The 110,886-nt window shown below is 62.7% G+C and carries 114 protein-coding genes, 1 other RNA gene and 1 pseudogene (1 of these 116 only partly in view); 57 read left to right on the top strand and 59 right to left on the bottom strand.

From position 1 onward, the window contains the following. The 4 genes from rsmH to rsmI form a co-directional block, all read right to left on the bottom strand. Positions 1–756 carry the 5' portion of a 16S rRNA (cytosine(1402)-N(4))-methyltransferase RsmH gene (gene rsmH, locus ACIPZG_RS13350; protein WP_400714324.1) on the bottom strand. It extends 192 nt beyond the left edge of the window, so only the first 756 of its 948 coding nucleotides appear in the window; its start codon is at positions 754–756; its stop codon lies off the left edge, out of view. Then, positions 753–1,208 (bottom strand): division/cell wall cluster transcriptional repressor MraZ, encoded by a 456-nt coding sequence (gene mraZ, locus ACIPZG_RS13345; protein ID WP_008097568.1) that lies wholly within the window; start codon positions 1,206–1,208, stop codon positions 753–755. The genes rsmH and mraZ overlap by 4 nt, the downstream gene beginning before the upstream one ends. A 306-nt stretch (positions 1,209–1,514) precedes the next feature. Further along, an RNA gene (rnpB, locus tag ACIPZG_RS13340) (RNase P RNA component class A) lies at positions 1,515–1,874 on the bottom strand. A 67-nt stretch (positions 1,875–1,941) separates the two neighbouring features. Further along, positions 1,942–2,817 (bottom strand): 16S rRNA (cytidine(1402)-2'-O)-methyltransferase, encoded by an 876-nt coding sequence (gene rsmI, locus ACIPZG_RS13335; RefSeq protein ID WP_400714321.1) that lies wholly within the window; start codon positions 2,815–2,817, stop codon positions 1,942–1,944. A 188-nt stretch (positions 2,818–3,005) separates the two neighbouring features. Here rsmI and ACIPZG_RS13330 point away from each other — a divergent pair, with 188 nt between their 5' ends. The 5 genes from ACIPZG_RS13330 to ACIPZG_RS13310 all read left to right on the top strand — a co-directional run bounded on the left by ACIPZG_RS13330 (position 3,006) and on the right by ACIPZG_RS13310 (position 6,766). Then, positions 3,006–4,823: a penicillin-binding protein activator gene (locus tag ACIPZG_RS13330; RefSeq protein ID WP_400714318.1), complete on the top strand. Its 1,818-nt coding sequence runs from the start codon at positions 3,006–3,008 to the stop codon at positions 4,821–4,823. Beyond that, positions 4,823–5,194, top strand: a complete 372-nt coding sequence (locus ACIPZG_RS13325; RefSeq protein WP_081502559.1) for a YraN family protein — start codon at positions 4,823–4,825, stop codon at positions 5,192–5,194. Before ACIPZG_RS13330 ends, ACIPZG_RS13325 begins: the two co-directional genes overlap by 1 nt. 86 nt (positions 5,195–5,280) lie before the next feature. Further along, positions 5,281–5,874: a phosphoheptose isomerase gene (locus ACIPZG_RS13320; protein WP_008097558.1), complete on the top strand. Its 594-nt coding sequence runs from the start codon at positions 5,281–5,283 to the stop codon at positions 5,872–5,874. Then, positions 5,871–6,449, top strand: a complete 579-nt coding sequence (locus ACIPZG_RS13315) for a BON domain-containing protein (RefSeq protein WP_400714315.1) — start codon at positions 5,871–5,873, stop codon at positions 6,447–6,449. The genes ACIPZG_RS13320 and ACIPZG_RS13315 overlap by 4 nt, the downstream gene beginning before the upstream one ends. Before the next feature lie 98 nt (positions 6,450–6,547). Beyond that, positions 6,548–6,766 (top strand): YgdI/YgdR family lipoprotein, encoded by a 219-nt coding sequence (locus ACIPZG_RS13310; RefSeq protein ID WP_008097552.1) that lies wholly within the window; start codon positions 6,548–6,550, stop codon positions 6,764–6,766. Between the two features lie 48 nt (positions 6,767–6,814). Here the strand turns inward: ACIPZG_RS13310 and ACIPZG_RS13305 are convergent, their stop codons facing one another. From ACIPZG_RS13305 to rplM, 7 genes are all read right to left on the bottom strand, one after another. Continuing rightward, a complete protein-coding gene (locus ACIPZG_RS13305; protein ID WP_008097550.1) occupies positions 6,815–7,246 on the bottom strand; it encodes a ClpXP protease specificity-enhancing factor in 432 nt (143 codons plus the stop codon). Between the two features lie 10 nt (positions 7,247–7,256). Next, positions 7,257–7,880, bottom strand: coding sequence for a glutathione S-transferase N-terminal domain-containing protein (locus ACIPZG_RS13300; protein ID WP_400640548.1), 624 nt, complete (start codon positions 7,878–7,880; stop codon positions 7,257–7,259). A 117-nt stretch (positions 7,881–7,997) separates the two neighbouring features. Then, positions 7,998–8,777 carry a cytochrome c1 gene (locus tag ACIPZG_RS13295; protein WP_008097547.1) on the bottom strand — a complete coding sequence of 260 codons (780 nt, stop codon included), beginning with the start codon at positions 8,775–8,777 and terminating at the stop codon, positions 7,998–8,000. Beyond that, positions 8,777–9,988 (bottom strand): cytochrome bc complex cytochrome b subunit, encoded by a 1,212-nt coding sequence (locus tag ACIPZG_RS13290; RefSeq protein WP_043273975.1) that lies wholly within the window; start codon positions 9,986–9,988, stop codon positions 8,777–8,779. The genes ACIPZG_RS13295 and ACIPZG_RS13290 overlap by 1 nt, the downstream gene beginning before the upstream one ends. Then, a complete protein-coding gene (gene petA, locus ACIPZG_RS13285; protein ID WP_400714312.1) occupies positions 9,988–10,581 on the bottom strand; it encodes a ubiquinol-cytochrome c reductase iron-sulfur subunit in 594 nt (197 codons plus the stop codon). Before petA ends, ACIPZG_RS13290 begins: the two co-directional genes overlap by 1 nt. 264 nt (positions 10,582–10,845) lie before the next feature. Further along, positions 10,846–11,238 (bottom strand): 30S ribosomal protein S9, encoded by a 393-nt coding sequence (gene rpsI, locus ACIPZG_RS13280; RefSeq protein ID WP_003260797.1) that lies wholly within the window; start codon positions 11,236–11,238, stop codon positions 10,846–10,848. A 14-nt stretch (positions 11,239–11,252) separates the two neighbouring features. Further along, positions 11,253–11,681 carry a 50S ribosomal protein L13 gene (gene rplM, locus ACIPZG_RS13275; protein ID WP_008097538.1) on the bottom strand — a complete coding sequence of 143 codons (429 nt, stop codon included), beginning with the start codon at positions 11,679–11,681 and terminating at the stop codon, positions 11,253–11,255. A 258-nt stretch (positions 11,682–11,939) separates the two neighbouring features. Here rplM and ACIPZG_RS13270 point away from each other — a divergent pair, with 258 nt between their 5' ends. Further along, entirely contained in the window at positions 11,940–12,980 is a 1,041-nt protein-coding gene (locus ACIPZG_RS13270; RefSeq protein WP_400714305.1) for an NADP(H)-dependent aldo-keto reductase, read from the top strand. Between the two features lie 209 nt (positions 12,981–13,189). Further along, positions 13,190–14,110, top strand: coding sequence for a GlxA family transcriptional regulator (locus ACIPZG_RS13265; protein ID WP_400714811.1), 921 nt, complete (start codon positions 13,190–13,192; stop codon positions 14,108–14,110). 32 nt (positions 14,111–14,142) lie between these two features. Here ACIPZG_RS13265 and zapE read toward each other — a convergent pair whose 3' ends face one another. From zapE to ACIPZG_RS13250, 3 genes are all read right to left on the bottom strand, one after another. Next, entirely contained in the window at positions 14,143–15,237 is a 1,095-nt protein-coding gene (gene zapE, locus ACIPZG_RS13260; RefSeq protein ID WP_043273393.1) for a cell division protein ZapE, read from the bottom strand. 156 nt (positions 15,238–15,393) lie between these two features. Beyond that, positions 15,394–16,743, bottom strand: a complete 1,350-nt coding sequence (locus ACIPZG_RS13255; RefSeq protein WP_400714302.1) for a tryptophan--tRNA ligase — start codon at positions 16,741–16,743, stop codon at positions 15,394–15,396. A gap of 25 nt (positions 16,744–16,768) precedes the next feature. Continuing rightward, the gene (locus ACIPZG_RS13250; RefSeq protein WP_400714299.1) at positions 16,769–17,404 is read right to left on the bottom strand and encodes an alpha/beta hydrolase; all 636 of its coding nucleotides are present in this window, start codon (positions 17,402–17,404) and stop codon (positions 16,769–16,771) included. A gap of 135 nt (positions 17,405–17,539) precedes the next feature. On the opposite strand from ACIPZG_RS13250, the gene ACIPZG_RS13245 reads away from it, so the two are divergent. Next, positions 17,540–17,977: a YhcB family protein gene (locus tag ACIPZG_RS13245; RefSeq protein WP_008093630.1), complete on the top strand. Its 438-nt coding sequence runs from the start codon at positions 17,540–17,542 to the stop codon at positions 17,975–17,977. 184 nt (positions 17,978–18,161) lie between these two features. Here the strand turns inward: ACIPZG_RS13245 and ACIPZG_RS13240 are convergent, their stop codons facing one another. Next, a complete protein-coding gene (locus ACIPZG_RS13240; RefSeq protein ID WP_400714298.1) occupies positions 18,162–19,355 on the bottom strand; it encodes a methionine gamma-lyase in 1,194 nt (397 codons plus the stop codon). Between the two features lie 127 nt (positions 19,356–19,482). Between ACIPZG_RS13240 and ACIPZG_RS13235 the strand changes: the two genes are divergently transcribed. Next, positions 19,483–19,962, top strand: a complete 480-nt coding sequence (locus ACIPZG_RS13235; protein WP_400714295.1) for an Lrp/AsnC family transcriptional regulator — start codon at positions 19,483–19,485, stop codon at positions 19,960–19,962. 169 nt (positions 19,963–20,131) lie between these two features. Here the strand turns inward: ACIPZG_RS13235 and ACIPZG_RS13230 are convergent, their stop codons facing one another. After that, a complete protein-coding gene (locus ACIPZG_RS13230; RefSeq protein WP_400714292.1) occupies positions 20,132–20,641 on the bottom strand; it encodes a hypothetical protein in 510 nt (169 codons plus the stop codon). Positions 20,642–21,471: 830 nt separating this feature from the next. On the opposite strand from ACIPZG_RS13230, the gene ACIPZG_RS13225 reads away from it, so the two are divergent. Both ACIPZG_RS13225 and ACIPZG_RS13220 read left to right on the top strand, forming a co-directional pair. Next, complete coding sequence (locus ACIPZG_RS13225) at positions 21,472–21,609, top strand: hypothetical protein (RefSeq protein WP_400714289.1); 138 nt, start codon at positions 21,472–21,474, stop codon at positions 21,607–21,609. A 179-nt stretch (positions 21,610–21,788) separates the two neighbouring features. Then, positions 21,789–22,052, top strand: a complete 264-nt coding sequence (locus ACIPZG_RS13220) for a bacteriocin immunity protein (RefSeq protein ID WP_400714286.1) — start codon at positions 21,789–21,791, stop codon at positions 22,050–22,052. Between the two features lie 682 nt (positions 22,053–22,734). Here the strand turns inward: ACIPZG_RS13220 and cysN are convergent. The 3 genes from cysN to ACIPZG_RS13205 all read right to left on the bottom strand — a co-directional run bounded on the left by cysN (position 22,735) and on the right by ACIPZG_RS13205 (position 26,535). Beyond that, positions 22,735–24,636, bottom strand: coding sequence for a sulfate adenylyltransferase subunit CysN (cysN, locus tag ACIPZG_RS13215; protein WP_400714283.1), 1,902 nt, complete (start codon positions 24,634–24,636; stop codon positions 22,735–22,737). Positions 24,637–24,651: 15 nt separating this feature from the next. Continuing rightward, entirely contained in the window at positions 24,652–25,569 is a 918-nt protein-coding gene (gene cysD / locus ACIPZG_RS13210) for a sulfate adenylyltransferase subunit CysD (RefSeq protein ID WP_003251799.1), read from the bottom strand. Between the two features lie 207 nt (positions 25,570–25,776). Next, positions 25,777–26,535, bottom strand: a complete 759-nt coding sequence (locus tag ACIPZG_RS13205) for a Nif3-like dinuclear metal center hexameric protein (RefSeq protein ID WP_400640528.1) — start codon at positions 26,533–26,535, stop codon at positions 25,777–25,779. A 157-nt stretch (positions 26,536–26,692) separates the two neighbouring features. Here ACIPZG_RS13205 and algW point away from each other — a divergent pair, with 157 nt between their 5' ends. Continuing rightward, positions 26,693–27,853: a Do family serine endopeptidase AlgW gene (gene algW / locus ACIPZG_RS13200; protein ID WP_400714280.1), complete on the top strand. Its 1,161-nt coding sequence runs from the start codon at positions 26,693–26,695 to the stop codon at positions 27,851–27,853. 122 nt (positions 27,854–27,975) lie between these two features. On the opposite strand, the gene ACIPZG_RS13195 is transcribed toward algW, so the two are convergent. From ACIPZG_RS13195 to ACIPZG_RS13180, 4 genes are all read right to left on the bottom strand, one after another. Next, positions 27,976–28,740, bottom strand: a complete 765-nt coding sequence (locus ACIPZG_RS13195) for an amino acid ABC transporter ATP-binding protein (RefSeq protein ID WP_008098600.1) — start codon at positions 28,738–28,740, stop codon at positions 27,976–27,978. A gap of 10 nt (positions 28,741–28,750) precedes the next feature. Continuing rightward, entirely contained in the window at positions 28,751–29,848 is a 1,098-nt protein-coding gene (locus tag ACIPZG_RS13190; protein WP_400714277.1) for an amino acid ABC transporter permease, read from the bottom strand. Between the two features lie 10 nt (positions 29,849–29,858). Then, entirely contained in the window at positions 29,859–31,037 is a 1,179-nt protein-coding gene (locus ACIPZG_RS13185) for an amino acid ABC transporter permease (protein WP_400714274.1), read from the bottom strand. Positions 31,038–31,104: 67 nt separating this feature from the next. Further along, the gene (locus tag ACIPZG_RS13180) at positions 31,105–32,133 is read right to left on the bottom strand and encodes an amino acid ABC transporter substrate-binding protein (protein ID WP_400640524.1); all 1,029 of its coding nucleotides are present in this window, start codon (positions 32,131–32,133) and stop codon (positions 31,105–31,107) included. Between the two features lie 334 nt (positions 32,134–32,467). On the opposite strand from ACIPZG_RS13180, the gene ACIPZG_RS13175 reads away from it, so the two are divergent. After that, a complete protein-coding gene (locus tag ACIPZG_RS13175) occupies positions 32,468–33,124 on the top strand; it encodes an alpha/beta hydrolase (protein WP_008100004.1) in 657 nt (218 codons plus the stop codon). 101 nt (positions 33,125–33,225) lie between these two features. Beyond that, entirely contained in the window at positions 33,226–34,689 is a 1,464-nt protein-coding gene (gene rhlB, locus ACIPZG_RS13170; protein ID WP_400714271.1) for an ATP-dependent RNA helicase RhlB, read from the top strand. A 148-nt stretch (positions 34,690–34,837) separates the two neighbouring features. Here rhlB and moaE read toward each other — a convergent pair whose 3' ends face one another. The 5 genes from moaE to ACIPZG_RS13145 form a co-directional block, all read right to left on the bottom strand. Then, on the bottom strand, positions 34,838–35,284 hold the full coding sequence (moaE, locus tag ACIPZG_RS13165) for a molybdopterin synthase catalytic subunit MoaE (RefSeq protein WP_400714268.1): 447 nt from the start codon (positions 35,282–35,284) through the stop codon (positions 34,838–34,840). A gap of 2 nt (positions 35,285–35,286) precedes the next feature. After that, on the bottom strand, positions 35,287–35,532 hold the full coding sequence (locus ACIPZG_RS13160; protein ID WP_008100010.1) for a MoaD/ThiS family protein: 246 nt from the start codon (positions 35,530–35,532) through the stop codon (positions 35,287–35,289). Then, the gene (gene moaC / locus ACIPZG_RS13155; protein ID WP_400714265.1) at positions 35,532–36,002 is read right to left on the bottom strand and encodes a cyclic pyranopterin monophosphate synthase MoaC; all 471 of its coding nucleotides are present in this window, start codon (positions 36,000–36,002) and stop codon (positions 35,532–35,534) included. The genes ACIPZG_RS13160 and moaC overlap by 1 nt, the downstream gene beginning before the upstream one ends. 100 nt (positions 36,003–36,102) lie before the next feature. Further along, entirely contained in the window at positions 36,103–37,497 is a 1,395-nt protein-coding gene (locus ACIPZG_RS13150; RefSeq protein ID WP_008100014.1) for a PhoH family protein, read from the bottom strand. A 281-nt stretch (positions 37,498–37,778) separates the two neighbouring features. Next, entirely contained in the window at positions 37,779–38,906 is a 1,128-nt protein-coding gene (locus tag ACIPZG_RS13145) for a polysaccharide deacetylase family protein (RefSeq protein WP_400714262.1), read from the bottom strand. Positions 38,907–39,042: 136 nt separating this feature from the next. Here ACIPZG_RS13145 and yaaA (ACIPZG_RS13140) point away from each other — a divergent pair, with 136 nt between their 5' ends. From yaaA (ACIPZG_RS13140) to ACIPZG_RS13055, 18 genes and pseudogenes are all read left to right on the top strand, one after another. Then, positions 39,043–39,822: a peroxide stress protein YaaA gene (gene yaaA, locus ACIPZG_RS13140; RefSeq protein ID WP_400714259.1), complete on the top strand. Its 780-nt coding sequence runs from the start codon at positions 39,043–39,045 to the stop codon at positions 39,820–39,822. 432 nt (positions 39,823–40,254) lie between these two features. Then, positions 40,255–41,175, top strand: a complete 921-nt coding sequence (locus ACIPZG_RS13135; protein ID WP_400714256.1) for a lipid II-degrading bacteriocin — start codon at positions 40,255–40,257, stop codon at positions 41,173–41,175. Positions 41,176–41,180: 5 nt separating this feature from the next. Next, entirely contained in the window at positions 41,181–41,477 is a 297-nt protein-coding gene (locus ACIPZG_RS13130) for a hypothetical protein (protein WP_400714253.1), read from the top strand. An 80-nt stretch (positions 41,478–41,557) separates the two neighbouring features. Next, positions 41,558–41,734, top strand: a pseudogene (gene yaaA / locus ACIPZG_RS13125) (peroxide stress protein YaaA); the annotation flags it as partial. A 969-nt stretch (positions 41,735–42,703) separates the two neighbouring features. Continuing rightward, the gene (locus ACIPZG_RS13120; protein WP_400640518.1) at positions 42,704–44,020 is read left to right on the top strand and encodes a nucleotide sugar dehydrogenase; all 1,317 of its coding nucleotides are present in this window, start codon (positions 42,704–42,706) and stop codon (positions 44,018–44,020) included. A gap of 72 nt (positions 44,021–44,092) precedes the next feature. Beyond that, entirely contained in the window at positions 44,093–45,574 is a 1,482-nt protein-coding gene (locus tag ACIPZG_RS13115) for a glycosyltransferase family 2 protein (RefSeq protein ID WP_008100021.1), read from the top strand. A gap of 37 nt (positions 45,575–45,611) precedes the next feature. Beyond that, on the top strand, positions 45,612–46,778 hold the full coding sequence (locus ACIPZG_RS13110; protein ID WP_400714250.1) for a PilZ domain-containing protein: 1,167 nt from the start codon (positions 45,612–45,614) through the stop codon (positions 46,776–46,778). Between the two features lie 156 nt (positions 46,779–46,934). Continuing rightward, a complete protein-coding gene (algK, locus tag ACIPZG_RS13105; protein WP_400714808.1) occupies positions 46,935–48,308 on the top strand; it encodes an alginate biosynthesis TPR repeat lipoprotein AlgK in 1,374 nt (457 codons plus the stop codon). Further along, positions 48,305–49,783, top strand: a complete 1,479-nt coding sequence (locus tag ACIPZG_RS13100) for an alginate export family protein (protein ID WP_400714247.1) — start codon at positions 48,305–48,307, stop codon at positions 49,781–49,783. Before algK ends, ACIPZG_RS13100 begins: the two co-directional genes overlap by 4 nt. A gap of 19 nt (positions 49,784–49,802) precedes the next feature. After that, positions 49,803–51,362, top strand: a complete 1,560-nt coding sequence (algG, locus tag ACIPZG_RS13095; protein ID WP_400714244.1) for a mannuronan 5-epimerase AlgG — start codon at positions 49,803–49,805, stop codon at positions 51,360–51,362. A gap of 13 nt (positions 51,363–51,375) precedes the next feature. Beyond that, positions 51,376–52,818 carry an alginate O-acetyltransferase gene (locus ACIPZG_RS13090; protein WP_400714241.1) on the top strand — a complete coding sequence of 481 codons (1,443 nt, stop codon included), beginning with the start codon at positions 51,376–51,378 and terminating at the stop codon, positions 52,816–52,818. Between the two features lie 7 nt (positions 52,819–52,825). Then, on the top strand, positions 52,826–53,929 hold the full coding sequence (locus tag ACIPZG_RS13085; RefSeq protein ID WP_400714238.1) for a mannuronate-specific alginate lyase: 1,104 nt from the start codon (positions 52,826–52,828) through the stop codon (positions 53,927–53,929). A gap of 195 nt (positions 53,930–54,124) precedes the next feature. Next, entirely contained in the window at positions 54,125–55,582 is a 1,458-nt protein-coding gene (locus ACIPZG_RS13080; RefSeq protein WP_400714235.1) for an MBOAT family O-acyltransferase, read from the top strand. An 11-nt stretch (positions 55,583–55,593) separates the two neighbouring features. Next, on the top strand, positions 55,594–56,751 hold the full coding sequence (locus tag ACIPZG_RS13075) for an alginate O-acetyltransferase (protein ID WP_008100038.1): 1,158 nt from the start codon (positions 55,594–55,596) through the stop codon (positions 56,749–56,751). 21 nt (positions 56,752–56,772) lie between these two features. Continuing rightward, positions 56,773–57,420 (top strand): alginate O-acetyltransferase AlgF, encoded by a 648-nt coding sequence (locus ACIPZG_RS13070; RefSeq protein ID WP_400714231.1) that lies wholly within the window; start codon positions 56,773–56,775, stop codon positions 57,418–57,420. Positions 57,421–57,457: 37 nt separating this feature from the next. Further along, positions 57,458–58,912: a mannose-1-phosphate guanylyltransferase/mannose-6-phosphate isomerase gene (locus ACIPZG_RS13065; RefSeq protein WP_400714229.1), complete on the top strand. Its 1,455-nt coding sequence runs from the start codon at positions 57,458–57,460 to the stop codon at positions 58,910–58,912. A 96-nt stretch (positions 58,913–59,008) separates the two neighbouring features. Beyond that, positions 59,009–59,473 (top strand): multidrug transporter, encoded by a 465-nt coding sequence (locus ACIPZG_RS13060; RefSeq protein ID WP_400714227.1) that lies wholly within the window; start codon positions 59,009–59,011, stop codon positions 59,471–59,473. Positions 59,474–59,607: 134 nt separating this feature from the next. Continuing rightward, positions 59,608–60,420, top strand: a complete 813-nt coding sequence (locus ACIPZG_RS13055) for an SDR family oxidoreductase (protein ID WP_400714224.1) — start codon at positions 59,608–59,610, stop codon at positions 60,418–60,420. Positions 60,421–60,541: 121 nt separating this feature from the next. Here ACIPZG_RS13055 and ACIPZG_RS13050 read toward each other — a convergent pair whose 3' ends face one another. From ACIPZG_RS13050 to ACIPZG_RS13030, 5 genes are all read right to left on the bottom strand, one after another. After that, positions 60,542–61,336 carry an SDR family NAD(P)-dependent oxidoreductase gene (locus ACIPZG_RS13050; RefSeq protein ID WP_400714221.1) on the bottom strand — a complete coding sequence of 265 codons (795 nt, stop codon included), beginning with the start codon at positions 61,334–61,336 and terminating at the stop codon, positions 60,542–60,544. Between the two features lie 141 nt (positions 61,337–61,477). Further along, positions 61,478–62,929 (bottom strand): efflux transporter outer membrane subunit, encoded by a 1,452-nt coding sequence (locus ACIPZG_RS13045; protein ID WP_400714218.1) that lies wholly within the window; start codon positions 62,927–62,929, stop codon positions 61,478–61,480. Then, on the bottom strand, positions 62,926–63,987 hold the full coding sequence (locus tag ACIPZG_RS13040) for an HlyD family secretion protein (RefSeq protein WP_400714805.1): 1,062 nt from the start codon (positions 63,985–63,987) through the stop codon (positions 62,926–62,928). The genes ACIPZG_RS13045 and ACIPZG_RS13040 overlap by 4 nt, the downstream gene beginning before the upstream one ends. 28 nt (positions 63,988–64,015) lie before the next feature. After that, positions 64,016–65,557, bottom strand: a complete 1,542-nt coding sequence (locus ACIPZG_RS13035; RefSeq protein ID WP_400714215.1) for an MFS transporter — start codon at positions 65,555–65,557, stop codon at positions 64,016–64,018. A gap of 167 nt (positions 65,558–65,724) precedes the next feature. Next, positions 65,725–66,633: a LysR family transcriptional regulator gene (locus ACIPZG_RS13030; protein ID WP_400714212.1), complete on the bottom strand. Its 909-nt coding sequence runs from the start codon at positions 66,631–66,633 to the stop codon at positions 65,725–65,727. Between the two features lie 208 nt (positions 66,634–66,841). On the opposite strand from ACIPZG_RS13030, the gene ACIPZG_RS13025 reads away from it, so the two are divergent. The 3 genes from ACIPZG_RS13025 (at position 66,842) to ACIPZG_RS13015 (ending at position 68,178) form a co-directional block, all read left to right on the top strand. Then, a complete protein-coding gene (locus ACIPZG_RS13025; RefSeq protein ID WP_400714209.1) occupies positions 66,842–67,288 on the top strand; it encodes a universal stress protein in 447 nt (148 codons plus the stop codon). Between the two features lie 93 nt (positions 67,289–67,381). Further along, positions 67,382–67,708 carry a type II toxin-antitoxin system PrlF family antitoxin gene (locus ACIPZG_RS13020; protein ID WP_400714208.1) on the top strand — a complete coding sequence of 109 codons (327 nt, stop codon included), beginning with the start codon at positions 67,382–67,384 and terminating at the stop codon, positions 67,706–67,708. Then, complete coding sequence (locus ACIPZG_RS13015; RefSeq protein WP_400714205.1) at positions 67,705–68,178, top strand: type II toxin-antitoxin system YhaV family toxin; 474 nt, start codon at positions 67,705–67,707, stop codon at positions 68,176–68,178. The genes ACIPZG_RS13020 and ACIPZG_RS13015 overlap by 4 nt, the downstream gene beginning before the upstream one ends. Before the next feature lie 61 nt (positions 68,179–68,239). Here ACIPZG_RS13015 and ACIPZG_RS13010 read toward each other — a convergent pair whose 3' ends face one another. The 4 genes from ACIPZG_RS13010 to ACIPZG_RS12995 are packed head-to-tail and all read right to left on the bottom strand — an operon-like array spanning position 68,240 to position 73,004. Continuing rightward, entirely contained in the window at positions 68,240–69,100 is an 861-nt protein-coding gene (locus tag ACIPZG_RS13010; RefSeq protein ID WP_400714203.1) for an efflux RND transporter periplasmic adaptor subunit, read from the bottom strand. A gap of 10 nt (positions 69,101–69,110) precedes the next feature. Next, on the bottom strand, positions 69,111–69,311 hold the full coding sequence (locus ACIPZG_RS13005) for a DUF1656 domain-containing protein (RefSeq protein WP_008097766.1): 201 nt from the start codon (positions 69,309–69,311) through the stop codon (positions 69,111–69,113). Then, a complete protein-coding gene (locus ACIPZG_RS13000) occupies positions 69,301–71,478 on the bottom strand; it encodes an FUSC family protein (protein ID WP_400714201.1) in 2,178 nt (725 codons plus the stop codon). The genes ACIPZG_RS13005 and ACIPZG_RS13000 overlap by 11 nt, the downstream gene beginning before the upstream one ends. Beyond that, positions 71,475–73,004, bottom strand: coding sequence for an efflux transporter outer membrane subunit (locus ACIPZG_RS12995; RefSeq protein WP_400714198.1), 1,530 nt, complete (start codon positions 73,002–73,004; stop codon positions 71,475–71,477). The genes ACIPZG_RS13000 and ACIPZG_RS12995 overlap by 4 nt, the downstream gene beginning before the upstream one ends. Positions 73,005–73,195: 191 nt before the next feature. On the opposite strand from ACIPZG_RS12995, the gene ACIPZG_RS12990 reads away from it, so the two are divergent. Together ACIPZG_RS12990 and ACIPZG_RS12985 are read left to right on the top strand one after the other, a co-directional pair. Then, positions 73,196–74,143, top strand: a complete 948-nt coding sequence (locus tag ACIPZG_RS12990) for a LysR family transcriptional regulator (RefSeq protein WP_008097771.1) — start codon at positions 73,196–73,198, stop codon at positions 74,141–74,143. A 186-nt stretch (positions 74,144–74,329) separates the two neighbouring features. Next, positions 74,330–75,304 carry a 2-hydroxyacid dehydrogenase gene (locus tag ACIPZG_RS12985; RefSeq protein ID WP_400640500.1) on the top strand — a complete coding sequence of 325 codons (975 nt, stop codon included), beginning with the start codon at positions 74,330–74,332 and terminating at the stop codon, positions 75,302–75,304. Between the two features lie 115 nt (positions 75,305–75,419). Here ACIPZG_RS12985 and ACIPZG_RS12980 read toward each other — a convergent pair whose 3' ends face one another. Beyond that, positions 75,420–76,322 carry a DMT family transporter gene (locus ACIPZG_RS12980; RefSeq protein ID WP_400714196.1) on the bottom strand — a complete coding sequence of 301 codons (903 nt, stop codon included), beginning with the start codon at positions 76,320–76,322 and terminating at the stop codon, positions 75,420–75,422. A 209-nt stretch (positions 76,323–76,531) separates the two neighbouring features. Here ACIPZG_RS12980 and ACIPZG_RS12975 point away from each other — a divergent pair, with 209 nt between their 5' ends. Continuing rightward, complete coding sequence (locus ACIPZG_RS12975; RefSeq protein WP_400714193.1) at positions 76,532–77,407, top strand: helix-turn-helix domain-containing protein; 876 nt, start codon at positions 76,532–76,534, stop codon at positions 77,405–77,407. A 76-nt stretch (positions 77,408–77,483) separates the two neighbouring features. Here ACIPZG_RS12975 and ACIPZG_RS12970 read toward each other — a convergent pair whose 3' ends face one another. The 3 genes from ACIPZG_RS12970 to ACIPZG_RS12960 are packed head-to-tail and all read right to left on the bottom strand — an operon-like array spanning position 77,484 to position 79,686. Further along, a complete protein-coding gene (locus ACIPZG_RS12970; RefSeq protein ID WP_400714190.1) occupies positions 77,484–77,810 on the bottom strand; it encodes a DUF3325 domain-containing protein in 327 nt (108 codons plus the stop codon). After that, on the bottom strand, positions 77,804–79,384 hold the full coding sequence (locus ACIPZG_RS12965) for a PepSY-associated TM helix domain-containing protein (protein ID WP_400714187.1): 1,581 nt from the start codon (positions 79,382–79,384) through the stop codon (positions 77,804–77,806). Before ACIPZG_RS12965 ends, ACIPZG_RS12970 begins: the two co-directional genes overlap by 7 nt. Then, positions 79,381–79,686 carry a DUF3649 domain-containing protein gene (locus ACIPZG_RS12960; RefSeq protein WP_400714184.1) on the bottom strand — a complete coding sequence of 102 codons (306 nt, stop codon included), beginning with the start codon at positions 79,684–79,686 and terminating at the stop codon, positions 79,381–79,383. Before ACIPZG_RS12960 ends, ACIPZG_RS12965 begins: the two co-directional genes overlap by 4 nt. Before the next feature lie 170 nt (positions 79,687–79,856). On the opposite strand from ACIPZG_RS12960, the gene ACIPZG_RS12955 reads away from it, so the two are divergent. From ACIPZG_RS12955 to ACIPZG_RS12935, 5 genes are all read left to right on the top strand, one after another. Beyond that, the gene (locus tag ACIPZG_RS12955) at positions 79,857–80,351 is read left to right on the top strand and encodes a sigma-70 family RNA polymerase sigma factor (RefSeq protein ID WP_400714181.1); all 495 of its coding nucleotides are present in this window, start codon (positions 79,857–79,859) and stop codon (positions 80,349–80,351) included. Further along, the gene (locus tag ACIPZG_RS12950) at positions 80,348–81,274 is read left to right on the top strand and encodes a FecR domain-containing protein (RefSeq protein WP_400714178.1); all 927 of its coding nucleotides are present in this window, start codon (positions 80,348–80,350) and stop codon (positions 81,272–81,274) included. The genes ACIPZG_RS12955 and ACIPZG_RS12950 overlap by 4 nt, the downstream gene beginning before the upstream one ends. A gap of 195 nt (positions 81,275–81,469) precedes the next feature. Beyond that, positions 81,470–83,797, top strand: a complete 2,328-nt coding sequence (gene fecA, locus ACIPZG_RS12945) for a TonB-dependent Fe(3+) dicitrate receptor FecA (RefSeq protein ID WP_400714176.1) — start codon at positions 81,470–81,472, stop codon at positions 83,795–83,797. A gap of 227 nt (positions 83,798–84,024) precedes the next feature. After that, positions 84,025–84,372, top strand: coding sequence for an HPF/RaiA family ribosome-associated protein (locus tag ACIPZG_RS12940; protein ID WP_016395445.1), 348 nt, complete (start codon positions 84,025–84,027; stop codon positions 84,370–84,372). Positions 84,373–84,497: 125 nt separating this feature from the next. Then, entirely contained in the window at positions 84,498–84,788 is a 291-nt protein-coding gene (locus ACIPZG_RS12935; protein WP_400714173.1) for a DUF3509 domain-containing protein, read from the top strand. 2 nt (positions 84,789–84,790) lie between these two features. Here the strand turns inward: ACIPZG_RS12935 and ACIPZG_RS12930 are convergent, their stop codons facing one another. Then, the gene (locus ACIPZG_RS12930) at positions 84,791–85,261 is read right to left on the bottom strand and encodes a phosphate-starvation-inducible protein PsiE (RefSeq protein WP_008096673.1); all 471 of its coding nucleotides are present in this window, start codon (positions 85,259–85,261) and stop codon (positions 84,791–84,793) included. A gap of 227 nt (positions 85,262–85,488) precedes the next feature. Between ACIPZG_RS12930 and ACIPZG_RS12925 the strand changes: the two genes are divergently transcribed. Next, entirely contained in the window at positions 85,489–85,752 is a 264-nt protein-coding gene (locus tag ACIPZG_RS12925) for a YebG family protein (protein WP_008096675.1), read from the top strand. A gap of 45 nt (positions 85,753–85,797) precedes the next feature. On the opposite strand, the gene ACIPZG_RS12920 is transcribed toward ACIPZG_RS12925, so the two are convergent. After that, positions 85,798–86,817, bottom strand: coding sequence for a Glu/Leu/Phe/Val dehydrogenase family protein (locus ACIPZG_RS12920; RefSeq protein WP_043273873.1), 1,020 nt, complete (start codon positions 86,815–86,817; stop codon positions 85,798–85,800). A 124-nt stretch (positions 86,818–86,941) separates the two neighbouring features. Here ACIPZG_RS12920 and ACIPZG_RS12915 point away from each other — a divergent pair, with 124 nt between their 5' ends. Then, positions 86,942–87,748: a SirB1 family protein gene (locus ACIPZG_RS12915; protein WP_400714170.1), complete on the top strand. Its 807-nt coding sequence runs from the start codon at positions 86,942–86,944 to the stop codon at positions 87,746–87,748. On the opposite strand, the gene maiA is transcribed toward ACIPZG_RS12915, so the two are convergent. The 3 genes from maiA to hmgA are packed head-to-tail and all read right to left on the bottom strand — an operon-like array spanning position 87,742 to position 90,984. Then, a complete protein-coding gene (gene maiA, locus ACIPZG_RS12910) occupies positions 87,742–88,374 on the bottom strand; it encodes a maleylacetoacetate isomerase (RefSeq protein WP_400714167.1) in 633 nt (210 codons plus the stop codon). The two genes, ACIPZG_RS12915 and maiA, sit on opposite strands and share 7 nt — an antisense overlap. 12 nt (positions 88,375–88,386) lie before the next feature. Further along, on the bottom strand, positions 88,387–89,679 hold the full coding sequence (gene fahA / locus ACIPZG_RS12905; protein WP_400714164.1) for a fumarylacetoacetase: 1,293 nt from the start codon (positions 89,677–89,679) through the stop codon (positions 88,387–88,389). A 3-nt stretch (positions 89,680–89,682) separates the two neighbouring features. After that, a complete protein-coding gene (hmgA, locus tag ACIPZG_RS12900; RefSeq protein WP_400714161.1) occupies positions 89,683–90,984 on the bottom strand; it encodes a homogentisate 1,2-dioxygenase in 1,302 nt (433 codons plus the stop codon). A gap of 113 nt (positions 90,985–91,097) precedes the next feature. On the opposite strand from hmgA, the gene ACIPZG_RS12895 reads away from it, so the two are divergent. Continuing rightward, positions 91,098–91,880 carry an IclR family transcriptional regulator gene (locus tag ACIPZG_RS12895; protein WP_400714158.1) on the top strand — a complete coding sequence of 261 codons (783 nt, stop codon included), beginning with the start codon at positions 91,098–91,100 and terminating at the stop codon, positions 91,878–91,880. A gap of 232 nt (positions 91,881–92,112) precedes the next feature. Here the strand turns inward: ACIPZG_RS12895 and ACIPZG_RS12890 are convergent, their stop codons facing one another. From ACIPZG_RS12890 to ACIPZG_RS12875, 4 genes are all read right to left on the bottom strand, one after another. Continuing rightward, the gene (locus tag ACIPZG_RS12890) at positions 92,113–93,027 is read right to left on the bottom strand and encodes an SDR family oxidoreductase (protein WP_400714155.1); all 915 of its coding nucleotides are present in this window, start codon (positions 93,025–93,027) and stop codon (positions 92,113–92,115) included. Positions 93,028–93,143: 116 nt separating this feature from the next. Beyond that, positions 93,144–94,049 (bottom strand): alpha/beta fold hydrolase, encoded by a 906-nt coding sequence (locus ACIPZG_RS12885; protein ID WP_400714152.1) that lies wholly within the window; start codon positions 94,047–94,049, stop codon positions 93,144–93,146. A 177-nt stretch (positions 94,050–94,226) separates the two neighbouring features. Further along, positions 94,227–94,913 carry an LrgB family protein gene (locus tag ACIPZG_RS12880; protein WP_400714150.1) on the bottom strand — a complete coding sequence of 229 codons (687 nt, stop codon included), beginning with the start codon at positions 94,911–94,913 and terminating at the stop codon, positions 94,227–94,229. Next, positions 94,903–95,289 (bottom strand): CidA/LrgA family protein, encoded by a 387-nt coding sequence (locus ACIPZG_RS12875; RefSeq protein WP_400714147.1) that lies wholly within the window; start codon positions 95,287–95,289, stop codon positions 94,903–94,905. Before ACIPZG_RS12875 ends, ACIPZG_RS12880 begins: the two co-directional genes overlap by 11 nt. 97 nt (positions 95,290–95,386) lie before the next feature. Here ACIPZG_RS12875 and ACIPZG_RS12870 point away from each other — a divergent pair, with 97 nt between their 5' ends. Continuing rightward, positions 95,387–96,259 (top strand): LysR family transcriptional regulator, encoded by an 873-nt coding sequence (locus ACIPZG_RS12870; protein ID WP_400714144.1) that lies wholly within the window; start codon positions 95,387–95,389, stop codon positions 96,257–96,259. Positions 96,260–96,388: 129 nt separating this feature from the next. On the opposite strand, the gene ACIPZG_RS12865 is transcribed toward ACIPZG_RS12870, so the two are convergent. Next, complete coding sequence (locus ACIPZG_RS12865) at positions 96,389–96,844, bottom strand: flavodoxin (RefSeq protein WP_400714141.1); 456 nt, start codon at positions 96,842–96,844, stop codon at positions 96,389–96,391. A gap of 104 nt (positions 96,845–96,948) precedes the next feature. On the opposite strand from ACIPZG_RS12865, the gene ACIPZG_RS12860 reads away from it, so the two are divergent. Then, a complete protein-coding gene (locus ACIPZG_RS12860; RefSeq protein ID WP_400714138.1) occupies positions 96,949–97,377 on the top strand; it encodes a PAS domain S-box protein in 429 nt (142 codons plus the stop codon). Between the two features lie 59 nt (positions 97,378–97,436). Beyond that, positions 97,437–98,054, top strand: coding sequence for a hypothetical protein (locus ACIPZG_RS12855; protein WP_400714135.1), 618 nt, complete (start codon positions 97,437–97,439; stop codon positions 98,052–98,054). Here ACIPZG_RS12855 and ACIPZG_RS12850 read toward each other — a convergent pair. Then, positions 98,039–98,971, bottom strand: a complete 933-nt coding sequence (locus tag ACIPZG_RS12850; protein WP_400714132.1) for a MerR family transcriptional regulator — start codon at positions 98,969–98,971, stop codon at positions 98,039–98,041. The two genes, ACIPZG_RS12855 and ACIPZG_RS12850, sit on opposite strands and share 16 nt — an antisense overlap. 206 nt (positions 98,972–99,177) lie before the next feature. Between ACIPZG_RS12850 and ACIPZG_RS12845 the strand changes: the two genes are divergently transcribed. The 4 genes from ACIPZG_RS12845 to ACIPZG_RS12830 all read left to right on the top strand — a co-directional run bounded on the left by ACIPZG_RS12845 (position 99,178) and on the right by ACIPZG_RS12830 (position 101,148). Next, the gene (locus ACIPZG_RS12845) at positions 99,178–99,738 is read left to right on the top strand and encodes an antibiotic biosynthesis monooxygenase (protein WP_400714129.1); all 561 of its coding nucleotides are present in this window, start codon (positions 99,178–99,180) and stop codon (positions 99,736–99,738) included. A gap of 76 nt (positions 99,739–99,814) precedes the next feature. Further along, the gene (folM, locus tag ACIPZG_RS12840; protein ID WP_400714126.1) at positions 99,815–100,507 is read left to right on the top strand and encodes a dihydromonapterin reductase; all 693 of its coding nucleotides are present in this window, start codon (positions 99,815–99,817) and stop codon (positions 100,505–100,507) included. A 10-nt stretch (positions 100,508–100,517) separates the two neighbouring features. Further along, entirely contained in the window at positions 100,518–100,814 is a 297-nt protein-coding gene (locus ACIPZG_RS12835) for a DUF1244 domain-containing protein (protein ID WP_400714123.1), read from the top strand. Next, positions 100,807–101,148 (top strand): HopJ type III effector protein, encoded by a 342-nt coding sequence (locus tag ACIPZG_RS12830; RefSeq protein WP_400714120.1) that lies wholly within the window; start codon positions 100,807–100,809, stop codon positions 101,146–101,148. The genes ACIPZG_RS12835 and ACIPZG_RS12830 overlap by 8 nt, the downstream gene beginning before the upstream one ends. Positions 101,149–101,263: 115 nt before the next feature. Here the strand turns inward: ACIPZG_RS12830 and ACIPZG_RS12825 are convergent, their stop codons facing one another. From ACIPZG_RS12825 to ACIPZG_RS12815, 3 genes are all read right to left on the bottom strand, one after another. Then, positions 101,264–102,169 (bottom strand): alpha/beta fold hydrolase, encoded by a 906-nt coding sequence (locus tag ACIPZG_RS12825; protein WP_400714117.1) that lies wholly within the window; start codon positions 102,167–102,169, stop codon positions 101,264–101,266. Between the two features lie 163 nt (positions 102,170–102,332). Further along, the gene (fabV, locus tag ACIPZG_RS12820) at positions 102,333–103,532 is read right to left on the bottom strand and encodes an enoyl-ACP reductase FabV (protein ID WP_008097903.1); all 1,200 of its coding nucleotides are present in this window, start codon (positions 103,530–103,532) and stop codon (positions 102,333–102,335) included. 135 nt (positions 103,533–103,667) lie between these two features. Further along, positions 103,668–104,522 (bottom strand): LysR substrate-binding domain-containing protein, encoded by an 855-nt coding sequence (locus tag ACIPZG_RS12815; RefSeq protein ID WP_400714114.1) that lies wholly within the window; start codon positions 104,520–104,522, stop codon positions 103,668–103,670. Positions 104,523–104,657: 135 nt separating this feature from the next. Between ACIPZG_RS12815 and ACIPZG_RS12810 the strand changes: the two genes are divergently transcribed. The 4 genes from ACIPZG_RS12810 to ACIPZG_RS12795 are packed head-to-tail and all read left to right on the top strand — an operon-like array spanning position 104,658 to position 108,793. After that, positions 104,658–105,698: an agmatine/peptidylarginine deiminase gene (locus ACIPZG_RS12810; protein ID WP_400714111.1), complete on the top strand. Its 1,041-nt coding sequence runs from the start codon at positions 104,658–104,660 to the stop codon at positions 105,696–105,698. Beyond that, positions 105,695–106,591 (top strand): N-carbamoylputrescine amidase, encoded by an 897-nt coding sequence (gene aguB / locus ACIPZG_RS12805; RefSeq protein WP_400714108.1) that lies wholly within the window; start codon positions 105,695–105,697, stop codon positions 106,589–106,591. Before ACIPZG_RS12810 ends, aguB begins: the two co-directional genes overlap by 4 nt. Positions 106,592–106,593: 2 nt before the next feature. Beyond that, positions 106,594–107,679, top strand: a complete 1,086-nt coding sequence (locus ACIPZG_RS12800) for an extracellular solute-binding protein (protein WP_400714105.1) — start codon at positions 106,594–106,596, stop codon at positions 107,677–107,679. A 7-nt stretch (positions 107,680–107,686) separates the two neighbouring features. Next, positions 107,687–108,793 (top strand): agmatine/peptidylarginine deiminase, encoded by a 1,107-nt coding sequence (locus tag ACIPZG_RS12795; RefSeq protein ID WP_400714102.1) that lies wholly within the window; start codon positions 107,687–107,689, stop codon positions 108,791–108,793. Positions 108,794–108,907: 114 nt separating this feature from the next. Here ACIPZG_RS12795 and ACIPZG_RS12790 read toward each other — a convergent pair whose 3' ends face one another. The 4 genes from ACIPZG_RS12790 to ACIPZG_RS12775 all read right to left on the bottom strand — a co-directional run bounded on the left by ACIPZG_RS12790 (position 108,908) and on the right by ACIPZG_RS12775 (position 110,437). Beyond that, positions 108,908–109,447 carry a cytochrome b/b6 domain-containing protein gene (locus tag ACIPZG_RS12790; RefSeq protein ID WP_400714099.1) on the bottom strand — a complete coding sequence of 180 codons (540 nt, stop codon included), beginning with the start codon at positions 109,445–109,447 and terminating at the stop codon, positions 108,908–108,910. Beyond that, the gene (locus tag ACIPZG_RS12785; protein WP_400714096.1) at positions 109,447–109,713 is read right to left on the bottom strand and encodes a PepSY domain-containing protein; all 267 of its coding nucleotides are present in this window, start codon (positions 109,711–109,713) and stop codon (positions 109,447–109,449) included. Before ACIPZG_RS12785 ends, ACIPZG_RS12790 begins: the two co-directional genes overlap by 1 nt. Before the next feature lie 177 nt (positions 109,714–109,890). Then, entirely contained in the window at positions 109,891–110,163 is a 273-nt protein-coding gene (locus ACIPZG_RS12780) for a DUF3077 domain-containing protein (RefSeq protein WP_400714093.1), read from the bottom strand. A gap of 4 nt (positions 110,164–110,167) precedes the next feature. Further along, positions 110,168–110,437 carry a hypothetical protein gene (locus ACIPZG_RS12775; RefSeq protein WP_400642101.1) on the bottom strand — a complete coding sequence of 90 codons (270 nt, stop codon included), beginning with the start codon at positions 110,435–110,437 and terminating at the stop codon, positions 110,168–110,170. Between the last annotated feature and the right edge of the window lie 449 nt (positions 110,438–110,886).

Here is a 110,886-nt window from a genome sequence, read left to right as displayed (position 1 = left end):
GATGCGGTCTTCGAGCGAGTGGAAGCTGATGACCGCGAGGCGGCCGCCGACTTCCAGGGCATCGAGCGCCGCCTCAAGGCCGGTTTCGAGGTCACCCAGTTCGTTGTTGACGTGGATGCGCAGGCCCTGGAAGGCGCGGGTGGCAGGGTTCTTGCCCTTTTCCCAGGCCGGGTTGGCAACCTTGAGCACTTCGGCCAGGTCGGCGGTACGGGTGAACGGCTGCTTTTCGCGACGCTCGACCACGGCACGCGCCATGCGCCCGGCAAAACGCTCTTCACCGTATTCCTTGAATACGCGGGCGATTTCTTCCACAGGCGCGGTGGCAATGAATTCGGCGGCGCTGATGCCCTGCTCAGGGTTCATGCGCATGTCCAGCGGACCGTCATTGAGGAAGCTGAAGCCGCGCTCGGGGTCATCCAGCTGTGGCGAGGAAACCCCCAGGTCGAGCAGGATACCGCTGACCTTGCCATCCAAGCCGCGCTCAGCCACTTCGGCGCCCAGCTCGGCAAAGCTGCGCTGCACAATGACAAAGCGGCCGTCTTCGGCCGCCAGCGCTTGCCCGGTGGCAATCGCTTGAGGATCCTTGTCGAAGCCCAGCAGCCGGCCTTGCGGCCCGAGTTTGCTGAGGATCAGGCGGCTATGTCCGCCACGCCCGAAGGTGCCGTCCAGATAGCAACCGTCGGCGCGCAGGGCCAATGCCTCGACAGCTTCGTCGAGCAGGACGGTAATGTGGTTGAAGCCGCTATCTATAGTCACAGGATCAGGTCACGCAAATCGTCGGGCACAGCGCCCGGTTGTTGGATAGCTGCAAGGTCGGCTGCCGAAACCAGGTTCCAGGCATCCTCATCCCACAGCTGGAATTTGTTCAGCTGCCCCACCAGCATCGCCTTCTTGTCCAGCTTGGCGTGCTCACGCAGACGGGGCGGTACCAGGAAACGACCACTGCCATCGAGCTCCAGGTCAACCGCATTACCGATCAGCAAACGCTGCAGGCGGCGGTTTTCCTCACGCAACGACGGCAAGGCACGCAACTTGGCTTCAATCTGTTCCCACTCATCGAGGGGATAGACACACAAGCAGGGATCAACGGCGTCAATGGTCACGATCAGCTGACCATTGCAACGCGAATCGAGCTCGTCACGGTACCGACTCGGCATTGCGAGACGGCCCTTTGCATCGAGGCTGACGGCGTTGGCTCCGCGGAACACGGCTGCGATTCCCCACAATGTTAGCTTTTTTGTGCCAGAAAACCCACTTCATCCCACTTTCTGCCACTTGCGCACACTATAGGAATCCGCCCGCAGCACCGTCAAGGCACGTTCATAAGGAAAACCCTTACAGGACCGAGATTTAGCGCGATTGAGGAAGAGGGAAGGCGTATCAGGGGAAGAAAAAAACGTGAAAAATCAAACCCACTCAAACGAATGCCGTTCGAAGTTAAAGTGATTTATCAAGAGTAAGATTTTTTTGGTCTTACCAAGAGAGATCTGCTACCGATTGAGCAGGAGGGAAAGGTGGAGAGTCGATCTGTAAGCCGGGTTTTGTCGAGGACAGTCATTCCTCTACGACGGCCATCACTGGACGCCTCTAGCAACCTACCCGGTTCCGACGCGGGCCACGCCTAATGGAACCCTATTTGGTCTTGCTCCGAGTGGGGTTTACCTAGCCACGAACTGTTGCCAGTCGCGCGGTGCGCTCTTACCGCACCTTTTCACCCTTACCGGCACCGAAGTGCTTAGGCGGTTATTTTCTGTGGCACTTTCCGTAGGCTCGCGCCTCCCAGGCGTTACCTGGCACTCTGCCCTATGGAGCCCGGACTTTCCTCCCCCTTCCTTTGCGGAACAAAAGAAGGCAGCGACTGTCCGATCGACTCTCCGCCGCCAAGATTAACGGCAGGCGCGCACAAGAACAAGCTATAGCGTTAATTATATCAAATAGCCACTACTGGGCTTTCTGCTTTTCCAAAGCCAATTGATACAACAGGTTCTTGCGCACCCCAGTAATTTCGGCCGCCAGCGCAGCCGCGCGCTTGAGCGGCAATTCCGCCAGCAGCAGGTCCAGCACGCGCTGCGCTTCGGTGCTGATCCCCTCCTCGCCCTCCGGCGCACTCCAGCCACCGACCAGCACCACGCACTCGCCACGCTGCTGGTTACTGTCGCCTGCGACGAATGCACGCAGCTCACCCAGCGGCAGACCCTTGAGGGTTTCGAAGGTCTTGGTCAGTTCACGGGCAAGCAGTGCCGGGCGCTCAGCACCGAACACCAGCTCCATGTCTTCAAGGCACTCGAGGATACGGTGAGGCGCCTCGTAGAAGATCAACGTGCGCGGCTCCTCCTTTACCTGCTCCAGGCGCGCACGACGGCCGGCCGCCTTGGCCGGCAGGAAGCCTTCGAAGATGAAGCGGTCCGAAGGCATGCCCGCAGCAGACAGTGCGGCGATCAGCGCACAGGCACCTGGCACCGGCACCACCCTGACGCCGGCTTTACGGGCCTGGCGCACCAGGTGGTAGCCCGGATCGGAGATCAGCGGCGTGCCGGCGTCGGAGACCAGCGCCACATCTTCACCCGCAAGCAACTTGCCGATGAAGCGCCCGCCTTCGTCGCGCTCGTTGTGTTCGTGGCAGGCCGCCAAGGGGGTCTCGATACCGAAATGCTGCAGCAGGCGGATCGAGTGCCGGGTGTCCTCGGCGGCGATCAAGGCGACATCGGCCAGCACTTTCAATGCCCTGGCACTCATGTCGTCAAGGTTGCCGATGGGGGTAGCGACCACATACAGCGTCCCCACGGTGGATTTCGAAGCCCCTGCCACATCAGTCACTGCGCACACCTGCCTTTCGGATCAAAGGCGCCATTGTAGCCCGAGCGCCGGCAACAGGGCGCAAAGAACTTCGCCGACGACCTGCGCCGAGGCACCTATAGTGAAGGTTCGGCATACAGCAACATCGCGCCCGGGCCAGCGCTTGGGTACAATTGCCGGCCAACTTGATCGAGTAACAGGACCTTTACATGATCGCTTGCCTGCGGCTGTTCACAGCCCTCTGCCTCGCCGCCCTGCTGGCAGCCTGCGCCAGCTCGCCCTCATCCAGCCTGGGCGAACTGCCACGCACGCCGGATGCCAGCATCGAGCAACTGCTCGAGAAAGCGGCCACCAGCAAGTCTGCGGAAGACGCCGCCCTGCTGCGCCTGAGCGCTGCCGACCTGGCCTACAAGCAGAAGGACTACCCGCGCGCCGCACGCATTCTCGAGCAGGTGCCGATGGACACGCTCAAGCCCGCCCAGCAAATCTTCGCCGCCACCCTCGGCGCCGAGCTGGCGATGAGCCGCAACCAGCCCAAGGCAGCCCTGACTGCACTGTCGCACCCTAGCCTGCAGCACATCGCCGAACTGCCGGAAGCACAGCAAGTGCGCACCTACAGCGTGCAAGCCGCTGCACTGGAAGCCGATGGCCAGACGCTGGCCGCCGCCCAGCAGCGCGTGCTGCTGACCCCGCTGCTCAGCGGCCAGGCCGCCAGCGCCAACAATGATGCGATCTGGGCGCTGGTCGCCTCGCTGCCTGCGGAACAACTGCAGCAGCCTACCGGCAACGAAACCCTGGCAGGTTGGACCAGCCTGGCCCTGGCCGTGAAAAGCGCCGGAACCCTGGAGCAGCAACAAGCCGCCATCGACACCTGGCGCAAGCAGCACCCGGAGCACCCGGCCGCCATGCAGCTGCCATTGGCCCTGACCAAACTCAAGGAGCTGGCGAGCCAGCCACTGACCAAAATCGGCTTGCTGCTGCCCCAGGAAGGCCCGCTGGCCGGGGTTGCCCGTGCCCTGCGTGACGGCTTCATGGCCGCGCACTTCCAGGCCCAGCAGGCTGGCCAACAGGCACCGGCCGTACAGGTCTACGACAGCTCGCGCATCGGCTCGATCGACGACTTCTACCGCCAGGCCCAGGCCGACGGCGTGCAACTGGTGGTCGGGCCGCTGGAAAAGCCGCTGGTGAAAAAACTCGCCGCCAATGCGCAACTGCCTATCACCACCCTCGCCCTGAACTATGCCGACGCCGGTCAGAAGGCCCCGCCTCAGCTGTTCCAGTTCGGCCTCGCTGCCGAGGACGAAGCCCGCGAAGTGTCCCGTCGCGCCCGCGCCGATGGCATGGTTCGCGCAGTGGCACTGGTACCCAGCGGCGAATGGGGTGACCGTGTACTGGCCGCCTTCCGCCAGGACTGGGAAGGCCACGGCGGCACCATCATTGCCGCCGAGCGCATTGCACAGCCGGTAGCCCTGGCCCAGCAGATCGCCAACCTGTTCCAGCTGCGCCAGAGCGAAAGCCGCGCACAGAGCCTGCAGAGCACCGTTGGCGGCAGCATCGCCGCACAGCCGTCGCGTCGCCAGGATATCGACTTCATCTTCCTGGCCTCGACCCCGCAACAGGCACAGCAGATCAAGCCAACCCTGAATTTCCAGTACGCCGGCGATGTGCCGGTCTACGCCACCTCGAACCTGTACAGCGCCAGCGGTGACGTGAACCAGTACAACGACATGAACGGCATCCGCTTCTGCGAAACCCCGTGGCTGCTCGACACCAGCAACAGCCTGCGCCAGCAAGTGGTTCAGCAATGGCCGCAAGCCGCCGGCAGCCTGGGGCGTCTGTATGCCATGGGCGTCGATGCCTACAGCCTGGCACCACGCCTGGGTCAACTGAAGGCATTGCCGGACAACCGCGTACAAGGCCTCTCCGGCAACCTGAGCATGAATGCCAACCAGCGCATCGAACGCCAGCTGCCATGGGCCGAATTCTCGGGTGGCCAGGTCAAGCGCCTGCCGGACACCGCCCGCTGATGCCAGACGCCTCATCGACCAGCGCCGGCCAGGCCGCCGAACAGCAAGCCCTTGAGCACCTTCAAGGGCAAGGCCTGCAACTGCTGACGCGCAATTGGCGATGCAAAGGTGGCGAGCTTGATCTGGTCATGCTCGACGCCGATACAGTAGTATTCGTCGAAGTCCGCTACCGGTTGCATGCGGGCTTTGGCGGCGCCCTCGGCAGTATCGACGGGCGCAAGCAGAAACGACTGGTGCTTGCCGCCAGCGCGTTCCTGCAGAAGGAGTCCCGCTGGGCCAATCACCCTTGCCGTTTTGACGTTGTCGCCCTGCAGGGAAGCCATCATGCAGGCCTACCGTTTCAATGGCTGAAAAACGCCTTCGAATGCTGAACCCACTCCAATTTTCTTGCTCTATGTTTCGCGGGCTGGTCCCTGTTGCGCGTAGCAAAGGCCACCGCCCCACTTAAGGTCACCAGATGGACATGCAATCCCGAATTCGCCGGCTGTTCCAGGCCAGCATCGACACCAAGCAACAGGCAATGGACATCCTGGCACCGCACATCGAGCAGGCCAGCCTGGTCATGGTCAATGCGCTGCTCAACGAGGGCAAGATGCTCGCCTGCGGCAACGGCGGCTCGGCTGGCGATGCCCAACACTTCTCTTCGGAGCTGCTCAACCGCTTCGAGCGCGAGCGCCCGAGCCTGCCGGCCATTGCCTTGACCACCGACAGCTCGACGCTCACCTCCATCGCCAACGACTACAGCTACAACGAAATCTTTTCCAAGCAGATCCGCGCCCTGGGCCAGCCCGGCGACGTACTGCTGGCCATTTCGACCAGCGGCAACTCCGCCAACGTGATTCAAGCGATCCAGGCGGCACATGATCGAGAAATGATTGTCGTAGCATTGACTGGACGAGACGGTGGCGGCATGGCCTCGCTGCTACTGCCCGAGGACGTGGAGATCCGCGTACCTTCGACAGTCACTGCGCGTATTCAAGAAGTCCACCTGCTGGCGATCCATTGCCTGTGCGATCTGATCGACAGCCAACTGTTCGGGAGTGAAGAATGATCCCCAAGCGCCTCGGCCTGATGGCCCTGACCTTTTGCCTGAGCGTTACCGGCTGCAGCTCGGTACTGAACTCGGCCCGCAATTCGCCGATCGAGGACGATCGCGGCACACGCACCATCGGTAGCAAGATCGACGATTCGATGATCGAAACCAAGGCGGAGGTCAACATTGCCAAAGCCAGCCCTGACCTGGACAGGGGTTCGCACATCGTCGTCAGCAGCTACAACGGTATCGTGCTGCTCGCCGGGCAAACCCCGCGCGCTGACCTCAAGAGCCTGGCCGAGCAGACCGCCAGCCAGGTACAACGGGTCAAGAAAGTACACAACGAGCTGCAGGTGATGCCCCCCTCCTCCATCCTGGCACGCAACAACGACGCCTGGCTGACCACCAAGATCAAGACGCAGATGCTGGGCGACAATAGCGTGCCCAGCTCGCGGATCAAGGTCATTACCGAGAACGGTATCGTCTACCTGCTCGGCCTGGTGACCCAGCAGGAGGCCAACTCGGCGACCGCCGTGGTACAGGGCGTGTCCGGGGTGCAGAAGATCGTCAAACTGTTCGAGTACATCGACTGATTCAGTTGCCTGCTCGGGCCTCATCGCCGGCAAGCCGGCGATGAGGCCAGCATGAACAAGCACAAAGCCTCACCTTTCAGAAATCCAGGAAACACCGCATGAAAAAGCTTCTGCTGCCTACCCTGCTGATTGGCGCCTTCGCCACGCTGACTGGCTGCTCCACCCCTAGCCTGATCACCCTCAACGACGGGCGTGAGTTCCAGTCTACCGACGCGCCGAAATATCAGAAGTCCACAGGCTTCTACGAGTTCCAACAGCTCGACGGCAAACGCACCCGCATCAACAAAGACCAGGTGCGCACCATCAGCGACCTGTAATTCCAGGCGCGCATGAAAAAGGCGATCCACATGGATCGCCTTTTTTTGTTACTTGACCACCTTCAGGCTTGGCCGACCAGTCGGTCGCGGTGGCTGCCCACCCCCTTCTGGCGGACCATCGTCATCAGGCTCGACACCTTCATCTTCCAGTTCGTCGCCATCCATTAGCGGCGGTTCCAACTCGAAGACCATGCCTTGGCCATTTTCACGGGCGTAAATCCCGAGAATGGCCTCGACCGGCACGAACAACGAATGAGCCACGCCACTGAAGCGCCCCTCGAAGCTCACGGCTTCGTTGTCCATGTGCAGGTTGCGCACGGCACTGGGGGAAATGTTCAGGACGATCTGGCCGTCACTGGCGAAGCCTTGCGGCACCTGGACAGCCGGGTATTCGGCATTGACCAGCATATGGGGGGTGCAATCGTTGTCGACGATCCACTCGTACAGCGCTCGAACCAGGTAGGGGCGACTGGAGTTCATCAACGGCTCCTTAAAGCTTGCGCATTTCACGTTCTACGGAGGACAAGCTCGCCTGGAATGGCTCGCGGGCAAACTGTCGCTCCATGTATTCCAGCAGCGGCTTGGCTTGCCGCGGCAATTCGATACCCATTACCGGCAAACGCCAGAGTATGGGCAGTAGACAACAATCGACCAGGCTTTGCTCATCGCTCATGAAGCAGGCGAATTCGCCGAACAAGGGTGAAACCCCGGTCAGGCTTTCGCGCAGCGCCTTGCGCGCTTCGACACGAGCAGCATCGCTGCTGCGGGCGTCGAGTAGGGTATCAGCCAAAGCACACCAGTCGCGCTGGATGCGATGCATCAGCAAGCGACTGTTGCCCCGTGCAACGGGGTACACCGGCAACAGAGGCGGATGCGGATAACGCTCCTCGAGGTATTCCATCACCACGGTCGATTCATACAACGCCAGGTCACGATCGACCAGCGTCGGCACACTGCCGTAAGGGTTGACCTCCACCAGCTTCGGCGGAAGACGGGCGAGATCGACGTCGATGACCTGCACGCTGACGCCCTTCTCGGCGAGCACCAGGCGGACTCGATGAGAATAATGATCGGCAGGGCCGGAGTAGCAGGCTAACCGGTTGGTTGCGCCCATGTAGCGCCTCCTCGCAAGGGATACTCGTGAAACTGTAAATGAAAACGCGCCCGGGGCGGCCTGGCAAAATTGCCAGGCCGCCCCGGGCGCGTTCAACAACCAGAAACTACTGCGTGATCAATGCACGTCCTTCCAGTATTCGCGCTTGAGCAAGTAGGCGAACACGAAGAAGAAAGCCAGGTACAGCAACACATAAGTACCAATGCGCTGACTTTCCAGTTTGACCGGGTTGGCCGAATAGGCCAGGAAGGTCACCAGGTTCTTGACCTTCTCGTCGAACTGCTCGGTGGTCAGGGTACCGGATTTCGGCGTGATGGTCAGCTGGTCACAGGCTTCGTGGGTAAGCGGACTGCCCGTCAATGGGTCGAATTGCTTCTTGCCATCAACCTCCGTCTGCACCTGCTTGCAACCAATCACCTGGTTGCCTTGCAGGCCGACCAGCACGTTGGGCATGCCGACGTTCGGGAACACCTTGTTGTTCACCCCGTACGGCCGCGACTTGTCCTCGTAGAAGCTGCGCAGGTAGGTGTACAGCCAGTCGGTACCGCGCACGCGAGCTACCAGGGTCAGGTCGGGCGGCGCGGCACCGAACCAGGTCTTGGCATCGTTCGGCTTCATGCCGATGTTCATGTGGTCACCGATCTTGGCACCGGTGAACACCAGCTTTTCCAGCATCAGCTCATGGGGGATACCCAGGTCGTCGGCAACACGCTCGTAACGCTGGAACTTGGCGCTGTGGCAGCCCATGCAATAGTTGGCGAAGGTCCGCGCGCCATCCTGCATGGCGGCCTTGTCGGTCAGGTCGATATCGACCTTGTCCAGCTCCAGGCCATGTTCGGCAGCGAAGGAAAAGGCAGGCATCACTGCCAGCAAAAATACTGCGATCAACTTTTTCATCAGCCAGTCACCCTTTCCGGAACCGGTTTGGTCTTCTCGAGCCTTGTGTAGAACGGCATCAGCAGGAAGTAGGCGAAGTACAGCACCGTGCACACCTGCGACAGCAAGGTACGCCCTGGTGTCGGTGCCAGCACGCCGAGCACGCCGAGGATCACGAAGGCCACACAGAACACCAGCAGGAAGACCTTGCTGATCCAGCCCTTGTAGCGCATCGAGCGCACAGGGCTACGGTCGAGCCAGGGCAGGACGAACAGCACGGCGATTGCAGCACCCATGGCGATGACACCGAACAACTTGTCGGGTACCGCGCGCAAGATCGCGTAGAACGGGGTGAAGTACCAGACCGGCGCAATATGCTCAGGCGTCTTGAACGCGTTAGCCTGCTCGAAGTTGGGTTTTTCCAGGAAGTAACCGCCCATTTCCGGGAAGAAGAACACCACGGCGCAGAACACGAAGAGGAACACCACCACGCCGACGATGTCTTTCACGGTGTAGTACGGGTGGAACGGAATGCCGTCCAGCGGGATGCCGTTCTCGTCCTTTTTCTTCTTGATGTCGACACCATCGGGGTTGTTCGAACCCACTTCGTGCAGCGCCAGGATGTGCAGGACCACCAGACCGAGAATCACGATCGGCAGGGCCACCACATGCAAGGCGAAGAAGCGGTTCAGGGTAATGCCCGAGATCAGGTAGTCACCGCGGATCCACTGGGTCAGGTCACCGCCGATCACCGGAATGGCACCGAACAGCGAGATGATGACCTGGGCACCCCAGTACGACATCTGGCCCCACGGCAGCAGATAGCCCATGAACGCCTCGGCCATCAACGCCAGGTAGATCAGCATGCCGAACAACCAGACCAGCTCGCGTGGCTTCTGGTAGGAGCCGTAGAGCAGCCCGCGGAACATGTGCAGGTAGACCACGATGAAGAACGCCGAGGCACCTGTGGAGTGCAGGTAACGCAGGATCCAGCCGTACTCCACGTCACGCATGATGTACTCGACCGAGGCGAAGGCCTCTTCCGCCGAGGGCGTGAAGCTCATGGTCAGCCACACGCCGGTGACGATCTGGTTGACCAGCACCAGCAAGGCCAGGGAGCCGAAGAAATACAGGAAGTTGAAGTTCTTGGGCGCGTAATACTTGCTCAGGTGGTCTTCCCACATCTTGGTGGCGGGGAAGCGAGCATCAATCCAGTCCATGAACTTGCTCATCATGCTTTCTCCTGGTCGACGCCGATGACGACGAGGTCATCCGACTCGTAAGAGTGCGGCGGCACTGGCAGGTTGAGAGGTGCTGGCTGCGACTTGTAGACCCGGCCAGCCAGGTCGTAATGGGAGCCATGGCACGGGCAGAAATAGCCGCCCACCCATTTGGGACCAAGGTCCGCGGGCGCGACTTCCGGACGGAAAGTCGGCGAGCAACCGAGGTGGGTACACAGGCCAACGAGAATCAGGATTTCCGGCTTGATCGATCGCACCTGGGGATCGACATACTCCGGCTGCACCGAGGCCTTCGACTCCGGGTCGGACAATTCCCCGGTGATTTTCTTGAGGTTTCCGAGGATCTCTTCCGTTCGCCGTACGATGAACACCGGCTGACCGCGCCACTCGGCGACCATCTGCTGTCCAGGTTCGACCTTGGCAATATTGACCTTCACCGGTGCGCCGGCCGCTTTCGCCTTGGCACTGGGAAACCATGACCCCACGAACGGTACCGCAGCCCCCACTGCCCCCGCTGCCCCGACCACGGATGTCGCGGCTACGAGGAAGCGGCGCCGGCCTGCGTTGACGCCGTCATTGCTCATTCAGTCCTCTCCCATCAGCTTGCTTTGGCCTGTTGGATCAGGCCTGTACTTAGGTAATGTCTGTGGCACTAAAATTTGGTCGCCATGGTAAGAAACAAAACCACACACTGACAAGGTGATTACCCCCACTGCAGGCTGTAACCCTCGCTTTGCTTGATCTGCGTCTATGCGCCAAGTCGCCACGGACATGCTGACAGGTTAGTTCAAGACATAAAAAAAGCCCGGTTCCAAAGAACCGGGCTTTTTTCGACTGCCGAAGCGGTATTAACGCTTGGAGTACTGAGGACGCTTACGCGCTTTACGCAGACCCACTTTCTTACGCTCAACTTCACGAGCGTCGCGGGTGACGTAGCCAGCACGACGCAGAGCGCCACGCAGGGTTTCGTCGTATTCCATCAGAGCGCGGGTGATACCGTGACGGATCGCACCGGCTTGACCGCTGACACCACCACCGGAAACGGTGACGTAGATGTCGAATTTCTCAACGGTCTCGGTGAGCTCCAGCGGCTGACGAACAACCATGCGAGCGGTTTCGCGACCGAAGAACACGTCCAGAGAACGGTTGTTGATGGAGATGTTACCAGTACCCGGACGCAGGAAAACGCGAGCGGTTGCGGTCTTGCGACGGCCAGTGCCGTAATTTTGAGTCGCCGACATAATGAACTATCCCGTTAGATCTTCAGTTCTTGAGGCTGCTGAGCAGTGTGTGGGTGAGCAGCACCCGCGTACACTTTCAGCTTACGGTACATGTCGCGACCCAGCGGGTTCTTCGGCAGCATGCCTTTGACCGCGGTTTCGATAACACGCTCAGGGGCTTTGGCGATCAACTTCTCGAAGTTGATTTCCTTGATGCCACCTGGGAAGCCGGAGTGGGAGTAGTACATCTTGTCGGAAGACTTGGCGCCAGTCACACGGATCTGCTCGGCGTTGATGACGACGATGTAGTCGCCGGTGTCAACGTGAGGGGTGTATTCTGGTTTGTGTTTGCCACGCAGACGGCTAGCGATTTCGGTAGCCAGACGACCCAGGGTCTGACCAGCGGCGTCGACTACGAACCACTCGCGCTTTACTGTTTCCGGTTTAGCAGTAAAAGTTTTCATTCTCTAAAGCCTCAGAGGCCGCCCAGCGAAAAATAGACGGCGAATCTTACTGGATAGTGCACACCTTGCCAAGGGCAAGCGCGCAGCCGAACACAGACGCTATTGGGGGCTCGGGTCGGGCACGCCAATGTTCGACGGGGTTCTTCCTGCGTGGTGGTGCATCACTTCCTCCACACGGAGAGGGGCCGAATTATCCAGATTGCACGAAAAATTTCAACCTGCTTTTATGGGCTTCTTTGCCCAAGGAGTGCCTTCCCGATGGAATACCGCAAGCTCGGCCGTACCGACCTGGATGTCAGCGCCCTGTGCCTGGGCACCATGACCTGGGGCGAGCAGAACGACCAGGCCGAGGCCTTTGCCCAGATCGCAATGGCCAAGGCCAGCGGCATCAACTTCATCGACACCGCCGAAATGTACCCGGTGCCTCCCCGCCCGGAGACCTATGCCGCTACCGAGCGCATCATTGGCAACTGGTTCCGCCAGCAGGGTGACCGCGACGACTGGATCCTCGCCAGCAAGGTCGCAGGCCCCGGCAACGGCATCAGCCATATCCGCGACGGCCAGCTCAAGCACAACCGCGCGCACATCGTCGCCGCACTGGACGAGAGCCTCAAGCGCCTGCACACCGACCGCATCGACCTGTACCAGTTGCACTGGCCGGAGCGCAGCACCAACTTCTTCGGCAAGCTGGGCTACCAGCACCTGGCCAACGACCTGTTCACGCCCCTGGAAGAGACCCTCGAAGTGCTCGACGAGCAGGTGCGTGCGGGCAAGATCCGCCACATCGGCCTGTCCAACGAAACGCCCTGGGGCACCATGAAGTTCCTGCAACTGGCAGAAAGCCGCGGCTGGCCGCGGGCGGTATCGATCCAGAACCCGTACAACCTGCTCAACCGCAGCTTCGAGGTGGGTCTGGCGGAAGTGGCGATTCGCGAGCAGTGCGGCCTCTTGGCCTATTCGCCACTGGCGTTCGGCATGCTGTCGGGCAAGTACGTAAACGGCGCCCGCCCGGCGAACGCACGCCTGACCCTGTTCACCCGCTTTGCCCGCTATTCCAACCCGCAGACCGTGGCGGCCTGCAGCCGCTACGTGCAGCTCGCTCGCGACCATGGACTGGACCCGGCGCAAATGGCCCTGGCGTTCGTGACGCGGCAGCCGTTCGTGACCAGCAACATCATTGGCGCGACCGACCTGGTGCAACTGCAGAGCAACCTCAAGAGCCTGGAGCTGAACCTGAGCGACGAGCTGCTGGCGGCGATCGAGGCGGCGCATCAGGAGCAGCCGAACCCCGCGCCTTGAGTGAAAGGGGCCGCGATGCGGCCCCTTCGCGGGGCAAGCCCGCTCCCACAGGTTGCGGGGTAGACACAATCGCCAAAAAATAAGACGATCCAGCCGGTGATTGACCACTCTACCCTATAAGAACAATGACAATGATGTTTACCCAACCCCCGGCGTCGCTGCGGCGCGTCAGCATCCTGGCCATTGACAAGGTGTTTGCTTCAACCCTTATGCAGGCCAAGGATTTCTTCCACCTCGCCAGCCTGCGATACAGCAAACAGCTGGGCCTGGGCCTGCAGCCCATGTTCGATATCAGCCTGGTGAGCCCGGACGGCCTGCCGGTGGATAGCTTCAGCAACGTACAGTTACCGGTCGACGGCAACCTCGACGATGCCGACGTGATCATTCTCCCGGCCTTCTGGGAGGACTTCGACACCCTGTTGCAACGCTACCCCCAGGTACTGCCATGGCTGCGCAAGCAACATGCGCAAGGCGCGGTGCTGTGCGCCGAGGCCAGCGGGGTATTCTGGCTCGCCGAAGCGGGACTGCTCGACGGCAAGGAGGCGACCACCTACTGGCGTTTCTTCGCCAGCTTCGCCGAGCGCTTCCCGAAGATCCGGCTGAACCAGGACAAGCACCTCACCGATGCCGACAACCTGTATTGCGCCGGCGGGACCACTTCGGCCTGCGACCTGTACATCTATCTGATCGAGCGTTTCTGTGGGGCCAACGTGGCCCGCGCCGTGTCCCGTGACATCCTCTACGAGGTTCAGCGCAACTACACCCCGGGACGCATGGGCTTTGGCGGGCAGAAGCTGCACCAGGACCTGATCATCCTGCAGATTCAGCACTGGCTGGAAGAACACTTCGCCGACAAGTTCCGCTTCGAGGACGTGGCCCGCAACCACGGCATGAGCATCCGCAACTTCATGCGTCGCTTCCAGGGGGCCACGGGTGACAAGCCGTTGCATTACCTGCAGCGGTTGCGTATCGAGACGGCCAAGGGGCTGCTGTCGAGCACGCGCAAGAGTATCAAGACCATCAGCTATGAAGTGGGCTATGACGATGCCAGCTTCTTTGCGCGGTTGTTCCGCCAGCATACCGAGTTGTCGCCGAATCAGTATCGGCAGCAGTTCATGCAAGAGGCCTGAAGAGCTTGGGGCTGCTTTGCAGCCCCAATGGTTTACGGCTTGTGCGCGCGCGACAGGAACTCGTGCGACTGCATTTCCAGCAACCGGCTCAGGGTGCGCTGGAATTCGAAGGCCAGCCGCCCGCCGGTGTACAAGTCCTTCAACTCTACCTCAGCCGAAATGATCAGCTTGACGTTGCGATCGTAGAACTCGTCCACCATGTTGATGAAGCGGCGGGCGATGTCGTCGGTAGTGACGCTCATCTGCTCGACGTTGCTCAGCAGCACGGCGTGGAAGATCTTGCCCAGCTCGATGTAGTCGTTCTGGCTGCGCGGCCCGTCGCACAGGGCGCGGAAGTCGAACCAGGCAACGTCGTCACAGGTACGCAGGGCGTGGATCGGGCGGTTCTCGATCATCAGCACGTCGTTGTCGACCGCCTGAGTGCACTCCGGAGTCAGCGCCTTGAAGCTCGCGCGCATGCTCTGCTCAGCCGCTTCGTTGAGCGGGAAGTGGAACAGTTCGGCCTGTTCCAGGTGGCGCAGACGGTAGTCGACGCCGCTGTCGACGTTCACCACATCAGTGAACTGCTTGATCATGGCGATGGCCGGCAGGAAGCGCGCACGCTGCAGGCCGTCCTTGTACAGGCCGTCTGGGACGATGTTGGAAGTCGCCACCAGCGAGACGCCGTTCTTGAACAGCTCTTCCATCAGGGTGCCGAGGATCATGGCATCGGTGATGTCGGAAACGAAGAACTCGTCGAAGCAGATGACCTTGGCCTCTTCGCTGAAGCGCTTGGCGATGATGGTCAGCGGGTTCTTCTCGCCCTTGAGGGTCTTCATCTCCTCATGGACGCGCTTCATGAAGCGGTGGAAGTGCGTGCGCATCTTCTGCTTGAACGGTAGCGCCTCGAAGAACGTATCGACCAGATAGGTCTTGCCGCGGCCCACCCCACCCCAGAAGTACAGGCCCTTGACCGGCGTCAGCTCCTTCTTGCCGAACAGCTTGCCGAACACGCCCGGCTTGTTGTTCTGCGCAGCGACCAGGTCGTCGTACAGACGCTGCAGGTGACGCACTGCAGTTTCCTGCGCCGCATCATGGAAGAAGTCGGGACGTTTCAGATCTGCTTGGTATCGTTCTAGGGGCGTCATGATTTCGTTAGCGAGGCAACAAAAAACGGGCCGTCACTGTAGCGACAGGCCCGCTTAATGGCAATGCGACTTGCGTCAATATGCCTCATTCAAGGCAGTAATCCGCTGCATGGCACCGGCTTTGCCGGTGTTCGCGGGGCAAGCCCGCTCCCACACTCAGTCTTGTTGTGGCTGAAGCGCCTCACGCAGGCTCACAACCGCCGCATCACGGGCTTCGGCGCCTTCGAACTGCGGCCCGTCGGCAACCTGCTCACCATTGAGCCACAGGCTGAAGGTCAGGCCCTCGACGCGCACATCGGCTTCGCCGCCCTGCTGCAATTGCTTGCTCACTGCACCGGCGCTCTTGCCGTCGGCGAAGCTGCGCGACAGCAGCAGTTGCTCACCGTCGGCGGCCAGCAGGCGGAAGCGGAAGCTGCCGTCCTCGTCACGGAAGCTGACGAAGCGCGCGCTCTTGGCGGCTTTCTTCTTCACCTCGGTGCCGGCCTGCACGCTGCTGCGGAACGAACGCAGGCCAACGGCCTCGCGCAGCTGCTCGAGGAACGGCGTAGCGATCTTGCGGGCCTTGGCGGCGCCGGCCAGCAGAATGTCTTCCAGGTCTGCCGGGCGCGAAATCAGCTGGTGATAGTGCTCGCGCTTCTCGGCCAGCTGGCCATCGAGCAACTGGAACAGGCGCTGCTTGGCTTCACCCCAACCCAAACCTTGCAGCAGTTCGTCACGGAACTCGGCGCACTGGGCTGGCGTGGAGAACGCCTGGAACAAGGTGAACAGGTGTGCGTTGTCCGGGTCCTTGGCTTCGCCGGGCGCGCGCGAGTCGGTAACGATGCGCGAAATGGCGTCCTTCATGTCCTTGGCGCTGGTGAACAGCGGGATGGTGTTGTCGTAGCTCTTGGACATCTTGCGACCGTCCAGGCCCGGCAGGGTCGCCACGCTCTCCTCGATCACCGCTTCCGGCAGGGCGAAGAAGTCCTTGCCCTGGCCGAACAGGTGGTTGAAGCGCTGACCGATATCGCGCGCCATTTCCACGTGCTGGATCTGGTCACGGCCAACCGGCACCTTGTTGGCGTTGAACATCAGGATGTCGGCAGCCATCAGCACCGGGTAACTGAACAGGCCCATGGTCACGCCGGCATCCGGGTCTTCGCCGTTCTCGACGTTCTTGTCCACCGAGGCCTTGTAGGCGTGGGCACGGTTGAGCAGGCCCTTGGCGGCCACGCAGGTCAGCAGCCAGGTCAGCTCGGGGATCTCGGGGATGTCGGACTGGCGGTAGAAGGTCACCTTCGCAGGGTCCAGGCCACCGGCCAGCCAGGTGGCCGCGATTTCCAGGCGCGAGCGCTGGATGCGCAGCGGGTCGTCGCACTTGATCAGGGCGTGGTAGTCGGCCAGGAAGTAGAACGAGTCGACACCAGGTTGCTGGCTGGCGACGATCGCCGGGCGGATGGCGCCCGCGTAGTTGCCCAGGTGTGGCGTGCCGGTGGTGGTGATACCAGTGAGAATGCGCGTGGTCATGGGTGTTCGCTTATTCAGGCTTGGCTCAATTCGAAAGGCGCGGCAGCAGCAGATCTTTCAGATCGGTCAGCTTGCCATGGAAGAAGTGTCCGCATTCTGCCACTTTCAGCAGCTCATGGGGACGCGACAGGCTGTCGGACCATTCGTAAACCAGCTGCGGCGCCACGACTTCGTCGGCGTCAGGCTGGACCACGGTAATCGGGCAGCGCTGCGGCAGCGGGAATTCGGCGGTCAGGCGCATCACCGCCGGGGCGATCATGAACAGGTGCTGCAGCGTCACACCGGCACTTTCCAAACGCCCGGCCAGGCTGGTGGCGACGAAACCACCGAACGAGAAGCCCATCAGTACCAGCGGCAACTGCGGGTGTTGCTTGCGCAGCCAGGCGGCGACGGCTTCGGCATCGGCCACTTCGCCAGCGCCCATGTCATGGCTGCCGGCGCTCTGGCCGACACCGCGGTAGTTGAAACGCAAGGTCACATAACCGGCATCACGTGCGGTGCGCTGCAGGGTCGAGATCACCTTGTTGAGCATGGTGCCGCCCTGGACCGGGTTCGGGTGGCAGATCAGCACCGCACCGCGGGCGTTGGCCACGTCCAGGTACAAGGCTTCCAGCTGGCCTTGGGGGCCATCGATGAACAAGGGGGTTTCGCGGACAAGCAAGGCACTACTCCGTGACCTCGAAGGGGGTCGATTCGTCTAGGTGTGGAATTCTGTTCTGATTTGCGATCGCTCGCGGTATACAGCGCAGGTCTGAGCCGTTAACGTAAAGCAAAGCCGTTTATAGAGGAAGGACTCGTGGAACTCTCGCTCCTTGTTTGGTTGTTGCCAACCCTGGCCCTGGTCATTGGCGTCGCCATCGGCTTCGTCGTGGCGCGCCTGCTGCCCAACGCCGCGCCCAGCAGCACCCAGCGTCAACTGGATGACATTCAGAAGCGCTTCGACAGCTACCAGAACGAAGTGGTCACCCACTTCAACAGCACCGCCGTGCTGGTCAAGAAACTGACCCAGAGCTATCAGGATGTGCAGGATCACCTGGCCGAAGGCGCCAACAGCCTGGCCCTGGACGAGGTGACCCGTCAGCGCCTGCTGGCGGCCCTGCACTCCGAATCGGCTCAGGGCCCACGTGACCGCCTGACGCCGCCCCGCGACACCGCCGAAGTGCCGCGCGACTATGCACCGAAAACACCGAACTCGCCGGGCATGCTCGATGAGAGCTACGGGCTCAAGCGTTGATTCGCTGAAATGAAAAAGGCCTCGAAAGAGGCCTTTTTTGTGGGCATAACCTTCATGCCAGTACGCGATCACGTGTAGGAGCGGACTTGTGTCGCGAAAGGCCTGCGCAGCTGCCCCGGCGATCTTGCAGGGTGGCTAGAATCCTAGGGCCGCTACGCGCCCCTTTCGCGACACAAGGCCGCTCCTACACGTGCGCCAATGCCTGCTCGACATCCGCCAGCAGATCCTCCACATCCTCCAGCCCCACCGACAACCGCACCAGCCCCTCCGAGATCCCGTGATGAGCAAGCTCTTCAGGTGTGTAGCTGGAATGGGTCATGCTCGCCGGATGCTGCGCAAGCGATTCGGCATCTCCCAGGCTCACCGCTCGGGCGAATAGCTGCAACGCATTCATGAAGCGCCGCCCTGCCGCGATGCCGCCCTTGAGCTCGAAAGCAATCATCCCACCCGGCAGACGCATCTGCCGCCGGGCCAATTCATACTGGCCAAACGTCGGTAGCCCCGGATAGTGAATCAACTCGACCTGCGGCTGACGCGCCAAGAACTCCGCCACCTGCTGGGCATTGGCACAATGGCGATCCATGCGCAGCGCCAGGGTCTTGATGCCGCGCATCAACAACGAAGCATCGTGCGGCGACAACACCGCGCCGGTCATGTCCTTGAGGCCTTCCAGACGAATCCGGTCGATCAACGCTTGCCGCCCTATGACTAGCCCAGCGGTGATGTCGCCATGGCCGCTGAGGTACTTGGTAGCCGAATGCACCACCAGGTCGGCGCCAAGTTCCAGCGGCCGTTGCAGATACGGTGTGCAGTAGGTGTTGTCGACCACGATGTGGATGTCATGGCCACGCGTTGCTTCAGCCACGGCCGCGATATCGACCAGCTGCATGTTGGGGTTGGCCGGCGTTTCGAAGTAGATCATCCGCGTCTTGCGGGTGATCGCTGCCTTGAGCGCCTTGCTGTCGTTCAGGTCGACGTGGCGGATCTTCACGCCGAACTCGCCGATGCCATGGTGCAAAAAGGCAAAGGTGCAGCCGTACAGTGTGGTACCGACGATCAACTCGTCACCGGGCCGAAGCAAGGTCCACAAGGTCGACGTGATGGCGCCCATGCCCGACGCCAGCGCCAACCCGGCCTCACCGCCTTCAAGGGACGCCATGCGCTGCTCCAGCAGCGCCAGGGTCGGGTTGGAGATACGGCTGTAGAAATGCCCGCCCTCCTCCCCGGCAAAGCACGCTGCGCCATATTCAACCGTCGGGAAAGCATAGGTTGCGGTCTGATAAACCGGCGGAACCAGCGCACCACCGTGGGACAGCGGATCGTAGCCATGGTGGATGGCTCGGGTGGAAAAACCGGTGTTGTTATGGGAGTCGCGCATGGCAACAGCCTCTGGTGGTTTGTTCTAAGCTTATGCCACCGCGCTGCCTGATTTTTTCCAAAATTGCCCACGCATTCGAGGGTGTATTGGAACAAAAACAATAAAAAGCTCACCAGGAGGGCAAGACATGCCTAACAGCCTCGACCGCACCGACCGTGCCCTGCTCGCCGCCCTGCAGGACAACGCCCGCCTGACCGTTTCAGAACTCGCCGACCAGGTTGCGCTGACCACCTCGCCTTGCTGGCGACGGGTCAAATTGCTTGAAGACAACGGCTACATCACCGGTTATCAGGCGATTCTTTCGCCCAAGTCGCTGGGGTTTGGGGTGACTGCATTTGTCAGCATCATGATGGATTCGCATACAAAGGACATGGCCTTGGCGTTCGAGCAGAGGTTAATGGAGATTCCCGAAATCGTCGCCTGCCACAACATCTCCGGCCGGTACGATTTTCTGCTGGAGATTCTGGCGCGGGACCTGGAGTCGTTTGGGGAATTTACCCGGGAAGTGCTGCAGCGTTTGCCTGGAGTGAAGGAGATCTACTCGAGCTTTTCCTACAAGGCGGTTAAGGAGCGCCGAGTGATACCGGTTTCGGAAAAGCATATTTGAAGCCAATGGCGATGGCACACAACGATTGAAAAATCTAAATAAACGCTGGCGATATCGCATCGCGAACAGACACATCCAAACTTCAAGTTCCACCAAATCTCCAAGCCTTGTGCGGAAAAGTCAGCGAAGGCTTGGAGCGTGGCGACTTAAATCTGCAGAATCTCAAAATTTATGGATAGTCATGTTTCCAGTCCCAGAGGGGCGCAGGTTCCGGCGGGTAAACGTGCGCTACTATTTTTCGCACCGGGGGCAATCGCCCCGGTACAAAACCTAAGCGCGCCCACCGAACATCGCCATTTCGTCCGTCATAGATAAGAATATTTCCGGCATCAGTTACCGTGAGGTAATTGTTGTACCAGTAAGATTTATCTAGTGTCTCCGTGCTTTGAGCGGACCAAATTCGGCGACGGGCAGGATCATGTAAGAAGCCTGAATTACTTACTACAAACTGAAGGGGCTCACGCATTTTCTTACGGTAAAATGTCGAACTGTATGGTTGAGTTTCATTCGCAACCCACACCACAGCGCCGCCCTCCTCTAAAACCAAATTACCATCAGTTTGCAGTCGAAGCGCGAACCTCCCGTTTTGAGAAACCAAGAAATCGCCTGCACTCATTGTTTGATTAGGAGGAAGCACCACACCTCCAGAGTTAAGAAACTTCTGATACTTAACAGCCATCACTCACCTCCTGAGTAGATCCACAAGAAAGAAACTGGCGGGATTTCAAACACAAGGCGAGGGAAGCATCATTTCGAGAAATTACATAAGTTCTGACCAACCACAAGCATACGCCAAACCATTAGAAACGCGCAAATACCTAAAAAAGGAAACTTCTTACAAGTTAAGCACCACTTTCTGATTTCAAACCAGTCAATAATTTGGAAATCCAAGCACCGATTGCTCAATCCTAAAAATACATCACAGAGAAAGCTCGACATGAGATTTATATTTATCCTGACTGCAGTACTCGCCGGCTGCGGCGGAAAACCAAGCCTCTATCAATACGACAGTAGTCGCCAGTTCAAGTGCGACATGGACCCATACATGCAATTCTGCGCTAACCACACAGTCATTAGGCAGCACATTGAAAATACAGAAGCAGACAGCCGCAAAGACGAATCCCAGCATGTGCGACATTGAAGCCCCCCGATCAAAAACACAGAAGTGGATAAGCCATGCACAATGCCAAAAAACATGTCAAACAGATGGCAGTAACCATTACGCTCATCCTTTCTGGGTGCAGCGGCGAGATGCCTAAAGTACTGCTACTGCCCAACAGAGAGGACATTAAGTTCAAGTGCGACCTAGACCCTTACAAGCAGGGATGCGAAAGAATGATGGATTATCAAGAGCATTTCCGCTTGATCAAAAAACCCTTGACCTAAAGCCAGAGCGCACAAAACTCATAGCGGACTGAGACCTAAATCTCGCTTCGCGGGCGAGCATTTGAAAACGGAATTCTCGACCAAAGCGATGATGCCATTACCCCCTCAAGAGAGAACACTTACATGGTTTGCCACCTCCCAGACCACATTGCAAAGAAAATGGCCAAGCAGACCTTCGATAATTTCGACGATTTCTCCCAAGCCTTCTGGGTGGCCATCGCCGAAGACCCTGTCTACTCCCAGCAATTCATAGGCTCCTAACTCAACCGCATCAAGAAAGGCTGGCCACTGCGCGCACCATTCGCAGAAACCGCAAGAGGCCTGCGCTCTTACCAGATCTGCCACCTCGACTCGCCTGAATTCGGTGGCGCGATGTACGAAGCGGACAACCTGCGGATGATGAGCGCCCTGCAGTACGCACTGTCATCGGAGGTGACCTGGTGATCAGCAAAAAGCGCAACCTGGCTGACTACACCGACGCCGAATTCAAAGCCGTCGTGGAAGAATTGTTAAAAGCCGCTGGCACCTCTGCCTGGCAAGATCGCTTGCTGGAACACTTCATAGAAATGGCCGAGCACCCTGATGGATCGGACCTGATCTATTACCCACGGAATCCGCAGGAAGGCTGCGCGGAGCAGGTGATCGCACGTATCATTGCCTGGCGGAAATCGAAGGGAATGCCCCTGTTCAAGGATGAGCGATGAAGAAATCTCTATTGGTGTTGGTACTGCTTCTATCCGGCTGCGTCGATGGCAAATTCTTTCTTTTGCCTAGCCAACAAGACCTGAAATTCGGCTGTGACATGGACCCTTACAAACAAGGGTGCGAAAGACAAAGTGACTACGACCAGCACTTCAAATCCGTCGAGAGTAAGAAGGGTTAGAGGGTTAGGTCAGTAACGCTTCCAGTTGACAGCTTATTCGCGCGAAGCGATAGGCCATCAGCCTGTAATGAAAGCAACATCGTCACGTTCGATAGTTTCTCTCTGGAACCTACAAAAGAGCGGCGGCGATGGGGTGAAGGCCAAGAGCCTGCCTTAGGGTTTGTGGTGGTGCGCAGATCGAGCGCCGCCCGCGCGGCGCATCGCGGATGAATCCGCTCCTACATTTGTTGCAACGTGCCGCGGTCTGTCAGGCCATGGTTGTTCGCCTTTGTCGCCCGTCGACGAATCGGAGGCGAGCCCTCGCGCCAACCCAAAAATCGCGTCGTGCCAACAAGGCAGGCAACCATGGCCCATCAGACATAGGCACGTTGCAACAAATGTAGGAGCGGATTCATCCGCGATGCGCCGCGCGGGCGGCGCTCGATCTCATGAACGCAAAAACATCGCGACAAGCACCCACAAAAAACCCCGCCGAAGCGGGGTTTTTCATGCAGCACCAGCGCTTAGATCGCACCACGCTGACGCAGCACATCCAGCACCTGCTTCACGCCTTCCTCGACACTGGTGTTCTGGGTATCGATCACCAGATCAGCATCCAGCGGCACATCGAACGGGAAGCTTTCGCCCGGGATGTTGTCGCCAGCGGCGGCGTACAGGCCCTGTGGGTCACGCTCACGGCAGGCCAGCGGGGAAGCCTGGACATAAACAGTCACCAGACGCTCCTTGCCGATCAGTGCCTTGGCCTGCTCGCGGCCTTCGGCATCCGGGGCCACGAAGGCAGCCAGGGTCAGCAGGCCGGCTTCGTTGAACTGGCGCGCCACATGGGCGGCGCGGCGCCAGTTTTCGGTGCGGCCAGCGCGGTCCTGCGGCAGGCCCTTGTTCAGGTCATGGCGCAGGTTCTGGCCATCGAGCACGTAAACCGCACGGCCCATGTCGAACAGCTTGCGTTCCACGGCGTAGGCCAGGGTGCTCTTGCCGGCGCCAGACAGGCCGCTGAACAGCACGGTGGCCGGCTGCTGGCCGAAGCGCAGGGCGCGTTCTTCGGTGGCCACGTGGGCCAGTTTGCCATGCTGGCCGGTGCTGCCATGCGGCAATACGGGCGGGGCGATGATCATGCCGGCGCCGACGGTGCCGTTGGTCAGGCGGTCGATGACGATGAACGCACCGGTGGTGCGGTTGCTGTCGTAGCCGTCCAGGGCGATCGAGGCGTCCAGTGCAACCTTGACGCGGCCGATCTCGTTCAGCTGCAGCGCGCTGGCAGCGCCCTGCTCCAGGGTGTTCACATCGACCTTGTGGGTGATGCTGGCAATCGAGCCCGGCACGTAGCTGGTGGCGCGCTTGATGTCGTATTTCTTGCCCGGCAGCATCGGCTCTTCGGCCATCCACACCAGCATGGCATCGAACTGGTCGGTTACCGGCGGGACGTTGTCGGCATGCACCAGCAGGTCGCCACGGGAGATGTCGATCTCGTCTTCCATGGTCAAGGTCACGGCCTGGCCTGGGCCGGCGTTCTCCAGCTCACCTTCGTAGGTGACGATGGACTTGACCCGGCTGCTCTTGCCCGACGGCAATACCACGATATCGTCGCCCTTGTGCACCACGCCGCTGGCGATGGTACCGGCGAAGCCGCGGAAGTTCAGGTTCGGACGGTTGACGTACTGCACCGGGAAACGCAGGTCGGTGACGTTGCGGTCGGCCGACACTTCGACGGTTTCCAGGATCTCCATCAGCGCAGGGCCGGTGTACCACGGCGAACGCTCGCTGCGGTTGACCACGTTGTCGCCCTTGAGCGCCGACATCGGTACGAAGTGCAGGCTCGACGGCTGCAGGTTGATGGCTTCGGCGAACTTCAGGTAGTCGGCCTTGATCGACTCGAAGACCTGCTCGTCGAAGCCTTTGAGGTCCATCTTGTTGACCGCGACGACGATGTGCTTGATGCCCAGCAAGGAGGCGATGTAGCTGTGCCGGCGAGTCTGGGTCTGCACGCCGTAGCGCGCATCGACCAGGATGATCGCCAGGTCGCAGGTCGAAGCACCGGTGGCCATGTTGCGGGTGTACTGCTCGTGGCCCGGGGTGTCGGCGATGATGAACTTGCGCTTGGCGGTGGAGAAGTAGCGGTAGGCCACATCGATGGTGATGCCCTGCTCACGCTCGGCCTGCAGGCCGTCGACCAGCAGCGCCAGGTCGACTTCTTCGCCGGTGGTACCGGACTTCTTCGAATCACGGGTGATGGCCTCGAGGTGGTCCTCGTAGATCATCTTCGAGTCGTGCAGCAGGCGCCCGATCAGGGTGCTCTTGCCATCGTCGACGTTGCCGCAGGTCAGGAAACGCAGCAGTTCCTTGCGCTCGTGCTGGGCCAGGTAGGCGAGGATGTCCTCGCTGATCAGATCAGATTGGTGCGACATGGAGTAACCCTGAAATTAGAAGTAGCCTTGGCGTTTCTTGTCTTCCATGGAACCGGCGCCATCGTGGTCGATGACACGGCCCTGGCGTTCGGACGTACGGGTCAGGAGCATTTCCTGAATGATGTCCGTCAGGGTCTCGGCTTCCGACTCGACCGCACCCGTCAACGGGTAGCAGCCCAGGGTACGGAAACGCACCTTCTTCTTGACGATGCGCGCCTTCTCTTCCTCGGAGAGGTGCTCGAGGATGCGCTCGTCGTCGATCATGATCAGGGTGCCGTTCTTCTCGATCACTTCACGCTCGGCGGCGAAGTACAGCGGGACGATCGGGATGCCTTCGAGGTAGATGTACTGCCAGATGTCCAGCTCGGTCCAGTTGGACAGCGGGAACACGCGGATCGACTCGCCCTTGTTGACCTTGCCGTTGTACACGTTCCACAGCTCGGGACGCTGGTTCTTCGGGTCCCAGCGGTGCTTGCTGTCACGGAACGAGTAGACCCGCTCCTTGGCCCGCGACTTCTCTTCGTCGCGGCGCGCACCACCGAAGGCGGCGTCGAAACCATGCTTGTCCAGCGCCTGCTTGAGGCCCTGGGTCTTCATGATGTCGGTGTGCTTGGAGCTGCCATGGGTGAACGGGTTGATGCCCTGCGCCACACCCTCGGGGTTGACGTGGGTGATCAGCTCCAGGCCCATTTCCTCGACCATCTTGTCGCGGAAGCTGTACATCTCCTGGAATTTCCACTGGGTGTCGACATGCATCACCGGGAACGGCAGCTTGCCCGGGAAGAAGGCCTTGCGCGCCAGGTGCAGCATCACGGCGGAGTCCTTGCCGATCGAGTACAGCATCACCGGGTTGTCGAACTCGGCGGCCACCTCGCGGATGATGTGGATGCTCTCCGCCTCCAGCTGTTTCAAGTGCGTCAGTTTGTCGACCATGGCTACTCACGAAAAACGATCTTATGGACGGCCTGCGGGCCGTGTTCGAGCGAGCCACTTTATCACAGCAGCTGATTCTATTTAGGAGGCGGACTAGATCGAAAAAGTCTAACGATATGACTGGGGGTTTGGCGTTTTGGCCTCATCGCCGGCAAGCCGGCTCCCACATCTGTGGGAGCCGGCTTGCCGGCGATGAGGCCAGTAAAGTCAGATCGGATTAGGGCAATCGATGAACAGATGCTCCAGGGCAAACCGCCGCGCCAGGTAGTCACCCAGCGCCTGCACGCCATAGCGCTCGGTGGCATGGTGCCCGGCTGCGATGAAACTGACGCCGTTCTCGCGGGCGCTGTGATAAGTCTGCTCGGACGCTTCACCCGTGAGGTACAGGTCCACCCCAGCCGCGATCGCCGTGTCGATGTACCCCTGCCCGCCCCCGGTGCACCAGCCGACCCGGCGGATCACCTGGTCGCCTTCAACCAGCAACGGCTCGCGTCCCATCACCTCCTGCACGCGACGGGCGAAGTCACGCGCGGTCATCGGCTCGGCCAGCGAGCCGACCAGCCCGACCACCTTGGGGTTCTCCGGGTCCAGCGGCCCTTCGACGGTAATGTCCAGCTGCCGCGCCAGTTGCACGTTGTTGCCCACCTCCGGGTGCACATCCAACGGCAGGTGGAAGGCCAGCAGGCTGATATCGTTCTTCAGCAGAGTCTTCAGGCGGCGCTGCCTGATTCCGGTGATGCACGGGTTCTCGCCCTTCCAGAAATAACCATGGTGCACCAGCACCAGGTCGGCCTCGGCCTCGACCGCGGCATCCAGCAGCGCCTGGCTGGCGGTGACGCCGCTGACGATGCGGCTGACCTGCGGCCGGCCTTCGACCTGCAGGCCATTGGGGCAATAATCGTGGATCTTCGCGCTGCCCAGGTAGCGCTCGGCTTCCTCGACCAGGGTGTTCAGAGCGACAGCCATGAAAATCTCCTCGAAATCTGCGCTTTTCTCGGACACAACGCCCGTATAATGCCCGCCATTATGGGCCGTCGCCGGCATCGGGGGAACCGGTGTATGATCGCGCGCGTTCGTGCCCCATCGCGCGACCAGTCGCCCCGCTCTTTCCAGGATTTCGTTCATGTTCAAGGCTTTGCGTTATTTTGGCTGGCCCCTGCTTACCGGCATACTGATCGCCATGCTGATCATCCAGCGTTTCCCGCAATGGGTCGGCCTGCCCAGCCAGGACGTCAACCTGCAACAGGCGCCGCAGACGACGAAGATCATGCAAGGCCCGGTGTCCTATGCCGACGCCGTGACCCTGGCTGCGCCGGCGGTGGTCAACCTGTACACCACCAAGGTGGTCAACAAGAGCGCTCACCCGCTGTTCGAAGACCCGCAGTTCCGCCGCTTCTTCGGTGACAACCTGCCCAAGCAGCGCCGCTGGGAATCGAGCCTGGGCTCGGCGGTGATCATGAGCCCCGAGGGCTACCTGCTGACCAACAACCACGTCACCAGCGGTGCCGACCAGATCGTGGTGGCGCTCAAGGATGGCCGCGAAACCCTGGCCCGGGTGATCGGCAGCGACCCCGAGACCGACCTCGCGGTGCTGAAGATCGACCTGAAGAACCTGCCCGCCATCACCATTGGCCGCTCCGACAGCATCCATATCGGCGACGTCACCTTGGCCATCGGCAACCCCTTCGGCGTTGGCCAGACCGTGACCATGGGCATCATCAGCGCCACTGGCCGCAACCAGCTGGGCCTGAACAACTACGAAGACTTCATCCAGACTGACGCTGCGATCAACCCGGGCAACTCTGGCGGTGCGCTGGTGGATGCCAACGGCAACCTGGTGGGCATCAACACCGCGATCTTCTCCAAGTCCGGTGGCTCCCAGGGCATTGGTTTCGCCATTCCGGTGAAGCTGGCGCTGGAGGTGATGAAGTCGATCGTCGAGCACGGCCAGGTGATCCGTGGCTGGTTGGGCATCGAGGTGCAGCCGCTGAGCCAGGAGCTGGCCGAGTCGTTCGGCATGCAGGGGCGCCCCGGTATCGTGGTGGCGGGGATTTTCCGCGACGGACCGGCGCAGAAGGCGGGGTTGCAGCTGGGTGACGTGATCCTGAGCATCAACGGCGAGCCTGCCGGGGATGGGCGCAAGTCGATGAACCAGGTGGCGCGGATCAAGCCCAACGAGAAGATCACCATCGAGGTGATGCGCAATGGGCAGCAGTTGAAGCTGGTCGCCGAGGTGGGGCTGCGGCCGCCGCCTGCGCCGGCTACGACTAAGGAAGAGAAGTAAGGCTTGAAATCTGGGGCTGCTTTGCAGCCCTTTCGCGACACAAGGCCGCTCCTACAGGAATTGCGTTCCTCTGTAGGAGCGGACTTGTGTCGCGAAAGGGCCGCAAAGCGGCCCCATCAGCATCAATGCAGGATCTGACTAAGGAACAACTTGGTCCGATCACTACGCGGCCTGTCGAAGAAATCATCCGGCGCCGCCTGCTCCACGATCTCCCCCTTGTCCATGAAGATCACCCGGTTCGCCACCGTACGGGCAAAGCCCATCTCGTGGGTCACGCAGAGCATGGTCATGCCGTCCTCGGCCAAACCGACCATGGTGTCCAGCACTTCCTTGACCATTTCCGGGTCAAGCGCCGAGGTCGGCTCATCGAACAGCATGATCTTCGGCTTCATGCACAGCGCCCGCGCGATGGCCACCCGCTGCTGCTGACCACCGGACAACTGCCCCGGATACTTGAGCGCCTGCTCCGGAATGCGAACCCGCTCCAGGTAATGCATGGCGATTTCCTCGGCCTTGCGCCGTGGCATCTTGCGCACCCACATGGGCGCCAAGGTGCAGTTTTCGAGGATAGTCAGGTGCGGGAACAGGTTGAAATGCTGGAACACCATGCCCACCTCGCGGCGGATCGCCTCGATCTGCTTGAGGTCGTTGGTCAGCTCCACGCCGTCGACCACGATGCGCCCCTGCTGGTGCTCCTCCAGACGGTTGAGGCAACGGATGGTGGTGGACTTGCCCGAGCCGGACGGCCCGCACAACACGATACGCTCGCCCTGACGCACGTTCAGGTTGATGTCCTTGAGCACATGGAACTGGCCGTACCACTTGTTCACACCCTGCATCTGGATGATCCCTTCGGGGCCGGCAGGCTGCTTGATCGCTTCACTCATTTCGAAACTCCTAACGCTTGTGGCCAGTGTCCAGCTTGCGCTCCAGGTGCATGGAGTAGCGGGACATACCGAAACAGAAAATCCAGAACACCAGGGCGGCGAACACGTAGCCCTCGGTGGCCATGCCCAGCCAGGCCGGGTCGGCAGCGGCTTGCTTGACGCTGTTGAGCAGGTCGAACAGGCCGATGATGATCACCAGGCTGGTGTCCTTGAACAGGGCGATGAAGGTGTTGACGATGCCGGGGATCACCAGCTTGAGCGCCTGCGGCAGAATCACCAGGCCCATCGAGCGCCAATAGCCCAGGCCCATGGCCGCGGCCGCTTCGTACTGGCCCTTGGGAATGGCCTGCAGGCCACCGCGTACCACCTCGGCTATATAGGCCGACTGGAACAGGATCACGCCGATCATCGCCCGCAGCAGTTTGTCGAAGCTCATGCCTTCGGGCAGGAACAACGGCAGCATCACCGACGACATGAACAGCACGGTGATCAGCGGCACACCGCGCCAGAACTCGATGAAGGTCACACAGACCACCTTCACCGCCGGCATGCGCGAGCGCCGCCCCAGGGCCAGCAGGATACCCAGCGGCAAAGCGCCGACGATGCCCACGGTGGCGATCACCAGGGTCAGCATCAGCCCGCCCCACTGGCTGGTAGGTACTGTGTCCAGCCCCAGGTAGCCCCCGTGCAGCAAGGTGTAGGCCAGGATCGGGTACAGCACCAGGAAGCCCAGGCCATACGCGACCTTGCGCGGGAACCGCTTGATGAACAGCGGCGCGGCACCCAGCACCGCCAGCCACACGGTCAGGTCCACGCGCCAGCGCAACTCGGTCGGGTAGTAGCCGTACATGAACTGGCCGAAGCGCTGCTGGACGAACACCCAGCAGGCGCCTTCCTTGGTGCAATCGGCGCGGGTAGTTCCCACCCAGTTGGCGTCGATGAACGCCCATTGCACCAGGGGCGGCACGATCAGCCACACCAGATACAAGGCGAACAGCGTCAGCAGGGTGTTGAGCCAGCTGGAGAACAGGTTGGCCCGCATCCATGCGAGCACGCCCACGGTTTTCACCGGTGGCGGCATGTCAGGTTTGAAAACATGAGCATTCACGGGCGTATCCTCACCGCTCGATCAGCGCAATGCGCTTGTTGTACCAGTTCATCAGCAGCGAAATGCTGATGCTGATGGCGAGATAGACACTCATGGTGATGGCGATCACCTCGATGGCCTGGCCGGTCTGGTTGAGCACGGTACCGGCGAACAGCGAGACCATCTCTGGGTAGCCGATACCGGCGGCCAGCGATGAGTTCTTCGCCAGGTTCAGGTATTGGCTGGTCAGTGGCGGAATGATCACCCGCAGGGCTTGGGGGATGATCACCTTGCGCAGCGTCGGGCCCTCGCGCAGGCCAAGCGAACGGGCGGCTTCGGTCTGGCCATGGCTGACCGAACGGATACCGGAACGCACGATTTCAGCGATGAACGCTGCGGTGTAGATAGTTAGCGCCAAGGTCAGCGCCAGCAACTCGGGAATCAGCACCCAACCGCCGACGAAGTTGAAGCCTTTCAGTTGCGGTACTTCCCAGTGCAGCGGGCTGCCGAACAGCAGCACGCAGGCACCTGGAATGACCAGCAACAGCGCCAGACCCACCCAGAACTTGTGGAAGGGCTCGCCCGTTTCGTTGAAGCGCTTGTTGGCAAAGCGCAGCATCGCCGCGATGGCCACCAGTGCCAGCGCCAGGGCCACCACGAACGGCCAGAAGCCTTCGGCCATGGAGGCACCCGGCATGTTCAGGCCACGGTTGCTGATGAAGAAGGTGTCGTCGATATTGATGCTGCCCCGTGGCCCTGGCAGGGTCAGGAACACGGCGAAATACCAGAACAGGATCTGCAGCAGCGGCGGAATGTTACGGAACGTCTCCACATAGACCGTCGCCAGCTTGTTGATCATCCAGTTCGGTGACAGCCGCGCCACACCGATGATGAAGCCCAGGACGGTCGCCAGGATGACGCCGATGAAGGTGACCAGCAGGGTATTGAGCAGGCCGATGACGAACACCCGCGCATAGCTGTCGGACTCCACATAGGGGATCAGATGCTGGGCAATACCAAAGCCGGCACTGCGCTCAAGGAAGTCGAAACCGGAGGTGATGCCCCGGTGTTGCAGGTTGGTCTGGGTGTTGTGGAACAGGTACCAGCCCAGACCCACCACGAAGATGATCGTGAGAATCTGGAACAGCCACGCGCGCACACGTGGATCGCTCAGGGTAAGCCCCTTTTGTGCGCCGATTCGATTTTGCATGAAGTGCCCCGGACAGTAGGGATTCGAACAGCCTGCGGCGGCGGGATGCCGCCGCAGGGTGCAGCCATCAGCGCACAGGTGGCGCGTACTGGATGCCGCCGTTGTTCCACAGGGCGTTCATGCCACGGTCGATCTTCAGGTCAGTGCTCTGGCCCAGGTTCTTCTCGAACACTTCGCCATAGTTGCCGACTTGCTTGACGATCTGCACTACCCAGTCTTTGGGCAGCTTGAGGTCCTTGCCGTACTCGCCATCCGCACCGAGCAAGCGGGCCACGTCAGGGTTCTTGGTGGACTTGGCCTCAGCCTCGACGTTCTTCGTGGTGATGCCCGCCTCTTCGGCGTTGAGCATGGCGAACAGGGTCCACTTGACGATGCTGAACCACTCCTCGTCGCCCTTGCGCACCACCGGGCCCAGCGGTTCCTTGGAGATGGTTTCCGGCAGCACCACATAGTCGGTCGGCGCGGCCAGCTTGGAGCGCTGAGCGAACAGCTGCGACTTGTCCGAGGTCAGCACGTCGCAACGGCCCGATTCCAGCGACTTGGCGCTTTCGTCGGAAGTGTCGAAGGTGATCGGGGTGTATTTCAGGCCGTTGGCGCGGAAGAAGTCGGACACGTTCAGTTCGGTGGTGGTACCGGCCTGGATGCAGATGGTCGCGCCATCCAGTTCCTTGGCGCTGGAGACGCCGAGCTTCTTGTTGACCAGGAAGCCAACGCCGTCATAGTAGGTGACGCCGGCGAACACCAGGCCCATGCCGGCATCGCGCGAGCTGGTCCAGGTGGTGTTGCGCGACAGCACGTCGACTTCGCCGGACTGCAAGGCGGTGAAGCGCTCCTTGGCGTTGAGCTGGCTGAACTTGACCTTGCTGGCGTCGCCGAACACGGCGGCGGCCACGGCGCGGCAGACGTCGGCGTCGATACCGACGATCTTGCCCTGCGCATCAGGTACCGAGAAGCCTGGAAGACCGTCGCTCACGCCACACTGGACGAAGCCCTTCTTCTTTACCGCATCGAGCGTGGCGCCGGCCTGGGCAGTGCTCACGGCGCCCAGCGCGGCGGCAGCGGTCAGGACTGCCAGGGTGGTTTTCAGCATCTTCATTCACAACCTCCAAATCGCTCTTGTTGTACCGAGCCGGAATTGCACCGCACCCTTTTGAGGCGCATCCGACCCGAGTTGGCTTGTTATTGGGTCAATTGGCGCAATGGGCCGTTCTATGACAGCCTTCGCGTACAAAGGGTGTTACCGTCTGGGTTTGCCCCTTCGTATCAGATGGTTTCGTAGCAAAGCGCGTACCACACTTGAAGGCTGGAGCGATTAAGCAATCGTCAAGTAGTGAAACTTGTATCGTTGCGACATTCTTTTTCCGACAATTAATTCCTGCGCCTCTTTTTTACGCACTTAATAACAAAGCACGCACACTTTCGGAGCAGTCATGACCCACCCGCTCATTCTCGAACCGCAGAAAACCGCAGACGCCTGTGTGATCTGGTTGCACGGCCTGGGTGCCGACCGTTACGACTTCCTACCCGTTGCCGAATTCATGCAGGAGCGCCTGCTCAGCACTCGTTTCGTCATGCCCCAGGCACCGACCCGTCCGGTGACCATCAACGGCGGCTACGCCATGCCCAGCTGGTACGACATCAAGGCCATGACCCCGGCCCGTGCCATCGACGAAGTGCAGCTCGAAGCCTCTGCCGACCAGGTGATCGACCTGATCAAGGCTGAACAGGCCAAGGGCATCAGTTTGTCGCGGATCTTCCTGGCGGGGTTCTCCCAAGGCGGCGCCGTGGTGCTGCACACCGCCTATATAAGGTGGCAGGAAGCGCTGGGCGGAGTGATCGCCCTGTCCACCTACGCCCCGACCTTCACCGACAGCCACCAGCTGAGCGCCTGCCAGCAGCGCACCCCGGCCCTGTGCCTGCACGGCGTGCACGACTCGGTGGTGATCCCGGCCATGGGCCGCACGGCCTTCGAATACCTGAACACCTGGGGCGTCGCCGCCCGCTGGCACGAGTACCCGATGGAACATGAAGTGGCCGTCGAGGAACTGAGCGATATCCACGACTGGTTGAGCAAGCAGCTGCAATAAGCAAGGCTCGCCTGTAGTTGTGGGAGTATTCCGCTACGCCGCGCCCGGTTCTTGCTTTACACTGCCGGGCGTACATTCCTTAACCAGTTGACGAGACGATCGTGCTCAAGGCACTCAAGAAAATATTCGGCAAGGGAGACGCCGCGCCCCAGGCCGTCGCTCCTGCTGCCAGCGTCACGCCGCCGGCCCCCGTCGCGGCACCCGAGACTCAGCCCGAGCCGCAGCCCAAGGCTCCCCACGGCACGCCCAGCAGGGTCCCGGCCGAAACGCCCGCTACCGCGCTGGCCGCCGAGAAACCGGCCAAGGACAAACCGCGCCGCGAACGCAAGCCCAAACCCCAGGCCAGCTTGTGGAAGCCGGAAGACTTCGTGGTCGAGCCGCAGGAAGGCAAGACCCGCTTCCATGACTTCAAGCTCTCCAACGAGCTGATGCACGCCATCCACGACCTCGGTTTCCCGTACTGCACGCCGATCCAGGCCCAGGTGCTGGGTTACACCCTGCGTGGCCAGGACGCCATCGGCCGCGCCCAGACCGGCACCGGCAAGACGGCCGCGTTCCTCATCTCGATCATCTCGCAGTTGCAGCAGACGCCGCCGCCCAAGGAACGCTTCATGGGCGAACCGCGCGCGCTGATCATCGCCCCGACCCGCGAGCTGGTGGTGCAGATCGCCAAGGACGCCGTCGCCCTGACCAAATACACCGGCCTGAACGTCATGAGCTTCGTCGGCGGCATGGACTTCGACAAGCAGCTCAAGGCCCTGGAAGCCCGCCATTGCGACATCCTGGTGGCTACCCCGGGCCGCCTGCTGGACTTCAACCAGCGCGGTGAGGTGCACCTGGACATGGTCGAGGTGATGGTGCTGGACGAAGCCGACCGCATGCTCGACATGGGCTTCATCCCCCAGGTACGGCAGATCATCCGCCAGACCCCGCCGAAGAGCGAACGCCAGACCCTGCTGTTCTCCGCTACGTTCACCGAAGACGTGATGAACCTGGCCAAGCAGTGGACCACCAACCCGGCGATCGTCGAGATCGAACCGGAAAACGTCGCCAGCGAAACCGTCGAACAGCACGTCTACGCGGTGGCCGGCAGCGATAAGTACAAGCTGCTGTACAACCTGGTAACCCAGAACAAGTGGGAACGGGTGATGGTATTCGCCAACCGCAAGGACGAAGTGCGGCGCATCGAAGAGAAGCTGGTACGCGACGGCATCAATGCCGCGCAACTGTCTGGCGACGTGCCGCAGCACAAGCGCATCCGTACCCTGGAGAGCTTCCGCGAAGGCCGTATCACCGTGCTGGTGGCCACTGACGTAGCGGGGCGCGGGATTCACATCGATGGCATCAGCCATGTGATCAACTTCACCCTGCCGGAAGACCCGGATGACTACGTGCACCGCATTGGCCGTACGGGCCGTGCAGGCAGCAGTGGTGTGTCGATCAGCTTTGCCGGTGAGGATGATTCCTACCAGTTGCCGGCGATCGAAGAGCTGCTGGGGCGCAAGATCAAGTGTGAGATGCCGCCGGACGAGCTATTGAAACCGGTGCCGCGCAAGCATCATTGATTTCACATCTCGTGTAGGAGCGGCCTTGTGTCGCGAAAGGGCTGCGAAGCGGCCCCAGCAATTTTTGCATCGACCAAGGAATCTGGGGCCGCTTCGCGGCCCTTTCGCGACACAAGGCCGCTCCTACAACGAAAGTGTGCAACCTTGGCTACCAGCGCTGCGCCGCATCCTGGTCACTCTGCTTCCCTTCCACCCAGCGCGGCCCCTCCTGGGTATTCTCCTTCTTCCAGAACGGCGCCCGGGTCTTCAGGTAATCCATGATGAAGTTGCAGGCATCGAACGCCGCCTGCCGATGAGCACTGGCCACGCCGACGAAGACGATCGGCTCGCCCGGCTCCAGCGCAGCGATCCGGTGCAACACCTCGACCTTGAGCAACGGCCAGCGCTGCTCGGCCTCGACCACGATCTTGGCCAGGGCCTTCTCGGTCATGCCTGGGTAGTGTTCGAGGAACATCCCCGCCACGTCCCGGCCATCATTGAAGTCCCGCACGTAACCAACGAAGCCGACCACCGCACCGACGCCAACATTGGCATCGTGCATGGCATTGACCTCGGCACCGGGGTCGAACGCCCCTTCCTGCACACGTACCGACATGTTCAGCCTCCCGTCACCGGTGGGAAGAACGCCACCTCATCGCCCTCTTCCAACGCTTCATCAAGCCTGCACAGCTCTTCGTTGCGCGCACACATCAGGTTCTGCTCGGCCAGCACCGCGTACTGCCCGCCCTTGGCCACCAGCGCCTGACGCACATCGTCGAGCACCTTGAAGTCCCCTTCCAGACGCTCGGCATCAAGGCCCAGCAGCTCCCGATAACGGGCGAAATACATCACCTTGACCTTCATCACGCCTCCACCTTGTAGTGGCCGCTCTTGCCGCCGAGCTTCTCCAAAAGGCGCACTTGCTCGATGACCATGCCCTTGTCCACGGCCTTGCACATGTCGTAGATCGTCAGCGCGGCGACGCTGGCGGCGGTCAGGGCTTCCATCTCCACGCCGGTCTGCCCGGCCAGCTTGCAGCGCGCGACGATATGCACCACGTTCTCGCCTTCGGCGCTCAGCTCGACCTTGACACTGGTCAGCATCAACGGGTGGCACAGCGGAATCAGGTCGCTGGTCTTCTTCGCCGCCTGGATGCCGGCGATGCGCGCCACCGCGAACACATCGCCCTTGGGATGCTCGCCCTCGACGATCATCTGCAAGGTCTGCGGCAACATCCGCACGCGCGCCTCGGCAATCGCCTCGCGCGCGGTCACGGCCTTTTCAGTGACGTCGACCATGTTGGCGCGCCCCTGGGAATCAAGATGTGTCAGCACTGCTCTGCTCCTGTGAAGGGAACTCAGAGTTTAAACCTGTGGGTCAGGTTTGAGCAGTGGAATGTGTAGGGCCGGGCGGCGCACCGCCCGGCGGGTGGGGTTACAGATGCGACTCGGCGTACTCGGCCAGGACCGAACGTGGCACCCCTTGCAGGGTGAGGTGCACGCCATGGGGGAAGTCCTTGAAGCGCTCGGTCAGGTAGGTCAGGCCCGAGCTGGTCGCGGACAGGTAAGGGGTATCGATCTGCGCCAGGTTACCCAGGCAGACCACCTTGGAGCCGGAACCGGCACGGGTGATGATGGTTTTGATCTGATGCGGGGTCAGGTTCTGGCACTCGTCGATCAGGATCAGGCTCTGCTGGAAGCTGCGACCGCGAATGTAGTTGAGCGACTTGAACTGCAACGGCACCCTTTCGAGGATGTACTCGACGCTGCCATGGGTACTTTCGTCATCCATGTGCAAGGCTTCGAGGTTGTCGGTGATGGCGCCCAGCCAAGGCTCCATCTTCTCCGCCTCGGTACCCGGCAGGAAGCCGATCTCCTGGTCCAGCCCCTGCACGCTGCGGGTGGCGATGATGCGCCGGTAGCGCTTGCTGACCATGGTCTGCTCGATGGCCGCGGCCAGTGCCAGGATGGTCTTGCCGGAACCGGCGGGGCCGGTCAGGTTGACCAGGTGGATATCCGGGTCGAGCAGCGCGAACAGCGCCAGGCTTTGATGGATGTCCCGTGGCTTGAGGCCCCAGGCTTCCTGGTGCAGCAGCGGCTCCTGGTGCAGGTCGAGCAATAGCAGTTCGTCGTTGCGGATGCCCTTGATCCAGCCGACGAAACCCTGCTCGTCGATGATGAACTCGTTGACGTGCACGGCCGGCAAGTTGTCGATCATCTGCACCCGATGCCAGGTGCGGCCGCGCTCCTGGCGGGTATCGACCTTGCTGACCCGGTCCCAGAACGAGCCGGTGACCGAGTGGTAGCCCTTGGACAGCAAGGAAACGTCATCGACCAGCTGGTCGGTGCTGTAGTCCTCGGCCGCGATCCCGCAGGCGCGCGCCTTCAGGCGCATGTTGATGTCTTTGGTGACCAGCACCACGTCCAGGTCGGCGCGCCGGCTACGTACTTCGAGCAGGGTATTGATGATGATGTTGTCGTTGAGGTTTTCCGGCAGCAACTTGCTGGGTTCGTTGCGCGGGCTCATCAGGATCGACAGGTAACCCTTGGGCCCGCTCTTGCCACGCTGGATCGGCACGCCCTGCTCGACATCGCTGGGCGAAGCGTCACCGAGGGTCTGGTCGATCAGGCGAATGGCCTGGCGACATTCAGCGGCGATGGTCTGTTTCCCGGTCTTGAGCTTGTCGAGTTCCTCCAGCACCGTCATCGGTATGGCGACGTGGTGCTCCTCGAAGTTGAGCAATGCGTTGGGGTCGTGAATCAGGACGTTGGTATCGAGCACATAGAGGATTGGCTTGCTGGAGGAAGGGTTGCGTCCTTGGTCATCCATACTCGGTCACCTTATGTCGAAGCCACACGGCGCTTTCTGTTACGCCGCAGAGTGACTGCCGGTCCTCCCGTATCCGCGTTGCTACGGGCGGGAAGTGAACCTGGCAAGGTGGGCCTGGATGACGCCACCTGTGCTGCAGGAATCGGCTGTCTGCTTTCTTCATACCGCAAAAACGATGACCAAAAAAAGCTTTTTTACGTACCGGTGAAGTTTATTTTTCCGATTGACGAACAGGCCTTGGCGGTGGCGGCAGACAGGACTACAGTCAGAGTTCAGACCCACTACTTCTGATCGCCGTATTCTCGGCAATCTTCCCAGCCAATGCCGCTCTGGGCTGTATTGTGCAGGAGCCAGTCCACTGCACTTTGCGCCTTGGGCAGGGTGTCATGGAACTGGATCACGCCCTTGCGCCACAGCAACATCAAGGTCACCACCCGCTGGGCCGAGGCCTCGGCGGTGAGCGCCGTGTCGTCCTGGGCATCGATGTCCCATAACGAAACGCGCAACTGCTGGCTGGCCATGAAGGCTTCGCCATCGGCACGACGCTGGCCATAGGGCGGGCGGAACAGCGGCACATACTGATCCGCCAGGTCGGCCTGGACGCGTGCCTGGGCGCGCTTGATCGAGTCTTGCCAGCCGTTCCACTGCGCATGGGAACGATACTCCCAGCCCTGAATGCCCACGCATTGTCCCTGGTAGAGGTGGCCAAGGGAGCCAGCCACACCGGTATCACGACGCTGCTGCAAGCGGTTGCCCAATATAAAGAAGGTGCCCTGCATTTTCTGTTTGCGCAGGTAGTCAGCCAGCCCATCCGTGCTACCCCCTTCGGGGCCAGGCCCGCCGACGAAGGTCAGCAGGAACATGCGGTCGTTCAGTTCATCGCCACTTCGCTCACGGCTGGACAGGCGCTCCACCTCGCTGCTCGTCTGCGGCAACAGGGCTGCCTTGCGCAGCTGTTCATCCAGGTAACGCACATGGAACTGGTGGCTGGGTTCGATCCATCCGGTATAGAACGTGCCTACATCTGTAGCGAACGTGGCCGCTTGGGTGCGCAACTCCGCCATGGACTGCACGGGATAGCAGAACGAGGCATCCTCCGTGCAACTGCGCTGGGCCTGTTGATAACTTTGCCACAAGCGCTGCCACATCCGTGCGCGCACCGCACGAATCTTCTGCAAGTTGATCTGCCGCAGCCCCAGACGTGCGGCCAGTGCGCCGTCATCGAGCAGTTCGCTTTCATGAAGCACCTGGGCGAAGGACAGAATCTCGGCACGCGAGGCAACGTCGAACAGCGCCGGGCTGTCCAGTTGCTCGGGCCACAGGCTGCGATCGAGACTGGCCGGGGGAATGGGGGCGGCCTGGGCGGCCAGGCTCAACAACGAGGCCAGCAAGGCACCGGCAATGCGCACGTTGGATCTCTCCGTGACAGCGAAACGCGCACTATAGCGCCTGCTTATTCGATGGTCTGTGACTATTGTCGCCATAGTTTGGCGTGGCCCGCCCCAGTCCGTAGAATCCCCGGCAACGATTCCAGGAGCCGACCCGATGCTGACGGTGATTTCCCCCGCCAAGACCCTCGACTACGACACCAAGCCGGTCACCGACCGCTTCACCTTGCCGCAATACCTGGATGACTCGCAGGTACTGATCCAGCAGCTGCGCGAACTGTCGCCGGCACAGATCAGCGAACTGATGCACCTGTCCGACAAGCTCGCTGGCCTGAACGCTGCGCGCTTCGGCAGCTGGACACCGGATTTCACCCCGGCCAATGCCAAGCAGGCGCTGCTGGCGTTCAAGGGCGACGTGTATACCGGGCTTGATGCCGAGACCCTCAGCGACGCCGACTTCAGCTACGCCCAGACGCATCTGCGCATGCTCTCGGGCCTGTACGGCCTGCTGCGTCCGCTCGACCTGATGCAGCCGTATCGCCTGGAAATGGGTACCAAGCTGGCCAACGCCCGCGGCAAGGACCTGTACGCCTTCTGGGGCACGCGCATCAGCGAGTGGCTGAACCAGGCGCTGGCCGATCAGGGCGATGACCTGCTGTTGAACCTGGCCAGCAACGAGTACTTCAGCGCCGTGAAACGCAGCGCCCTCAAGGGCCGGGTGATCAACGTCGACTTCAAGGACTTGAAGAACGGCCAGTACAAGATCATCAGCTTCTACGCCAAGAAAGCTCGCGGGATGATGAGCCGTTTCGTCATTCAGGAGCGCATCGGCGACCCGGAGCAGCTCAAGCAGTTCGATGTGCAGGGTTACTACTACAGTGCCGAGCAGTCCCAGACTGATCACCTGGTGTTTTTGCGGGATTATCCTGCCGAGTAAGACCTTAATAAAGACGGGAGCTGCCCAGTAAAAGGGATGCTCCCTTCATCACAGCAAAAAATCTTCATATTTGACTACACAGCCGAAGCGTCACACTACAAAGCACCTCTCGCTCTTGCATTCGATTATCCCCCGCCTAATTCACATATACACTTTCCGAATTCCGTCGATGGCGTGAGACTCTACAAAGCCTCAGCGTTCGCGGGGCGGCGATTGGGTTTATCAGGATTTCGTACAGTTCCTAGCACGTGTAAAACCGCGAAAACACTAAACCACTAACCATATAATAAAACCCAGCACCCCACTGGCCCTACATCGTTAGCTGACTTTTCTCACAAGGATTTACCGAATTTATTCTCCCCACTCACCCTAAAATAAGAATCGCAACCAACTAACCAGACAAACCTTACAACACGATCAGGGAGAGTAGCTATGAAGACACAGAGTCATGAATTACCCAGCACCATTGTATATGGTGGCTACGTGACTGAAATGGGACTGGACTACGGCTGGGCAAATGAGTTCAACAGTCTGCCTCAGTATGTGCGTGAAATTCAGATGATCCCGGTTGCGGCAGAAAATATGTGCCTTAACGGAACGGAAATATGGAAGGCGGTTGAGAAAAATGAATCTCTTGCTGCTTTGGACGCAACGTGCAAGGGTTTCAGTGCACAGAGCCTCACTGTGCTTGAGCAACAGCTGCGGATCCACTGCTACAGTGCTTTTGCGATGAATGACCAAGCGAAGACCCAGGGCTGGAGTCCGGATGGGCTGTTCGGAGAGAATGTAATTTCTGCCCGTTTTGGTTATGGAACTTTTCTGAGTAGTAGTTCTACTGCTTGGTCGAAGGCTTTTGATAGACACGAGCTCGATTTTTACGGCACGCCCCTAATGCCAGTGGCCGCAATCGGTTACTGGCTGTTTGGTGATGGCATTACACGAAATGTCCGAATCGGTTCGCTAAACCTCAAAATGGTGGCGACAGACTTCACGCCTATCACCAATCTCCTGGCCAATCCATCTACAGGACCTGGTACCTACCGGCTCAACGCAGAAAGCTTCAGCTACAACACCTTCAGTAAGGCTCCACTGGATATACCTGTAGCCGGCATGATTGGGCGAGTCAGTGGTAATCTGACTGGCGATTTGACAGTTTTCGCTGACGGCAATTACAACTTTTCGGGATCGTACACTCTTAATCCAGACGTCTATGATGCTGATCAGAGCAACCGAACTTGGGGACAGGAAGCACTGACCACTTTCCTGCGTGCGTTGGGTGATAAATTTGGGCATGCTGATTATGAAATTCATTTTATTGGATCTCAGAATGTACAATTCAGCGGGGTTAGGTAGGTAACATGCAAAGCTCCAAGCCATTCGTAATCGCAGCGATGGCGGCTCTCTCTATTTCGGGCTGTCAGAAAGAAGACGAAGCGTCTTGCGCCTCAATGGAACAGGCCTTCTTCAAGCGTTCGCTGGATGCATACTACTCAGAGCATGATCAATCAGCGCTGAGCTCATACGAGCTGGAGCCTGGTGAACGTTACGACTCCACGAACAACTGGTGGATCGTCCCGTTCAAGCTGAAAGAGAAGGGGTATCTAGCAATGATCAGCTGCGACGGAAGACTGGAGCTGAGCGTCGGCAAACCCTGAGGCAGTAATCCAGGCCCATGCAAGCGTTGCTTGTGTTCAAGGGCGACGTGTAGACAGGGCTGGACGCCGAGCCCCTCGGCGAGGTCATCAGCGTCTACGCCAAGAAAGCTCGCGGGATGATGAGCCGTTTCGTCATTCAGGAGCGCATCGGCGACCCGGAGCAGCTCAAGCAGTTCGATGTGCAGGGCTATTACTACAGTGCCGAGCAATCCAAGCCTGATCACCTGGTATTCCTGCGCGACCATCCGGGCGAGTGATCCTGGGCTTGGCTTAGGTTTTCGTGGTTTTCAAGATCGAGCGCCGCCCGCGCGGCGCATCGCGGATGAATCCGCTCCTACATTTGTTGCAACGTACCTATGCCTGATACGACGCGATGTCGCGGCGGGCGCTAAAAGCGGACAACCATGGCCTGACAGACCGTGGCACGTTGCAACAAATGTAGGAGCGGATTCATCCGCGATGCGTCGCGCGGGCGGCGCTCGATTTCATTGCCACAACAGAACGAAAGACAGGCGTAGCAAGTCATTTTTATGACGCCAAAAAACCAACACACCTCTCCTTATCGCCAAACGCCATAAGACCGTTCGTAGTTTTTTGACGAATTTTGAAAAAATTTTTCGCATGCTGGCATAAAAACATCCCCCTTCAGTCTCGCCCTTTATATACAGGGGTGAACCCCGCCTGTGCTATCAAAGTGAAAGTATTTGCCACTGAAAAAATATTTAGAAATCTTTCATGCAGGCACAACGCCGCTCGGAACTTCTCCTGCGGCCTATCGCTCATAGTGCCGTAACGAATTTCATGCCCTTGGGTGTGAGAGATGACTTACAGATGACTACCGGCAGTAATTCACTGCCCACCCCGAGCACTTCGACAGGCGCAAGGGATTACCCGGAAAGCCCTGTCCATGGAGGAGAGACGCGCCCCTTACAAAATCGTCCTAGTGGTTGATTTCAAAGGATTTATCCACTTGAAAAAACAAGCACAGCAACGCGCCAAGTAGCGCATTGCAATAAAGACGGCTGCATTACAGGGCACGCCTTTTAATTACTGGCCTTTTACTGCCAACTTTGAGTGCACAACTTTGTGCGCTCCGGACTTATTCATGCCTGCGCTCGGCGAAGTGTGCATTCGCCATGGATCCGTGCGCCTTAAAACTGCTGTTAATCAACCCAGTCCGGCTCTTTCAACAGGAGCTGGCGTGATAAACACATGAGGTGATAGCGATGCGTATCAGCATCTTTGGTTTGGGTTATGTGGGTGCAGTCTGTGCAGGCTGCCTGACGGCGCGAGGCCATGACGTGATCGGTGTGGACGTGTCCAGCACCAAGATCGACCTGATCAATCAGGGCAAGTCGCCCATCGTCGAACCTGGCCTGGAAGCACTGCTGCAACAAGGCATCGCCAACGGCCGCCTGCGTGGCACCACCGACTTCGCCGAGGCCATCCGCGCCAGCGACGTGTCGATGATCTGCGTGGGTACCCCGAGCAAGAAAAACGGCGACCTGGGCCTGGAGTACATCGAGGCAGTGTGCCGCGAAATCGGCTACGTGCTGCGTGACACCACCCGCCGCCACACCATCGTGGTGCGCAGCACCGTGCTGCCAGGCACCGTCAAGAACGTGGTCATCCCGATTCTCGAAGACTGCTCGGGCAAGAAGGCCGGTGTCGACTTCGGCGTCGCGGTCAACCCTGAGTTCCTGCGTGAAAGCACCGCGATCAAGGACTACGACCACCCACCGATGACCGTCATCGGCGAACTGGACAGCGCCAGCGGCGACGTGCTGCAGAGCCTGTACGAAGAACTCGACGCACCGGTCATCCGCAAGCCGATCGAAGTGGCCGAGATGATCAAGTACACCTGCAACGTCTGGCACGCCACCAAGGTCACCTTCGCCAACGAAATCGGCAACATCGCCAAGGCCGTCGGTGTCGATGGTCGCGACGTGATGGACGTGGTCTGCCAGGACAAGGTGCTGAACCTGTCGCAGTACTACATGCGCCCAGGCTTCGCCTTCGGTGGCTCGTGCCTGCCCAAGGACGTACGCGCCCTCACCTACCGCGCTGCCAGCCTCGACGTGCGCGCCCCGCTGCTCGACTCTCTGATGCTCAGCAACGAGTCGCAGGTGCAGAACGCCTTCGAGCTGATCGAAGCCCACGACAAGCGCAAGGTCGCCCTGCTCGGCCTGAGCTTCAAGGCCGGCACCGACGACCTGCGTGAAAGCCCGCTGGTGGAACTGGCCGAGCGCCTGATCGGCAAGGGCTACCAACTGGACATCTACGACGAGAACGTCGAGTACGCCCGCGTTCACGGGGCGAACAAAGAGTACATCGAGTCGAAGATCCCTCACGTGTCCTCGCTGCTCAACGCCAACTTCCAGAAGGTCATCGACAACGCCGACATCATCGTCCTGGGCAACCGTGACGAGCAGTTCCGCGCCCTTGCAGAGCAAGCGCCGGCCGGCAAGCAAGTGATCGACCTGGTTGGCTTCATGGGCAAACCGACCTGCCCGACCAGCCGTACCGAAGGCATCTGCTGGTAAGCCCTCGGCCGGGCGACGCAGCCTCCCCACTGCGTCGCCCTCCTTCCCAAGAATTCTCCACGGATGCTGAACATGCAAAGGCTCCAGACAGTGCTGTTGCAGTGCGCCGGTTGGCTGCTCTACATGAGCCTGCTCATGTTGATCGCCCTGGCCCTGCCGGCCGATATCTTCGACTCGCAGTCGAAGCACTTCATCTTCCTGGTCGGCGCAGTCGGCATCTGGCGCTATTCCATGGGCGCCACCCATTTCATTCGCGGCATGATCTTCCTCTACGGCGTCTACCCCTACCTGCGCCGCAAGGTGCAGAAAATGGGCGACGCCGCAGCGCCCTCGCACGTCTACCTGATGGTCACCAGCTTCCGTATCGAAGCCCTGACCACCGCCCAGGTGTACAGCTCGGTGATTCGCGAGGCGATCGACTGCGGCTACCCCACCACCGTGGTCTGCTCGCTGGTGGAGATGTCCGATGAACTGCTGGTGAAAAGCCTGTGGGCCAAGTACAACCCGCCTGCCCACGTCAAACTGGACATCGTGCGCATCGCCGGCACCGGCAAGCGCGACGGTCTGGCTTACGGTTTCCGCGCCATCTCTCGGATGCTCCCGGACGAAAACGCCGTGGTAGCGGTGATCGACGGTGACACCGTGCTCGGCGAAGGCGTGGTACGCAAGACCGTGCCGTGGTTCAAGCTGTTCCCCAACGTCGGTGGCCTGACCACCAACGAATTCTGCGAAGTGCGCGGTGGCTACATCATGAGCGAGTGGCACAAGCTGCGCTTCGCCCAGCGCCACATCAACATGTGCTCGATGGCACTGAGCAAACGCGTGCTGACCATGACCGGTCGCATGTCGATGTTCCGCGCAAGCGTAGTGACCAACCCCGAGTTCATCGCCGACGTCGAAAGCGACTCGCTGATGCACTGGCGCCTGGGCCGCTTCAAGTTCCTCACCGGTGACGACAAGTCCAGCTGGTTCAGCCTGATGCGCCTTGGCTACGACACCTTCTACGTGCCGGACGCCGCCATCAACACGGTCGAGCACCCGCCGGAAAAAAGCTTCCTCAAGGCCAGCCGCAAGCTCATGTACCGCTGGTACGGCAACAACCTGCGGCAGAACTCCCGCGCGCTGGGCCTGGGTGTAGGTCGCCTGGGGGCGTTCACCAGCATCGTGCTGTTCGACCAGCGCGTGTCGATGTGGACCAGCCTGCTGGGCCTGACCGTGGCGGTGATCGCCAGCCTCAAGTTCGGCATGGCGTACCTCCTGGTGTACCTGCTGTGGATCGGCATCACCCGCCTGATCCTGACCATCATGCTGCTGTGCTCGGGCCACAACGTCGGCCCCGCCTACCCGCTGATTCTCTATTACAACCAGATCGTCGGCGCGCTGATGAAGATCTACGTGTTCTTCCGTCTCGACAAGCAGTCCTGGACCCGCCAGCCGACTGCCCTCAAGCGCGACCTCGCCAGCTTTCAACAATGGTTCAACACCTGGTCCTCGCGGACCATGACCTTCTCGGCTGCCAGCATCTTCGTCGCTGTGCTGTTCATGGTCGTGTGAGCCCAACCCGGATCGGATCTAACAGGAACAAACCACCATGAATACCGCCGTGAACGTCAATGTCGTGCATGAGTCCGAAGCCCAGCGCCAACACGCCCGGGTGCGCATCCCGGCCAAGCTGCGCTTTTTGGACAATGACCGCCAAGCCCACGATGTGAAGGTCGACGACCTGTCCGCCGGTGGCCTGAGCTTCCACACCAAGAAAGTGCTGTCGGTGGGTGAAGTACTGCGCGGGCGCCTGCAGTTCGTGGTCGACAACCTTGGCCTGTCGATGGATATCGAACTCCAGGTGCGCTCCTACATCGCCGACAGCGGTCGTACCGGTGCGCAGTTCCAGAAACTTGAACCTCGCGATATCGCCACCCTGCGCCACATCATCACCAGCCACCTGTCGGGTGAACTGATCAGCATCGGCGATGTGCTCAGCACCCTGCAGCGCGACAACTTCACCAAGGCGCGCAAGCAGAAGGACGGCGGCTCTGGGCTGTCCGCCTTCGGCCGGCTCAAGGCCGTGACCGTCACCCTCGGCGTGTTCGTGGTCGGTGTCGCGGCCTTCGGCTTCGTCGCCAAGTCGCTGTACGGCATGTACTTCGTCAGCCACGCCGAAGCCGGCGTGGTCGCCGTGCCGACCACCACCATCACCATGCCGCGCGACGGCACCGTGAGCAGCCTGGTCGAGAGCGGTGGCCAGGTGGTCAAGGGCGCGCCGCTGGCCAGCTTCAGCACCAGCATGCTGGACATGCTCAAAGGCCACCTGGACGACTCGCACCTGGAGCCGACCAAGGTCGAGGAACTGTTCGGCAAGCAGCTCTCCGGCACCCTCACCAGCCCCTGCGACTGTGTGGTTGCCCGCCAGCTGGTGGACGACGGCCAGTACGCCGCCAAGGGCCAGCCGATCTTCCAGCTGGTGCCACGCACCACCACACCGATGGTCGAAGCGCGCTTCAGCTACCGCCAGTTCGACGAGGTCAAGCCAGGTACCCGGGTCAACTTCCAGGTCGCCGGCGAAGACGAAGTGCGTACCGGCCAAATCGTCAGCAGCACCAGCCTCAACAGCGAAAACCTGGCGTCCGACATCCGCGTTCAGATCAAGCCAGACAGCGGCCTGCCCGCAGAACTTGCCGGGCGTCCGGCTTCGGTCAACAGCGACCGTGGCCCTTCGCTCAACTGGCTGATCGATAAAGCCGTGGCCCGTGGGCTGTAAGAGGACAAGTCGATGACTAGCAGACAACTCGGTACCTGCAGGAGCTGGCTTGCCAGCGATCGAGTGCGCAGCACTCGCCCCGCAGATGATTCGCCTGCCCTGGCCAATCGCCGGCAAGCCGGCTCCCACAAGGTCCTGTGCGCGTTGACCGCGGCAATGGTATTGGCCGGCTGTGCCGGCCTGCCCGACCAGCGCCTGGCCAATGAAGCCCTCAAGCGCGGCGACACCGCGCTGGCCGAGCGCAACTACAAGGCCCTGGCCGACCTCGGCTACAGCGAAGCGCAAGTGGGCCTGGCCGACATCAAGGTGGCCACCCGCGACCCGTCGCAGCTCAAGGAAGCCGAAGCCACCTACCGCGCCGCGGCGGCCACTTCGCCGCGGGCCCAGGCACGCCTTGGCCGCCTGCTGGTGGCCAAGCCCGACAGCAGCCAGGCGGAACGCGAAGAAGCCGAGAAGCTGCTCAAGGCCGCTGCCCGCCAGGGCGAAGGCAACACCCTGATCCCGCTGGCGATGCTCTACCTGACCTACCCGCAGAGCTTCCCCAACATCAACGCCCAGCAGCAGATCGACCAGTGGCGCACCGCCGGCAACCCGGAAGCGGGCCTGGCCCAGGTACTGCTGTACCGCACCCAGGGCACCTACGACCAGCACCTGGGTGAAGTCGAGCAGATCTGCAAGGCCGCGCTGGCCACCACCGACATCTGTTACGTCGAGCTGGCTACCGTCTACCAGAAACGCGCGCAGGCCGACCAGCAAGCCGCCCTGCTCGGCCAGCTCAAGGCCGCCTATGCCCGTGGCGCGGTGCCGGCCACCCGGGTCGACAGCGTCGCCCGCGTACTGGCTGACCGCAGCCTCGGCCAGACCGACGAGAAAACCGCCAAGGACCTGCTCGAACAGGTCGCCCCGGCCAACCCGGCGTCCTGGGTCAGTCTGGCGCAGCTGGTCTACGACTTCCCCGAGCTGGGCGACACCGACCAGCTGATGGCCTACATCGACAAGGGCCGCGAAGCCGAACAACCGCGTGCCGAGCTGCTGCTGGGCCGCCTGTACTACGAAGGCAAGACGCTGCCGGCCGATGCCGAAAAAGCCGAGCAGCACCTGCAGGCCGCCGCCGATGCCGGCGAAGTCAGCGCCCACTATTACCTCGGCCAGCTGTACCGCCGTGGCTACCTGGGCGACGTCGAGCCGCAGAAGGCCGTCGACCACCTGCTCAGCGCTGCCCGCGGCGGTCAGAACAGCGCCGACTACGCCCTCGCCCAGCTGTTCAGCGAAGGCCATGGCATCCGCCCGCAACCGGGCAATGCCTGGGTATTCGCCCAGCTGTCCCAGGTCAACCCGACGCCGCAATCCACCGAATTGCTGCAGCAACTCGACCAGCAGCTCACGCCTGACCAGCGCAGCCAGGCCCAGCGCCTGCTGGAGCAAGAAAAGCAGGCACGCGGCAGCATGGCGCAGGGTGGCAACAGCACCCTCGCCCTCGAAGCCCTGCAAGACGATGAAAAAGAAGTAGACGGTGAGGACTCGCTATGACGCTCAATCCCTTCGTGAAAGCCGGCATCGGCCTGAGCTTCGCCCTGCTGTGGTCCTGCCCGACCCTGGCTGACATGACGGCGCAGAAGAACTTCGGCCTGGATGTGAAGATCACCGGCCAGTCGGAAGACGACCGCGACCTGGGCACCCGCTCCGGCGGCGACGTCAACGGCCTGGGCCTCGACCTGCGCCCATGGGTCTACGGTGAACGCGGCAACTGGAGCGCCTATGCCATGGGCCAGGCCGTCGCCGCCACCGACACCATCGAAACCGACACCCTGCGCCAGAACGACGACGGCAGCACCACCGACACCGGCGACGACAGCCGCAAGCCAGACAAGAGCTACCTGGCCATGCGTGAATTCTGGGTCGGCTACAGCGGCCTCACCGCCTACCCCGGCGAGCAACTGCGCCTGGGCCGCCAGCGCCTGCGCAGTGACGACGGCATGTGGCGCGACACCAACATCGAAGCCCTGAACTGGACCTTCGACACCACCCTGCTCAAGGCCGACCTGGGCGTGGCCCAGCGCTTCAGCGAATACCGCACCGACCTCACCGAGCTGGCCCCGGAAGACAAGGACCGCACGCATGTGTACGGCAACGTCGCCACGCAGTGGACACCCGGTCATTGGGTCGGCGTGCGTGCCCACCACACCCATGACAGCGGCAGCCTGAAGAACCCTGGCGAAACAATCGACGCGCTGGACAAGACCCGCACCGGCGACCTCACCTGGCTGGGCCTCGAGGCCAACAGCGACGCCTACAACTGGCGCAACGACCACACCGTCAACTACTGGGGCAGCGTCACCTGGCTGACCGGCGATCGCGACACCCTCAGCAGCCAGCAGGTCGGCGACCAGCAAGTGGCCACCGGCAAGCAGAGCGGTGACGTCAATGCCTGGGCCACCGACCTCGGCATCCGCCTGCGCCTGGACCCGCAATGGCAGGTCGGCGCGGCCTACGCCCGCGGCAGCGGCGGCGGTGGCGACGACGGCTCGAACAACTTCGAACAGACCGGCCTTGAGAGCAACCGCTCCAACTTCACCGGTACCCGCTCGCGCGTGCACCGCTTCGGCGAAGCCTTCCGTGGCGAGCTGGGCAACCTGCAGGCAGCCACCCTGTTCGCCTCCTGGCAGCTGCGCGACGACTACGACGCCAGCTTCATCTACCACAAGTTCTGGCGTGTCGATGGCTCGCAGAACATCGGCTCCAGCGGCATCAACGCGGCCGTCAACGACAACGGCGTCAGCCGCCCGCTGGTCGACGGCGAGAAAGACCTCGGCCAGGAAATGGACGTGGTCGTGACCAAGTACTTCAAACAAGGCCTGCTGCCGGCCTCCATGAGCCAGGCCATCGACGAGCCGTCCGCGCTGGTGCGCCTGCGCGCCGGTGTGTTCAAGCCGGGCGATGCCTATGGCAAGGAAACGGACTCGTACATGCACCGTGCCTTCGTCGACGTGATCTGGCACTTCTGAGGCCGGGAGAGGACCTGCAATGAACCTTCACCCGCACTTACGTCACAGCCTCCTGGCCAGCGCCCTGTTGCTGGCAAGCGGCCTGGCCGTCGCCGCAGAACCTGCGGTGATCGCCAAGGAGCTGCAGCAGGCCAAGACCTACACCGTGTCCAGCGCGCCGACCGAGCCGCTGCACATGGACCCGCCGAAACTGCCCGACCTCAGCGGCTACACGGCCGAGGCCGTGCAGAAAAAGATCGACCGCCGCCACAAGGGCAAAGTCAGCGTGCGGCGCATGCTGCAGGAAGAGTCGCTCAAGGAATTCATCGGCGGTGACAACAAGGCGGCCGAGTGGGTGCAGCGCCAGCACGGCATCCCCCAGGCGATCTTCGTCGATGATGGCCATGTCGACCTGGTGCAACTGAGCAAACAGGTGCCCAAGCAATACCTCAGCGAGGTCGAGCCAGGGGTTTACCTGGCACGCCTGCCGATCGTGGTCGGGCAGAAGGGCATCCTGGAAATCGACGGCAAGGTCAAGCAGCTGCGCCTGTCCCAGGACCGCGGCGCATTCCTGGTCAACGACGGCAAGCTGTTCATCAGCGACACCCAGGTGACGGGCTGGCGCGAGAAAGACAACGGCCCCGCCACGTTCCGCTCGCCCACCGAGTTCCGTCCGTTCCTGCTGTCGTGGGGCGGCACCGAGACTTACATCGTCAATACCAAGATGGCCAGCTTCGGCTACGCCAAGTCCAAGTCGTATGGCGTAAGCATCTCGCAGTACACGCCGAACATGTCCAAGCGCATGGGCCGCCCGGAGCCCACCGGCTGGATCATCGGCTCGGAGTTCAGCGACATGTGGTACGGCTTCTATTGCTACGAGACCCAGGACTTCGTGGTCAAGGACAACACCTACCGCGACAACATCGTCTATGGCATCGACCCGCACGACCGTTCGCACCGTCTGATCATCGCCGGCAACACCGTGTACGGCACCAAGAAGAAGCACGGGATCATCGTCTCGCGTGAGGTCAACGACAGCTGGATCATCAACAACAAGAGCTATGACAACAAGCTCTCGGGCGTGGTGATCGACCGTAACAGCGTCAACAACCTGATCGCCTACAACGAGATCTACCGCAACCACACCGACGGCATCACCCTGTACGAAAGCGGCGACAACCTGATCTGGGGCAACAAGCTGATCAACAACCGTCGCCACGGCATCCGCGTGCGCAACAGCGTGAACATCCGCCTGTACGAAAACGTCGCCATGGCCAACGGCCTGGTCGGCGTGTACGGGCACATCAAGGACCTGTCCGACACCGACCGCGACATCGACCTCGACCCGTTCGACACCAAGGTGTCGCTGATCGTGGTCGGCGGCGAACTGGCGGCCAACGGTTCCGGCCCCCTGTCGATCGACTCGCCGCTTTCGGTGGAGTTGTACAAGGTCTCCATGCTCGCCCCGCGCAAGTCCAACGGCATCAGCCTCAACGGCATCCTCGGCGAGCGCCAGGACGAAATCCTCGACCTGCTGGTGCGCCAGCAGAAGGCCGTGCTGATCGACCCGGTCGAACGCCAGACCGAAATGATCGATTAAGGAAGCCCAGACCATGACCCCACACTTGATGAAACTGCTGGGCCTGTCCGCCGCCCTCCTGGCCATCAGCCAGGGCGTGCGCGCCGATGAAGTGAAGGCACCGACCTTTACTGCCGAGCCTTGCTGCCAGCTGTGCCCCGAGGCGCATGACGCCAGCCGCTACACCACCCGCTACCAGCAGAACTTCACCACGCTGGTGCAGGCCAAGGGCGACTGGCTGTTCCGTACCCGCGAAGACCTGCGCACCGAGTTCAACACCACCGCGGCCGGCTACAAGCGCCTGCAGCAGGTGCATGACGCCTTCAAGAAACGCGGCGTGGAACTGGTCGTGGTCTACCAGCCGACCCGTGGCCTGGTGAACCGCAACATGCTTGAGCCCGCCGAGAAAGCCGCCTTCGACTACCAGAAGGCCCTGGGCAACTACCAGGCCATGCTCAAGCGCTTCGCCAGCATGGGCTACAACGTGCCCGACCTGTCGCCGCTGACCAACGAGCAACTGGCCGCCGCCGACCAGGGCAAGGACTTCTACTTCCGTGGCGACCAGCACTGGACGCCTTATGGCGCCGAACGCGCGGCGAAGATCGTGGCCGATACCGTGCACAAGATGCCGGCCTTCGAAGGCATCCCGCGCAAGGAATTCGAAACCCACAAGTCCGGCCGCATGGGCAAGACCGGCACCCTGCACAACGTGGCCGGCCAGCTCTGCGGCACCAGCTACGCGGTGCAGTACATGGACCAGTTCGCCACCGAGCCGAAAGGTTCGAGCGGCGGCGGCGACGACCTGTTCGGTGACAGCGGCAACGCCCAGATCACCCTGGTCGGCACCAGCCACAGCGGCAAGAACTACAACTTCTCGGGCTTCCTCGAACAGTACATCGGCGCCGACGTGCTCAACGTCGCCTTCCCCGGCGGTGGCCTGGAAGGCTCGATGATCCAGTACCTGGGCAGCGAGGAGTTCCAGAACAACCCGCCGAAGATCCTCGTCTGGGAATTCTCGCCGCTGTATCGCCTGGACCAGGAAACCATCTGGCGGCAGATCCTCGGCCTGCTCGACGACGGCTGCGATGCACGCCCGGCGCTGATGAGCGCCAGCGCCACGCTCAAGCCCGGCAAGAACGAGCTGATGGTCAACGGCAAGGGCGGCGTGATCAAGGACCTGATCAACCGCAACCTGCAGATGGACGTCAAGTTCGAAGACCCTTCGGTGAAGGTGCTGCAAGCAACCCTCTGGTACCTCAACGGCCGCCACGAGGACATCAAGCTGGAAAAACCGGAAACCTCCGACACCGACGGCCGCTTCGTCTTCCAGATGCGCGAGGACGAGGACTGGGCCAGCCAGAACCTGCTGGCCTTCGAGATCCAAGGTCCGGAAAAAGGCACCCAGAAGGTCGAGGCCAAGCTCTGCAAACGCAACAACTTCGCCGTGCCCGCGCAAACCGCGCAGGCCGGCCAGTGAGGCGACCATGACTGCATTCAAGCGAACCTTCAGCCCTGCCCTGCTCGCCCTGGCGATGTTCGGTGGTGCCGCGCATGCCGCGCTGGTGCCACCCCAGGGTTATTACGAGGGCATCGAGAAACTCAAGACCCGCGACGGCAACTTCCACTGCGAAGCGTCGCCCAAGCCCTACACCGGCGCGCTGCAGTTTCGCAGCAAGTACGAAGGCTCGGACAAGGCGCGGGCGACCCTGAACCTGGACTCCGAAGAAGCTTTCCGCGACTCCACCAAGGACATCACCACCCTGGAGCGCGGCGTGGCCAAGATGGTCAACCAGTACATGCGCGACGGCCGCCCGGCGCAGCTCGACTGCACCCTGACCTGGCTGGGTACCTGGGCGCGCGCCGATGCGCTGATGTCCAGCGACTACAACCACACCGGCAAGTCGATGCGCAAATGGGCGCTGGGCAGCATGAGCGGCTCGTGGTTGCGCCTGAAGTTCTCCAACTCGCAGCCGCTGGCCGCGCACCAGGCCGAGGCCGAGCTGATCGAGAAGTGGTTCGCCCGCCTCGCCGAGCAGACCGTGCGCGACTGGAGCAACCTGCCGCTGGAGAAGATCAACAACCACAGCTACTGGGCGGCCTGGTCGGTGATGGCCACTGCCGTGGCCACTGACCGGCGCGACCTGTTCGACTGGTCGGTGAAGGAATACAAGGTCGGCGCCAACCAAGTCGACGACCAGGGCTTCCTGCCCAACGAGCTCAAGCGCAAGCAGCGCGCATTGGCTTACCACAACTATGCCCTGCCGCCACTGGCGATGATCGCCAGCTTCGCCCAGGCCAACGGCGTGGATGTGCGCGGCGAGAACGACAACGCGCTGCAGCGCCTGGCCCAGCGCGTGCTGGCCGGGTCCAGGGACCCGAGCGCGTTCAAGACCCGCAATGGCGAGAAGCAGGACATGAAGGACCTGAAGATCGACAGCAAGTACGCCTGGATGGAGCCGTATTGCAGCCTTTACGCCTGCAGCGGCGACACCCTGCAGCGCAAGCGCGGCATGCAGCCGTTCGACAGCTTCAGGCTGGGCGGCAACCTCACCCGGGTCTACGACCCGAGCGCGGATACCAAGAAGTAACACCCCGATGTGGGAGTGATCCCTGTGGGAGCGGGCTTGTCCCGCGAAGCGGACAGTGCGGTGCCTGGCAAGGGCTTCGCCCTTGTTCGCGGGACAAGCCCGCTCCCACAGGGAATGAATTGCTCTTCAGTCATGGGCTGGGGGGTTTGGGGGGCGCTTTGCCCTGGATGCTGTGAACAACTTAGGAGAACCGGGATGGTCTTCTCGTCCAACGTGTTCCTGTTCCTGTTCTTGCCGATCTTCCTCGGCCTGTACTACTTGAGCGGGCAACGCTATCGCAACCTGCTGCTGCTGGTCGCCAGCTACATCTTCTACGCCTGGTGGCGGGTGGACTTCCTCGCCCTGTTCGCCGGGGTGACCCTGTGGAACTACTGGATCGGCCTGAAAGTGGGCGCCGCCGGCGTGCGCACCAAGCCGGCCCAGCGCTGGCTGCTGCTGGGCGTGGGCGTCGACCTGGCGATCCTCGGCTACTTCAAGTACGCCAACTTCGGCGTCGACAGCCTCAACGCGATCGTCAGCTCGTTTGGCCTGGAGCCGTTCATCCTGACCCACGTGCTGCTGCCAATCGGTATCTCGTTCTACATCTTCGAGTCGATCAGCTACATCATCGACGTGTACCGCGGCGACACCCCGGCCACCCGCAACCTGATCGACTTCGCCGCATTCGTGGCGATCTTCCCGCACCTGATCGCCGGCCCCGTGCTGCGCTTCAAGGACCTGGTCGATCAGTTCAACAACCGCACCCACACCCTGGACAAGTTCTCCGAAGGCTGCACCCGCTTCATGCAGGGCTTCATCAAGAAAGTGTTCATCGCCGACACCCTGGCGGTGGTGGCCGACCATTGCTTCGCCCTGCAGAACCCGACCACGGGCGATGCCTGGCTCGGCGCCTTGGCCTACACCGCGCAGCTGTATTTCGACTTCTCCGGCTACAGCGACATGGCCATCGGCCTGGGCCTGATGATGGGCTTCCGCTTCATGGAGAACTTCAAGCAGCCGTACATCAGCCAGTCGATCACCGAGTTCTGGCGCCGCTGGCACATCAGCCTGTCGACCTGGCTGCGCGACTACCTGTACATCACCCTGGGCGGCAACCGCAAAGGCACCTTCAACACCTACCGCAACCTGTTCCTGACCATGCTGCTGGGTGGCCTGTGGCACGGTGCCAACTTCACCTACATCATCTGGGGCGCCTGGCACGGCATGTGGCTGGCGATCGAACGGGCACTGGGCCTGGACACCAACCCGCAGCGTTTCAACCCGGTCAAGTGGGCGTTCACCTTCCTGCTGGTGGTGATCGGCTGGGTGATCTTCCGCGCCGAAAACCTGGCCGTGGCCGGCCGCATGTATGGCGCCATGTTCAGCTTCGGCGAATGGCAGCTGTCGGAGCTCAACCGCGCCCAGCTCACCGGGCTGCAGGTGGCGACGCTGGTCATCGCCTACCTCACCCTGGCGTTCTTCGGCCTGCGTGACTTCTACCGCAACGCCAAGCCGACGGCCAAGGCCACCCCGGTGCAAGTCAATGCCGACGGCTCGCTCGGCCTGGACTGGACGCGCGTCATGTCGCGCGCCCTGATCCTGATGCTGTTCGCAGCCTCGATCCTCAAGCTTTCGGCGCAAAGCTACTCGCCGTTCCTCTACTTCCAGTTCTGAGGTTGACGACCATGACCCGGACATTACGCATCACTTACTCCCTGTCGTTCCTCGGCCTGCTGGTGGGCATGGGCGTGTGGTCCACCGGTGGCCTGCAAAGCTTCCAGCGTACCGAGCAGATGACCCTGCTCAACGGCAAGCTGGCCAAGGCCGCCGAGACCCACTACGACGAGCAGTTCCCGATCAAGCGCCTGGGCACCAACCTCTGGGCCGCGCTGGACTTCAAGCTGTTCAACGAAGGCCGCCCCGGCGTGGTGCTGGGCCGCGACCAGTGGCTGTTCAGCGATGAAGAGTTCAAGCCCACGGCCGGTGCCGAACAACTGATGCAGGAAAACCTGGCGCTGATCCGTGGCGTGCGCGACACCCTGCAGCAGCACGGCAGCCAGCTGGTGCTGGCGATCGTGCCGGCCAAGGCGCGCATCTACTCGGAATACGTGGGCAAGGAGCAGCCGGCCAGCCTGCATGACGACTTGTACAACCAGTTCCATGCCCAGGTCCGTCAGGCCAACGTGTTCGCCCCGGACCTGCAGGCAGCGATGGAGCAGGCCAAGGCCCGCGGCCAGGTATTCCTGCGCACCGACACCCACTGGACACCGATGGGTGCCGAAGTCGCCGCCCAGGCCCTGGCCGAGGCGGTCAGCCGCCAGAGCCTGCTCAATGGCGACCCGCAGACCTTCATCACCGAAGCCGGCGACACCGCGCCGTACAAAGGCGACCTGACCAACTTCCTGCCGCTCGACCCGCTGTTCAGCAACCTGTTGCCGAGCCCGGACAACCTGCAGCAACGCACGACCCGCCCCGCCGAGGCTCAGGCTGATGCCGGCGACGCCCTGTTCGCCGACAGCCAGATCCCGGTCGCCCTGGTGGGCACCAGCTACAGCGCCAACCCGCACTGGAACTTCCTCGGCGCGCTGCAGCAGGCCCTGCACAGCGACGTCGCCAACTACGCCGAAGACGGCCACGGGCCGCTGCTGCCGATGCTCAAGTACCTGCAAAGCGATGCCTTCAAGAACGCCGCGCCACAAGTGGTGGTGTGGGAATTCCCCGAACGTTATCTGCCAATGAAGAACGACCTCAGCAGCTTTGATCCGCAGTGGATCGCGCAGCTGAAGAACTCCCGTAAATCCGAAGAAAACCTGGCCTTGTCGTCCACCCGGACGGACCACTGATAGATAGAGAGGAACACGCACATGACTACCAAGACTTCCATTGCCAAAGCCCTCACCCTCGCGGCCGGCCTGTCTCTCGCCTCCCTGCAGGCCTTCGCCGGCGCCGACGCCGCGCTGTATGGCCCGACCGCACCGAAAGGCTCGACCTTCGTGCGCCTGTACAACGCCGCCAGCGCACCGGCCGCTGCCAGCGTCGGCAACACCCAGATCAAGCAGGTCGGCGCCCAGGCCAGCAGCGACTTCAGCTTCCTGCCAGGGGGTGACTACACCGCCCAGGTCGGCGGCAAGAGCGTCCCGGTCAAACTGGCTGCAGACAAGTACTACACCCTGGTCAACAACAACGGCGGCAACCCGCAACTGATCGAAGAACCACCGTTCAAGAACAAGCAGAAAGCCCTGGTGCGCGTGCAGAACCTGACTGACCAGGCCCTGACCCTGAAAACCGCCGACGGCAAGACCGAAGTGGTCCAGTCGGTGGCCGCCAAGGGCCGTGGCGAGCGCGAGATCAATCCGGTCAAGGTCAACCTGGCCCTGTTCGAAGGCGACAAGAAAGTCGGCGACCTGAAACCGGTCGCCCTGGAGCGCGGCGAAGCTGCCGTGCTGTATGTCACTGGCTCCGGCAGCAATCTGTCGCCGGTCTGGGTCACCCGCCCAGCGTCCACCCACTGATCCCCTGCCTCTTTAACGACCTTATTGGAGAAACAACATGATCCCGGTAATTCTTTCTGGTGGTAGCGGTTCCCGTCTGTGGCCTCTGTCGCGCAAGCAGTTCCCCAAGCAGTTCCTGGCCCTGACCGGTGAGCACACCCTGTTCCAGCAAACCCTCGAGCGCCTGGTGTTCGAAGGCATGGATGCACCCATCGTGGTGTGCAACAAGGATCACAAGTTCATCGTCCAGGAGCAGCTGGCCAGCCTGAAGCTGGAGACCCAGGCCATCCTGATGGAGCCGTTCGGTCGCAACACCGCGCCGGCCGTGGCCATGACCGCCATGAAACTGGTCAACGAAGGCCGTGACGAGCTGATGCTGGTGCTGCCCGCCGACCACGTGATCGATGACCAGAAAGCCCTGCAACGCGCCCTGGCCCTGGCCACCGTGGCCGCCGAACGTGGCGAGATGGTGCTGTTCGGCGTGCCGGCCACCAAACCTGAAACCGGCTACGGCTACATCCGTTCCAGCCAGGACGCGCTGCTGCCCGAAGGCGTGGCGCGGGTCGCCCAGTTCGTCGAGAAGCCCGACGAGAAGCGCGCCGCCGAATTCGTCGCCGCCGGCGGCTACTTCTGGAACAGCGGCATGTTCCTGTTCCGCGCCAGCCGCTTCCTCGAAGAGCTGAAAAAGCACGACGCCGACATCTACGACACCTGCCTGCTGGCCCTGGAGCGCAGCAAGGAAGACGACGATGTGCTGAGCATCGACGAAGCCACCTTCGCCTGCTGCCCGGACAACTCCATCGACTACGCGGTGATGGAGAAGACCCAGCGCGCCTGCGTGGTGCCGATGACGGCCGGCTGGAGCGACGTGGGTTGCTGGTCGTCGCTGTGGGAAGTGCACGAGAAGGACGCCGACGGCAACGTCACCAAGGGCGACGTGGTGGTGCAGGACAGCCGCAACTGCATGATCCATGGCAACGGCAAGCTGGTGTCGGTGATCGGCCTTGAGAACATCGTCGTGGTCGAGACCAAGGACGCGATGATGATTGCCCACAAGGACAAGGTCCAGGGCGTCAAGCAGATGGTCAAGACCCTCGACGACCGGGGCCGCAGCGAGACCCAGAACCACCTGGAAGTGTACCGCCCGTGGGGCTCGTATGATTCGGTGGACATGGGCGGCCGTTTCCAGGTCAAGCACATCACCGTCAAGCCCGGCGCCAGCCTGTCGCTGCAGATGCACCACCACCGTGCCGAACACTGGATCGTGGTGTCCGGCACTGCCGAGGTGACCTGTGACGAGAACGTGTTCCTGCTCACCGAGAACCAGTCGACCTACATTCCGATTGCCTCGATCCACCGCCTGCGCAACCCGGGCAAGATCCCGCTGGAGATCATCGAAGTGCAGTCCGGAAGCTACCTGGGCGAGGATGACATCGAGCGCTTCGAGGATGTGTATGGGCGGACTTCGACGCCGGTCGAGCGTGGGGTTTCGGTGAAGACCATCGCGCAGTAAGCAGGACCCTGGGGCCGCTTTGCGGCCCCATTTTTGAGGCCACCGCGATTTGGCGCTACGATGGTCGGACCCGCACAACCAAGGTCTGCCTGCGCCATGATCATCGGTGCCTTCCTCATCCTCACCTGGCTGGTGCTGCTTTTGCGCTACCCGGCCAAGGCCCTGCCGATTTCGCTGGCCGCTGTCTGTGGCCTGGCCCTCGTCGCGCTGGCGGTCGTCTGGCAAGACAACCGTGAAGCCTCGCAACTGGCACGGCTCGATCTGCGCCTGACTTACGCCCCGGACCAATGCCCCGCCGACCGCGCCCTGCAGGTGCGCATGAAAAACGGCAACGAGGTTCCACTCACCGAGCTGCGCTGGCGCGTGGCGGCCTTTGCGCCGGGCGATACGGTGAACCTGGCCGAGAACACCTACAGCGCTCCGCGCTATCGGGGGCCGGGTGAACTCCAGCCGGGGGCCGAGTGGAAGGACTGCCTGCCGCTGCCACCGCTGCGTGCCGGGTATCGGCCGCAGACCCTGGAGTTTCGGGCCGAGCACCTGCAAGGTACATTTTCCAATTGATGCATTGCCTGCACCGGCCCTATCGCCGGCAAGCCGGCTCCCACAGGTACGCCACAGATCTCTGTGGGAGCCGGCTTACCGGCGATAGGGCCAGTGCAGTCAACCCTAACCTCTCCCGACCACAGGCCTACCCCATGCCCACCGTCCTGATCACCGGTTGTTCCAGCGGCATCGGCCGCGCCCTGGCCGACGCCTTCCGCGATGCCGGCTACAAAGTCTGGGCCACCGCCCGCAAGCCCGATGATGTCGAGCGTCTGAGCGCCGCCGGCTTCACCGCCCGGCAACTGGATGTAAACGACACCGACGCCCTGACCCGACTGGCCGAGGAAATCGAAACCCTCGACATGTTGATCAACAACGCCGGCTACGGCGCCATGGGCCCCTTGCTCGATGGCGGTGTGGACGCCATGCGCCAACAATTCGAAACCAACGTGTTCGCCGTGGTTGGCGTCACCCGCGCGTTGTTCCCGCTGCTGCGCCGCACGCGTGGGCTGGTGGTGAACATCGGCAGTGTCTCGGGTGTCCTGGTGACCCCTTTCGCAGGCGCCTACTGCGCCTCGAAAGCTGCCGTGAATGCTTTGAGCGATGCCTTGCGCCTGGAACTGGCGCCGTTCGGTGTACGGGTGATGGAAGTGCAACCCGGGGCGATTGCCTCGCAATTCGCCAGCAATGCCCAGCGTCAGGCCGAGCAGGTGCTGGCGGCGGATTCGCCGTGGTGGCCGTTGCGTGAGCATGTGCAGGCTCGGGCGCGGGCTTCGCAGGACAAGCCGACCTCGGCAGCGGCGTTTGCCCAAGGGCTGCTGGCGGCCACGCGCAAGTCGCCGGTACCTGCGGTGGTTCGCTTGGGCAATGGCAGTACGGCGCTGCCATTGATGGCTCGGCTGCTGCCACGGCGGTTGCTGGATTGGGCGTTGCGCAAGCGGTTTGGGCTTTTGCGCCCGCTTTGAGATTTCGCTTGGCTGTACCGGCCCTATCGCCGGCAAGCCGGCTCCCACAGGAACCATGTGTTGCACATACCCTGTGGGAGCCGGCTTGCCGGCGATAGGGCCAGAACAGCCAACCCAACGATCAGGCAATGGAACGCAATACCCCACCATCGACCCGCAAGGCTGCTCCGGTGGTCCCACTGGCCTGCAGCGAAGCCAGATAGACCACCATGTTCGCCACCTCCTCCACCGTTTCCAATCGCTTGAGCAGCGAAGTAGGCCGGTGCTCGGCCAGGAAGTTGGCTTCAAGCTCCTCGCGACTGACACCTTGCTCCAGTGCCAGCTTGGTCATGAAGTCATCCACCCCTTCGGAACGCGTCGGCCCAGGCAACACCGAGTTGACGGTCACCCCAGTGCCGGCCAAGGTCTCGGCCAACCCACGCGACACCGCCAGCAGCGCCGTTTTGGACATGCCGTAGTGAACCATCTCGATCGGGATCTGCAACGCCGACTCGCTGGACAGGAAGATCACCCGCCCCCACGAGCGTTCGGCCATGCCCTGGGCGTAGTGGCGCGAAAGGCGCACGGCGCTCAGCACATTGACGTCGAAGAAGCGCTGCCAGTCGGCATCCTCGATCTCGAAGAACGGCTTGGGCTCGAAGATGCCGAGGTTGTTGACCAGGATGTCGGTGTGCGGCACCTGGTCGAACAGCTGCTGCGCGCCCTCCTGTGTACTCAGGTCGGCGGCGACGCCGATGACCCGGGCGTGCGGCAAGCGCTCGCGGACCGCGTTGAGGGCATCGTCGACACGCGCCTGGGTGCGGCCGTTGAGCACCACTTCGGCACCGGCGTCGGCCAGGCCGATGGCGATTGCCAGGCCGATGCCAGCGGTGGAGCCGCTGACAATGGCGCGTTTACCATTCAAGGAAATGTGCATTTTTGCCTCCTCGCTAGTCTGGAGAATCGCTGGGGCGGCTTTGCCGCCCTTTCGCGACACGAGGCCGCTCCTACAGGCACCGCGCGACCTGTGTAGGAGCGGCCTTGTGTCGCGAAAGGGCCGCAAAGCGGCCCCCAAAAATCACGCCTTGTGCGCAAGCTGTTCATCAAACGCCTGCCACCCACCACCCAACGCCTTATACAACCCCACCAGCGCCTGCGACACCGCCGCGGAGCTGTCGATCCACTGCTCTTCACTGGCCAGCAGGTCGCCCTGCACGGTCAGCACATTGAGAAAGTCCACCGCCCCTTCCACGTACTGGCGCTGGGCCGTTTCCAGGGCGATACGGTTCTGCCGCACCGCCTCGGCCAAATGATCGCGACGCAACTGGCTGGCGTTGTACAGGCGTAGCACATCGTCGATTTCATGCCAGGCCCCGAGCACCACTTTGCGGTAGTTCAGCGCCGCTTCCTGCTGCTGCGCTTCACGCAGTTCCAGAGTGCCGGTGAGCCGCCCGCCCTCGAAGATCGGCAGCGACAGCTGCGGGCCAAAGGCGAAGCGGCGCGAATCCCAGGCACCAAAGTCAGAGAGCTGCATGGCCTGGAAGCCGACGCTGCCCGACAGGCGGATGCTGGGGTAGAAGTCCGCCTTCGCCACGCCGATGCTGGCCGTGGCGGCATGCAGGCGGGCTTCGGCCTGGCGGATGTCCGGTCGGCGCTCGGCCAGCTCGGACGGCAAGCCGATGGCGAACGACTGCTGCGGTGCGGGCAGCTCGCCCCCCTCCTGCAACTCGGCCTGCAGGCTGCGCGGTGGCTCGGCCGCCAGCAGGCTGAGGGCGTTGATCAAATCGTCACGCCGGGCTTCCAGGCTCGGCAGGCGCGCTTCGATGGACGCGACCTGGGCACTGGCCTGGGCGACGTCGAGGCGGGTGGCGACACCTTCGGCCTGGCGGTCTTCGGACAGTTTCAGGCTGTGCCGGGCAACCTTCAGGTTGTCGTGGGTCACGTCCAGGGTGTGCTGCACGGCCCGCAGCTGAATGTAGTTGCCGGCCGTTTCCGAGAGCAGCGCCAGCAGCACACCACGGCGGTCGTTCTCGGCCACCTCCACGCTGGCATCGGCGGCTTCCACCTGGCGCCGCACACGGCCCCAGAGGTCCAGCTCCCAGCCGGCGACCAGGTCGCCTTGCCAGAGGTTGACAGCCGACTTACCCGCATGGCCAGAAGGGTCGCTCAGGCCTTCGGCGCTGTTACGGGCGCGGCTGTAGCCTGCGCCGGCATCGACCGACGGCACTTCATCGGCCGCCACGGTACTACGCAGGGCGCGGCTTTGCAGCAGACGTGCGCTGGCCATCTGCAAGTCGAGGTTGCGTTCGGCAACGCGCTGGATCAGCGCGCTCAAGCGGGCATCGTTGAAGCTTTCCCACCAGCGCAGTTCCAGCGGCTCGGCCTGTGGCTGGCTCGGCGCAGCTTCACCTTGCAGCGGTGCCCACTGCGCTGGCGCCTGGCTGTCCGGGCGCTGATAGTCCGGGCCGAGAGTGCAGCCGGCCAGCAGCATGGCCAACAGCAATGGGCTCAAGCGTACGGCGGGCTTCATCGGGCACTGACCTGTTTGCCGGCGAGCGTGTCGCCCTGGGTATCGATGGTCGCTTCCACCGACATACCCACGCGCAGGCGATCGAGCAGCGGCTGGCCGTCATCGAAGACGATCTTCACCGGAATACGCTGCACCACCTTGGTGAAGTTGCCGGTGGCGTTGTCCGGCTTCACCGCGGCGAAGGTCACGCCCGTGGCCGGGGCGATGCTTTCGACATGGCCGGTGAGGGTTTCACCGGCGAACGTGTCGACGCTGATGCGCACCGGCTGGCCAGGCTGCACGTGGGTCAGCTGGGTTTCCTGAAAGTTGCCGACCACATAGGCGTGCTGCAGCGGCACCACCGACAGCAGGCGCGCGCCCGGATTGACGAAGGCGCCGACGCGCAGCGCACGCTCGCCGACCATGCCGTCGACCGGCGCGGTGATGCGGGTGTAGGAAAGATCGAGCTGGGCTTTTTCCAGGCCCGCTTCGGCACGTTTCAACTGGCCGTCGGCGCTGGCCACCTGGGCGCTGAGGATATCTACCTGCTTGCGTGTTGCCACCAGCGCCGCTTGGGCATTGGCCAGCCGTGCACGGGCCTGGTCGACCCGGCTGCGCGCCTGCTGGGCGTTCTGCACCGTGCCGGCGCCCTGCTCGGCCAGGCGACTGTAGCGGTTGACCTCATGATCGGCAAAGGCCGCTTCGGCCTGCGCGGCTTTCACTGCCGCCTCGGCCTGGGCGATCAACGAGGCCTGGCGCTCCAGGGTGGCACGGGCATCGGCGCTTTGCGCCTTGGCCACCAGCAACTGGGCCTGGGCGGCATCCAGCGCGGCCTGGTAATCGCGCGCATCGATAGTCGCCAACAGTTGGCCGGCCTGGACCTGCTGGTTGTCTTCGACCAGCACCTCCTTGATGAAGCCTGCGACCTTGGGCGCGACCACGGTGTAGTCGGCGATGATGTAGGCATCATTGGTGCTCTGGCGCTGGTCACTGCCGAACATCCAGGGGCCAACGATGCCGGCCAGTACGGCCACGGCGAGCACCGAGCCGATCACGATTGTCTTGCGCTTGTGGGTCATTTTCAGCGTCTCGGAATTCATCCAGGGTTCAAGCCACCGCACGCGGCGGGTAGACCCGGGTAGGCACGAAAGGAATCAGGCAGATCAGCGCCACGGCGATGCAGGCCATGACCAGGTACAGGTCGGCCGAGGTCAGCACCAGCGCCTGATCGTGAATACGCTTGGCAAGGCCCGCGGCGTTGTCGTCGATCAGCGGGGCATTGCCCAGGCTGTCCACCAGGTGGTTGGAATGAAAGTGCCGGCGCAGGGTGCCGAGGGCATCCAGCAGGCCACCGGCGATCACCGCAGCCAGGCCCTTGACGGTGTTGAACCAGCTCGATGCGAACGGGCCTTCCTGCGGGGTCATGCCATTGGTGGAGAGCATCAGCAGCGGCAGCACGGCCATCGGCTGGCCGAACACCTGCAGCAGGTAGAACGGGTAGAAGTCGCCGCGGATCCACTGCGACGTCAGCAGGCTGCTGCCGATGCAGGACGCTGCCAGCATCGCCAGCCCGGCCCCCAGCACCCAGCGGCAATCCACCGCGCGGATATTGCACAGCGCCGCCGTCAGCGGCAGGGCGATCAACTGCGGCATGGCCACCAGCATCATCAACGGGCTGGTCTGCGCCGGGCGATAGCCCTGGATCTGCGCCAGGTACGCCGAGGGAATGCTGCCCACACCGGAGAGCACGATGAGCACGCCCGCCAGGGTCACCAGAGCGAAGCTCAGGTTGCGCCGCTGCAGCATGCGCAGCTGGAAGAACGGCAGTGGCTCGGACCATTCGTTGTACATGAACAGCACCAGCAGCAGCACACCGCCACCGAGCAGCCAGCCGATCAGCGGCGAGTCGAACCAGCCCCAGCGATCGCCCAGCGACAGACCGAGCACGATGCAACTGATGGCCGGCAGGCCGAGCAGCACCCCGCGCCAGTCGAACTGTTTGAAACGCTCCAGGCGCAGCGGGTCTTGCGGCAGGCCCCAGCCCACACAGAACATCGCCAGCGCCGAGGGCAGGATGATCTGCCAGAACGCCCACTGCCAGCCGACATACTCGGTCCACAGACCGGCCAGTGGCGTGCCGAGATTGGGCCCGAAGGTAGCGGTCAGGGCATAGCAGGCCAGGCCGTAGACCTTGATGCCCGGCGGCAGGAAGCGCAGCGCCACGCTCATCAACATCGGCGGCAAGGCCCCCGAGGCGAAGCCCTGGAGGATGCGCAGCAGCATCAGGCTGTGCAGGTTGGGCGCGAACGGTTGCAGCAGGCCGAGCACGGCGAACAGGCCGATCGCGCTCAGGGTGAAGCGGCGCAGGGAGAAGGTGGTGGCCAGCCAAGGGGCGAAGGCCATGGCCGAGACCGAGGCCGCGCTGTAGACCGCCAGCAGCCAGGCGCCTTCATCGGCGCCGATGCCCATGGCACCGCGAATATCGGCCAGGGAAATCTTGGTCACCGACTCGTTGAGGCCGGCACAGAGCACCGCCAGCAACACACCGAACAGCCCGACCACCACCCGCAGGCCGAACGCCGTCTGCACAGGCGCGACCGGCGCAGCGGCGACGGCAATCGCGGCAGACGGGGTGGATAGGGAACTCACGGGTAGACATCTCCAGCAACAAATTTACGACTGGAGCAAGTCTATGAAGGTCGAATGCTGACGAAAACTGACTTATCGGTAGTTTTAAGTTGCGTCAGACGCAATCCGGGTTTTGTCAGGTGAGGGCCCTATCGCCGGCTTGCCGGCGATAGGGCCCTCACAGGCCATCAAGGATCGACGCTGCAACACGCCTTCAAGGTCTGCCGTAACCAGCGATGCGCCGGGTCGTTGTGAAAGCGCGGGTGCCACGCCTGCAGCACCGTTACCCGCTCCAGCGGCACCGGTATATCGAACGAGCGCAGCGGCAGCCCGAGCTTGTACACGCTGTTGAGGATGTTCGCTGGCATCGGCAGGATCAGGTCCGAATCCGGCAGCGAAAACAGCGCCGAGTGAAAGCTCGGGGTAATCAGTGCCACCCGCCGCTGGACCTTGAAGTTGGCCAGTTCGACGTCGATCGGCCCATTGGCCCGCCCCCGTCGGGACACGCTGATTTGTGGATAACTGGCAAAGCTCTGCGGGGTGATCGGCAGATCGAAGATCGGGTGGTCACGCCGCGCAAGGCCCACGTAGTAGGTCTGGAACAGGCTCTGTACCTTGATTTCCGGGCCTAGATCGACGGTCGAGCTGATGATCAGGTCGGTGCGCCCATCGCGCAGCACGCTGTCATCGTCACCGCCGGGGCTCTCGGGTACGAAGCGCAATACCGTGCGCGGCGCCTGCTCGTGCATGCGGCGCAGCAACTGGGCGCCATACAGGGCAATGAACAAATCGTTGGTGCGGATGTTGAAGGCGCGGTCAAGCCGAGACAAATCGACTTCGTCGGCACTGCGAAATACTTCCCCGGCCTGCTCCACCAGCGCTGCCACCTGCTCGCGCAGGGCCAGCGCCCGTGGTGTCGGCACCAGACCACGGCCGGCCCGCACAAGGATCGGATCGCCCAAAGCATCACGGATGCGTCCCAGGGTCCGGCTCATGGCCGCCGGGCTCAGGTTCATGCGCTGTGCAGCACCCACCACACTGCCTTCATCGAGCAGGGCATCGAGGGCAACGAGCAGGTTCATGTCCGGGAGTTGCATGACCGATTTCCGTGGCGGTTGTGGGAAAGCGGATGTTAACAGCTTGGCGGATTGCACCAGACGCAATGCGCTCGTGCGTGCTGGGGCATTTATCTGGATCCTTGAATGGGCCATAAGTGATGCAGTGACTGTACTGGCCCAATCGCCGGCAAGCCGGCGATTGGGCCAGTACAGGCAACAGATCATCCCGCTTCAACAAGGATCCCCCATGCCCAGCCCCGTCCTGATCGCCATCGACGCCTCCCCCGCCACCAGCGCCCTGCTCACCCTCGCCCGCCACTACTGCCGCCCCGGCGAGCACGAACTGCACGTGCTGCTGGCCATCGATTCGACCTTCGCCGTGCATGACGCACCGGCGCCCTACACCGCCGAGGAACTGGAGGAATACCCCGCTGCTTGCGAGGAACAACGCGTGGGCGAGCGCGCCGTGGCCGAGGCCGTCGCGACCCTGCAACAGGCCGGTTTCACCAGCCAGGGCTGCATGGTCGCCGGGCAGCCGGTCGAGGCAATTGTCGCCAAGGCGCAGGATCTACAGTGCGAGCTGATCATCATGGGCCACCGACACTTGTCACGATTGGGGCGATTGTTGGACCCATCGATCAGCGCGAAGGTGATCGATCGGGTTGAGGTACCGGTGCTGGTAGGAGCGGCGTAGGCCACTCATCAGGTCGGTAATGCAACTGCATTGACCAGGCAATGCAAGCGCATTACCTTTGCATTCATCGCCGAAATGCAAAGGAATTTAGCCATGGCTGCTACCTTCGAAGTTGAATCCACATTAACCGATCGTTACCAGACCACAGTTCCCGAGACAGTGCGTCGTGCGCTGGGCTTGAAAAAACGTGACAAGATCCATTACTCGATTCAACCCGACGGCGGGGTAATACTCACCCGCGCTGAGGCAACCGAAGACGATCCGGTGCTGGGCCAGTTCCTGAATTTTCTGGCGCACGATATCGCCACCAACCCCCAACGTCTGCAAGTTGTCGATGCTGAACTCATCGCTCGCCTCGATAGCCTCGTAGGGGATGCTGAGTTGAATATTGATCAACGTCTGTCGGCGGATGATGAATGAGTGATGAAAAGAGGAAGCCGTTAACGATTCATGGATGGACTGTATTTGCCCACCCGCTGTTTCTAGCCAACCTGGATGCGCTCAGTGATCAAGTAAAGGCACAGCAGAAGAAAGACCCTGCTGGGTACATGAAGAAGAACGCATACAAAAGACTGGCAGCGATTAAAAAACTGGCTTTTGACGTCATTCCACAAGACCCGAGCAAGCCAGAATACCGTCAAGGCGCAACGCTGGGCGGGGATCACAAGCACTGGTTTCGCGCAAAGTTCTTTCAGCAATACCGGCTGTTCTTTCGCTACCACACCCCTAGCAAGATCATCGTGCTGGCCTGGGTAAATGACGAGACGTGCAAGCGAGCCTATGAAAGCAGTGACAATGCTTACAAGGTCTTCCAGAGGATGCTCCTCAGCGGCCACCCTCCGGACGATTGGGATCAGTTACTGCAAGAGGCTGGCGCCGCGTTGAATTGATAGTGATCAGCCGCTGTTGACCTCTTCGCCTACTTAGGCGCGAAGAGGTCGGTAACACCGGTCACCCCTCGCTCGGCTTCACCACCACCGTACAAGTCGTCCCCGCCGCCAGCAAGAACCCTTCCGGCACTTCATCGATGTGAATCCGCACCGGCACCCGCTGCGCCAGCCGCACCCAGTTGAAGGTCGGGTTCACATCGGCGATCAGCTCGCGGCTCTGCGGGTTGTCGCGGTCGTAGATACCGCGCGCGATGCTCTCCACATGGCCCTTGAGGCGCTCGCCGCTCATCATCTGCAGGTCAGCCTGGTCACCCACCTTCACATGCGGCAGCTTGGTCTCCTCGAAGAACCCGTATACCCAGAACGAATTCTCGTCGACCACCGCCATCACCGCCTCGCCGGTGCGCGCATAGTCACCTTTGTGGATATTCAGGTTGGTCACGTAACCATCCACCGTGGCCACGATCTGGGTGCGTTTGAGGTTCAGCTGCGCCGCCGCCAGCATGGCCTGGGCCTGCTGGTAATCGGCCAGCGCGGAGATGGCGATGTTGCTGGCGTCGTCACGGTTTTCCTTGGAGATCACCAGGTTGTCCATGTCGGCACGGCGCTTGGCGTTGACCTTGCGCATGTCCCAGGTGGCCTTGCGCGACGCGACCAGGGCCTTGGCCTGGTCGACGGCCAGCTGGTAATGCTCGGGGTCGATCTGGATCAGCACATCGCCCTTCTTCACCCGCTGGTTGTCCAGGACCTTCACGTCCACCACATAGCCGGGCACGTCGGCGGCGACGTTGATGATGTCGGCGCGCACGCGGCCGTCGCGGGTCCACGGCGTGGTCATGTAGTGCAGCCACAACTGGCGACCGATCACCACGGCAGCGGTCAGCACCAGAAGGGTGGCGATCAGGCTGAAAAACTTTTTCATCGAAGGATTCTCACCAGTAGAGCGACAGCGCCAGAGCGCCGAACAGGCAGACGAACAGGGACAGGCGCAGCAGCGCCGGGTGCCAGAAGAAGCGGTAACCATCATGACTGGCGATGAACCGGTCCAGGCCCCAGGCCAGGCCCAGGGCGAACAGGAACATCAGGGTCATGGTGGGCATGTACACGCCATGGAAGGCGATTTCACGGGGCATGATGCAGTCCTTTCGCCGGTGCCAGCGGCGACTGTGGGTCGAGCAGGGAAGAACGGATGAAGTGCAGGTAGCTCTGCGCACGGCGCAGCACCGAGGTGTCGAAGTGCCGGGCGAAAGGTTCGTCGGTGGCTTGCACGCGGCTGATGGCATGGTCCACCGCCACCAGCGCGCGTTCGTGGTTGCTGGCAGTGGGCTGCAGGAACAGCCGCGCCAGGGCCCGGCCCATGACACGAATCGCCTGACGCCATGGCTGCGATTCGGCGTAGGCCGGGTGAATCGGGGCGCGGGCCTGCTCCTTGCGCAGCTCGATGATGGCGTGGCCAATCTCAAGCACGGTGAACATCCAGCCCATCAGCTCGCTCTGCACCTGCGGCTTGCCGGCCGCCAGGCCATAGGCCTGGTGCAGCAGGTCGCGGGTGCGGCTTTCGAAGGCTGAGCCGAGGCCGCGCAGGCGCCCGCTGATGGCGTACAGCACCTGCTCGCGCAACGCCTGCTCAAGGCGGCTCCACAACCAGCGGCTGTTGGGCGGGAGGATGATCGCCCCGGCCGCGGCGCAGACGAACATGCCGATGACCATGCCGATGTAGTCATTGATGAAGCTGTACGGGTCGTAGACGGTGAGGTTGTTGGGCACTGTACCGATGGCGAAGAACACCAGCAGGCCCAGGCCATAACCGGCATACGCCGGGCGTGAGGACAGGAACGCGCCGAGCACGAACACCGGCGCCAGCACCATGCACAGCAAGGGGAAGCCATCGATCCAGGGGAACACGAAGAAGGTTTCGAAGAAGCCGATAAAGGCACCGATCGCCGTGCCGCAGGCCATCTGGAACGACATGCGCTTGGGGTTCGGCGAAGCCGCCGACAGGCCCACGGTAACGGTGGCGATCAGGGTCATCATGGCGCCGCTGGGCCAGTCGCTGAGCAGCCAGTAACTGCCCAGCAGCAGCAGCACCGCCGATGCACGCACGCCTGCGGCCAGCGAGACCAGCCAGCTGGTCTGCGCGACATACGGCTCATCCCACTGCTCGCGTTCGTGCGTGTGCGCGGCCAGCGAGGCGTGGGTCTCGGCGTAGCTGAACATCTCGTCTACGAAGCGGTACAACAGCTCGAACGCGGTGTGGAAGTCGAGCAGGTCGGACTCGCTGGGGTTGGTCTCCAGGTACTCGTTGCGCAGGCCACGCACCTGGGCCTGCAGGCCCTCTTTGTAAGCGGCCAGCTCCAGGGTCAGGCGCAGCGCGTCGGCGTCGGTCAAGGCGCGGCCAACGTAGGGCTGCAACAGCTCGACCAGGGTATTGAGGCCCGGCTCGATGGCGCCGACGATCTGCAGCGGACCGCGGGCGCGCAGGCGCTCCAGCAGACGGTGCAAGGCGTTGAAGCGCGTGGTGATGGCCATGAACTCGCTGTTCATGCGCACCAGCCGGCCAGAGCGCCTGCGCATGTGCGGGTCTTCGAACGCGGTGACATTACGCAGGCTCTCAAGGCCCACCGCCTCGGCGACAAAGCGCACGTTGCTGGTTTCGAAGCGGTCGCGCTGGCTGTCGCCGCGCAAGGCTTCGACGACCACGCCGGCGAACACGCCAAAGCGCTGGTACAAGGCGTTGCGCATGGCGGCACTGGCCGATTGCGGCAGGATCGCGGCGCTGACGAAGGTCGACACCAGAATCCCCAGGGCAATCTCCAGCACCCGCCACACCGCCGCCATGAAGGCCTGGTCGGGGTGCTGCAGCACGGGCAGGCCGATCATCGCCGCGGTGTAGCCGGCCAGCACGAAGGCGTAGGCACGGAAGGTGCGGTAACGCATGGCGCCGGCCGAGCAGAGGCCGACCCACACGGCCAGGCTGGGCAGAAACAGCTCGGTGTTCTGCGGGAAGATGGCGATCAGCGCCACCATCATCGCCGAGCCGGCCAAGGTGCCCAGCACCCGGTAGAAACTCTTGGCGAACACATGGCCGCTCTGCGGCTGCATGACGATGAACACGGTGATCATCGCCGTACGCGGTTGCGGCAATTCCAGGCGCATGGCCAGCCACAGGGTGATGAACGCGGCGGCCAGGACCTTGAAGATATAGACCCAGGTCACCCCGTCGGTGCGCGCCCAGGCAAAGAAGCCCCGGCGCCACTCCAGGCTGTGCAGCCAGCGCAGGGGCAGGCTCGATATGCTCATTCGGCGTGGTCCGCCTTGCGGTCGAGGATGGCCAGGGTGGCCGGGGTTTTCGGGGCGGCCTGGCGATCTTCGTCAGGCACGTCCTCGCCCGCCTGCAGGCCGCCGCCCAAGGCGGTCACAAGCTCGGCATGGGCCACCAGGCGGGCGGCCTGCACCTGCTGTTGCACCTGTTGCTGGCGGAACAGCAAGGTCTGCGCGTTGAGCACGTTGAGGTAGTCGGTGAGGCCGCGCTGGAAGGCGACCAGGGCGATGTCGTAGGTCTTTTGCGCGGCCGCCACCGACTCGGCAGCGAAGTGCGACTGCTCCTGCATCGACTCACGGCGGATCAGTTGGTCGGAGATGTTCTTCAGCGCGCCAACCACGGTCTGGTTGTAGTGCGCCACGGCCATGTCATAGCCGGCCGAGGCCACGCCCAACTGCGAACGCAAGCGGCCGCCGTCGAAGATCGGCAAGCTGATGGCGGGGCCTACGTTGTAGTTGAACTTGCGCCCGGTGAGAAATTCCAGCGCCCCGCCGCCCGTGGCCATGAAGCCCAGGCTGCCGACCAGGTCGACGTTGGGGAAGAAGCCGGCATGGGCGACATCGATGCCGCGTGCCTGGGCGGCCACCTGCCAGCGGCTGGCAACCACGTCGGGGCGCTGGCCGACCAGTTCGGCCGGCAGCGCCGAGGGCAGCTTCAGCGGGGCGCCGAGGGTCAGGGTCGGGCGCTGGATCTGTGCGCCCTCCCCCGGCCCTTTGCCGGCCAGTGCAGCCAGTTGGTTGCGGGTCAGGGCGATTTCTTCGTTGAGGCTGTCGAGCTGACGGTGGGTTTCAGGCAGCGGCGCTTCGGCCTGACTGACCTCGAAATGGGTGCCGATGCCGCCGTCGAGGCGGCGCTTGGCCAGGGCCAGGATCTGTTCCTGCTGTTCGAGCTCGGCCTTGACGATATCGCGCTGGGCAAAGTGCAGGCTCAGCTGGATATAGGCGCGTACCACGTTGTTCTGCAGCTCCAGCTGCGCCTGGCGGGCCTCGGCCACGCTCATGTGCGCCTGGTCCACGGCCTGCTCGCTGGCGTTGCGTTCGCGGCCCCAGAGGTCGAGGGCGTAGCTGAAGCCAATGGCGGCGTTGTTGTCCCAGGTGTTGGCGCCCGACAGCGCGCCAGGACCGTAGAACGGGTCTTCAGGCCAGTTGTGGCGCTTGAGGCTCGCCTGGCCATTGACCTGAAGCTTTTCTGCCGACTCGACCACACCGGCCATGGCCTTGGCCTCGCGCACCCGCGCCGCGGCCATGGCCAGGCTCGGGCTGCCGGCCACGGCCAGGGCAAGCCAACGGTCCAGCTGGGGGTCGCCATAGGCGTGCCACCACTGCTGGTCGGGCCAGTGGGCGTCGGTCGCGGCTTCACGGATGGCCGCATCGGTGGTCAGGGTATTGGCTGGCAGCGCTTTGTTTTGCGGGGCGATGCCCCAAGTTCCGATACAGCCGCTCAAGGTAAGGCTAAGGGCACAGGCACTGAACGCTTTGAGCGCTCTGATGATGCGACGCGGCACAGCTGCGATTTCCCGAGGAAGAGGTGGAGGGGCCGAGCAATTCTAGGGGGCCGCCGCACTGGCGATAAGCGCAGATTCCTGCGAATCTTTGTTACCAAAACAGCGATAATCCGGCTTTGGTCGAAGGCAACTTTTCGTTCTTTTGAAGTAACTTCGTGACACAATTTTGTCCTCTACCTTGAGAGTGACCCATGGACACCCTGCAAAACATGCGTGCTTTCAGTTGCGTAGCCCAGCTCGGCAGCTTCACGGCCGCTGCGGCGCAACTGGATACGACCACCGCGAACGTGTCGCGGGCGGTCTCCAACCTGGAAGCCCATCTGCATACCCGGCTGCTCAACCGTACGACTCGGCGTATCGCCCTGACCGAGGCTGGCAAGCGTTACCTGATGCGTTGCGAGCAGATTCTTACCTACGTGGAAGAAGCTGAAGCCGAGGCCAGCGATGCCCATGCCCGGCCTGCCGGGCAGTTGAAGGTGCACTCGATGACCGGGGTCGGCCAGCATTTCGTGGTCGATGCAATTGCCCGCTACCGCGAGTCGCACCCGGACGTGACCTTCGACCTGACCATGGCCAACCGCGTGCCCGACCTGCTCGACGAGGGGTACGACGTGTCCATCGTGCTGGCCACCGAACTGCCGGACTCCGGCTTCGTGTCGCAGCGCCTGGGTATCACCTACAGCATCGTCTGCGCATCGCCGGAGTACGTGGCCCGGCATGGCTTCGCGAACAAGCCGCTCGACCTGCTCAACCATTCGTGTCTGCGCATGGTCAGCCCGGTGATTCCGCTGGAGAAGTGGCTGTTCGACGGCCCCGAAGGCCAGGAACTGGTCAACATCACCAGCTCGCCGTTCCAGGTCAACTCGGCCGATGCCATGAAGACGGCGATTCGCAGCGGCATGGGCATGGGTGTGCTGCCGATCTACTCGGCGATCGACGGGTTGCGCGATGGCAGCCTGGTGCGGGTGATGCCGGACTACCGGCTGCAGGAGCTGAACCTGTATGCCATCTATCCGTCGCGCCAGTACCTGGATGCCAAGATCAAGACCTGGGTCGAGTACCTGCGCAACTCGCTGCCGGAGATTCTGGCTGCCCATGAGGCCGACCTGAAAACCCATGAGTTGCTGATCGCCAACTGAAAAAGCTGCTGCACGGCGGTGGTGGACAATGGTAGGTTGCTAACCAATGCCGGCCCTTTCGCGGGACAAGCCCGCTCCCACAGGCATTCCACAGTCCTCGAGCATCGTGATGAACCTGTGGGAGCGGGCTTGCCCCGCGAAAGGGCCGGCACTGACATCCACCACGCCTTGCAGAGAAGTTGCCCGATGAAAAAGACCGTCCTGGCCTTCAGCCGTATCACCCCGGCCATGGCCGAGCGCCTGCAGCAAGACTTCAACGTGATCCTGCCGAACCCGAAACTCGGCGACATCAATGCCCAGTTCAACGAAGCCCTGCCCGAGGCCCACGGCCTGATCGGCGTTGGCCGCAAGCTGGGCCGCGCGCAGCTTGAAGGCGCGGCAAAGCTGGAAGTGGTGTCCAGCGTCTCGGTCGGTTACGACAACTACGACCTCGACTACTTCAACGAGCGCGGCATCGCCCTGACCAACACCCCCGACGTGCTGACCGAAAGCACGGCCGACCTGGGCTTTTCGCTGATCATGGGCTGTGCCCGCCGCACCGCCGAGCTGGACGCCTGGACCAAGGCCGGCCAGTGGCAAGCCACCGTCGGCCCGGCCCACTTCGGCACGGACGTGCACGGCAAGACCCTGGGTATCGTCGGCCTGGGCAATATCGGTGCGGCCATCGCCCGTCGTGGCCGCTTCGGTTTCAACATGCAGGTGCTGTATGCCGGCAACAACCGCAAGCCGGCGCTTGAACAGGAACTGGGTGCGCAACATCGCAGCCTTGAGCAACTGCTGGGTGAAGCCGACTTCGTCTGCATCGTGGTGCCGCTGTCCGACGCCACCCGCAAGCTGATCGGCGCGCGCGAGCTGAAGCTGATGAAGCCGAGTGCGTTCCTGATCAACATTGCCCGCGGCCCGGTGGTCGACGAGGCGGCGCTGGTCGAGGCGCTGCAGAACGGCACGATTCGCGGTGCTGGCCTGGATGTGTACGAGAAGGAACCGCTGAGCGACTCGCCGCTGTTCAAGCTGCCCAATGCGCTGACCTTGCCGCACATTGGCTCGGCCACTGCCGAAACCCGCGAGGCCATGGCCAACCGGGCGATGGACAACCTGCGTGCGGCGCTGCTGGGTGAGCGGCCGCGGGACCTGGTGAATCCGCAGGTGTGGAAAGGCTGATAGGTCTTTATCGCCTGCACTGGCCTCATCGCGGATAAATCCGCTCCTACAGGTTCCATGCGTTCCCTGTAGGAGCGGATTTATCCGCGATAGGGCCGGAACAGGCGAAAGCTGCCTACTTGGCCAACGCCACTCCCCCCCTCACCGAGCCCTTGGGCTTGCGGAACACCAGCACATTCCCCGCCATCACCGCCACCAGCCCCAGCAACGCCGGCGCCGTCCACACATACCCCTCGGCAAATGCCGACACATTCAGCGCCACCAACGGGAACAGCACCGTGCAATAGGCCGCCCGCTCCGGCCCCATGCGCCCGACCAGGGTCAGGTAAGCGGTAAAGCCGATCACCGAACCCGGTATGACCAGGTACAGCAGCGAACCGATGTAACGCGTATTCCATTCCATGGCGAACGGAACGCCACTGACCACGCAATACCCGGCCAGCATTACCGCGCCATAGACCATGCCCCAGGCATTGGTGGTCATCGGCTTGAGCCCGGCCTTCTGCTGCATGCTCGACAGCATGTTGCCGGCCGAGAAGCACAGGGTGCCGAGCAGGGCCAGGCCCAGGCCGTACAGGGTTTCGCTGCTGGCCGCATGGTGTGACAGCTCGGGCCAGAACAGCAGGCCCAACCCCAGCAAGCCGAGCGCCCCGCCGCCGAGTACGTTGCTGGCGATCTTCTGGCCGAAGAACACCCGCGCATTCAGCGCATTCCACAGCGTCGCGGTCGAGAACACCACGGCGATCAGGCCACTGGCGATCCACTGGCTGGCCGTGAGAAAGCACATGAAATTCACGCAGAACAGGCAGAAACCCTGGGCCAGGCAGATCAGGTGGCCGCGCCGGTTCATCGGCTGCAGGCGGCGCGTGAGCAGGAGGATGGCGAACAGGATCAGGCCAGCCAGGGCGAAGCGGTAGACGATCGACACCGGGATGGCGACCACGCCCAATTGCAGTTTCAGGGCGATCCAGGTGGTGCCCCAGATCAGGACAGTGAGCAGGTACAGGGACAGGTTCATGACGGTGCTTCCTTGGGCCATTCAGAATTGGTGCCCGGCGCTTCGCGGGACGGAACGGGCTTGTCCCGCGAATCGAGGGCACAGCCCTCGCCGAGGCCCCAGTGTTCGCCCTCCTGCCCCTACCCGCTTGCACAATCTTGCGGTTTTCCCTCTCAGGTGGCTGTAACCGCACCGCGAGCGCAGTACGATGGCCGTCAGAGGAATCGCCCATGACCCCGCTCAGCCAGTTGCAAGTGTTCAACGCCATGCACGCCTCGCCCCACGCCCGGCTGGAGCATAGCGCGCACCTGGGCGACGGCCTGGCAGCGGCGTTGTGGAACAACCGCGACGATGCCCGCGACTACCAGGCGCCAAGTCACCACACGCTGTCCTGCTACATCGCCGACGGCACCGGCACCCACCGCCGCCAGCGCCCGGCAGACAAAGGTGCACCGGACAAACTGTGCATCATGCCGGCCGGCCACGAATCGAACTGGGTGGTCAACGGCTCGATCCGCCTCGCACACCTTTACATCAGCGAGGCGCAATTCGCCCTGGGCTGCGTGCGCCTGCTCGACCGTGAGCCGCGCGAGGTACAGCTGCAGGAAGCGACGTTTCTCGACGACCCACAGCAGTCGCAGCGATTTCGCCAACTGATCGGCCTGGACTGGGACGAGCCCGGTGAACGCTTGCTGGCCAGCAGCCTGGCGCACGAGATCGTCGATCACGCGGTGCTCAGCCAGGTGGGCTTGCGTCAGGGTCTGCGCTTGAAAGGTGGGTTGGCGCCCATTCAGCGACGACAACTGCAGGAGTACATCGAGGCTCATCTGGACCAACCCATTACCCTGGGTGAGCTGGCGCTGCGCGGCAACCTCTCCGAATACCACTTCGCGCGGATGTTTCGCGAAAGCTTTGGCCTGCCGCCGCACCAGTACCTGCTGGCGCGGCGGCTGCAGCGGGCATGCCAGCTGTTGCGCCTGGGCGAGCTGCCCCTGGGGCAGGTGGCGCTGATGTGTGGTTTTGCCAGTGCCAGCCATTTCAGCAATCGATTTCGTCAGGCTCTAAGGGCAACACCTGGCGAGTACCGGGCAGCGTTCAACGCCTGACGCAGAAACCCCTTGCCGGCGATGGGCTGCGCAGCAGCCCCGACGGTGGCAGTCGCTGTCCTGTTCGATCAAGACATCACCTGGCCAATATGGCCAGCACCGGCCCCAGCACCAGGCTGATGGCAGCCAGACCCAGCAGCAGACGCGGCTGGTACGGCATGCCGAATACCCACAGGGTGACACCGGCCATCGACACCGCGATCCACTCCACCAGGCCATGGGCCCAGCCCCGCAGGTGCATGGCAATCGCCAGCGACAGCGCCAGCAGCAACCACCCCGCGCAGCGCAACAGACGCAGTTGGCCTGGGCCCGGCTTGCGTCCGAGCAGTTCGCTGAAATGCCTGTCCATGGCCAGGCACAGGGCGGCGAAGCCGGCGAAAGCGATCAGGGCAACGCTCAGCATCCGCTCACCTCGGCCGAATCAACCGTCGCCTTGAGCGCGCGTGGGGCGCGCTTGGCGACGGGTTTTGGCGCGCGCAGCATCTTCCCCGCCGCCCAGGCGAGGAACAGCCCGGTGCCCAGCGCGGTCAGGTCGAACCCGGCCATGGTCCAGTCGCCCTCTACCAGTGAATGGTTCAGCCCTTGCCCGGTAGTCAGGCCATTGAGCAACGGCAGCAGCGCGTACGCCAACGCGCCAAGGGCCAGTTGCTCGCCCCACGCCTTGCGCCCGGGGCGCAACACGGCATGCACCAGCGCCACCAGCCAGACCAGGAAGAAGCTGTTCACTTCCCAGTCGGCCCGCCCTGGCCAGGCCATGGGCAGCAGCCGGTTGGCCCAGAAGAACCCGGCCACGGCGAGCAGCAGGCCGCTCATGCCGGCGATGTTGAGCACTTCGACCAGGCGCAGCTCGCCCGGCAGCCGTTCGCGCTTGGCGTGCTTGAGCTGGCGCTTGCCCAGCCACATCACCAGGCCCGTGCCGATGACCGCAGTCCCGGCGATGCCGAAGACGAAATACAACCAACGCAGCCAAGGCCCGGCGAAGTTGCCCATGTGCAGCCCGACCACGCTGAACGCGGTCATCATCGTCGCGCTTTCCGGGGCGCCCTGGGTCAGCAACTGGCCCGTGGCGCCGTCGAACATCCAGGTGGCGCTGCGCTGGTAGGCGATGCTGTCGGCCGCCGCCTGGGTGAAGCTGACCCGGGCATTGCGGTCGCCCGGGTTGTACACCTGGACATAGCCCATGGCAGCACCGGGCACCTGCTGCTGAACCTGGGCGTACAGGCTGGCCAGCGGCACCAGCGGCGCCGCCGCATTGGCCAGCTTGGGCACCTCTTCGCGGCCGAACAGGTCGTTGAAATAGCCCTCGGTGCTGCCGCCATAGCTGGCCATGATGCTGGCCGGCATGACCATGTACATGAAGATCACCAGGCTGCTGTAGCTGATCATCAGGTGGAACGGCAGCACCAGCACGCCAATGGCATTGTGCCCGTCCAGCCAAGAGCGCTGGCCCTTGCCGGGGCGGAAAGTGAAGAATTCCTTGAAGATCTTCTTGTGGGTGATGATGCCGGTGACCAGGCCAAGCAGCATGATGAATGCGCAGAAGGTCGCCAGCCAGCGGCCCCAGGGGTGCGGCATCTGCAGCTGGAAGTGGAAGCGGTAGAAGAACTCGCCACCACGGCTGTCACGGACCTCGACGGGTTGCCCGGTGTGGGCGTCGAGCGACTTGCTGACGCCTCCCCGGCGCCCACTGCCAGGCTCGCGCCAGCTCACCTCCAGCGCCGCCTCGCGGGCATTGGGCAGGCGGATCATCCAGCTCTCGGCGTGCCCGGCATTGGCCTCCAGGTAGCGCTGGGCCAGGCCCAGGCTGGCCACCGGGTCGAGCGCATGGCGGCGAACCTCGGGCTGCGTCCAGTGGCTGATTTCATCCTTGAAGTACGACAGCGTGCCGGTCAGGAAGATGGCGAACAGCAGCCAGCCGAAAATCAGGCCGGTCCAGGTGTGCAACCAGGCCATCGCCTGACGGAAGCCTTCCTTCATGGGTTTTTCATCCAGTACACGAACCCGTTCAGCAGCCCCAGCAGCAAGCTTGGCACCAGTATGCCGAGCCAGGCGCGCCACGCACTGCGGCAGGCGAAGCACCCGATGAAGGCCAACAGGTAGAAAACGAACGACAGCATCATGCCGGTCAGGGCCGCATCGACCTTCGGCAACGGCAGCAGCAGGCTGATGCAGACACTGGCCATGGACGCCAACAGGTAACCGCCCAGCAGCGCAGCCAGGCTGCGAGAGGTCACGGCCAGGCGATAGCGGAGAGGGAGCCCGGCGGCGTTGCGCTTCATGGCGAAGGTCCGGAAGGATGCTGGGGGTGCAATAGTAATGATTTCAATTCTCACAAGCAAAGACTGCCCGTCGCGCTTTCGCGAGGACGGATTGCCGAGAACATTCAGCCCCACTACAATGCGAACAATTCTTACTACCAGTTGCGCTACGCAGGCGCCGGAGTATCTCGGTGCCCAGCGCCCTCTCTTCCACGGTCGAAGGTCTCTACCACGCCCATCACAACTGGCTGACCGGCTGGCTGCGCCGTCGCCTGGGTTGCCCGCACAGCGCTGCCGACCTGGCGCAGGACACCTATGCGCGCCTGCTGCAGGCTCGCGAGGCACCGCAGCTGATCGAGCCGCGCGCTTTTCTCGCCACCGTGGCCAAACGCGTACTTTGCAACCACTTCCGCCGCCAGGAGCTGGAGCGCGCCTACCTTGAAGCCCTGGCCCAGGTCCCGGAAAACGTTGCCCCGAGTGAAGAGCAGAAGGCGATCATCTTCGAGACCCTGCTGGAGCTCGACCGCTTGCTCGATGGCCTGCCGCCACTGGTCAAACGCGTGTTCCTGCTGGCCCAGGTCGACGGCATGGGCCAGACCGAGATCGCCCGCGAGCTGGACATTTCGCTGGCCACGGTCAAGCGCTACCTGAACAAGGCAGCCCTGCGCTGCTACTTCGCCCTGTGAACATGTCGTTCTCGGCGCAAGTCGCCGAACAGGCCGTGCACTGGCTGATCGAATCCCAGGGCGACAACTTCGATCTAGCCCAGCAACAGGCGCTGCAACGCTGGCTGCTGGCCGACCACGAGCACCAGCGCGCCTGGGCGCATATCCAGCAGGTCAACCAGCGCTTGCGCGGGGTCGCTTCTCCGGTGGTGCACGCCACCCTGCAAGCCCCACCATCGGCCGCCCGACGTCGTGCGCTCAAGGCGCTATTGCTGTTCGGTGTGGCCAGCGCCACCGGCCTGGGGCTGCAGTCGCACAATCCGCTCCCCGGATTGATGGCCGACTACCGCAGCCCCGTGGGGCAACGGCGGCGCCTGCAGCTGGACGATGGCAGCCTGCTGCAACTCAATACCCGCAGCGCCGCCGATGTGCGCTTCGATGGCCAGCAGCGCCTGGTACGGCTGCTCGAGGGCGAACTGGCGCTGGAGGTGGCCGGTGATTCACGCCCGCTGGTACTGCGCACCGATGAGGGCGCCCTGGAACTGGACAGCGGCCGTTTCAACGTGCGGGTTTTCGAAGGCTTCAGCCTGGTGTCGGTGTTCAGTGGCACGGCCCGTTTCGCAGGTCAAGCGCTGCGGGCCGGGCAGCGGGCCCGTTTCGGCGCGCACGGCTGGCAGGCCATCGCGCCGCTCGATCGCAACAGTGGCGCCTGGGTCGACGGCATGCTCGTGGCTGCGCAGATGCGCCTGGTGGATTTCCTTGCCGAGCTTGGCCGTTATCGCCAAGGGCAACTGGGGTGCAGCGAGACGGTTGCGAACCTGCGGGTTTCCGGCTCCTACCCGCTGGATGACAGTGAGCAGATCCTGCACATGCTTGAAGTGGCATTACCGGTACGGGTGCGACGCTTCACCCGGTACTGGGTGACCGTTGAAGCGCGGGTGTAGGAGCGGCCTTGTGTCGCGAAAGGGCTGCGCAGCAGCCCCAGGATTACAGCGGCGCTACACATTGCTGGGGCTGCTGCGCAGCCCTTTCGCGACACAAGGCCGCTCCTACATGAAAAATTTTCCCAATCGGTTGAGCCACTTTTCCAACCTCGCGTGACAGAGAAGGCAGACCCCCTTCCTACAGGACCCTTCTCGATGTTCCAGCGCCCTACCCCGCTCGTCCACGCCCTGCTGCTGGCCACCAGCCTCGGTCTAGCCACACCTGCCCTGCAGGCCGCCGAGGCACGCACCTACCACATCGCCGCAGGCTCCCTGGAAGATGCCTTGAACCAGTTCGGGCGCGAAAGCGGCGTGCTGATCTCGTTCGGCTCGCAACTGACCCAGGGCCTGAATACCCAAGGCCTGGATGGCCAATACGATGTCGCCCAGGGCCTCGATGCGCTGTTGCGTGGCAGCGGCCTGCAAGCGCGGCAGGAAACCGACAACGCCTTCAGCCTGCAGCCTGTAGCAACCCCTGCCGCGCCAGCGGCCGTGGAGCTGGGCGCCTCGACCGTGGTTGGCGACTGGCTGGCCGATGCGCGCCAGGACAACGTCTTCGAGCACCCCGGCGCGCGCGACGTGGTGCGCCGTGAGGCATTCGAACGCAGTGGCGCGACCACGGCGCGCGAAGTACTCAACCGTATTCCCGGGGTCAACGCCCCAGACAACAACGGCACCGGCAGCCACGACCTGGCACTGAACTTCGGCATTCGCGGCCTCAACCCGCGCCTGGCCTCGCGCTCCACCGTGCTGATGGACGGCATCCCGGTGCCCTTCGCGCCCTACGGCCAGCCGCAGCTGTCGCTGGCACCAATCAGCATGGGCAACATGGACGCGGTGGACGTGGTGCGCGGCGGCGGTGCCGTGCGCTATGGCCCGCAGAACGTCGGCGGGATCGTCAACTTCGTCACCCGCGCCATTCCCGAACAGGCGACCTTCAAGGCCGCCATGCAGAACCAGCTCAGTCCGTCCTCCAGCCAGGACGGCCTCAAGAACAGCGCCAACCTGCTGGTCGGTGGCACCAACGACAATGGCCTGGGCGGTGCATTGCTGTACTCGGGCGTGCGCGGCAGCGACTGGCGCGAGCACAGCGACACGCAGATCGACGACCTGATCCTCAAGGGCAAGCTGCAACTCGACGACGCCAACAGCCTGCATGCCATGGCCCAGTACTACGAGGGCGAGGCGCAGATGCCCGGCGGCCTGAGCACGGCCGACTTCGACGCCGACCCGTACCAGTCGACGCGCCTGAAGGACAAGTTCTGGGGCCGCCGCACGCTGTTCAACCTCGGCTACGACTACAAGCAGGACGACCGTCAGTTCAGCGTCAACAGCTTCTTCACCAAGACCCTGCGCAGCGGCTACCTGGACCAGGGCAGCTTCGTTTCGCTGTCGCCACGCGAATACTGGGTTCGCGGCATCGAGACACGTTTCTCGCAAGGCCTGGCCCTGGGCGAGAGCTGGCATGAACTGGGCATCGGCTACCGCTACGTCAACGAAGCCGGTCACGAACTGCGCTACCGCGAGCCGGTCAACGGCGACCTGCCCACCACCGCCAGCCGCAACGACCGCGACACCCGTGGCAGCACCGAAGCCCATGCCATCTACCTGGATGACCGCATCGACATCGGCCGCTGGACCATCACCCCGGGCATCCGCTACGAGATGATCGACTCCGAGCAGAGCAACAAGCTCAGCGGCCAGCGCTACCAGGGCAGCTACAACACCGCCCTGCCGGCGCTCAACGTGATGTACCACCTGACCGACAACTGGAACCTGTACGCCAACACCGAAGGCTCGTTCGGCAGCGTGCAGTACAGCCAGATGCCCAACCGTGTCAGCAGCGGCGAGGTCAAGCCGGAAAAAGCACGCACCTGGGAGGTCGGTACCCGCTACGACAACGGCGACCTGCAAGCCGAGATCGGCGCGTTCCTGATCAACTTCGACAACCAGTACGAAAGCAACCAGACCAACGATTCGGTGATCGCCCGCGGCGAGACCCGCCACCAGGGCATCGAGACCAGCGTGCGCTACGCCCTCGACGGTCTGAGCCCTGCGCTGGCCGGCTTCGACGTACATGCCAGCTACGCCTTCGTCGACGCCACCATCCGCGAAGACGGGCCGAACAAGGGCAACCAGGTGCCGTTCTCGTCGCGGCACAAGGGCAACCTGGGCGTGGGGTATACCGAGGGGCCGTGGCAGTTGAACCTCGATGGCAGCTTCCAGAGCAGCCAGTACGCGGACAATGCCAACACCAGCGCCGAAAGTGCCGACGGCAGCACCGGGCGCATCCCGGGATACATGCTGGTGAGCACCCGCGCCGGGTATGACTTCGGGCCGCAAGTGTCGAACCTGAAGGTTGCTGTGGGGGTGAAGAACCTGTTCAACCGTGAGTACTACACGCGCTCGTTCGATGACAACAACAAGGGCAAGTATGTGGGTGAGCCGCGGACCTTGTATGTGCAGACTTCGGTTGAGTTCTGAGCGGGGGGCATGACTGAAGTTTTGTAGTGTTGCGTAAATCGAGCGCCGCGCGGGCGGCGCTCGATCTCAAACTCACCACCCCCCTCCCGCCTTGCACATTTATTTTCAAAAAGGGGTTGAAATCATTCCTCGGTTGCCTGACCTTAGAGTCAAGAGGCGAAGAAATTCCAGGTCCCTCAAGGGCCTAGGCACGCCTCCATGCGAGCAAGCTGAATAAGGATTGAATCATGCAAATCCAGGTCAACAGCAGCAACCATATCGAAGGCAACATCCGTCTCAACGAGTGGGTCCGCAGTACGCTGGAAGCCACACTCGAACGTTACGAGGAGGACCTCACCCGCATCGAGGTGCACCTGCGCGACGAGAACGGTGCCAAACCCGGTCCGCATGACAAACGTTGCCAGATGGAGGCTCGCCCCAAAGGCCACCAACCGATTTCCGTGACCCACACCGCCACCTCGCTGGACCAGGCAGTCGACGGTGCCGCCAGCAAGCTGAACAATGCGCTGGAACACTTCTACGGCAAACTGCGCAGCAAGCGCGGCGTCCTGGAGCTGAGTGACCCCGACGCCTGATACACGCCCATGAACAACAACGCCCGGCTAATGCCGGGCGTTTTCGTTTGCGCCGATCAATGGCCCTGAACCATCCTGGCAGATGCCGGGTCAACTTCTGCAGTCCTTCTTTGCAGACCCCAAGCATGAACAACCCATTCGAGCAGATCAGCGCCGCCTTCGCCCCCGAGTACCGGATCAACCTGAGCATCGAAAGCCTGGACGGCAGCATCATGCTGACCCTCTCCGACGATGCAGGCGTCGCCGCCAAGCGCCTGATCAGCCAGGCCCAGCGCAACGACCCGGTGCGCCTGCAGCGGGTCATCGACAGCATTCGCCTGGGCCTGGCCATCGAGCTGGGGCAGAACCCCTTGCAGGTTCTGGCCGCGCTGACCCGCGACCCACGCCACGCACCCAGCCACTTCAGGGCCAACTGAGCCTACTTGCCGTCTTCCACTTCCTTGCCATTGGCATCCAGCACCTTGGTCGACGGGTAGCGGTAGGAGGCGTAGCGCACTACCAGAATCGCGAAGGCCAGCAGCAGGATGCCGCCGCACACATACAGAAGGCCCACGTCCGGCGCCTTGTGGTGCGAGACGTCGCCGATCAGCAGGCGCGTCAGTGCCGTGATCGCCACGTAGAGCAGGAAGCGGATCGGCATGTGGTTGGTCTTGAAGTAGATCCCGACCATCGCCCCCAGCTCCAGGTAGATGAACAGCAGCAGGATGTCATCGACGCTGACTCCGCCCTTGCCGAGCATGTCGAGGAAGGTCACCACCGCCGCATAGGCCGTGATCGCGCCGATGCCGAACAGCGCCAGGTAATGAAACCCCTCGACACACAGATTGCCCAGCGAATCGGCCGAGCCATGCAACCCTTTGCGCAGCTTTTCAGCCCATTTGATGTTCACGATGTCCAACTCCCCGATACGACCTGAAGGATGATGCGTCATCACTGTGACGCTTGTGCCATGCAGTTAAAGGGCCAGGCCCTCGCCTTGGAAGGCGACCGATTGCCGCAAGGCACCTGTAAGCCAGGCTTTTTTGCGGCAAGGCTTGCGCCTGAAGCGCCATGCCATTACTGTATGCGCATACAGTAATCGAATAACCCAACCGCAAAAAGGCACAGAGGTGATGAATGGCCGTCGAAGTGGTGTACCGAAGCAGCCGCGACCCGGAGCGCTTGTTCATGGATAAGGCCGAAGCAGATCGTCATGACAAGATGCTCGAACTGGCCGAGCGCCTGGCCGAGGTGTTGCAAAAGGCGGTGCCTTCGCTGACCGAGCAGCAAGTCGAGGAAGCGGGTATCTACATGGCCAAGAACCGCGATGTGTTCGCCCGGGCGTTCAAGAGCCAACCGGATGCCCTGGCGGAGCTGCTCGAAGCCAACGCAGCCGAGTGACTGTGGGGCACTGTGGGGTGGGTCCGCGAAGCGGCCGACGAAGCATCAGCCGTACAGCAACCGCTCCGCCAGCATCTGCGCCACCCGCGCCGGCGAGCGCTTCTCGGCCTGGGCATGGGCGAACACTTCGGTCAGCCGTGAGGGAATCCGTGCCAGGTGCGCCGTGATGGTGCCAAGGTCTTCCCCACGGTGCGTCATCGCCACGTAGATCAGCCCGCCAGCATTGATCACGTAATCCGGTGCATACAGAATCCCGCGGGACTCCAGCTGGTCCGCCACCTGCAACGTGGTCAGCTGGTTGTTCGCCGCCCCCGCCACTGCTGCGCAGCGCAGTTGCATCACGCTCTGGCCAGTGAGCACCGGCCCTACGCCGCAGGGCGCGAAAATATCGCAGGGGGTGCTGATCAGCGCGTCGTTGGTCACCGGATGGGCGTTGAACTGCTCTACCGCCAGGCGCACCCGGCCAGGGTCGAGGTCACTCACCAGCAGTTCCGCCCCCGCCGCGTGCAACTGCTCGGCCAGCGCGTAACCGACATTGCCCAGGCCCTGCACCGCCACCCGCAGCCCTTCGAGGTTGCCGCTGCCCAAACGCGCCTGGGACGTCGCACGGATGCCGGCGAACACGCCCATGGCCGCATGCGGCGAGGGATCGCCCGAGGCTGTGGTGCTGGTGACATGGGGTGTACTCTGGGCGATGCAGTCCATGTCCACCGTCGAGGTGCCGCTGTCCACGGCAATGATGAAGCGCCCGTGCAGGGTATCGATGAAACGGCCAAAGGCCTCGAACAACGCGGCGCGGTTTTCCACATGGGGGTTGCGCATGATCACGGCCTTGCCGCCGCCCAGCGCCAGCCCGGCCAATGCCGCCTTGTAGCTCATGCCCTGGGCCAGGCGGATGGCATCGGTCATGGCGCTCTCGTCATCGGCATACGGCAAGTAGCGGCAACCGCCCATCGCCGGGCCCAGGTGCTCGCTGTGAATGGCCACCACGGCCTTGAGGCCGGTAGGCGGGTCGATGAACAGGTGCAGCGACTGGGTACGGGTGCTTTGCATCAGCGCGAACATCGGCGGGCTCCCCATCGAGGTGCTCCTACCAGTATAGGCACGCGGCCATACCTGGCGCTGCGGGCGGACCACTGGACGAAACACGGCGCCAGAGCTAATACTCAAACGTGTGTGGAGAAGCCCGATGAACCCACGTAAAGCCTGTCTGGCCTGCATGGAATGCGAGCCTGTCGCCCTGCTGGAAGCCGCCTTGTGGATTGCCGTCGAGCACGATCGAAAGGTCGAGCCCGCAACCTCTCTTGCAATAATCCAGGACCTGCAACGTGAGATCAGCGCCAGGCTGCCGATGCTGCCCGTGTGCGAACTGGCCCAACCCCTGCTGCGTCAGTTGAATGCGCTGGGTTTCCAGCAGGACGAATTTCATCCGCTACGCCCGCAGGCGGCGCTGTTGGACAAGGTGCTGCATCGTCGCCGAGGCCAACCGCTGGCACTGGCCATCATCACCCTGGAGCTGGCCCAACGCCTGTCGATCCCGCTGGAGGGTGTGGCGTTCCCGGGGCACTTCCTGCTTCGCGTACCCGGTGCCGATCATCTGCTCGACCCTTGTGGTGGCCGGCGTCTGTACCCCAATGATTGCCGCGAATTACTGGCACGCCAGTTCGGCCCGCATGTGCCGCTCACCGCCGAGCACTTGCGCACGGCAAGCCCGGCGCAGATGCTCCAGCGCCTGTCGCGCAACCTGCGCCAGCTGCACATCAGCAACGACAACCACCTGGCCGCGCTGGTCGATGCCGAACGGGTCATGCAATTGGGACCCGTGCAGGTCAGCGACTACATGACGCGTGCGTCCTTGTACCAGCACCTGGAATGCCCACAGGCCGAGCGATTCGACCTGGAGCATGCGTTGCTGCTGACCGAAGACCCGGCCCAGCGCCTGAAGCTGTCCGAACGCATCGGCAAGCTTCCGGCCCAGAACCATTCGATTCACTGAGTGGGGGTGTCCACCTGGCAGGAGGGATGCGCCTTGACGAATGCCGGGTGCCCGGCGGCCAGTGCCGCGACCCGACAAATACGTGGATAACCGTCAAGGTCGATGTTGAAACGCTCGGCCGCATACAGCTGCGGGATCAGGTAGACATCCGCCAGGCCCGGCTGCTCGCCGAAGCAGAAGCCCTGGTCGCCAATCAGTTGTTCCACCGCGGCCAGGCCCTGGCCGATCCAGTGGGCAATCCACTGGTTGACCTGCCCCTCGTCATGCCCCAGCTGGCGCAGCTGGTTGAGCACACTGACGTTGTGCAGTGGGTGCACATCGCAACCGATGATCGCCGCCACCCCACGCACCTTGGCCCGCGCCTCGGCGCCTGTGGGTAACAGCGCAGGCTGTGGATAAACCTCCTCCAGGTACTCGATGATCGCCGGCGACTGCACCAGCAGTTCGCCGCCATCGGTACGCAGGGCCGGCACCCGGCCCTGCGGGTTCAGCGCCACATAGTCGCCGCCGCGTTGCTCACCCTTCAGCAGGTTGACCGGCAGGGCCTGGTAATCCAGGCCCTTGAGCGCCAGGGCGATGCGCACCCGATAGGACGAGGTGGAACGGTAATAGGTATAAAGCTCCATGGCCCTGCCCCCTCAGTTGGCTGCGACGATCTTGCCGCGGCATTCACCGAAGCCGATGCTGGCCACGCCGTCGCCCAGACAACGGGCGCGCAGGATGATCTCGTCGCCGTCTTCGAGGAACTTGCGCAGCTCGCCACTGGCCAGCTCGACCGGCTGCTTGCCGCCCACGGTGGTCTCCAGCAGGCTGCCGAAGGCATCGGGGGTCGCACCGGACAAGGTGCCCGAACCGAACAGGTCGCCTGGCTGCAACTGGCAGCCGTTGACGCTGTGGTGAGCGATCAGCTGCGCCACGGTCCAGTACATGTTCAGGGTATTGCTCAGCGCCAGGCGGTGGGCGGGCAAGCCTTGCTCGCGCATGCGCTCGGTGAGCAGCAGCACTTCCAGTTCGATATCGAACGCACCGGTCGCCTGGTCACGCTGATCCAGCAGGTACGGCAGCGGTTGCGGGTCACCCTCAGGGCGTGCCGGCTGGGCACGGCGGAAGGGCTCCAGCGCTTCGGCAGTCACCACCCAGGGCGAGATCGAGGTGATGAAACTTTTCGACAGGAACGGGCCCAGAGGCTGGTATTCCCAAGCCTGGATATCCCGCGCCGACCAGTCGTTGAGCAGGCACAGGCCAGCCAGGTGCTGGTCAGCCTCGGCGATCGGAATGGCCTGGCCCATCTCGTTGCCCTGGCCGATCCAGATGCCCAGCTCCAGTTCGTAGTCCAGGCGTGCACAGGGGCCGAAGCTCGGCTCGGTGTGGCCGGCCGGCAGCGTCTGGCCTTTGGGGCGGCGTACATCGGTGCCCGAAGGACGCAGGGTCGAAGCACGGCCGTGGTAGCCGATCGGTACGTACTTGTAGTTGGGCAGCAGCGGGTTGTCGGGGCGGAACAGCTTGCCGACGTTGGTGGCGTGCTGGATGCCCACGTAGAAGTCGGTGTAGTCACCCACCTTGGCCGGCATGTGCAGCTGGCATTCGCTGGCCGGATACAGCGCCGCGTTCAGCGCAGCCTGGTCCTCGCTGTGCTCGCCCAGCAGCACCAGCAGGCGCTCGCGCAGGGCCACTCGGGCAGTGCGGCCGAGGGCAAAGAAGGCATTCAGCGCGCCGCCACGGGTCGCCTCGACGGCAGCCTTGGCCTGGCCCTCGAACAGCCCGGCAGCCAGCACGGCCTCCAGGTCCAGGATGGCATCGCCGATGGCCACGCCACAGCGCAGCGCTTCGCCCGGGCGGCTGAAGATGCCCAGCGGCAGGTTCTGCAGCGGGAAGTCGCGGTGCCCGTTGGCGTGCTTGACCCAACTACGGGCAATGGCGGTCTGGTTCATCGGTTATCTCCGGTTCGGGTTGAAGGTGCTCGGCAAGGTGGCCCAGCAACTATCGTAGTCGGCCTGCAATTGCGGGCATTCGAGGGCGTGGCGGCTCGGACGCAGCACCTGGCTGGTCTCGAACATGAAGGCCATGGTGTTGTCGATCTTGTGCGGCGCGAGGTCGGCGGCGATGGCTTTTTCGCAGGTGTCGGCATCGGGCCCATGGGCGCTCATCACCCCGTGCAACGAGGCGCCTCCCGGCAGGAAGCCTTCGGCCTTGGCATCGTAGGCACCGCTGATCAGGCCCATGAACTCGTTCATCAGATTGCGGTGGAACCACGGGGGGCGGAAGGTGTTTTCCGCCACCATCCAGCGCGGAGGGAAGATCACGAAGTCCATGTTGGCCAGGCCGTGCACACTGCTCGGCGAGGTGAGGACGGTGAAGATCGACGGGTCCGGGTGATCGAAGCTGACCGTGCCAAGGGTGTTGAAACGGCGCAGGTCGTATTTGTAGGGCACGTTGCTACCGTGCCAGGCGACCACGTCCAGGGGCGAATGCTGCAGCTCGCAGGCCCAGTGCTCGCCCAGGAACTTCTGCACCAGTTGCATCGGGCCTTCGGCTTCTTCGTAGTGCGCCACAGGGGTGAGGAAGTCGCGCGGGTTGGCCAGGCCGTTACTGCCGATCGGGCCCAGGTCCGGCAGGCGCAGCGGCGCGCCATGGTTTTCTGCGAGGTAACCACGCGCCTGGCCATCGAGCAGCTCGACCCGGAACTTCATGCCCCGCGGGATCACCGCAATCTCCAGCGGCTCCACCACCATCACCCCAAGTTCCGTGGCAATGCTCAGGCGACCTTGCTCGGGCACCAGCAGCAGCTCACCATCGGCGTTGAAGAAAACCCGGTCCATGGAGCGGTTGGCGCAGTAGATGTAGATGCTCACCCCCGCCGGCTTTTCAGCGGCCGAATTGGCCACCATGGGCAACCAGCCTTCGATGAAATCGGTGGGCTCACCGGGGATCGGTTGCGGGTTCCAACGCAGGCGGTTGGGGGTAATCGCGCCCAGCGGGCCGACGAGCGGCTGGCGCTCCAGGCGCTCGAAACGCGGGTGCAGCGCTGAGGGACGGATGCGGTACAGCCAGGTGCGGCGCAGCTCGCTGCGGGCCATGGTGAACGCCGTACCCGACAGCAGCTCGGCATACAGCCCGTAGGGGGCCTTCTGCGGTGAGTTCTGCCCGATGGGCAATGCGCCGGGCAGGGCTTCAGAGGCGAATTCGTTGCCGAAGCCGCTCAGGTACTGAAGGTCGGGGGACGTGTCGTGGTTCATCGATGCCTCCGGGTTTTGTTTTTATCGTAATCAAATTACGAATAACGTAATTTGATCGCTGCATGGCGTCAAGCTATAAAGGCGCGACTCGACGAATCGGAACCTCCACCTCCATGGCCAAAGCCAGCTCCCCCACCGACACCGGCAAGCAGAAGGTCCGCTCGGCGGAAGTCGGCACCGACATCCTCAAGGCCCTCGCCGAGCTGTCCCCTTCTACCTCGCTGTCGCGCCTGGCCGAACACGTGCAGATGCCGGCGAGTAAAGTGCACCGCTACCTGCAGGCGCTGATCGCCAGTGGCTTCGCCGAACAGGATGCGGCCACCAACCACTACGGGTTGGGCCGTGAAGCCTTGCGCGTGGGCCTGGCCGCACTGGGCAGCATCGACGTGCTGAAGGTCGCAGCGCTGCCGCTGTCGCAATTGCGCGACGAACTCAACGAAAGTTGCTTTATCGCCGTATGGGGCAACCAGGGTGCGACGGTAGTGAGCATCGAGCCTGCAGTGCGGGCTGTCACCGTGGTCACCCAGATCGGTTCAGTGCTGCCGCTGCTCAGTTCGTCCACCGGGCTGGTGTTCGCCGCCTACCTGCCCGAACGCGAAACGGTGGAGCTGCGCGACCGCGAACTGACCACGCTGGCGCACAGCGCCAGCGACTATGAGCCCGTGCTGGCCGGCATTCGCAAGCAGGGGCTGCACCATGTGCATGGCCTGCTGATGCCCGGTGTGGATGCACTGTCGGCACCGGTGTTCAACGCCATGGGGCAGATCGCCGCGGTGATGACCGTGGTGGGGCCGACGTCGATCTTCCACGCCGATGAACAGGGTCCTGCAGCACAGCGCCTGCTGGCGGCGGCGCGGGATACCAGCTGGCGCATGGGGCACTCGCCACAGCCTTGAGAGGCCCCCTGGACACTGTTGCCCGAAACGTAAAGGTGAATGTCATAAGCGACTATTTTTCCTACAGGATCAAGCGCTTATTCTTAACTCACTGGCCGGCATGAAGGGCATCCCCCCCGCCTTTCAGGCCCGCGAGGTTTCACCGACGTAGATTTTGAAGCTCCTTGATCTAACGTCTCGATTGGCCGCTGCGATTGCAGCGGCCTTTTTTATGCCTGGCGCAAAGCAGCCATCAACCCAGCGGATACTTCTGCAGATTGGCCATCATCTGCTGCAACGCCTGCACGTTGTCCTGGGGGTGTACCGCGCCCTCGAAGTCACCGATCCGTGCCCAGTGCTGCGCCACCTGCTCCGGGGTGAACCCTTCACGGGGGTCGAACCCGACGCCCAGGCTGCGCTCCCAGCGCACTTTGCCCATCCAGCCACCGCCCACCTCGAACAGCTCGCCGCTGTCCTGACACTGCTCGCTGCCCAGGTACACCACCAACGGGCTGACCAGCTCAGGCTTGAGGCGCTCGAAGACCTGCGCCGGGATCAGCCCCTCGGTCATGCGTGTGCCACCGGTGGGCGCAATGGCGTTGACCAGCACGCCCTGCCTGCGCCCTTCGATGGCCAGGGTGCGGGTCAGGCCATACAGGCCCAGCTTGGCCATGCCATAGTTGGCCTGGCCGAAGTTGCCGTAGATGCCGGAGGTCGAGGCGGTAAAGATCACCCTCCCCCATTGTTGCTCGCGCATGTGCGGCCAGGCGGCGCGGGTCACCTTGTAGGCACCCTCGACATGCACCTGGTAGACCTGCTCCCAGTCAGCGTCGTCCATCTTGTGGAAAGTCTTGTCGCGCAGGATGCCGGCATTGTTCACCAGCACGTCGACCCGGCCGAAACTGTCCAGCGCCTGTTCGACGATGCGTGCGCCAGCGCTGACCGAGTCGTGGTTGGCCACTGCGGTCCCCCCGGCAGCGCGGATTTGGGCCACCACCCGGTCGGCCGCCGAAACACTGGCACCTTCGCCATGGCTCGAACCGCCCAGGTCATTGACCACCACCCGGGCCCCTCGCGCGGCGAACAGCAGCGCATGGGCGCGGCCCAGGCCGCCACCGGCCCCCGTGACGATCACCACACGGTCTTGCAGCGTTACCGGCTCGCTCATGCGCTTGGCTCCAGCTCAGGTTGAATGCGTCGAGTCTGTGCCAACGCCCAGGCGCCGGACAATCAAGCGCACCCACGCTGAATGCCAGGCGATAACGCAGGACGATGGTCGGCGGTTCAGGACCAGGCGACTTGCTGCGGCAGGTAGCTCAGCCGTTGCTCGCGAAAAGCCAGGTAGTGCCGCAGGACCTGCGCAGGGGCCTCGGTATGGGGGTAATGGCCAATGCCTTGCAGCTGCACGGTGTCCGGGTTGGGCACCAGTTGCCGGTAGCGTTCGACCATGCGCGCGCCCGAGAGCGGGTCGACCACACCGTTGATGAAGCGCAGCGGCACACCCTCGGTCTGCAGCGCGCCGACCCAACGTTCGCGATGGGCGCGGCGCTCCGGCACGAAGCTCACCAGCTTGTGCAGGATGCGGGTACCGCCGTGTGCGGCAATCAGGCTCCAGCAGTCATCCAGGGCACTTTCACTGGGGCGGGTACAGGGCCCGTAGGTCTGCGAGACATTGCGCACCAGATCATCACGCTTGAACGAGCGCCCGACCAGCCAGCCCAGGCGGCTGAGCAGCAGTTTCTGCACCAGCAGCACCTGGCAGCTCTCAGGGAACAGGCCACTGTTGAGGAATACGCAGCTGGCGATCTCGGCACGCTGTTCGTGGTGCCGCGCCAACAGCTCCTGGGCCACGCTGCCGCCATAGTCGTGCGCCAGCAGGTGCACCGCTACCTGAACCTTGAGATGGGCCAGCAAGGCCTGTTGCAGGTCGGCTTGCTCCATCAGGCTGTAGGTATGGTCCAGCGGTTTGGCCGAATCGCCAAACCCCAGCATGTCGCAGGCGATCAGCCGAAAATGCTGAGTCAGCGGCGCCCACAGGTAGTGCCAGTCCCAGCTGGCGGTTGGGAATCCATGCAGTAGCAGCAGGGGCTCTCCTTGCCCTGCGGTCCAGTAGCGGATGCTCTGGCCCCGGAACGTGAAACTCTGTCCCCGGGTACGCCAGACGCACAATGGTATCTCGGCCAATGGCATCGTATTCGTCCCGGTTGTCTAGGTGTTGACGGTGTTGGGCAAGGCTGCGGTCATTGCAAGTCACCTCGGCACTTACTTGTGCTCTCTTTGTCGAGGCTGAGTCTAGTCAGCCGCCCAACAGGTGAAACTTGCGTTGCCAGCCAGCTTGTTGACCGAGCGAGCCAGTGGCACGAACGGTCACAGCAGCATGGCCAGCAGCGGCGCTGCGAACAGGTTGAGCAAGCCAGTCAGCACCATGACCAGGCCGGCCACGGAGCCTTCTTCGCGGCCCACCTCGTGGGCGCGGCTGACCCCGGCGCCATGGGCGCCGACCCCGAACAGCGCACCCCGCGCCAACGCCGAGCGCAACGGCAGCCAGCGCAGCAGCACGCCGCCGAACAGGGCACCGAGCACGCCGGTGAACATGACGAACACCGCCGTCAGCTCCGGCACACCACCGAGGTCATGGGCCAGCGGCATGGCGAATGGCGTGGTGATCGAACGTGGCACCAGTGACAGGCTGGTCGCTGTGTCCAGGGACAGCAGGTGCGCCAAGCCCCAGGAACTGGCGATCGACGCCGTGCTGCCTGCCAGCATGCCGATCAGCAATGCCGGCCAGTCCCGGGCCAGCATCGCCCGCTGTTGCCAGATCGGTACTGCGAAGGCCACCGTCACCGGGCCCAGCACGCCCATCAGCCAGTGGGTGTTGCGGGCATATTCGGCATACGCGGTGTGCAATGGCACAGCCACCGCCAACAGCAGCGCCGGCACCAGGATCAGCGGCGACATCAGGTACCGCCCGGTATGTCGGTAAAGCCAACGGCTGCCCAGGTAGGCCAGCAGGGTCAGCGCCAGCCAGAACAGCGGCATGGGCTCAAGGCTCATGGCGCAACCTCCAACGGCACACCAGTTCGACGGTGACGGCGGTGACCACCATGACCATCAGGGTGCTCACGGCAATCACCAGCAGGATGCGCCAGCCTTCTTCACGCACCAGGGTGCCGTAATCGAGCAGGCTCATCAGCGCGGGTATGAAGAACAACAGCATCTCGGCCATCAGCCAGCCTGCGCCCAGTTGCAAGGTAGTGGGCTTGACCACGCCGCAGGCGAACAGCAGCAGAAGCAGGGCCAGGCCCATCACCCCGCCAGGGATGGGCCAGCCCAGCCAACCGGCCAGCTGGCTACCGGTCCAGAACAACGCCAGAAGGACCGCCAGCTCGGTGAGCAGGCGCAGGGCTTTTTTCAATAACGCGGGTTTCATGGGAGGGTTCCTCGACAGGCCTACATTCTAAGATTCGGCTGCCTAGGCCAGAAGCGAATTGTTAGACTGATCGCCATTCCAATATGGAATTCAGAAGATGGAATTCAAACAGCTGCGCAGCTTCATCGAAGTGGTCCAACGCGGCGGCTTCACCCAAGCCGCACAGACGCTGCATATCAGTCAATCGGCCGTGAGCAAGCAGGTGGCCCAGCTGGAGCAGGCTATCGGCCAGCCATTGCTCGAACGCCAGGCCTCGCACCTGCACCTGACCGCTGCCGGACGCATCGTCCTGGAACGGGGCGAGGCGTTGTTGCGCCAACGCCAGGCGCTGCTCAACGAGCTGGATGACCTCAGCCAGATGGAACGCGGCGAGCTGCGCCTGGGCCTGCCGATGCTGGGCAGCGATGCCTTGTTCGCCGGGTTGTTCGCCGAGTACCGGCGGCGCCATCCGAACATTTCGATTCAACTGCTCGAAGGCGGCAGCCGCACGGTCGAGCAGGCGGTGCACAGTGGCGAGCTGGAATTGGGCGGCAGCCTGACACCCAGCGATCCGGCGTTCGAACACCAGCCGTTCTGCAACGAGCCGCTGGACGCGCTGCTACCGGCCGGGCATGCGTTGGCGGAGCAGCGACAGGTGACCTTGCAGCAACTGGCAGATACCCCTTTCCTGCTGTATCAGCGCAGCTTCGTACTCAATGACCGGTTGCTCAAAGCTTGCCAGCAGCAAGGGTTCACGCCGAAGGAAGGTGGGCGCAGTGGCCAGGCGGATTTTCTGGTGGCGTTGGTGGCGGCGGGCCAGGGCGTGGTGTTGCTGCCGCGGGTGGTGGCGAAGGCGTTGGAACGCCCTGGGGTGGTGCGTTTGCCTTTGAGTGCGCCAAAGGATCTGCGCTGGGATATCGCATTCATCTGGCGGCGTGGCGCGTATCTGTCGCGGGCGGCTCAGGCCTGGCTTGAGCTGGTAAGGGAATAGGCTGTACATGCCGGCCTCTTCGCGGGACAAGCCCGCTCCCACAGGATCTCAACTAAGTCTGCACTAGTGGATAACTTGTGGGAGCGGGCTTGTCCCGCGAAGGGGCCAGGACAGACAACGCAAATATATTCAGGCCTTCAAGGCTTGGGCAAACTCCGCCAGCCAAGGCTCGGCATCGGTCTCCGGGGTTACCGTTTCGCTGGCATCGAGCTTGAGCATCGGCTGCACTTCCCGCACCCCCAGCTCGGCGAACAGCTCGCGCAGCTGCTCGCCACCGCCACAATAGGTATCGCCATAGCTGGAATCGCCCAGTGCAATCACCGCACCCGGCAGGCCGCGCCAGGCCGCTGGCAACGTGTCGCGGAGGGTGCTGTACAGCGGCATCAGGTTGTCCGGCAGCTCACCCATGCCCGTCGTCGAAGTCACGGCCAGCAACGCTTCAGGGGCAAAACCTTCAAGATCCTGCTGGGTGGCACGGGCGGCGTGCCAGGCTTCGAAGCCCGCGGCCTTGAGCAGGCCCTCGGCGTGGCGGGCGACTTCTTCGGCGGTGCCGTACACCGAGCCGGAAATAATGACGACTTTCATCGGGGAGAGGATTCCGAAACTGAGTGAAAACGTAGGATACTAGCATTCGGCGCTGGCAAAAGGCCGCCTCTACCAAAGTCCCCCTTCCGATCAATGGCCCGAACATGATCAACGCGCAACTGCTGCAATCGATGGTCGATGCGTCCAATGACGGGATCGTGGTCGCCGAACAGGAAGGCGATGACACCATCCTGATCTACGTGAATGCGGCGTTCGAACGCCTGACCGGCTACAGCCGCGACGAAATCCTCTATCAGGATTGCCGTTTCCTGCAGGCCGACGATCGCGACCAGTTGGGCCGTGCGCGCATCCGCAAGGCCCTTGCCGAGGGCCGCCCATGCCGCGAAGTGCTGCGCAACTACCGCAAGGACGGCAGCGCCTTCTGGAACGAGCTGTCGATCACCCCGGTCAAGAGCGAAGCAGACCAGCGCACCTATCTCATCGGCATCCAGAAAGACGTCAGTCGCCAGGTCGAACTGGAACGTGAACTGGCCGAACTGCACGCTCGTCGCAATTGCGACGAGCGCTTGTGAACCAATCGTCCACGGTACGGTCAATCCCGTTGAAGAAATCGTCACCTCCGAGTTCGATCATGCAAGCCGATGCGCTCCTCACCCAGGACGAGCTGGATTTCATCCAGAACATGCAGCACTCCCCGCAGTTGAACCTGGCCGACCCGATGTCGAGCCTGCTGGTCAACGGCGATCATCGCATTCAATCGTTGCTGACCCGCCTGGTCGCCAACGAGCAGGTCACCTTGCAGGCGCAATTCAACAATCAGCAGATCAGCTTCCCGTTGCAGCTGGTGGAAGACGAGTTCCACGCCCTGCACCTGCAGATCGGCTCGCCGGAGATCTACGAAGACGGCCCGATGCTGCGCCCCTGGCGCCTGTCGATGGACCAACCGAGCGCGCTGCTGGACGCCCAAGGCCAGACCTCCGCCCTGTTGGTGCGTGATATTTCCTTCCAAGGCACCCTGGTGGAGATTCGTGGCCTGGCACAAGCGCCGTCGCGCTTCGACCTGAACTTCGCGCCAGGGGGTATTGCGCCAATTGCCCTGCACGGCAGGCTACGTCGGCGTATCGGCCCTGACCTGGCGGCCTACGACCTCAGCCGCAGCCAGCCCGAGGAAGTCGAGCGCCTGCGCGAATACATCCTCCAGGCCCATCGCCAGGCGCACCCAGAGCTGCACGCTCAGGTGTCGAGCTGACCGGCCAGGTACTGCCGCAAGCGCCGCCGCATCAACCCAGCCTCTGCACCGAGACATGCCACCAGGCTGCCCGCCAGGTTTTCCTGCGCAAGTTCCGCCGCCTCGCCCGCCAGCAACAGCGGGCATTTCAGGCCCACGGCCAAGCGGCTCAGGCGCTTGCCCATGTCGAGGGTCAGTGAATGATTGGAGAACAGCACCACGGCATCCGGCCCGAGGCGCTCACTGATCAGTGCCAGCTCTTCCAGCGGTTGCCCAGGCATCAGCGGGGTCACCCTGACTTCATCACTCGCCATCAGCAGCCCATTTACCAACAGCTCCAGCTCAAGGCATTGCCCTGGCAAGGGTGCCAACAACACATGACGGCCGCGCCACGGCTGTGACAGTTGCAAACGCGTGAACACACGGCCCCGCAGGAACTGGTCGAGGAACAGCCATTCACTGGCCTGGCCAAACACCGCCTGCCCCGCCGCCAGGTCGTGCCAGACGGGCATGAAGACATCGGCGAATACCCGGTCCTGGGTGATTGCAGCAAATACCTGGTCGAAAAGGCGATCCAGGCCAGCACCATCGAAACGCTGCACGGCGTCGCGCAGCTGGGCCTGCCAACCTTTGGCGGCATCGGGCGCCAATGCGTTCTGCACCATGGCCTGGTCGCGGGCAAGAATGCTACCGACCTTGCTGACTGCAACACCGCGCTCGAGCCAACCGAGGATACGGCGAATCTCGTCGATGTCGGCCTGGGAATACAGGCGGTGACCGCTTTCGGTGCGGGTAGGCTGGACCAGCCCGTAGCGGCGCTCCCAGGCGCGCAGGGTGACGGCATTGACCCCGGTGAGGCGGGAAACTTCACGTATCGGGAACAAGTCGCGGTGTTCCATACCGTCTTCGGATTGCGAAGTACGTCCCTGTTTGTTCATCAGCACTGAGTAACCTGTGCACGGAAGTTGAACGCGCATTCTACTACGTCATGAGTGCAACCGTTTGCTTGAGGATAGTTGCCGAAAATGCCGAGTACGCGATAATCCGCGCCCAATTCTTGCATGCACGCCTGCGCCGCCCACCACCCCGGGCGACACAGCCTAGGGGCCAGCTACCCGCCAGCCCCGCCGCCAGGAGATACACGATGTCTACCCCACCCGTCACCCTGATGGTGTCGCGTCGCGCCGCCCACGGCCGCTACCAGGACCTGCTGGCCTGGCTGCACGAAGGCGAGCAGCTGGCCACCGACTTCCCCGGCTACCTCGGCTCGGGCATTTTCGCCCCACCCCGTGACTGCGACGAATTCCAGATCATTTTCCGCTTCAGCGACGAGCCCACCTTGCATGCCTGGGAGCACTCGGCCTCGCGTCGGGCCTGGTTGCAGCGTGGCAACGGCCTGTTCGAACGCCCCAAAGAGAGGCGCGTCAGTGGCATCGACGACTGGTTTGGCACCAATACGGTGCAAAAGCCGCCGCGCTGGAAACAGGCGGTGGCCATCTGGCTGGCGTTCTTCCCGGTTTCGCTGCTGTTCAACCTGTTGTTCGGCCACTGGCTGGCGGGGCTGGAACTGGTGCCCCGTGTGCTGATGAGCACCCTGGCCCTGACACCGGTGATGGTCTACCTGTTCATCCCCCTTTCCACCCGTTTGCTCGCCAGTTGGCTGCATGCCGCTACAGGCACCCGCGCAGCGTTTCGCGAGAGCTGAGGGCAGACAATACAATAAGAAAATTCTTACGGTATGCTGGGCATCAACGACAGGAAGACAAGTTGACCGCCCGCACATGAACAGCCCCATTCTCATTACCGGAGCCAGCCAGCGCGTCGGGCTGGCCCTGGCCCTTGAGCTGGCACAGGCCGGCCATACCGTAGTCAGCGCCAGCCGCAGCGTCCAGGCGCAGTCGGCGCACCCGAATATCGTTCAGTTCCAGGCAGATCTCTGCCAGGCAGCCGACCGCCAGGCCTTGATCGACTTCTTGCAGCACCGCTACGACGGGCTGCGCGCGATCATCCACAACGCCTCGCTGTGGCTCGACGATGGCCTCGACAACCTCGACACCATGTTCCGCCTGCACGTCGAAGCGCCGTACCACCTCAACCTGGCCCTCGGCGAGCTGCTGGCCAAGGTCGACAAGGCCGACATCATCCATATCTGTGACGAAACCTCCTCGCGTGGCAGCAAGAGCCATATCGGCTATGCCGCGACCAAGGCCGCGCTGCAGAACATGGTGTTGTCGTTCGCCGAAAAGTACGCGCCCAAGGTGCGCGTCAACGGTATCCTGCCGGGCCTGCTGATCCTCAAGGAAGGCGGTGACGAGGCCTACCGCCAGCAGACCCTGAAAAAGGCCCTGCTGGAATTCGAACCCGGCGCCGGGCCGCTGATCGAGACGGTCAAATACCTGCTCGCCAGCCAGTACAGCACCGGCAGCCAGGTGGTCATCAACGGTGGCCGCCATCTGAAGAATCGCATGACCTGAGGGAAGCCCCATGACCCCGCAACAACAACTCGAACTCGAGGCCGCCGCCTTCCGGCGCCTGGTCGAACACCTGCAGAAACGCACCGATGTGCAGAACATCGACCTGATGAACCTGTCCGGTTTCTGCCGCAACTGCCTGTCCAAGTGGTACAAGGCCGCCGCCGACGAACGTCAGCTCGACATCAGCCTGGATGATGCCCGCGAAGCGGTGTACGGCATGCCTTACGCCGAGTGGAAAGCCCAACACCAGAAAGAAGCCAGCGCCGAGCAACAAGCGGCGTTCGAACAAGGAAAACCCCGTGACTGATCTGAACACCCTGCGCGCGAGCCTGGCCAGCGGCCAACACGCCTTTGCCGACACCCTGGCGTTCATTGCCGCTAATTACAGCTACCAGCCACAAGCCTTCAACAACGGCGGCGTGGAAAATGCCGCCGGGCAGAACGAAGGCTCATGCAAGACCTTGGGCCTGGCCTTGCTGGAAGGCTTGAGCGACCAGGAGGCCCTGCTGGCTTTTGGCGAGCACTACCGTGATGTCGTGGCCACGCCAGAGGGCAGTGACCATGGCAACATTCGTGCGCTGATCAAGCAGGGGTTGGCGGGTGTGAAATTCGCTGAACTGCCGCTTAAGCGTAACGCTTGATAGCGCCGGGGCTGCTTCGCAGCCCAATCGCCGGCAAGCCGGCTCCCACAGGATTGTGCCGTAGCCTGTACGTGTGGGAGCCGGCTTGCCGGCGATGAGGCCGGTGCAGGCAACATCAGCTGATGATCTTCCCCGGGCTGCCAGCCAACAACCTGCCCCGCTGCAACCACTCCAGCGCAATCGGCCACAAGCTGGCGCGGAACCGGTCATGGAAAAACGCGAAATGGCCAATTTCCTCGACCGAGATATCCACAGGCGCAATCCGCAAATGCTGGCGCTCCCCCTGCAAGTAGCCCAGTAACCGCTCGGTCGCCGCCACGGTGCCGAACGGATCGTCGGTCAGGCTGATCGCCAGGGTCGCCGCACGTACCAACGCAAAGGGTGCCACTTCCAGGCTGCGCCCACTGGGCCTGTGTTCATAGCGCGCAGTCCGGGTAGTCCAGTCCTGCACCACGCCCGCCGGGGTATCTTCCATCCAGCCCAGGCGCTTGCCGGGAAAATAACCGAACGCGCGGGTCAGCAGCGGCATCACCACATGCCATTTGCCCAACAGTCGCCAGCGCTGGTTGGCCGCGTAATCGCGCCAGTAGGCGAACTGCGCGCCCACCATCAGCACCCGCCGCACCTGGCCGGCAGACGGTGCCAGGCCCACTGCGCAACCGCCGAAACTGTGGCCCACGACATCCACCGGCTGGCCGGGGAACGCCTGCGCGGCGTGCGCCAGCATGGCTTCGAAATCCAGCCGGCCCCAATCGCTCCATGAAGCCTGGAAACCGCGCAAGGAAGGCGGCCGCGATTCGCCGATGCCACGGTAATCGTAGGTCAGCACATCGAAACCCTGGGCGAACAGGTAGTCGGCAAAGCGCGCGTAGTAGCGGCAGCGTACAGAGGTGGCGGCATTGATGATCACCAGCGGGCGCTGGGGATTGGCCGGGGCGTGGCGCCAGCAGAAGCCACCGAGGCTGTAGCCGTCGGCTGTGGTCTGGCGAAACGGGGTGGCCGGTTGGGTGAGGCTGCTCATGGCGCGCTTTCCTGTTGTTGTGCGCCAACGCTAGCAAAAAATCTTGGGTCTGTACCGGCCTCATCGCCGGCAAGCCGGCTCCCACAGGTACAGCGCAGGCCTTGAGGGCGATGCTATTCCTGTGGGAGCCGGCTTGCCGGCGATAGGGCCAGCCGGGCTTTGCTTACAGCTCGACGCAGTCGAACTTCACATCGGTCGCCACGTCTTCGTCGTAGTTGACGTCAGCGCGCTCGAAGCCGAACAGGTTGAGGAACTGCTTCTTGTAACCGGCGTAGTCGGTCAGCTGGAACAGGTTCTCGGTGGTCACTTGCGGCCACATGGCCTTGCAGGCGTCCTGAACGTCATCACGCAGTTCCCAGTCGTCCAGGCGCAGGCGGCCTTTCTCGTCCAGCTCCGCCGGGGCACCGTCAGCGCGGTACATACGGTCACGGAACATGCGGTCCAGTTGATCCTGGGTACCTTCGTGAACGCCCTTCTCCTGCATGATCTTGAAGACCATCGACAGGTACAGCGGCATCACCGGAATCGCCGAGCTGGCCTGGGTGACGACCGACTTGAGCACCGCCACGTTGGCACTGCCACCTACCTTCTTGGCCAGACGCTGGGCAGTCTCGTCCAGGTCCTGCTTGGCCTTACCCAGGGCGCCGTGCCAGTAGATCGGCCAGGTGATTTCGGTGCCGATGTAGCTGAAGGCCACGGTGCGCGCCTGTGGCGCGAGTACGCCAGCGGCGTTCAGGGCATCGATCCACAGCTCCCAGTCCTGACCACCCATGACGGTGATGGTGTCCTGGATTTCCTGCTCGGTGGCCGGCTCGATGCTGGCCTCGATGATGGTGTCCTTGTTGGTGTCGATGGCGGTCGACTTGTACGGCTGGCCGATTGGCTTGAGCGCCGAGCGGATCACTTCACCGGTCTGCGGCAGCTTGCGCACTGGCGAGGCCAGCGAGTAGATGACCAGGTCAACCTGGCCGCCCATTTCGTTCTTGATCAGCTCGATGACCTTGGCGCGGGCTTCGTCGGAGAAGGCGTCACCGTTGATCGACTTGCTGTACAGGCCCTCGGCCTTGGCGAACTTGTCGAAGGCTGCAGCGTTGTACCAGCCGGCGGTACCGGCCTTGGTTTCGGTACCTGGCTTTTCGAAGAACACGCCCAGGGTATCGGCCTTGAAGCCGAACGCCGCAGTGATGCGTGCCGCCAGGCCGTAGCCGCTGGAGGCGCCGATGACCAGGACCTTCTTCGGGCCATCCTCGCGCACGCCCAGCTTGCGGGTGGCTTCGATCTGGTCACGGACGTTGAGCTCGCAGCCCTTCGGGTGAGTCGTGGTGCAGATGAAACCGCGAACCTTAGGATGAATGATGGCCAATGTCTGTACCTCGTCAGGTTTATGCTGGGGAAGTGCCATCAGGCAGCGCTTCCGATTGATCAGAGGGTGAGACTACCCCCAAAGGTTATCCGACACATATTACGGGCTGATCGGGGGGATTCAAATCCGCCCGCATCAATCTTGCCCCAGTGCGTCTTTCAACCACGCGAGAAACTGCCTGGCCAACGGATCATCCTGGCTGTCCCGATGCACCAGGCAAGCCCACGCCGGCCCCCGTACCCGCTGCGTCGAAAGCGCCTGCAGCCGCCCCTCGTGCACCGCCCGCCGGGCCAGCAACTGGCTGATCAAGGCAATGCCCAAGCCTTCGCTCGCGGCATCCAGCAACAGCCCGGGGTCAGAGAAATTCAACCCTTTGCCCTGCTGCCCGACCTCCTCGCCACCCTCCAGTTGCCAATGACTCCAGTCCATCTCGCGCTCGCCATGCAGGGTGGTACGGGCGGGGGCATTCGCCAGCGAGGGGTGGCAGGCCGGGTACAACAGGTCTTGGTGCAGCACCGTGAAGCTGCATTCGGCCTGGGCGCTGAGGTCATCGCGGATGGCCAGGTCGATGGTTTCGGTGGCCATGTCCGGCACCTCGAAACTGGTGAACAGCCACAGGTCGACCTCTGGGCAACGCTGATGAAAATCGGCCAACCGCGGCAGCAGCCAGTGCCGGGCAAACGCCGGCGTGGTGTTGACCACCAGCTGGTTGGGCTTGCGGTACTGATCGAGGCGGCGAATGCCTACGGCCAGGTGCTGCAACAGCGACTGGGTGGTGCTGAGCAGGTCATGCCCGGCATCGGTCAGGCTGACGCTGCGGCCACTGCGGTGGAACAGCGGTTGTTCCAGGTAGGTTTCCAGGCTGCGAATCTGCTGGCTGATGGCCGACTGGGTCAGGTTCAGCGCCTCGGCGGCCTTGTGGAAACTGCCGAGCCGAGCCGCGGCTTCGAAGCCCCGGAGGGCATTGAGGGGTGGCCAGTGTTTCAGCATGATCGATAAGCCCTGCTAATCAGATGTGCGCTAAATCTATCGTTTGTCGCTGCCGCTTCATAGCCATAGCATGGTCACCAACACCCGCGACGGCGGGCTTCGTTGATAAAAATCCTTAATAGATCGGAGTTCACTATGGACCTGTCCCTCGACAGCGGCTGGCGCATGCCTGCCGAATGGGCCCGCCACGCTGCCACCTGGATGATCTGGCCGCACAACCAGGCCCTGTGGGAAAACGGCTGGCAGGTGCGCCTGGCCGATGTACAACGCGACTTTGCACGGGTCGCCGCCGCCATTGCCCGCTTCGAGCCGGTGAAAATGGTCGTCGATCCCTCGGCAATGGCCACTGCGCGTGCCTTGTGCGGTGCCAACATCGAGCTGGTCGAGCTGGCCGTCGACGACAGCTGGTGCCGGGACAGCGGCCCCAGCTTCATCTGCCACCCGCAACATGGCCTTGCCGGCCTGAGCTGGCGTTTCAACGCCTGGGGCGACAAGTCTGCGCATGGCCAAGACCGCAGCCTGGGCCGGCGCATCCTCGACCACCTGGGCCTCGACGGCTTCAGCACGGCCTTGTGCAACGAAGGCGGCGCCATTCATGTGGACGGCGAAGGCACCCTGATCACCACCGAGTCGGTGCTGCTCAATCCCAACCGCAATCCCGGTATCAGCAAGGCCGAGTTCGAACGCTGCTTCGCCCGTTACCTGGGCATCCGCAAGACCATCTGGCTACCCGGCGATCCGCAGTACGTCACCGGTGACATGACCGATGGCCACGTGGACGGCGTGTGCGCCTTCGCCCGCCCTGGCGTGCTGCTGGTCGATGCCACCCATGATCATGGCTCGGTGTATGCCGAGGTCGTGCGAGAGAACCGCCGAGCCCTGGAACTGGCCACGGACGCACAGGGCCGCCGGTTCGAACTGCTCGACCTGTACGAAGCCAGCGCCGCTGTGGACCCCGAGGCCGAGGTGTTCTGCGCCTCCTACACCAACTTCTACCTCGCCAACGGCGCGGTCATCATGCCCGCCTACGGCATCGCCGCCGATGCCGACGCGGCCACACAGCTGGGCCATGCCTTCCCCGGCCGGGAAATCGTGCCAGTGCGCATCGACCACATCGCCCACGGCGGTGGCGGCATCCACTGCATCACCCAGCAACAACCCGAGGTACAACCATGAACCTGCTGCGCATCGCCACGACCCAGATGCCGTGCAGCTGGAACCTGCCGGACAACCTCGACCGTGCCGAGCAACTGGTGCGTCAGGCCGCCGCCCAGGGCGCCCAGGTGATCCTGCTGCAGGAGCTGTTCGCCACCCCCTATTTCTGCATCGAACAGGACCACCGCCACCAGGCGCTGGCCGAACCCTATGCCGACAGCCCGATCCTGCAGCGTTTCGCTGCCCTGGCCGGCGAGCTCGGCGTGGTCCTGCCGCTGAGCTGGTACGAACGGGCCGGCAATGCCTTCTTCAATTCGCTGACCGTCGCCGACGCCGATGGCCGCCTGCTCGGTATCTATCGCAAGACCCACATCCCCAACGCCATCGGCTATCAGGAGAAGGAATACTTCAGCCCCGGCGATACCGGTTTCAAGGTCTGGGACACCGCCTTCGGGCGTCTGGGCATCGGCATCTGCTGGGACCAGTGGTTCCCCGAAACCGCCCGCTGCCTGGCACTGCTGGGCGCTGAAGTGCTGCTGTTCCCCACCGCCATCGGCTCGGAACCGGGCGCTGCCGAACTGGACTCGCGCGACCATTGGCAAGTCGCCATGCGCGGCCATGCCGCCGCCAACCTGCTGCCGGTGGTGGCCGCCAATCGCGTGGGCGAAGAAGTCGCGGGCAGCGATCAGACCCTGTCCATGCGCTTTTATGGCTCGTCGTTCATCTGCGACCACAAGGGCGCCCTGCTGGCCGAAGCCGACCGCAGCAGCACGGGCATCTGGCTGCATGACCTGGACCTGGCGCGCATGCGCGAAGACCGCCTGAGTTGGGGCATCTACCGCGACCGTCGCCCGGAAATGTACGCGCCGCTGTTGACCCTGGACGGCCACCACTCCCACATTGCGAGGGCCTGAACATGAAACTGCCATACCTGGCCGCGCTCGCCCTGACCCTCTGCGCCAGCCACGCCCTGGCCGAGCAGCCGACCCTGCGCCTGTACAACTGGGCCGACTATTTCGCCGAAGACACGCTCAAGCAGTTCACCGCTGAAACCGGTATCCAGGTGATCTACGACGTGATGGACGGCAGCGAGGTGCTCGAAGCCAAGCTGATGTCGGGCCGTAGTGGCTACGACCTGGTCTTCCCCGGCGATACCGTGGCCGAACGGCTGATGCGCGCCGGCAGCCTGCAGGCACTGGACCGCAGCCGCCTGGAGGCGCTCGACGACATCGAGCCTGGCCTGCGCAAGCTGCACGACCAGTATCCCAAGGCCAGCCAGGCCACCGTGCCCTATACCTGGGGCACCATCGGTCTGACGAGCAACGCCGGCATGATTCGCCAACGCATGGCCGATGCCCCGCTGGACAACCTCGACCTGCTGTTCAAACCGGAGCTTGCCGCCAAGTTCGCCGACTGCGGGATCTCGATCATCGACTCGCCCGACGAAGTCCTGGCCGTGGTCCTCAACTACCTGGGCCGGGAACCGCGCAGCGCCAAACGCGAAGACCTGGCCGCGGCCAGTGAACTGCTCAAGGCGGTGCGCCCGTACATCCGCAAGTTCCAGTCGCAACCGGTCACTGAGCTTGTCAACGAGAACCTGTGCCTGTCGCTGGGCTACAGCGGCGATGTGATCCAGGCCCAGCGCACCGCCGAGGCCGCCGGCAAGCAGCTCGATTTCCAGTACCGCGTACCGCGCCAGGGCACCACGGTGTGGATGGACACCATGGCGATACCCACCGATGCCAAGCACCCGGAATACGCCTATCGTTTCATCAACTTCGTCATGCGCCCGCAGAACATGGCCGCGATCAGCAACTTCACCGGCTACCCGACGGCCAGCGCCAAAGCCCGCGAGGCGGTTGAACCGCGCTTGCGCGACAACCCCGATATCTACCTCGACGAAGCCACCTATGCCCGACTGATTCCGGGCCGTGACATTCCCCAGGCCGACATGCGCGCGCGCATGCGTGTGTGGACCCGCTTCAAGACTGCACAGGACTGACTGACCCATGCCAAGCCGTAGAACCTTCCTGCAACTGTCACTGGCCGCGGGCCTTGGAGCCAGCCTGGGCTTGCCCCTGGGCCTGGCTCGCGCCGAGCAACCCGACCGCTGGTTCATGCCCGACGAGGGCGAACCGCAGCAACGCGCGTTCATTGCCTTCGGTGCCCAGGACGCCATCTGGGAGGATTTCACCGCCGACGTGCAAGCGGCCCTGGGCCGTATCGCCCAGGCGATTGCTCGCTACCAGCCGGTGACCGTGTTCTGCCGTGCCAACGAACGCGAGCTGGCCCTGCAACATTGCGGGAGCCACAACACCCAGTTCGAGACTTGCGAGCTGGATGACATCTGGATGCGCGACATCGGCGCCAACTTCGTCGTCGATGACGGCAATGGCCTGGGCGCGGTGGACTTCAACTTCAATGGTTGGGGCAACAAGCAACGCCATCGCAACGATGCCCGGCTGGCCAAGCGAGTCGCCACAGTGGCAAGTGCGCAGTATCAGCGCAGCGAACTGGTTGGCGAAGGGGGTGCCATCGAAGTGGACGGCCATGGCACCGGCATCATGACCGAAAGCAGCTGGATCAACGCCAACCGCAACCCAGGCTGGAGCAAGGCCGATGTCGAAGCTGAGCTCAAGGCGCGCCTGGGCCTGAGCAAGATCATCTGGCTGCCGGGCATCGCTGGCGAGGACATCACCGACGGGCATGTGGATTTCTATGCCCGCTTCGTGCGACCCGGCGTGGTCATTGCCAACCTGGACAAGGATCCCGAGTCATATGACTACGACGTGACCCGCAAGCACCTGGAGATTCTCAAGAAAGCCACCGACGCCGAAGGCCGGCGCCTGCAGGTGCATGTCGTGTCACCACCGATGCGTGGGCGGAAAAACAAGTTCAGCAAGGGCAACCCGGACTTCGCGGCGGGCTATATCAACTACTTCGTGATCAATGGCGCCATCATCGCCCCGCAATTCGGCGATGCCCAGGCCGATGAAAAGGCGCGGGCCTTGCTGGCAGCGCTGTACCCGGAGCGCGAGGTCGTGCAACTGGACATCGATGCGATCGCGGCAGGCGGTGGCGGTATTCACTGCGTCACCCACCAGTGCCCGGCCTAGTGGCCCTATCGCCGGCAAGCCGGCTCCCACAGGTACTCTTGAGGCCTGTGGGATCGTTGTGGGAGCCGGCTTGCCGGCGATGAGGCCCGCCCAAACAACGCCGGTCAAATGCCATCACGGCTCATCAGAAATACGCCGCCGGCGCCCGGTCAGCATCGACAGCGGCAGGTTCTCGCGCAAACGCACGCTCTCGACGATGGCCGCCAGCACATGCACGCCAACCAGCGCCAACACGGCATCGGCCAGAAAGCTATGCACATCCATGGGCCAATCGGCGCCCCATAGCGCATCGATTTCCTGTGATGCCCACCCCGTCAGCCCCAGGCCGGTGATGCCAGTCAACATCAACAGCATCACCAGTGCCCCAATTGGCGAATGCCCCAGCCGGTGGTAAGGCTGGCCCTTGAACAACGCCCGGGCATGGACCGCAAGGCGCGCAGGCGTTGGCCAGAAATCTGCCCAGCGCGCGCTTTGCGGCCCGACGAACCCCCACACCAGGCGTATGACCACACAGCCCAGGGCGTAGTAACCGAGCCACTGATGCCAGTCGTCGCCCTCTTCGTTGAAAAAATAATCGGCAAAGAACACAGTGGCGATCGACAGGTGACAGAGGCGCAGCAGCGGATCCCACAGCTTCACCGTCGCGTCTGGCATCAGTCTTCGATCTCGGTCTTGACCGCTTTGCCCGTGACCGGGTCGTGGTAGATCTCGACCTTCTTGCCATCCTTGTTAAAGCCGTAGATCTCGTAGCAGTTGCCTTTGGTGACCTTGAACTTGTTGATCTTGTAGCCCTGCTCCTTGAGCTGGGTCTGGAATTTATCCGGGTCTTGCCAGGTACTCTTGTCGGCGGTGGTGCATTGCGTGGCGGCGAAGGCGGCACTGCTGCCCAGTAGCAGGGTGGCGGCAATCAGGATACGCATGACGATAGGCTCCAATCTGGGAGTTGAAAGGCTGGGTTGAACGCTTCCAGCTTAGTCGGGGCGAGCTGCCGGTGCCTTCTCCAGCGTCAGAATTGGCCCTATCGCGGATAAATCCGCTCCTACACGGACCGCATCGAACCTGTAGGAGCGGATTCATCCGCGATAGGCCCACCGCGATCAATGCATTCGGTTCTTGGCCATCTCGATGTCGTTCATCAACGCCTTGGCCAAGGCACTCAGGTAATCCGCTGCACCGAGCAACTTGTGGTCATCCTCCATATCGCCCTCACGCACCAGGTGCTTGATGTAGCCCAGCAGTATCGAAACCTGCTCATAGGCATCCTCGATCGGAATGCCCGGCTGTACCCGCAGCAGATCAATCGGCGGGTTGCCGACATCGAGGAAGGTCTCCACGCCGGCGGTGGTGAGGACTTTGGGGTCATCCGCCATGTCATCACCTCTGAGCCTGTTGGCCATATAGTCGAGCGTGCACATGCTCGACCAACGCAAAGGCGATCTCGCTGGCATGCATCGCATTGCCCAGCATGCTCAGGCCAGATTCGCCAGCGCGGGCGCGGCAGTGTTCGTCGAGGGTTTCGATGACGCCGCGCAGCAGCTCGCTGACGTGGGCCAGGGCGTCGGGCGGGTACATGTCGGATTGGACGGTGAAGAATGGGGTGGTGATAGGTTTACGGCGGGGAGGATCGGGGACGATCTTCTTCATGGCAGTTAACTCTTGTTCGGCTTAAGGAAACCGCCACCTGAATCTTTCTCACGGATTGTGGGTGGCAGCCGTGCGCGGGGTGAGAAACCGAGGAACAAGAGCAAAAACTCGGCCAGGCCGAAGCCTGCCCGCGCACGACCGCCATAACGACGGAGCTGTTGTGTCAGTCGGGTTCTCACACCCGGTCGCCGAAGCGACCCGAGAAAGTTATCCGTGAGGCATTTCCCCGACAACAGCGAAACTTCAGCAGCGCTCGTAGGATAATTCCCAAACTAGCGAATCCTGAAGCATTTGGTTTCAAGTTCAGAAATATCTTACGGCCGAGGAGGGTCTCCAGGTGCTCGCCATGAAAGTTTTAGCGCCTATGAGATCGAGCGCCGCCCGCGCGGCGCATCGCGGATAAATCCGCTCCTACATTTGTTGCAACGTGCCTATGTCTGATGGGGCAT

The sequence above is a fragment of the Pseudomonas sp. NPDC089395 genome, assembly GCF_044749525.1.
In the GTDB taxonomy this organism is placed as follows: Bacteria; Pseudomonadota; Gammaproteobacteria; order Pseudomonadales; family Pseudomonadaceae; genus Aquipseudomonas.
Note: the sequence above shows the minus strand (reverse complement) of the source record. Positions and strands in the feature narration are given on the sequence as shown.

Bases quoted from the DNA above. Each gene is read 5' to 3' on its own strand.
- ACIPZG_RS12785 (WP_400714096.1), bottom strand. From the start codon at position 109,713: ATGCGTATCCTGATTGCCGCCACCCTGCTACTGGGCAGCAGTGCCGCC.
- ACIPZG_RS13055 (WP_400714224.1), top strand. From the start codon at position 59,608: ATGCCCACCGTCCTGATCACCGGTTGTTCCAGCGGCATCGGCCGCGCC.
- ACIPZG_RS13295 (WP_008097547.1), bottom strand. From the start codon at position 8,777: ATGAAAAAGTTGATCGCAGTATTTTTGCTGGCAGTGATGCCTGCCTTT.
- fahA (WP_400714164.1), bottom strand. From the start codon at position 89,679: ATGAACCAGACCGCCATTGCCCGTAGTTGGGTCAAGCACGCCAACGGG.
- fecA (WP_400714176.1), top strand. From the start codon at position 81,470: ATGTTCCAGCGCCCTACCCCGCTCGTCCACGCCCTGCTGCTGGCCACC.
- ACIPZG_RS13160 (WP_008100010.1), bottom strand. From the start codon at position 35,532: ATGAAGGTCAAGGTGATGTATTTCGCCCGTTATCGGGAGCTGCTGGGC.
- ACIPZG_RS13080 (WP_400714235.1), top strand. From the start codon at position 54,125: ATGGTCTTCTCGTCCAACGTGTTCCTGTTCCTGTTCTTGCCGATCTTC.
- ACIPZG_RS13305 (WP_008097550.1), bottom strand. From the start codon at position 7,246: ATGAACTCCAGTCGCCCCTACCTGGTTCGAGCGCTGTACGAGTGGATC.
- ACIPZG_RS13315 (WP_400714315.1), top strand. From the start codon at position 5,871: ATGATCCCCAAGCGCCTCGGCCTGATGGCCCTGACCTTTTGCCTGAGC.
- ACIPZG_RS12870 (WP_400714144.1), top strand. From the start codon at position 95,387: ATGGAATTCAAACAGCTGCGCAGCTTCATCGAAGTGGTCCAACGCGGC.
- ACIPZG_RS13205 (WP_400640528.1), bottom strand. From the start codon at position 26,535: ATGGCTGTCGCTCTGAACACCCTGGTCGAGGAAGCCGAGCGCTACCTG.
- ACIPZG_RS13180 (WP_400640524.1), bottom strand. From the start codon at position 32,133: ATGAAGATGCTGAAAACCACCCTGGCAGTCCTGACCGCTGCCGCCGCG.
- algK (WP_400714808.1), top strand. From the start codon at position 46,935: ATGGTATTGGCCGGCTGTGCCGGCCTGCCCGACCAGCGCCTGGCCAAT.
- ACIPZG_RS12845 (WP_400714129.1), top strand. From the start codon at position 99,178: ATGTCTACCCCACCCGTCACCCTGATGGTGTCGCGTCGCGCCGCCCAC.
- ACIPZG_RS13130 (WP_400714253.1), top strand. From the start codon at position 41,181: ATGCAAAGCTCCAAGCCATTCGTAATCGCAGCGATGGCGGCTCTCTCT.
- ACIPZG_RS12790 (WP_400714099.1), bottom strand. From the start codon at position 109,447: ATGCCAGACGCGACGGTGAAGCTGTGGGATCCGCTGCTGCGCCTCTGT.
- ACIPZG_RS12880 (WP_400714150.1), bottom strand. From the start codon at position 94,913: ATGAGCCTTGAGCCCATGCCGCTGTTCTGGCTGGCGCTGACCCTGCTG.
- ACIPZG_RS12940 (WP_016395445.1), top strand. From the start codon at position 84,025: ATGCAAATCCAGGTCAACAGCAGCAACCATATCGAAGGCAACATCCGT.
- ACIPZG_RS12985 (WP_400640500.1), top strand. From the start codon at position 74,330: ATGAAAAAGACCGTCCTGGCCTTCAGCCGTATCACCCCGGCCATGGCC.
- ACIPZG_RS12920 (WP_043273873.1), bottom strand. From the start codon at position 86,817: ATGTTCGCGCTGATGCAAAGCACCCGTACCCAGTCGCTGCACCTGTTC.
- ACIPZG_RS13005 (WP_008097766.1), bottom strand. From the start codon at position 69,311: ATGCCCCGTGAAATCGCCTTCCATGGCGTGTACATGCCCACCATGACC.
- algW (WP_400714280.1), top strand. From the start codon at position 26,693: ATGTTCAAGGCTTTGCGTTATTTTGGCTGGCCCCTGCTTACCGGCATA.
- zapE (WP_043273393.1), bottom strand. From the start codon at position 15,237: ATGACGCCCCTAGAACGATACCAAGCAGATCTGAAACGTCCCGACTTC.
- ACIPZG_RS12970 (WP_400714190.1), bottom strand. From the start codon at position 77,810: ATGCTGAGCGTTGCCCTGATCGCTTTCGCCGGCTTCGCCGCCCTGTGC.
- ACIPZG_RS13025 (WP_400714209.1), top strand. From the start codon at position 66,842: ATGCCCAGCCCCGTCCTGATCGCCATCGACGCCTCCCCCGCCACCAGC.
- ACIPZG_RS13235 (WP_400714295.1), top strand. From the start codon at position 19,483: ATGCCTAACAGCCTCGACCGCACCGACCGTGCCCTGCTCGCCGCCCTG.
- ACIPZG_RS12815 (WP_400714114.1), bottom strand. From the start codon at position 104,522: ATGCTGAAACACTGGCCACCCCTCAATGCCCTCCGGGGCTTCGAAGCC.
- ACIPZG_RS13185 (WP_400714274.1), bottom strand. From the start codon at position 31,037: ATGCAAAATCGAATCGGCGCACAAAAGGGGCTTACCCTGAGCGATCCA.
- ACIPZG_RS13255 (WP_400714302.1), bottom strand. From the start codon at position 16,743: ATGACCACGCGCATTCTCACTGGTATCACCACCACCGGCACGCCACAC.
- ACIPZG_RS13270 (WP_400714305.1), top strand. From the start codon at position 11,940: ATGGAATACCGCAAGCTCGGCCGTACCGACCTGGATGTCAGCGCCCTG.
- cysD (WP_003251799.1), bottom strand. From the start codon at position 25,569: ATGGTCGACAAACTGACGCACTTGAAACAGCTGGAGGCGGAGAGCATC.
- ACIPZG_RS13050 (WP_400714221.1), bottom strand. From the start codon at position 61,336: ATGCACATTTCCTTGAATGGTAAACGCGCCATTGTCAGCGGCTCCACC.
- ACIPZG_RS12885 (WP_400714152.1), bottom strand. From the start codon at position 94,049: ATGCCATTGGCCGAGATACCATTGTGCGTCTGGCGTACCCGGGGACAG.
- ACIPZG_RS12850 (WP_400714132.1), bottom strand. From the start codon at position 98,971: ATGAACAAACAGGGACGTACTTCGCAATCCGAAGACGGTATGGAACAC.
- ACIPZG_RS13225 (WP_400714289.1), top strand. From the start codon at position 21,472: ATGGTTTGCCACCTCCCAGACCACATTGCAAAGAAAATGGCCAAGCAG.
- ACIPZG_RS12775 (WP_400642101.1), bottom strand. From the start codon at position 110,437: ATGAAGAAGATCGTCCCCGATCCTCCCCGCCGTAAACCTATCACCACC.
- ACIPZG_RS12835 (WP_400714123.1), top strand. From the start codon at position 100,518: ATGACCCCGCAACAACAACTCGAACTCGAGGCCGCCGCCTTCCGGCGC.
- algG (WP_400714244.1), top strand. From the start codon at position 49,803: ATGAACCTTCACCCGCACTTACGTCACAGCCTCCTGGCCAGCGCCCTG.
- ACIPZG_RS13000 (WP_400714201.1), bottom strand. From the start codon at position 71,478: ATGAGCATATCGAGCCTGCCCCTGCGCTGGCTGCACAGCCTGGAGTGG.
- ACIPZG_RS13045 (WP_400714218.1), bottom strand. From the start codon at position 62,929: ATGAAGCCCGCCGTACGCTTGAGCCCATTGCTGTTGGCCATGCTGCTG.
- petA (WP_400714312.1), bottom strand. From the start codon at position 10,581: ATGAGCAATGACGGCGTCAACGCAGGCCGGCGCCGCTTCCTCGTAGCC.
- ACIPZG_RS12865 (WP_400714141.1), bottom strand. From the start codon at position 96,844: ATGAAAGTCGTCATTATTTCCGGCTCGGTGTACGGCACCGCCGAAGAA.
- ACIPZG_RS12875 (WP_400714147.1), bottom strand. From the start codon at position 95,289: ATGAAACCCGCGTTATTGAAAAAAGCCCTGCGCCTGCTCACCGAGCTG.
- folM (WP_400714126.1), top strand. From the start codon at position 99,815: ATGAACAGCCCCATTCTCATTACCGGAGCCAGCCAGCGCGTCGGGCTG.
- ACIPZG_RS13115 (WP_008100021.1), top strand. From the start codon at position 44,093: ATGCAAAGGCTCCAGACAGTGCTGTTGCAGTGCGCCGGTTGGCTGCTC.
- ACIPZG_RS13290 (WP_043273975.1), bottom strand. From the start codon at position 9,988: ATGAGCAAGTTCATGGACTGGATTGATGCTCGCTTCCCCGCCACCAAG.
- ACIPZG_RS12960 (WP_400714184.1), bottom strand. From the start codon at position 79,686: ATGAAGCGCAACGCCGCCGGGCTCCCTCTCCGCTATCGCCTGGCCGTG.
- ACIPZG_RS13135 (WP_400714256.1), top strand. From the start codon at position 40,255: ATGAAGACACAGAGTCATGAATTACCCAGCACCATTGTATATGGTGGC.
- ACIPZG_RS13110 (WP_400714250.1), top strand. From the start codon at position 45,612: ATGAATACCGCCGTGAACGTCAATGTCGTGCATGAGTCCGAAGCCCAG.
- hmgA (WP_400714161.1), bottom strand. From the start codon at position 90,984: ATGAACCACGACACGTCCCCCGACCTTCAGTACCTGAGCGGCTTCGGC.
- ACIPZG_RS13100 (WP_400714247.1), top strand. From the start codon at position 48,305: ATGACGCTCAATCCCTTCGTGAAAGCCGGCATCGGCCTGAGCTTCGCC.
- ACIPZG_RS13040 (WP_400714805.1), bottom strand. From the start codon at position 63,987: ATGACCCACAAGCGCAAGACAATCGTGATCGGCTCGGTGCTCGCCGTG.
- ACIPZG_RS12825 (WP_400714117.1), bottom strand. From the start codon at position 102,169: ATGAGCAGCCTCACCCAACCGGCCACCCCGTTTCGCCAGACCACAGCC.
- ACIPZG_RS12990 (WP_008097771.1), top strand. From the start codon at position 73,196: ATGGACACCCTGCAAAACATGCGTGCTTTCAGTTGCGTAGCCCAGCTC.
- ACIPZG_RS12935 (WP_400714173.1), top strand. From the start codon at position 84,498: ATGAACAACCCATTCGAGCAGATCAGCGCCGCCTTCGCCCCCGAGTAC.
- ACIPZG_RS13325 (WP_081502559.1), top strand. From the start codon at position 4,823: ATGCCAGACGCCTCATCGACCAGCGCCGGCCAGGCCGCCGAACAGCAA.
- ACIPZG_RS12780 (WP_400714093.1), bottom strand. From the start codon at position 110,163: ATGGCGGATGACCCCAAAGTCCTCACCACCGCCGGCGTGGAGACCTTC.
- ACIPZG_RS13010 (WP_400714203.1), bottom strand. From the start codon at position 69,100: ATGAAAAAGTTTTTCAGCCTGATCGCCACCCTTCTGGTGCTGACCGCT.
- moaE (WP_400714268.1), bottom strand. From the start codon at position 35,284: ATGTCGGTACGTGTGCAGGAAGGGGCGTTCGACCCCGGTGCCGAGGTC.
- ACIPZG_RS12980 (WP_400714196.1), bottom strand. From the start codon at position 76,322: ATGAACCTGTCCCTGTACCTGCTCACTGTCCTGATCTGGGGCACCACC.
- ACIPZG_RS12800 (WP_400714105.1), top strand. From the start codon at position 106,594: ATGAAACTGCCATACCTGGCCGCGCTCGCCCTGACCCTCTGCGCCAGC.
- ACIPZG_RS13310 (WP_008097552.1), top strand. From the start codon at position 6,548: ATGAAAAAGCTTCTGCTGCCTACCCTGCTGATTGGCGCCTTCGCCACG.
- ACIPZG_RS13175 (WP_008100004.1), top strand. From the start codon at position 32,468: ATGACCCACCCGCTCATTCTCGAACCGCAGAAAACCGCAGACGCCTGT.
- ACIPZG_RS13085 (WP_400714238.1), top strand. From the start codon at position 52,826: ATGACTGCATTCAAGCGAACCTTCAGCCCTGCCCTGCTCGCCCTGGCG.
- aguB (WP_400714108.1), top strand. From the start codon at position 105,695: ATGAACCTGCTGCGCATCGCCACGACCCAGATGCCGTGCAGCTGGAAC.
- ACIPZG_RS12965 (WP_400714187.1), bottom strand. From the start codon at position 79,384: ATGAAGGAAGGCTTCCGTCAGGCGATGGCCTGGTTGCACACCTGGACC.
- ACIPZG_RS13075 (WP_008100038.1), top strand. From the start codon at position 55,594: ATGACCCGGACATTACGCATCACTTACTCCCTGTCGTTCCTCGGCCTG.
- cysN (WP_400714283.1), bottom strand. From the start codon at position 24,636: ATGTCGCACCAATCTGATCTGATCAGCGAGGACATCCTCGCCTACCTG.
- ACIPZG_RS13015 (WP_400714205.1), top strand. From the start codon at position 67,705: ATGAGTGATGAAAAGAGGAAGCCGTTAACGATTCATGGATGGACTGTA.
- ACIPZG_RS13065 (WP_400714229.1), top strand. From the start codon at position 57,458: ATGATCCCGGTAATTCTTTCTGGTGGTAGCGGTTCCCGTCTGTGGCCT.
- ACIPZG_RS13240 (WP_400714298.1), bottom strand. From the start codon at position 19,355: ATGCGCGACTCCCATAACAACACCGGTTTTTCCACCCGAGCCATCCAC.
- ACIPZG_RS13030 (WP_400714212.1), bottom strand. From the start codon at position 66,633: ATGCAACTCCCGGACATGAACCTGCTCGTTGCCCTCGATGCCCTGCTC.
- ACIPZG_RS13090 (WP_400714241.1), top strand. From the start codon at position 51,376: ATGACCCCACACTTGATGAAACTGCTGGGCCTGTCCGCCGCCCTCCTG.
- ACIPZG_RS12860 (WP_400714138.1), top strand. From the start codon at position 96,949: ATGATCAACGCGCAACTGCTGCAATCGATGGTCGATGCGTCCAATGAC.
- ACIPZG_RS12915 (WP_400714170.1), top strand. From the start codon at position 86,942: ATGAACCCACGTAAAGCCTGTCTGGCCTGCATGGAATGCGAGCCTGTC.
- ACIPZG_RS12975 (WP_400714193.1), top strand. From the start codon at position 76,532: ATGACCCCGCTCAGCCAGTTGCAAGTGTTCAACGCCATGCACGCCTCG.
- ACIPZG_RS13060 (WP_400714227.1), top strand. From the start codon at position 59,009: ATGATCATCGGTGCCTTCCTCATCCTCACCTGGCTGGTGCTGCTTTTG.
- ACIPZG_RS12810 (WP_400714111.1), top strand. From the start codon at position 104,658: ATGGACCTGTCCCTCGACAGCGGCTGGCGCATGCCTGCCGAATGGGCC.
- ACIPZG_RS13320 (WP_008097558.1), top strand. From the start codon at position 5,281: ATGGACATGCAATCCCGAATTCGCCGGCTGTTCCAGGCCAGCATCGAC.
- ACIPZG_RS12925 (WP_008096675.1), top strand. From the start codon at position 85,489: ATGGCCGTCGAAGTGGTGTACCGAAGCAGCCGCGACCCGGAGCGCTTG.
- ACIPZG_RS13230 (WP_400714292.1), bottom strand. From the start codon at position 20,641: ATGGCTGTTAAGTATCAGAAGTTTCTTAACTCTGGAGGTGTGGTGCTT.
- maiA (WP_400714167.1), bottom strand. From the start codon at position 88,374: ATGGAGCTTTATACCTATTACCGTTCCACCTCGTCCTATCGGGTGCGC.
- ACIPZG_RS12855 (WP_400714135.1), top strand. From the start codon at position 97,437: ATGCAAGCCGATGCGCTCCTCACCCAGGACGAGCTGGATTTCATCCAG.
- ACIPZG_RS13300 (WP_400640548.1), bottom strand. From the start codon at position 7,880: ATGGGCGCAACCAACCGGTTAGCCTGCTACTCCGGCCCTGCCGATCAT.
- ACIPZG_RS12895 (WP_400714158.1), top strand. From the start codon at position 91,098: ATGGCCAAAGCCAGCTCCCCCACCGACACCGGCAAGCAGAAGGTCCGC.
- ACIPZG_RS13020 (WP_400714208.1), top strand. From the start codon at position 67,382: ATGGCTGCTACCTTCGAAGTTGAATCCACATTAACCGATCGTTACCAG.
- ACIPZG_RS13265 (WP_400714811.1), top strand. From the start codon at position 13,190: ATGCAGGCCAAGGATTTCTTCCACCTCGCCAGCCTGCGATACAGCAAA.
- ACIPZG_RS13330 (WP_400714318.1), top strand. From the start codon at position 3,006: ATGATCGCTTGCCTGCGGCTGTTCACAGCCCTCTGCCTCGCCGCCCTG.
- ACIPZG_RS12795 (WP_400714102.1), top strand. From the start codon at position 107,687: ATGCCAAGCCGTAGAACCTTCCTGCAACTGTCACTGGCCGCGGGCCTT.
- rpsI (WP_003260797.1), bottom strand. From the start codon at position 11,238: ATGTCGGCGACTCAAAATTACGGCACTGGCCGTCGCAAGACCGCAACC.
- ACIPZG_RS13195 (WP_008098600.1), bottom strand. From the start codon at position 28,740: ATGAGTGAAGCGATCAAGCAGCCTGCCGGCCCCGAAGGGATCATCCAG.
- ACIPZG_RS13150 (WP_008100014.1), bottom strand. From the start codon at position 37,497: ATGGATGACCAAGGACGCAACCCTTCCTCCAGCAAGCCAATCCTCTAT.
- yaaA (WP_400714259.1), top strand. From the start codon at position 39,043: ATGCTGACGGTGATTTCCCCCGCCAAGACCCTCGACTACGACACCAAG.
- ACIPZG_RS13120 (WP_400640518.1), top strand. From the start codon at position 42,704: ATGCGTATCAGCATCTTTGGTTTGGGTTATGTGGGTGCAGTCTGTGCA.
- rplM (WP_008097538.1), bottom strand. From the start codon at position 11,681: ATGAAAACTTTTACTGCTAAACCGGAAACAGTAAAGCGCGAGTGGTTC.
- ACIPZG_RS13070 (WP_400714231.1), top strand. From the start codon at position 56,773: ATGACTACCAAGACTTCCATTGCCAAAGCCCTCACCCTCGCGGCCGGC.
- ACIPZG_RS12890 (WP_400714155.1), bottom strand. From the start codon at position 93,027: ATGAGCGAGCCGGTAACGCTGCAAGACCGTGTGGTGATCGTCACGGGG.